Origin of the sequence: Synechococcus sp. MU1617, from assembly GCF_020514235.1 — a bacterium.
Taxonomy (GTDB): domain Bacteria; phylum Cyanobacteriota; class Cyanobacteriia; order PCC-6307; family Cyanobiaceae; genus Parasynechococcus.
In genome coordinates this window covers 492,781-597,159 of the sequence record NZ_VTLB01000001.1, presented here as the reverse complement: position 1 = coordinate 597,159, position 104,379 = coordinate 492,781, and the positions used below count along the sequence as shown (strand labels likewise).

Genomic DNA, 104,379 nt, shown 5'->3' with positions numbered 1-104,379 from the left:
TTCGTGCGCCGCTCAGCCATCCAGATCAGGCTGCCGACCACCAACAACACGCTGATCAGAACCAGAACTGAGGAGATCACGGCCCAGCCGAAGAACACCTGAACGCGACTGAAAATGGAGGGGGCCTTTAGGGGAAGAAGAATGCCCTCCTTGCTCAGGAAGTAGGGCTGGGTGAAGTCAATCCCTGCAATGGCAAGTCGGCGGGAGGTGATGCTGATCGGGCCCACCAGCACGTCGATCTTGCCGTCATTCACCGCCTCGATCCCGGCTTTGGGTGATGGCTGGGGAATCAGGTTGTAGCTGAGGTTGTTGTCTTCGGCGACGCGTCGCCAGATCTCGAGGCTGATGCCGCTGATCTGCTCGCCGTTTTTGATTACGAACGGGGCCGATCCACTGACCCCCACCTTCAGTTGATTGGCCTGCAGGGGGGTTGCGCTGCTGAAGCAAGCGAGCGCGAGGACGACGGACCAGCGCCGGACCCTTCCCATCAGCGCTGTTCCAGCCGACGCACGATCACAGCCATTGCCGCCAGGGAACCCGCCAGCGCGATCAGCAGGGCAATGGTCATGGAAACGTCAGGAAAGAGATGGTGCGCTCAGGTTGGCATCCCTGGACCCGAGCAGCCAGTCGGCCACTTCCATCCTCAGGGCATAAGCACATTCGAAACGGCCTTCCTCTTCCAGCAAGCTCAACCGTTGCTCGAGCGTGCTCAGGGTTGAACTCGCGAGCTGGTGGGGCCCCTTGCTCCGCGCCACAATGAGTCTTCTGGAGGCCCTCGAAGCTTGCGGCACGACGTCAGTCATCCAATGCAGCCAGCGCTACATATCTGCGATCTGCTCCCTTCATGACCGCATTGGAGTGGTCCTGGGGCGACAGCCCGCTCACGTTCCTGCCCCAGCGTGCCCTGTGGCGGGCTGAGGGGCGCGAGCTGTTTGTCGCAGACCTGCATCTCGGCAAGGCCGAGGTGTTCCAGGCCCATGGCATCCCCATGCCCAGCGACGGGGATCAGGGAACCCTCAATCCATTGCTGGAGCTCTGCCATGCCTGGTCACCTCAGCGCTTGTTTGTGCTGGGTGATCTCGTGCATGCCCGGATCGGCATCACCGTTCCGCTGCGCGAGACCCTGCTGGCGTTGCCCGATCTCTGTGGTTGCCCGGTGGTGCTGATCGGTGGCAACCATGACCAGGACAGCTGGATTGAAGGCTTGCCCCAGCAGCCTTCTCAGCGCTTGGACAATCTCTGGTTGAGCCACATGCCCGAACGGGTGCCCGAGCCGGGGTTGTTGAACGTGTGCGGTCACCTGCATCCCACCACCCGGATTCGCAGCCGTTCCGATCAGTTGCGTTTGCCCTGCTTCGCCTTTGATCCGGATGGGCCGCGTTTGGTGATTCCTTCCTTCGGGCAGTTGACGGGAGGCCATGACTGCGGCGAGCGTTACCAGCAATGGCTTGTGGCCGAAGGCTCCATCGTTCCTTGGTTCGATCCAATCTCCCAAAACCGAGAGCGAAGGATCGCGTGACCCAGCCTGCTGCGCCGCGACCCAGACCTCGACCCAAGCGCAGGATTCGTCTGCGCAAGCGCTGGCTGTTGCTTGCCATGCCGTTCGTAGTGTTCGGCGGTTTGATCGCCTTGGCGCCTGTGGCTCCTGAGCGCTCCGATCTGGAGGATCAAACTGTCGGTTCTGCCCTGCAGCGCGGCCGGGATGCCAAGCCGTTCAGCTACATCCCCGACGATGAGGTCTACGCACTGGATCTCGACCCAAGGCGGGTGCGCTTCGGCCTGCTGGAGGGTTGGGATCGCGAACAGGACGCCTACCAGGACAGCGCTGCTCTGGCCTACGTGTCCGGCCCGATGTATGAGCGCCATGTGGACGACGACGGCCGCGAAATTACGGTTCCTCTGGGCGATCTCAAATTCGGCAACCAGGTCTGGCGTGGGCGTAACCGCACGGCGTCACGCCAACGGGCCTACGTCGGCATCCGCCACGACGGCAGCATTGATTTCAGCTACGGGGAGCTGACCGATGACCGCAGCCGCACCTACGACACCTTCATCGGAGGCCTGCACAGCCTTTACAACGACATCGAGGAGCCGCCTGAGAGCTACAAGGGCGCCTACAGCATCAGCATGGGCCAGCGGATCCGCTACTACCTGCCGAGGATTCGCATGGTGATGGGTCTGCGTCAGGACGGCCACATGGAAGTGCTGATGAGCCGTGATGGCCTGACCCTGGAGCAGAGCAAGGAGCTGGCCCGGCGCCGGGGCTACCTGGCGGCTTATATGCCCGACCATGCCTCAAAGAGCCGCTTCATCATCCCGGGGGTCAAGGGATTCACCGAAGAAGACGCCAACTGGATCAGCGGCGGTGCCACCAGCTTTGTGCATGTCCCATACATGCTGCGGTTGAGCCCCCGCCAGATTCCGCTTCGGGGCAATTTGATCGCGGGTCTGGCGCCCAGGCTGGTGATGGATGAGGGCTGTGATGGCCCCTTCGACTGTGTGTCGTCCTTCGGAAATCACCTCGCCGATCGCGCCCTGGCGGGCTTGAACCGAGTGATGGAACAGGGCGTTGAACCTCTGGCCCGGATGATCTGGGGGCCCTCCAACCTCACCAAGCCGGGCTCGCCTGCGGATGCCGATGACCGCAGCGTCGATCTGGATCGTGCCCCCCTGCGGGAACCCCCGATCACGGCTGATCCTTTGGTGTTGCGCGAGCAGCCGGCTGTGATCCGGGAGCTGGAGCCGGCTGAGCCTGATCCGGATGACAGCTGGACCGAGCCGCAGCCCTATGTGCCGTTGCCCCCCGATCTGCCGCCGCCGATCGTTCTTGATGAGCCGATGCTCAATCCCGCTGAGGTTCTCCTCGATGAGCCAGCCCCACCGGTGATGCAGCCGCCGGCTCTGCCGCCCCTACCGCAGGCGCCCGTGCCTGCTGTTCAGGATTGAACTTTGGAAGCCGTTTGGTCCTGGTGGTCGATCCCCAGCACCCAACGTCGGGTGTTGGTGGCGCATCTCCCCCAACCCCCAACGCGCGCTGAGCAGCGGGCCTTGAGCGACAGCCTCACCTGCCGGCTGTTCGCCGATGCAGGCCAGGTGGTTGCTGCGGATGACATCGGCCGCACGATTTATGGCAAGCCGCAGCTGCGCGACTCTGCGCTGCACCACAGCATTTCCAACACCGGATCCCTCAGCCTTGGTGTGGTGGGACCTGATCCGATTGGCATTGATGTGGAAGCGCTGGACCGGCCGATGCGTGTGGCTTCTGAACTGTTGAAGCGGCGCATGTTTGCCTCGGCCGCTGATGCGACAACCTGCCTGCAGCACTGGACGTTGATTCAGGCCTGGACGGCGAAGGAGGCTGTGTTGAAGGCAGCGGGACTGGGGCTGGGTGGCGGACTTGCCAACGTGACCATTGCGCCAGATGGGGCCGCGGCATGGCTGCATGGCTCGCGTTACGCCCTCAGCCTGTGGACCCAGGATGGCTTCAGCGTGGCGGTCGCTGAGGGCATCCGTGGCTAGAGGAGGGGGTGGAGCATCGAGCAAAAGCGTGAGATCTCGTCTTCAGCAACGTCTGGCCGAGGCCAACAACTTTCAGAAGGCGTTGATCACGTCTTTGCTGGCCTGGGTGGCCCTGGGGGTGTGGAGCTATCTGATCGTCGTCCCGATCCTCTCGGCCGTGGCGTTCCTCTGGCTCGGGGTAACGGGCTGGCTCGTCTGGCGGATTTGGCGCAAACCGGCGGGCTGAACCAAGGAATTGCAATTCAACAACTTAGAGTTGCCGCCGGTTTTGATTTGCGTTCGGTGGAATTCACGGTGGTGATTCTGAGTGAGCAGGTGGGCTCCTATCCAAAAATCAATTGGAAGGAATGGAAAGATCGCAATCGCAAGCAGATGAAGAGCCAGGGAGATGTGTGGTCGATGGCAACACTTTCAGGCACCACAATTTGGGATTGTTTGGACAACAACAACATCGACCGACTTCATCTCGTGCAGTGGAAGCCTGCTGATGACACGATGTATCAGGTGAGCTTGCCGAGCCGTTGAAATTTGCCTGGCAACTGTTCGGGTTGAGCAGGTGCTTTTTTGTTTGATGCTCGTGATCAGTATCTTCTCGTTTAAAGAAGGAAAAGGAAGATCACAATGAACATTGAGCCCAACAGGAAGATCGAGTCTTCCTTTCGGTTGGAGTCAAAGGGCTCGTGGGGTTCTGGGATCATGGAAGTGACTGCTTAAGCCGGCAAGCTAAAGGACTCGCTTGTCCGTTCGCGGTTTGACCCTGTTTTAATCGCGCGAATCCGTGAGCTGAGAGCCATTCCATCGCTCACTCGTTAATACGTCTTGGAGCTCATCAATTGCATTCTGCTTTGAAGCATTCCAGTCGGGGCTTGAGAGCCTGATCAGATATTCGTGCTGAAGTCCAGAGCCTCTCTTCCGTGATGTGATGATCGAGACGTCGTCGTATCCAATGGGGAAATTGCCGCCAGATGGTGCTCCAAGGGCAGCCTCTGATGTGAACAAAAGAAAATCAAAAATCACTGGATTAAAATATTCTTCGCTTGCATCTAGGTCCCCACACGCCAGCATTTGGTCTCTGGTTTGTGGTGTGTACGTCACAAATGAAAAGCAGAACGGATCACCAGTTGCTTGCAGGTAGAGGCCCTTGAAGCGCGGCGAGCTCATCAATCAGCCTGCTGCCAGATTTGAGAGTTGGGATCCCAAACGGGTTTGGAGTAGGTCCCCTTCAGTTGTTGTTGAGGCTGATCGATGCCCAGCTGAAGATGGCAATCCCTTGCAAATTCAATCGAGTTTTTGTGGTAATCCTTCCAAGGAATCAATGCTTTGCCATCCCAAATTGGCGGTAGTCCGGTCTCTTTGAGCATCTGATCAAAAGCGTCAAAGTGGTTTTGCAGTTCCTCTGCTGTCAGCACAGCCTCTGGTCTCGGCACAAGTAGAGACTTTTTGAATGGAGCGCTCTCCATGCATGCTTCAAAATTTTTGGTGAGTTCCGTTTGATGGCTCCAGGCCTTCTGTTCGACAACTCCAAACACAACGAGGCCAACGAGCAAGAGGCCGATCCCGATGATCGAGCTGAGATGACCAACCGGCTCTTTGCTCTTGTCCATTGGCTGGTTCCTGCAGGACAAGCCTAAGCAGAAGTTTCTTCCTGGAGGTCCGCCATCGACAAAAACTCGCGACCAGGTAGGCACACAGTTGATTAAACGCTTCTGAAGCAACTCAGAGCGCCCACCCCGTATGCAATGGCAGATTTTCTACTTTTTAACTAGTTGGGAGTAGATCTGTCTTCAGGCATGCGTCTGGTACAGATCAAGCATTTGTAGGGCTGGGCGATTCGAGCTTGGCTACCAATTCGGTTGTTCAGCTGAATGCTGCACCTGATGCCTCTTCGCTCCTCTGCCCTGTTCCTGGCGCTGACGGCTCTGACGGCCTGTTCAATGCCAGACAAGAACTCTGCGTCTGATGCTGAAGCACCTGCTTCTCCCATAGAGCAAATCTCCAGCGTGAAGGCCGTGGCTGTGACCGATGCGCTCCCCTACAGCGCCAAAAATGGACAGCAGTGGGAAGGTCTGTCACATGAGGTCCTGAGTGTGATTCAGGCTGAACTCGGTGGAGATTCAAGCCCTGACATCATTGAGGTGGCCAGCGTCAAAGCGGCTGGTGAAGCCCTCAAGGATGGTTCCGCGAACATCGCCTGTGGCGTGGGCTTCAGTTGGGACCGAGCCAAGGAATTGAGCTACTCCCTGCCTTTTGCTGTTGGCGGTGTTCGACTCCTCACCACAGCTGATATCGATGGAACGCCTGCAGAACTGAAGGGCAGGACCATTGGAGTGATTAGGGATTCTGTCCCAGCAAGCGTTGTGGCGAAGCAGTTACCTGAAGCCGAGCCCAAGCCGTTCGACTCTCCTGCGGCTGCTTTGGATGCCCTTCAGCAAGGAACAGTGGATGCCATTGCCAATGGCGCCCTCTGGGCCAAGGCCAATCTCGATGCGGTCCCTGGCAGCAAGGCCGTACCGGAGCGTCCGTACGGTCGCTCCGCCGTCGCCTGCGTCGTCAATCCTGAGAACCATGCGTTGCTGGCCAAGGCCAATGTTGCCATTGCCCAGTTGCTCCAGAACTACATCGATGGAGATGAAGAAAGCACCACTCGGATCAACCGCTGGATCGGTCCCGAGAGTTCTGTGGGCCTTTCTGGGGAGGCGATTGCCGCTTACTACAACGCTGTGCTGTCGACCGTGACAGGGATTAACACCCAGCCCGACTGATTTTCCTGCAAAACCATCAACATTGACCGAATCAATTCAATGAACCCAACAACCCTTCTTGGAACACTGATCCTGCTCAGCACTTGGAGCAGTGTTGGCGCCACTGAAACCGGCACCTATTCCGTTCAGAAAGCCGACAACAGAATTGAGCAACGCATTGCCGCTGCACGCAGCAACAACAGTTGGTCTCCCTTTCTCAACAAAACGACCAATCAATCGTTGGATATCGCTGCATGGGGGAACGGCCGCGGACGTGGCTGGGCCAACGGCGGTGGCGGTGGTGGTGGCTTCGGTAACGCCCGTGGTGGTGGCTGGGGCAATGGTGGCGGTGGATTTGCCAATGCCCGCTATCGAGGTGGCTTCGCGAACTGGTGAAACAGAGAGCAAGCTTTACAGCCTTCCGTCGAATGCTCAAGACATCACCCCGTCAGCAATGGCGGGGTTTTTTATGCCTGATCAGCCGTTGGCCGGCTTGGTCAGCTTGTAGAGGTTCAAGGCGAAAAGGGCCATGCCGAAGCTGCCAAACGCGATAAGCAGGTCCTGGGTGGTGAAGGCCATGGCTCTCGTTACAAAACTTTGTTGATTAATGTAACGGAGGCGCAGGGATGCGTCGTCAAGTCGTTCCTGGGGGGGGCTGTGGGCAGCCCTCTTTTTTATGACCTACCCCTTTGGTGCCATCAAGACAGACCTCGAAAAAGCATTCAGGCTCCCTGACGCTCCACCGCTTGAGCAGCCTCAGAAGCAAGACCCTGCTGAGCTGAGCGAGTCAGAGCGATCGACGGTTCTGTTTGAGCACCCAGGCGTCTGAGGCGTCCATACTCAGGGCCCATCAAGGGATCGACCCATGGCGGTGCTTGGACGTCAGGCCATTCTTCAAGCAGTTGATGAGGGTCTGATCGCGATCACGCCTTTCAGTGCCGACCATGTCGGGCCTGCATCTGTGGACCTCACCCTCGGCTCCACGTTTCGGGTGTTCCGCAAGGTGCATGAAGTGATCGAGGTTCGCGATCACACCGACTACCGCGAATGCACCGACAAGCTGGAGATCCCAGAGGGCGGACACATCTTGATCATGCCGGGGGAGACCGTGCTGGGGATCACCCGCGAGCGGGTCAAGCTCGGACCAGGCCTTTGCGGTTGGCTTGAGGGCCGCAGTCGCTTTGCTCGCCTGGGGTTGATGGTGCACATCAGTGCACCATTTATGGGGCCGGGGATCGACAGTCAGCAGGTGCTGGAAATGAGCAATTTCGGCCCGGCTCCACTGGCGGTGGTGCCGGGCACGCTGATCTGTCAGTTCATCTTTCAGCGGATGGATGGTGAAGAGCACTACGTGGGCCGCTTCGCTGGGCAGAGCCAGAGCAGTTTTTGAGGGGGGGAGGGTGATGCCTTTCGTCAGTCTGATTACCTCCTTTGAGAGGAATTAAGGAACCCAACATTGGTATCGAGGCGTTAACTCCCTGCACCGCAGCGGGTTTACAAAACTCATCGGAGACGTACATCCTCCGCAATGTTGCCTCTTCCGATTCTCTTTAGGTTTGTCCTGTTGGCATTCGTCGGAGCAACCGTTGCATCTGTGGCTAACTCAAAAAAAGACTTTGCCTTGCTCACGGCTGTTTTCCTGTTGGGTCTCGGAGCCTTAGAAGCAGTCCTTGCTTTCTTTGGCGTCTGATCCGTAGGACGAGCCTTGCTTCGCCGCTCCTTGCAGGTGGATCAGTGGGAGCGCTTATTCATCTCCTGCTGCCGCTGCAAAAGCCACTGTGAGGAATTGAAGAGGCGATCCCGAAGCAGTTCTGCAATTTCAATGTGTTTGAGCATTGCCTGGCTTGTATGTGCTGAACGAGCTTCTCGGTATGTATTGCATCGAACGCCAAGACGATGACGCTCAATGGAGGAGAGAAATCTGCTTCAAGACGGAGTTCAAAGCTTTCGTGAACGCTCGCACCAAGTCAATGGCGACATTGGGCACCTATCGCGTGGTGAATTCAGCCTGGGCGAATCAGGTGATTGCTGAAGTGAATGGACTGGAGCTGGTCAAAAAGAACAGAAACAGGGTTTGATCGTTCTTCGCCGTAAGAAGTCGTATAAACCGTACGTATAAGTGCTTACGCACTTTGCTATGTGGGATTCATGTCATTGAGAGGCGGGGGTCCCGGCATTAAGCGCCGGGACTTTTTCTTGGGACAATCCACGACCGCTAGGGCCAAGCCTTGACCATCAGGTCGGTGGCATCAGAGGTCTTCTTCGGCTTCACCAGTGATCTGACAATCACTTGTTGGGTAAGCCACGCAAAGCAGGGCAAAGCCTTTGGAAATCTGCTCATCGTCTAAGAAGCTTTGATCCGATTGATCAAGAGAGCCACTCAAAAGTTTGCCCGCGCAGGTGGAGCAGGCGCCAGCTCGGCATGAATAGGGCAGGTCAGTACCAGCTTCCTCTGCCGCATCCAGGATGTACTGATCGTCGGCACACGCAAAGCTGGATGTACCTTCTGATGTGGTGACTGTGATTTGATACGAAGCCATTGGTTCAATCAACGCATGCATCAATCAATAATCTGATTGGATGCCGTCACTGAAGGAATCAAGGAAGACTTCGGGATCGATGTAGCAAGTCATACCGGATTGATTTCGATGTCATTGATCTCTGATGTTGTATGTCAGATCGATTGCTGTGGACGGGCATTGTTTTAATCACGCAACTCAGAGAACCCCCGTTGCACTTAAGCAAATCAGGGTTGTGGCGAGCAGCACCCAGCCCACCAGCTGAAGCCATTGCGTGAGTGGAGTTCCCATGGTCTGTCAGTCGAGTGGTTCATCCCATAGGTGTGGCTGATCAAACTCCTCCAGGAGGGAATTCGCTTCCTTTGCTTTGCCCATCAGCAGCAACGTGATTACTCTTTCTCGGATGAATTGGCTCAGGTGTTCTGCTTTTTTGGTGTGATGCCTGGTCTGGACCTTGCACCGAGCAGCATCACCCATGTCGTTGTGAAAACGTGAGATGAGCGACACAGGTCTGGGTGCATCAACTGCTCCGTCGTAACTCTGCTTGTTAGAAGTTTGACGTATCAATTGACTCCTTTCGTTCGGACACGTTGAAAGCCAGACAAGGCCTCGCCATTGGCAACCCAACGGCGCATGATCGAGATATGCAGGCCAAAACATCGGAAGGCTTAGAGGTTCTCGCGGCTGTTGTTGTCACCGCAGGTTTGGTGGCGGGCAACCTCGTTTTGTTTTCGCCGTTGCGTGTGGATAACCGCGTGCAGCCTGGCCCGCCATCCCCAACAATCGAACGCCCCTAACGCTTGAACACGCCGTTGCAGTCCCCCGGAGCAGGTTTAACAAAGCAGTGCCCCTCCGGCGACCAGTAGCCCAGGGCAGGAAATGCCAAGCCCTGGGACCGGGCTTCAGCATTGACCGCATCAACCCCTCGGGCCTGGATCAGCACGTTTCCGTCTCCATCCACAAGATCGAGGAAGTCGTTTTCCTCGATTTCTGCTGTGGGGTACGCATGGCTGTGAAGGGGCACAGCTGCCACCACACAAGCGATCAGAACAAAGCGCAGCATCGGACTGGAAAGGGAGAATGAAGGATCAGTTGGTGACAACCACCGGCGTGCCGACCTTGATGCGGTTGTACACCTGAATCACGTCGCTGTTCAGCATGCGGATGCAGCCAAGGCTGACGGCGGCCCGCAACTTCACCCAGTTGGGCCAGGCTGTTCCGTGGATGGCGTACTCGCCTGTTCCGATCTGCACATAGGCGACATAGCGCACGCCCACGGGGTTGTTCGGGCCGGGAGCAATGACCTTGCCTTTCTTGTGGTACACCGGCTGCGGATCCATTTTGGTGACCGCATAGCTGCCTGCTGGCGTCGGCGATTCCGGTGCACCGATCGCCACGGGGTACTTGCCGATCACCTGGCCGTCGTCAAGCAGGGTGAGATATCTGTCCTTAAGGCTGATCTGGATGGAGGTTTCGGCCTGCGCCGGAACCGTGGCCAAGGCGCCAAGGCCCAACGCTGCCGTCAGTAGGAGTGAACGAAGCTGCATCGGCTTGCGCAACAGGCGACCGCAGGCATTTTGACCTATTCGAAAGGGGCTAGCGTCAACCCATTGCTTTGTCCGTACCTGAACCATGACCCGCTGCTCTGGAATCAGCCGTGTCTTGGCCGCTGGTGCGGCTGCCGTTGTCTCGACCCTGGCCTTCCATATGCCTTCCAGGGCTGGATTCACGCCTGAGCAGCTGGCGGGCTTTGAAGTCACCCACCTGCGCGGTGAAGTTAATGCCGTGCTGCCGACGCAGAAGGTGATCGAGGTGATTGATCCGGAGGGTCACCTGGAAATCATCACCGTCGGCATCGACATGGCTCCCCTACGTCTCCGCAAGGGCGATCGCGTCGACGTTTCTTTGTTGGATGGATTGGTGGTGGATCTGGAGCGCAGCACGGCAACAACGCTGAGCTTCGATCGCGAAGACATCATCATGCCGATGGACATGGGTCCCTTGAAGAAGGGCATGCGGATGGCTCTGGCGTCCGGAACAGCGCGGGTTGTGAAGGTGTCAGCAAGCGACCGCAGCCTCAGCTTGATGGGCCCCCTCGGCGGCATCCATAACCTGGATGTCGTCATGCCTAGTGGCGATGATCTTTTCCCTGCGCTGCAGGCCGGGGATCTGGTGGATTTCCGCTTGATTCAGCCCGTGGCGGTCGGTATCGACCGGATTGCCACCGCAGCTGCCACAGCCGGTGCGTCAACGTCGCAACCCCTGCTGAGTAGCCGTGCTGATCGCCGCACCAGCCTGAAGGCCGAGCTCCTGGAGGCGTTCGAGCTCTCGCAGGTGCAAGGAACGCTGCTGCAGTACGAGCCGGATCAGCAGGTGATGGAGCTGAAGAGCCCTTACGGCCACACCCTGTTGATCACCATGGGCGGGGGGCTCAAAACAGCCGGGGTGCGCAACGGCGATGAGGTGATCGTCGACGTCTTGGATGGCCTTGTGGTGGACCTAAGCAAAGGCTCCGCCAGCAGCCTCAGCTTTAACCGAGAAGACGTGATCCTTTCGGAGGATTTCGGTGAGGTGCGCAAGGGCGCCAGGGTGGCGATGGGGACCGGAACCGCGGAGGTGGTGAAGATCTCGGAGGAAGACCATGAACTGAGCCTCCGCGGTCCCTTCGGAGGGGTTCACAACCTCGACGTCCGCCCTGGGCTGAACGGCGATCCGCTAGCCCAGCTCAAGCTGGGTGACTTCGTCAGTTTCCGCTCGATTCAACCGATTGCGATCGGGATTCGGCCGGCCCGATGAATCAGCTCTTTTGATGGGAGGCGAGGGCGCGCACCACGTCGCCCCGCGTAATCACGCCGACGGGACATTGGTTCCCGTCGAGAACGAACAGGCGTTGCGTGCCCCGCTCATGCAGCTGGGATGCTGCTTTGGGCAGCGGTAGGTCGGTCCTACAACTGTGGGAGTCTTTGCGCATCAGATCGCTCACGTTTGTGCCGAGCACCTGGTGCACCTGCTTGTCCCAATTCAAGGGATTGCGCAAGTAGATCACGCTGTCCAGCAGCATCACGTACGGGCCGGCATCAACGCCGCTTTCCCGCACCATCAGATCCTGCTCCGTCAGCTCGCCGATCAGACGCCCTTCTGCATCCACCACCGGTAAACCACTCACGTGGTGATCGCTGATGATCTGCACGGCTTGCTGCAACGGGGTGTCGGGTCTGACCGTCAGAACAGGCTTGGTCATCACATCAGCCACCGTCAGCTGCAGGACCATGATCAAGGTTCAGGTCCCCACATTCTGAGCGTTGTTTCTGTCTTTGCGTTCGATTGCCAACGGACTCACCGTGGCGCGAGCTGTTGTCGGTTTGCCGCTGATCCTTGCCCTGCAGTTCGGCTGGCAGGGCTGGGCCTGGTGGTTGCTGTTACTGGCCGGACTCAGTGATGCGGCCGATGGCTGGCTGGCCCGCCGCGCCGGGGGTGGCAGCAGCTGGGGCGCCCGTTTGGATCCCCTCACTGACAAGGTGCTGATCGCGGCACCGTTGCTCTGGCTGGCGTCGTCCGCCGTGCTGCCGCTCTGGGCGGTCTGGTTGTTGTTGGCCCGTGAATTGCTGATCTCTGGCTGGCGGTCCCAGGCCAGCGATGGGGGGCCTGCCTCGTTGTCGGGCAAAGCCAAGACGATCCTTCAGTTCCTCAGCCTGTTGCTGATGCTCTGGCCTTCCGGCTGGATCGGTGCTCCCGGGCTTCAGAGCCTGGGCTGGTGGCTGTTCTGGCCTTCCCTCGCCCTGGCTCTGAGCTCAGCCCTGGGTTACCTCACGCCCCGATCAGCGCCTCGTCAGAACTGAAGTCTGGCGCTGCAGTTGGACTCTTGGCGTAGTCGTTGCTGTAGCTGTCGGCCAGGCCCTTGGCCAGGTCGAAGCTTGGTTGCCAGGCCAGTTCGCGTTCCACCCGGGTGATGTCGGTAAGAAAGTGATTAAGCCGCAGTGGGAAGGCTTTGCGGGCCTTGGGGTCCAGATCGCTGGGGTTGAAGCTGCGCAGATCGAGGCCATCGGGATCGCGGCCGCAAGCCACTGCAGCAGCGCGGATCAGGCCCCGGAAGCTGATGCCCTGTTTGCCGGAGCAGTTGTAGATGCGGTTGGCCGCTGCATCCACCTCGATGCAACGGGCCATTGCCTCCGCCAGATCCTCTACATGGCCCAATTGGGTGATCGTGCTGCCGTCACCGGGGAGGGGAATCGGGCGGTTGTGAACGATGCGATCGAAAAACCAGCGTTCCACCGGGTTGTAGTTGCCCGGCCCGTAGATGTAGGTCGGCCGGAAGCTGGTGAAGGGGATACCTTCCTTGCGGAGCCAGGCCTCGGTCTCGGCCTTGCCAGCGTGACGGCTCTGCGGATCGGTGGGGCTGGATTCATCCAGGGGCCACTGCTCCGAATCGGCATACACCCCGGCTGAACTCACGTAGACAAAGCGATGGCTGGGGGCCCCGGTGATGGCCACCACGCGGCTGCTGTCCGCCTGCTTGCGTCCGGAACTATCGACGATTACATCGAAGTTGCGCCCCTGCAGCGCGCTCAGGCCTTCATCGCTGCTGCGATCGCCACAGAGGTGTTCCACGCCGGCGGGAACGGGGTTCTTGCCGCGGGTGAACAGGGTGAGTGCATGGCCCTGGGCCTGCAGGCGGGCCACCAGGGGCCGGCCCACGAAGCGGGTTCCCCCCATCACCAGGATCTTCATGCACTTGGGCCCGAAAAGCGCAGCTATTGAAGCGTGGCGCTGCAGGATGGAGGGTCTCTGGTCCGCCCCCGATGGAGATCCTTCCCGCCATTGATTTGCTCGATGGAGCCTGCGTCCGGCTCCACCAGGGGGATTACGACCAGGTGACCCGATTCAGTGAGGATCCTGTTGCTCAGGCATTGAGCTGGCAGAGCCAGGGGGCAACCCGTCTGCACCTGGTGGATCTTGATGGCGCCAAACGGGGAGAGCCGATCAATGACGCAGCGGTGCGGGCCATCACCTCCGCCCTCGACATCCCTGTTCAGCTCGGTGGTGGTGTGCGCTCGCTTGAGCGTGCCGAAGAGTTGATCGCCTGTGGTCTGGATCGGGTCATCCTCGGCACGGTGGCGATTGAACAGCCGCAGTTGGTCCAGGAGTTGGCCCAACGTCATCCCGGCCGCATCGTTGTTGGCATTGATGCCAACGATGGCCGAGTGGCCACCCGGGGCTGGATCGAGCAGAGCGATGTTCTGGCCACCGATCTGGCCAAGCAGTTCAGTGCCGCTGGTATCGCGGCGATCATCACCACCGACATCGCTACCGATGGGACCCTCGCCGGCCCCAACCTGGAGGCGTTGCGAACCATGGCGCAATGCAGCGCTGTTCCGGTGATCGCCTCCGGTGGCATCGGTTGTATGGCCGATCTCCTGTCGCTCCTGCCCTTGGAGCCCCTTGGTGTGACAGGAGTCATCGTTGGCCGAGCCCTCTACGACGGCCGTGTTGACCTGGCGGAGGCCATCGCCGCGTTGGGTGAGGCAAGGCTTCAGGACGTCACTGCCGTGGCGGCAGACATCGCCTGAGCTGGCCTTGGGCCTTATGGTTGATGCAGAAGGCCCTTTCTGTGGTAAGAGCAGCAGCCGGCAAGAACAGCTCGCCGTCCCTCGCGGGCAGCTTGCAGGAGGTGTTCGAGCAATGCCGGGGGCTGGGGATGCGCCTCAGCCGTCAGCGGCGCATGGTGCTCGACCTGCTCTGGAGCGAAAAGAGCCACCTCAGTGCTCGCGACATCTTTGAACAACTGAACCTGAGGGGTCGCAGCATCGGCCATACCTCGGTGTATCAGAACCTCGAAGCCCTGCAGTCGGCAGGGGTGATCGAGTGTCTCGACCGCGCCAGTGGTCGCCTGTACGGCTACCGGAGTGATCCCCACAGCCATCTCACCTGTCTGGACAGCGGTTCGATCGAAGACATCGACGTTGTTCTTCCCGACGACCTATTGCGTCAGATCGAACAGCGCACCGGCTTTCGCATCGAGTCGTACACCCTGCAATTGAACGGCCGCCGCACCCTGGAGAACTGAGCAGAAGCTCGTTACCTTGAGCCCAACTGTTTCGGGTTCAACCCTTGACCTCCCCTTCGCCGGTGCGGATGTTGCTGCTCGCTCCGGATCTGCTCGGGGAGTCGCTTGCGCTGAAACTCACCTCCGCCCGCACCGATTGGGAGGTGGTGCTTCGTCCTGAGCGCTTGACGGGCTCCCCTGCCCTGGTGATCTGGTCGATCGACACCGTGGCCTCATTGTCGGCGATTCAGCAGGAGCTGTTCGCCCTGCAGGAGCGCTGGCAGCCCGCCCCGGTGTTGTTGCTGCTGCCCAGCGAGCTACGTCTGTCGCGGGAACAGCTGCTGGAGCTGCCGGCCGCCGGCCTGCTTCAAAACGTTGATGCCGAGGGCCTGCAGAACGCCATTGAAACTTTGCTGCAGGGTGGGCGCGACATTCGCCTTGAGGCTGCTTCGGAGACCCAGAACCAGGGTCAAACCATGGGCCTGGGGCAGTGGTTGCTGGTCAGTGGCCTGCAGCAGGTCAGCCGCGACCTCCAACGGGTGGAGGCCCTGCTCAATCCACCCCCGGAGCAGCCCTTGCTGTTCCTTCTGCTCCAGGGGCGCCGACGTGAATTGCGCTTCGCCAAGGGTTTGCTGCTCTGGCTCTGGGGGCCGCTGCAAATGGGCCTCGAGCATGCAGAACCTTTGGCCCCATCTGTGTCCAGCGATGGATCACCCACCACCACGGCGATCAGCCTGCGTGAACGCAATGCCGTTGCGGTTTGGGATGCGATCCGAGACCGCATCGATGCATCGGTTCAGGCGGGATTGACCAATTCCACCGGCCGTCTGCTGGCGATTGAGGGCCTGCACCCGGATCGCCGCCGGGAGTTGCTTCTGGCTCTGCTGCAACAGCTTGATCAGGTCTTGCAGCGCCTGCGCAGCCGCCAGGACAGCAATGCGATAGCCCAAGCCTGGGATGCCCTGCAGCCCGAGTTGCGACAGCAGGCTCTGACCGCTTTGGCCGGTAGCTACGTCCAGATCCCCTGCGACGGCGAGCTGCAACCGGTGGTGGCATCGCTGCTCAGCCGTGCTGATCTCACCGGTGCGGACGGCGAGCTGCCGGATCCAACCGGAATGCTGGCCCCGTTGGTGGCCGATCAGCCGATGCTGGTGAATGGTTTGCTGCTGCCGGCCGATGACCCCAGGGCCTTCCTGCAGTTGGAAACCCTGGTCAGCAATTGGCTGGTGCGGACGGCTGAACTGATTGGTGCCGAACTGCTCGATGCTTGTGGTGACTGGCCAGAGCTGCGTCGTTATCTGCTGCGGGATCCCCTCCTGGCGACCCGGGAACTCGATCGCCTCAGGAATCGCTTGAACACCCAGCTGCGTTGGGCGGATTGGGTTGAGCGCCCGATTCAGCTCTACGAAAGCCAGCGCACCCTGTTTCAGTTGCGCTCCGGTCGCATCGAACCGCTTCTACTGACTGAGCCCCGCGACAAAGAGCTCAATCAGCTGGGTTGGTGGCAGCGGCAGGTGGCCTTGCTGTTGGAAGCCAGGGATGCCCTCGCACCGCAGGTGCAGGCCCTGGTGCGCCGCATCGGCGACCTTGCTGTGATCCTGCTCACTCAGGTGCTGGGTCGCGCCATCGGTCTAGTTGGGCGGGGCATCGCCCAGGGCATGGGACGCAGCTTCGGCCGCGGTTAGGTCCCTGGGTCCACAATGGCGATCCGCTGCTTCGGCTTGATGCTTGCTTTGGTGCGCTGTCTGATCACCGTTTCGATCGCGCTGCTGCTCCATGTCGCTCCAGCCGCCGCTGTGTTGAACAGTGACAGCTACGACGGCAACATCTATGCCCTCTATGCCGGCAACGGTTCGTTGGTGCCTCCCGCAAACACCCTGGAGGAGTCCCTCGCTGAGGGACGCACGGCCGTGATCGTCTACTACCTGGATGACAGTGCCGTGAGCAAACGCTTCGCTCCGGTGGTGTCTGAACTGCAACGGCTTTGGGGCCGCAGCATTGATCTGCTGCCGCTGTCCACCGATCCGCTGCAGGGCCGAGAAGCGCTGGGTGCCGGTGATCCAGCCACCTATTGGTCTGGAACCATTCCGCAGGTGGTGGTGATCGGCACCGATGGCCGGGTTGTTCTCGATCAGAACGGTCAGGTTCCCCTGGCGGCGATCAACGACGCCATTAGCGCCTCCACCGGTCTTCCCGCTCCCGATCTGGGGCGGATTGATCAGGAAGGCAGCTTCAACGAAGTGAACATCGAAGTCACCGCCAACTGAGACGCCCATCTCCATGGCGCCTACGCTGCCGCCCAGTTGTCCCGGTCGCTGAGCCGGATCCGCTGTGTCGCTGCTGCTTGCTCCGCTAGGCCTTGGACTCGCTGTGGCCTGGTTGGAGCTCCGCCACCGCCTAAGACCCGCCTCGCCGTTGAGGATGACGCCTCGCGACTGGCGCGTCGATGATCTGGGCGGGCGGCTCCGGATCGAAGGTGTGCTTGAGATCAGCAACCCCCACCCCCGCATGGAGGTTTTTGTGCCGGAGCTGCGGGTCGAGCCCGTGCTGCTGGGGTCCTCCGACCCCGCCGGTCTGGAGGTGAAAACGCGGATCACTGCCGACCATCCCGATGAGGAGACCCGGGCGGACGGCTACTGGGCGGCTTACATCGTTAAAGGACGCAAGACCACGCGTGCCCGGGTTTCGATCGAGATCACCGGACCAACGCCATCGGCCCGGGTCGACAGCCTCTGGGTGGATGCCCACTGGGTGAATTACGGACCCTTCGGTCGCCTGCAGCGCCGTCAGGGCGTGCTGGTTCCCCTGACCCGTCCGGACCCCCTGCAGCCCGATCAAGCCCACTTCCGCCAGGGGGAAGGGTGCCGTGTGTTGCCGCTGCGCACCCACCTGCTCGGACCCCTGGATGACGCCATTGACGTCTTGCGCACCTATGCCGCTGATTTAGTCCAGCCCGGCGACATCCTTACCATTGGCGAGACCCCCGTGGCTGTGATCCAGGGTCGCTACCGCCATCCAAGTGAGGTGGAACCCGGCATGGTGGCGCGTCTGGCTTGCCGTGTGTTCCACCCCACCAGCAGCCTGGCCACGGCCTGCGGTATGCAGACCTTGATCGATTTGGTGGGCCCGACCCGGGTGCTTGCAGCCTGGCTGGGGGGGCTGCTGATGAAGCTGGTGGGCATCCCCGGGGGCTTCTATCGCCTCGCCGGTGACCAGGCCCGCTTGATCGACGACATCACCGGAACCACACCGCCCTACGACCAGACCATTGTTCTGGGTCCATCCCGGGCCGAGCAGTTCTGTCGTGATGCCTCTGCTGAACTCGGAGTTGACGTTGCCATCGTCGACGTCAATGACCTCGGCCGTGTGAAGGTGCTGGCTTCCAGCCCAGGTTGTGATGAGGGCTTGCTGGGCCGGGCCCTGCGCCCCAATCCCGCTGGCAATGCCAATGAGCGCACCCCCCTTGTCTTGGTGCGGCCAGGCCTGGAATGAGCGATACATTGTGAACAGTTGGGGTGGAGGGTGTCCGGTGACAGAACCCAAGACAACCTCCATCCGCATTGAGCCCCTCAATCCGGCCCACCTGGCGCAGTGGGTGCAAGACGCGCCGATCGATCAGCTCTCACGGTTTCAGGGCTTCCTGATCGGTGAATGGCTTTCAAGAGTCGAGCAGCGCTTCCCTGATCTGCTCCCCAGCCGCTCGCCACGTTGCTTGATGGCCCTTGAGGCTGATCGCCCGGTGGCCAGTGTGGTGGCGCGGCCGTTCAACCGCCGCGGCAGCTGCTGGATCCTCCATTTGCCGGAGCTGCTGGGGCCGGTGGACGATCACAGCCATCGCACCATTCAGCAATCCTTGCTTCAGCAGGCCCTGCTGTCCTGGACGGCCCAGATCTGCAGCTGGGTGATCCGCTGTCCGGCCACCGATGCCGATGCCATCGCCCTGCTGCGGGAGCTTGGTTTTCAACCGCTTCGCCCGTATCAGTGCTGGTGTCCACCAGGTGGCGAGGTTGAGTCGACGGGCAGCGATCAGCTGCCTGCGGGTCTGCGTTGGGCGGCACTGAACCGCCGCACCGCCCAGTTGCTGTGGCCGATTGAGCAGGGCGGTAGCCACAGCCACCTGCGTCAGATCACCGACCGCCATTGGCTGGATCTGCTGGATCGGAACGGACCCGGCTGCGGCGTGCTCATGGCCGGAGACGCTGTTCTTGCGGGCTGCATCCGCCTTCCCGACGCGGGCGAGGCCGGTTTCCTGGAGCTGATGCGTGATGTCGCCTGGGATCCCCGGCTGGATCAGGCCCTTCCCCACGTCTTGAACGGCATCATTCAGCGCGGCCGCCCCCGCGGGCTGCTCACGGCGTTTGACGATGCACCCCTCAACCGGATCCTGGAGGCGGAGGGGTGGATCCGCGGCGAAGAGCTGCTGCTGCTCGGACGCAGCATGTGGCGGCGTCAGTCACCCCAGCGCAACCTGCAGCTGACCCGATCGCTCGATCAGGTGCTGGGCCGTTTGCGGCCCCAGGGCACACCCCTGCCCACGCCAAGCCTGGGTGATCGGCACTGATGCGGCCGCGTCCCTGTTCGATCCTCAGCCTGGATGTGGGCCGGCGGCGCATCGGCCTGGCCGGCTGCGATGCCCTCGGTATCAGCGTCACGCCCCTCGCTGCCCTGCGTCGCGGTCGCTTTGATGCCGATCTGCTCGTTCTGCGGTCTCACTGCCGCGAACGGTCGGTGCAGGGGCTCGTGGTGGGATTGCCCCTGGATGCCGCGGGCCAGCCCACGGCCCAGGCGGAGCATTGCCAGCGTTACGGCCTGCGGCTGGCCGCCGCCCTTGACCTGCCCCTGGCCTGGGTGAATGAACACAGCAGCACCTGGGCGGCCGGTGAACAGTTCGGGTTGACGGGCGACCGCAGCGGGCGTCTGGACAGTGCAGCTGCTGCCCTGCTGCTGGAGCAGTGGCTTGCGGATGGTCCGGAGCTCAAACCGGCCCAACAGAGTGCCTCAAGGTCGGGCGCCGGGGCTGGCGATGGTGGATCCTGAGCCCAGTCATAGCCGCGTCGATGTCTGAGTCGGGTCCCGGTAAGAGCAGCGATCACCCCACCCTGCTGGTACGCGACCGCGAGGGCCATGACCTGCTGTGCTTTCTCGAGCATCTGATCCCCATCGAGGGGCAGGACTACGCCTTGCTCTCGCCGGTCGACACACCGGTGTCGCTGTTTCGGCTCAATGACGATGCTGAGCCGGTGCCGATCACGGAAGTCGCTAGCAGCGAGCCGATTCTCTCGGTGGCTGATGTGGTGCTGCAGGAGCACGACCTGGTCTTGGTGCGATCGGCGATCACCCTCACCGTCAGTGGTGAATTGGAGGAGCCGGATCAGGACGAGCTCGATGAGCTGGAGGAGGACGACGACGTTGATGAGGACGCCGAGACCTTTGAACTGCTGGTGAGCTTCATGGTCGAAGCGGAGGAATACGGCCTCTACATCCCGCTCGATCCTTTCCTGGTGTTGGTGCGGATGGTGGATGGTCAGGCGGTGCTGCTGAGCGACGATGAGCTCGATCGCGTTCAACCCTTGATTGAGGCCGAACTGGAGGAGCGTGAATGGCCGGAGTGACGGCACAGCGTTGGTTGACCCCTGATTGGGATCCGCATCTCACCATTGCCCAGCTTTCGCTGCCCCACCTCACGGCCCATGGTCTGCGGGCCGCCGTGATCGATGTCGACCGCACTCTCCTGCCCGGTCGTGATGTGACCTTGCCAGGGCCGGTGCGCGACTGGATGGTGGATGCCGGCCGCCGCCTTCAGCTGCATCTGTTCAGCAACAACCCCTCCCGCGATCGGATTGCTGCCGTGGCTGATCAGCTGGAGGTCAGCTTCACCTTCGGTGCTGGCAAGCCCCGGCGTGGCGCCCTGCGCAGGGTGGTTCGCGATCTCTCGCTGCCACCGGAGGCGATCGCGATGATCGGAGACCGCCTGTTCACGGATGTGCTCTGCGGCAACCGGATGGGGCTCTACACAGTGTTGGTGCGACCGGTTCGAGAGGACGGCAAGCCTTGCCGCCATGACCGGGTGCAGCGGTTTGAACGCGCCATGGCACGCGTCATGGGGGCGCCTTCAGCATGACCCTGTGGGTCGTGAAAATCGGTACCAGCCTGCTTCGGGGGGAGACCGCCGCCACGATTGATGGCTACGCCCGCTGCTTCGCAGGGGCCATGGCCCGGGGGGACCAGGTGGTGCTGGTCACCAGTGGTGCCGTCGGGCTGGGCTGCCAGAAGCTGGCTCTCACCAGCCGACCTGAGACGGTGGTAGCCCTGCAGGCCGCTGCAGCCATCGGCCAGGGCGCGCTGATGGCTCTGTATGAACGGGCGATGGAACGCCACGGTCATTCCGTGGCTCAAGTGTTGCTGACCCGCTCCGATCTGGCCGATCGCCGTCGCTATCAGAACGCTTCGGGCACCTTGCGGCAGCTGCTGAGCTGGGGGGTGCTGCCGGTGATTAACGAGAACGATGCCCTCTCGCCGGCGGAGTTGCGCTTCGGCGACAACGACACCCTCTCGGCTTTGGTCGCCGCCGCCGTTGAAGCGCAGCAATTGATCCTGCTGACGGATGTTGATCGCCTCTATTCCTCCGATCCAAGGGTTGATTCCAACGCCGAACCGATCTCGGATGTTCGCCACCCCCGCGACCTTGACCAGCTGGAACAGGGGGCCGGCGACGGTGGTCGCTGGGGCACCGGGGGCATGACCACGAAGCTGGCGGCAGCCCGCATCGCCACCGCCAGTGGCATCACGGTGCAGCTCGCCGATGGCCGCGACCCAGCTCGCCTCGAGGCCTTGTTGCAGGGGGAACGGGGGGGGACAGTGTTCCATCCCCACCCCGAACCCCTGGGCAATCGACGCAGTTGGCTCGCCCACGTGCTTCGGCCTGAGGGTGAACTTCAGCTGGATGCGGGGGCCTGTGATGCGCTGCAGCACCGTGGCGCGTCTCTGCTGCTGGTGGGGGTGACGGCGGTGCGGGGCGACTTCGCCGCCAATCAACCCGTTCAGTTGTTGGACCCCCAGGGCGAGGACCTGGGCCGCGGCCTCTGTTCGATGGACAGCGACCAGCTACGGGCCGCGATGAATGACCCATCTCCGGGGGACTCTTCCCCGGTGGTGGTGCATCGCGATGGTCTGGTGCTTCGCAGCCGTTAACCACGTCTACGATCCGGCCGTCTGCCCTGGCCTCCATGCGTTTCAGCACCCTGATCAAGGTTCTGCAGACCGGTGATGCAGGCCTGCGCTGGAGCCAGGCGGGCTTGGACCCATGGCTTGAGGGTGCTGCTTCGCTCGATCAGGCCTCAACCGCGCAGCTCAGCTTTTTGGAGAAGGGCAATGCCCTTACGGCGGTTTTGGGCGCCAGCGGCGTGGGTGCCTTGTTGCTGCCCGATCAACAGGATCTGATTGATCTGGCGTCGCAGCGTGGCATCGCCTTTGCGGTCTTCGCCGATCCGCGTCTGGCTTTTGCTGAAGCCCTCGATCAGTTGCATCCCCGCCGCCGGCCCTTGGCGGAGATTCACCCCTCGGCGGTGATCGATGAACGGGCTGTGGTGGGCCCTGGCACGGCGGTGGGCCCGCGGGTCTGCATCGGTGAGGGGAGTCGTGTGGGCGCTGACTGCATCCTTCATCCGGGTGTCGTGATCTACGACGACGTGGTGGTGGGTGATGGCTGCGAGCTGCACGCCAATGCCGTGCTGCACCCCGGCAGCCGTCTCGGGCGCGGCTGTGTGGTGAATTCCAACGCCGTGGTCGGCTCCGAGGGCTTCGGCTTTGTGCCGACGGCGAAAGGATGGCGAAAAATGCCGCAGACAGGCCAGGTGGTTCTTGAAGACGCTGTTGAGGTGGGTTGCGGCACCACCATCGATCGCCCCTCCGTGGGGGAGACCCGCATTGGTGCCGGCACCAAGATCGACAACCTTGTGCAGATCGGCCATGGCGTCACCACCGGGCGTGGCTGTGCCTTCGCGTCCCAGGTGGGCATCGCCGGGGGAGCCCGGATCGGCCAGGGGGTGATCCTGGCGGGCCAGGTGGGGGTCGCCAACCGCGCTGTGGTGGGTGACGGTGCTATCGCCAGCTCCAAGAGCGGCATTCACGGTGAGGTAGCCCCCGGAGAGGTGGTGAGTGGCTATCCCGCGATCCCGAATCGTCTCTGGTTGCGCTGTTCCGCCGCCTTCAGCAAGTTGCCGGAGATGGCCAAGACCCTGCGGGAGCTCAAGCGCGACACCCCTCAGTAACCTCAGCGGTCGACCTGCCGCACCGCACCGTCATGGCTCAGCACCGCGTTGTTCTCCTTCCCGGTGATGGCATCGGCCCCGAGATCACCGCTGTCGCCCGCCAGCTGCTGGAGGTGGTGAGCCAGCGCCATGGCTTTTCGCTGAGCTTTGAGGAACAGCCCATCGGCGGCAGCGCTATCGATGCCACCGGTGAGCCGCTGCCTGCCAGCACCCTTGAGGCCTGCAAGGCTGCCGATGCGGTGTTGCTCGCCGCCATCGGCAGCCCCCGCTTCGACAGCCTTCCCCGCGAGAAACGTCCGGAGACCGGATTGCTTGGCCTGCGCGCCGGCATGGAGCTGTTCGCCAATCTGCGGCCGGTGAAGATTGTTCCGGCCCTCATCGATGCCAGCAGCCTCAAGCGTGAGGTGATCGCAGGTGTGGACCTGATGGTGGTGCGGGAACTCACGGGGGGGATTTATTTCGGTCAGCCCAAGGGACGCATCGAGACCGAGGGGGAGGAGCGCGGTTTCAACACCATGACCTACTCAGCCTCGGAGGTGGATCGGATTGCAAAGGTGGCCTTTGAGATCGCCCAGGAACGGCGGGGCCGGCTCTGCTCGGTGGACAAGGCGAATGTGCTCGATGTGAGCCAGCTCTGGCGGGACCGGGTTGATGCGATGGCGCCCACCTATGGCGGTGTGGAGGTGAGTCACATGTATGTGGACAACGCGGCGATGCAGCTGGTGCGTGATCCACGCCAGTTCGATGTGCTGCTCACCGGCAACCTCTTCGGAGACATCCTCAGCGACGAGGCGGCGATGCTCACCGGCTCCATCGGCATGCTGCCCTCGGCCTCCCTTGGCAGTGAGGGACCTGGTCTGTTTGAGCCTGTGCACGGTTCTGCCCCCGACATCGCCGGTCAGGACAAAGCCAATCCCATGGCCATGGTGCTGTCGGCCGCAATGATGCTGCGCATCGGTCTGAAAGAATCCGCGGCTGCCGATGATCTGGAAGCGGCCGTCGATGCTGTTTTGGCCGGTGGCTTCCGCACCGGTGATCTGATGGCAGAAGGCTGCACCCAGCTGGGTTGTCGCGCCATGGGTGAGCAATTGCTTAAAGCTCTTTAAGCCCGAGATTGGTGCAATCGGGCCCTGATCTGGCAGGATCGCCGGGCCCGTAGTCCCTGCGTCGATGTCGAAGCGTCATCCGGTTGTCGCTGTTACCGGTTCTTCCGGAGCTGGAACCAGCACCGTCAAGCGCGCCTTCGAGCACATCTTTGCAAGGGAAGGCATTACCCCTGCAGTGGTGGAAGGCGATAGCTACCACCGCTACGAGCGGATGCCCATGAAAAAGGCCATGGCGGATGCCTTGGCCAAGGGTGAGAACTTCTCCCACTTCGGCCCTGAGGCCAACCTCTTCGACAAGCTCGAGGAACTGTTCCGCACCTACGGCGAAACCGGTGCTGGTCAGAAGCGCTACTACCTTCACAGCGTCGAAGAAGCTGCTGAACACAACGCCCGTCTTGGCGTCAACCTCGAGCCTGGTCAGTTCACGCCTTGGGAAGACATCCCCTCAGGCACTGACGTGTTGTTCTACGAAGGCCTTCACGGCGGTGTGAAGGGCGAGGGCTACGACGTGTCCGCCCTGGCCGACCTCTTGGTGGGTGTGGTGCCGATCACCAACCTCGAGTGGATTCAGAAGATCCACCGGGACAACGCTGAGCGTGGTTATTCCGCTGAGGCCATCGTTGACACGATCCTGCGCAGGATGCCCGATTACATCAATCACATCTGCCCTCAGTTCAGCCAGACCGACATCAATTTCCAGAGGGTCCCCACAGTTGACACCTCCAACCCCTTCATCTGCCGGAATATTCCGACCCCGGATGAAAGCTTCGTGATCATCCACTTCCGCAAAGGTGCTCGTGAGAAGTGGGGGATCGACTTCGGTTACTTGCTGAACATGATCCACGATTCCTTCATGTCGAGCCCCACCAGCATCGTGGTGAACGGCGGCAAGATGGGCTTCGCCATGGAGCTGATTCTCACCCCGATCATTCACCGCATGATCGAAGAGAAGAACAAGGTCAGCTGAGCGCTTCTCCTTACAACAATCGTCTCTACAATGGGTCCATCTGAGTGATCAGGTGGGCTCTATTTCTTTGTCAACGCCCTCCTTTGAAATCCGTGGAGCCTCGGGGGCGCCGTCGACTCCCCGTTGGGACCGCATTGACAGCCGCTCTCTGATCGCTCAAGCCCGTCGCGTTTATTTCGCTTATCTCTCCAGCAGTCCTGCAGGGCAGGAACCCCTCGGCGTGGTGGTGGATCCACAGGAACCCGATGGTCGGGTGGTCTTCGAGACACCTGTTCTTCTGCCGGATGAAGAGTTCATTGCCATCGATCTGATCCGGGGGCGCACGAGCCGTGGTCGGGCTCGATGGAGGGGTTGATCCTGGTTTGGACCGGCCTGCTGGGCGCCTGCGTCGGCAGCTTCACGAACGTGGTGGCCTGGCGCTTGCCTCGCCAGGAATCGGTGGTCTTCCCCGGCAGCCACTGCCCCAAATGCGGACATGCCATCCGCTGGTATGACAATCTCCCGCTGCTCGGTTGGCTGTTGCTGAGGGGGCGCTGCCGCGACTGTGATGCAGCGATCAGCTGGCGTTACCCCGCAGTGGAAGCCCTAAGTGCCGGCCTCTGGATCTCGGCGCTGTTGGTCTGGCCTGGTGCTGGAGGGGGGCTGCCGGATCTCTGGCTCCCCTGGGCTGGTCTCCTCTTGATCGCGCTGCTGTTGCCGCTGGTGTTGATCGATCTGGATCACCTTTGGTTGCCGGAGCCCCTGTGCCGCTGGGGGGTGGTGCTGGGCTTGCTCGTCAGCACTGCTGCTGGGATCCCTCTCCTGGCGAGCCATTTGATCGCCGCGGTGCTGGCCTTGCTGCTGTTGGAAGGTCTCAGTGCCCTGGCCGAACGGTTGTTGGGACAGCCTGCGCTGGGCCTGGGCGATGCCAAGTTGGCGGCGTTGGGTGGGGCATGGCTGGGCCCCGGGGGCATTGCAGCGGCGATGGCCCTTGCGGTTGTGTCGGGAGCATTGGTCGGAAGCATCGCCCGCCTTAGTGGCCGGCTGGGCCCCAGGGAACCATTCCCCTTCGGGCCCTTCATCGCCCTGGGCATTTGGTTGGTCTGGTTGACCGGTCCGCAGTGGTGGTGGAGCACCTGGTTGATGTTGTTGGGCGCTTGATGACCAGCTCTATTCCCGGGCCGGCTTTTAATGGTGTGAGCTGACGGCCCTGTGTGTCTCTGTTCGATTGGTTTGCTGATCGCCGCAAGGGTCAGTACGTCGCCAACGTCAAGCAGGAACCGGATGAAGGCGATGGTCTTTGGAGCAAATGTCCGGAATGTGGTCAGGTCGTCTATCTCAAAGACCTGAAACTCAATGCCAGTGTTTGCGCCAACTGCGGCTATCACCACCGGATCGACAGTGCTGAACGCATCGCACTGATTGCGGATCCCGACAGCTTCCAGGTGCTGAATGCGGATCTGGCACCGGTGGATCCTCTCGGATTCAAAGACCGGCGCGCCTACGCCGACCGGCTGCGGGAGAGTCAGGCCTCAACGGGGCTGCGGGATGGTGTGGTCACTGGGCTTTGCCGGGTGGAAGGCATCCCCATGGGCCTGGCAGCAATGGACTTCCGCTTCATGGGGGGATCGATGGGCTCCGTGGTCGGGGAGAAAATCACCCGTCTGATCGAGGAGTCCACCGCCCGCAAGCTGCCGCTGCTGATTGTCTGTGCCTCCGGCGGTGCCCGGATGCAGGAGGGGATGCTCAGCCTGATGCAGATGGCGAAGATTTCTGGCGCGCTGGAACGCCACCGCGAAGCTGAGCTGCTTTACATGCCCTTGCTCACCCACCCCACAACGGGAGGTGTGACCGCCAGTTTCGCCATGCTGGGCGATCTGATCCTGGCGGAACCGAAAGCGTTGATTGGTTTCGCTGGGCGCCGGGTGATTGAGCAGACCTTGCGGGAAAAGCTGCCCGACAATTTCCAGACGGCTGAATATCTGCAGGAGCATGGGTTCGTGGACACGATCGTTCCCCGCACCCAGCTGCGACCCGCCCTGGCCAATCTTCTGCGCCTGCACGGCTGCAAACCGATGGAGCTCACCAGCGCATGATCCGAGCTGGACTTGTTTTGATCCTGGCCTTGCTCTGCTGGGTCGCCCCCGTGCTAGCTGGCCCCGTGGAATGGATCGAGGTTCCCGCTACCGATGCGGGTCAGCAGTGGTGGGACCGCGGCAGTGTGCGCATTGATCGGGATGGATATCGAACCGTGCTGAGCCGCTTCACTCCAGCGGCCACCGACGACGAGGATCAACCCTCCGGAGAGCTCTATGTCATGCAACTGGACTGCTCCCAGGAGCTGTATCGCGATAAACAAGTGAATGGTTTGCCGCGATTTCGCGCCCAATGGCAGCCTGCCGGGGATGACGGGCTGATCATCTCTGTGATTAAGGCTGTCTGTACTGAACCCCTCCCCAGCTGAGATGTCTCGACAACCCCTTGGTGTTGCCGTTGCCGGTCTCGGCTTCGGGGAGAAGGTGCACCTGCCGGCCCTTGCTGCCACGCCCGATCTTGAGGCGATTGCCCTTTGGCACCCCCGCCAGGAGCGCTTGGATGCCGTTACGGCTGCCCATGGTTTGAGGGGATTCAGCGACTGGGACGATCTGCTGGGCGATCCCGCGGTGGACGCGGTGGTCATCGCCACCCCCCCGGCACCTCGCTTTGACCTGGCCCGCCGGGCTCTGGAGGCGGGCAAGCACCTGCTGCTGGAGAAGCCCATTGCTTTGCATGCCGATCAGGCCCGGGAGCTGCAGCGGCTGGCCCTGGCACGGGGACTCTCGGTGGCTGTGGATTACGAATACAGGGCTGTTCCCCTGTTCATGCAAGCCGCACGCCTCCTGCAGGCTGGTGCTGTCGGAACGCCCTGGCTGGTGAAGCTCGACTGGCTGATGGGCAGCCGTGCCGATCCCCAGCGCGGCTGGAACTGGTATGCCCAGGCGGATCAGGGAGGCGGCGTGATCGGAGCCCTCGGAACCCATGCCCTGGACATGCTGGCCTGGCTGATCGGTCCCCTGGGGGCCATCCAGGCTCGAAACAGTGTTTCGATCAAGCAACGCCCCCACCCCGATGGTGGCCTGGCCGCCGTGGATGCCCCCGATGTGTCGCTGCTGCAGACCGTTGCCCATTGGCAGGGAATGCAAGAGCTGCCGGTGCCGGCTCAGGTCAGCCTCAGTTCCGTGTCGCGTAACGGTCGCGGTTTCTGTCTGGATGTGGTCGGTTCCGCGGGATCGCTGCTGCTCAGCAGCACCAACCAGAAGGACTACGTCCATGGCTTTGAGCTGCAGCACGCCCCGATCGGTGAGCCCTTCCGCGCGGTGGAGCCCGATACCGACCTCGCCTTCCCGGAAACCTGGTCGGATGGCCGCATCGCCCCTGTGGCCCGGGTGCTGGGCTGGTGGGCCGAGAGCATTCGCAGTGGGCAACCGATGCTGCCTGGACTGGCCGAGGGCGTGGCGAGTCGTGTGGCCTGCGATCAGGCTGCCCTCGGCACATTGGATTTTGCGTAACACGCGGTAAAATTGCCGGCGATTCGTCTTTGACGACCCCAACCCTCCGAGGATTTATCCATGGCGCTCGTTCCGCTTCGGCTCCTGCTCGACCACGCCGCTGAGAACGGCTACGGCATTCCTGCGTTCAACGTGAACAATCTGGAGCAGGTCCAGGCCATCATGGAAGCGGCTGACGAGACCGACAGCCCTGTGATCCTCCAGGCCTCCCGCGGTGCCCGCAGCTACGCCGGCGAGATCTTCCTGCGTCACCTGATCCTGGCCGCCACCGAGACCTATCCCCACATCCCCGTGGTGATGCACCAGGACCATGGCAACGCCCCTGACACCTGCTACTCCGCTGCCATCAACGGTTTCACCTCCGTGATGATGGACGGTTCCCTGGAAGCCGACGCCAAGACTCCCGCCAGCTACGACTACAACGTCAACGTCACCAAGCAGGTGGTGGACTTCGCCCACTCCGTGGGTGTGAGCGTTGAGGGTGAGCTGGGTTGCCTGGGCTCCCTGGAAACCGGCAAGGGTGAAGCCGAAGACGGCCACGGCTTTGAGGGCGAGCTGTCCAAGGACATGCTGCTCACCGATCCCGCTGAGGCTGCCGACTTCGTTGCCAAGACCAAGTGCGACGCCCTGGCCATCGCCATCGGCACCAGCCACGGCGCTTACAAGTTCACCCGCAAGCCCACAGGTGAAGTGCTGGCCATCAGCCGCATCGCTGAGATCCACAAAGCCATCCCCAACACCCACCTGGTGATGCATGGCTCCTCCTCCGTTCCCCAGGAATGGCTGGAGATGATCAACAAGCACGGTGGTGCCATCCCCGAGACCTACGGCGTTCCCGTCGAAGAAATCCAGGAAGGCATCCGCAATGGTGTGCGCAAGGTGAACATCGACACCGATAACCGTCTGGCCTTTACCGCTGCTGTGCGCGAAGCCGCCATGGCCGATCCTTCTAACTTCGACCCCCGCCACTTCAACAAGCCGGCTCGGAAGTACATGAAGCAGGTCTGCCTGGATCGTTACCAGCAGTTCTGGGCTGCCGGCAACGCCAGCAAGATCCAGCAGCAGAGCATCACCTACTACGCCGGCCTCTACTCCAAGGGCGCTCTCGATCCCAAGGCTGCCGTCGCTGCCTGATCATCACGATCAAACGACCAATCACTGGGGGCCGAAAGGCCCCTTTTTTGTTGCGCTGCACCATCGTGAGCGGCGTCAGTCTTTGATCAGGCCATCAGGCTGAGACGGCCGTGGTTGCCATCCAGTTGCGCTTGCGCTCCCAGGGGCAAGGCCTGGTTGGGCCGTCCATGGCCCAGTGGCAGATTCAGCACCAGTGGAATACCGAGATCGCCAAGTCGTTCTTCAAGGATCTCGTCCATCGTGAAGTCACCCGGAAGGATGTCGTCTTCAGCCCAGCTGAAGCGACCGCAGGCCACCCCTGCCAAGTGCTGCAACAGGCCTGCGCTGCGCCACTGGGTCAGCATCCGATCGACTCGGTAGGGCGCTTCGCCCACGTCTTCCAGCACGAGGATGGCCCCCTTCAGGGAGGGAAGCCAGGGCGTTCCGATCAGGTGGGTCGCCACGGTGAGGTTGGTTACCACCAAAGGGCCGCGAGCGATCCCCCGGCGTCGTGATTCGCCCAGCAGGGGCGCCACCGGACGTCCGCAGAGCAAATCAACCGTGCGTTGCCACTGCGCCTCAGTGCCGCCGCTGGATCCATGGATGGCCCCCGGCAGCCCAGCGGCCCACTGGGCCAGCAGCAGGGAGCTGGTGTCGGAGAACCCCAGGCTCCATTTGGGACGAGGAGGAAAGCGAAACCCAGCTTCGAGCACACGGGCGGCCCCCCAGCCACCGCCAAGGGTCACCACGGCATCCACCGTTGGATCGTTCCAGGCTGATTTCAGCTCCTGAACCCGTTCCTGGTCGGTTCCTGAGAAATAGCGCCATTGACGGGTGACGGCTGCGGGAATCTCCAGATGCCACTGCTGTTGATCACAGCGTTCGCGCAAGGCCTGCAGATCTGTGTCCGGATCCATCCAGGTGCCGGGGTTCACGGCGCGGATGCGTGATCCAGGTTTCAGGGGTTTCAGCCTGCGCTGGGCAGCCATGCCCCTGGGGGAGAGCAGGGCCGTGACAACGGTGGATGCCCCTGAAAGCAGCAGCGTCCGTCGGGTTGGCATCAGCCCAGCAGAGCTTCCAGCATCCGGCGGCCGTCGGTGCCTCCCGTGGCTGGATCACAGGCTCGCTCCGGGTGGGGCATCAGGCCAAGAACACTTCCGCTGGCATTGGTGATGCCTGCGATGTCGGATACCGACCCATTCGGGTTTTTGCCGTAGCTGAGGGCAATGGCGTCTTCATCCTGAAGCTGCTTCAGCGTGTCATCGCTGCATTGGTAACGGCCTTCACCGTGGGCGATCGGCAGGGTCAGGGCCCCTTCGTTGTACCCCTGCGTCCAGGCCGTGCGTTGGCTCACCACCTTGAGGGGCGCGTCCTCACAGATGAAGTGCAGATCCCGGTTGCGGGTGAGTGCACCGGGGAGGAGCCCCAGTTCTGTGAGCACCTGAAATCCGTTGCAGATGCCGAGCACGCGTCCGCCCTTGGCGGCAAAGTCGATCAAGGACTGCAGGGCTGGCGCGAAGCGGGCAATGGCACCGCAACGCAGGTAGTCGCCATAGCTGAAACCGCCCGGCAGAACGATGGCGTCAAAGCTGCTGAGGTCGGTCTCCTCATGCCAGACCCGGCGCGTGCTTATCCCAAGGCAACCCTCGGTTGCCCATTGCACATCCCGATCGCAGTTCGAGCCGGGAAAAACGATGACCCCGATGCTCATGACTGCTCCAGCTCCAGGGTCCAGTCTTCGATCACCGGGTTGGCCAGCAAGCGATCACTGAGCAGTTCCAACCTGCGGCGGGCTTCGGCTTCATCAGGAGCCTCCAGCTCCATTTCCACGGCTTTGCCGATGCGCAGCTTGCTAAGGCCTTCCACCCCAAGCCGTTCAGCGGCACCACGCGCGGCTTCTCCGGCTGGATCGAGCACAGAGGGGCGCAAACGCACAAGGACGCGGGCTTGAAAACGCGGCACGATCAGCAACTGCTCTGATCAAATCCTGACAGACACCAAACCCTGAAGAGATCCGGTGCGCCTCAACGGCGTGACCATCGCCCGGCTCCATGGTGAAAAGGACGCCTTTTGCCAGCGTTTTGCCGAGTCGTTGTCTGTGTTTCGCATTCAGCTCTGGACCGCTGCTCTGCTGCTGATTGGCAGCTCAGTAGGTGGAAGCTCGGTAGAAGCTGCCTCAATGCGTTGCCGGATCGATCAGCAGGCCTGGAGTCCCTGTCGGATGGTCGCCTCCAGCCCTGGAGAGCGCTGGGTGTTGACCTGGAATCAGCAGCGCGTCGAATTTGTCCATGACGGCAGCGGTCAGATGATGATGCGGGTTGGTCAGGCTGAGGACTGGCTTGAAGTGCAGCCCTTCTGGACGGTGGATCACAGCCTCTGCTGGGGTTCTGTGTGTGCCACGGGCGTCATCCCGCTGGAGTGAAACCGGGGTGATAAATCTGAAGTGAGGGCAGATTCCCCATGACAGTTTTTTCTCTCACTTGTTCCAGCTGCGGAACACCCGTTGAGATACCTGGGCGTTACGGCTTCAAGTTGAAAAGTGCCGGCATCACCAACACGGTGTGCACCCGATGCCGGCAGGGCGCATTTCTGGCGTCACGACGCGACAACATCTCGGGCCAGATCGCCGTTGGGCCCAGTCCGGATCAGCGCCGCTTGATTCCCCTTGCTGCTGCTGTGGCGGCCTTGGCCCTGCTGATCGGTGGCATCGTCTGGCGTTCTGCTGTGCCGACGGCTCAGGAGGCTTTGCCAGTGAGTGAATCTCCCTCCAGGTAGAGCGTCCTGCTTGGGAAGGCAAAGTCGATGCCTTCTTGGGCGAAGGCCCCCATGATGCCGAGGTTGATCGCTTGCTGTTCGTTCAGAGCGACGGTGAAATCGCGGGTGTCGATGTAATAAACCAGTTCAAAATTCAAGCTTGAATCAGCGAATTCGGTGAAGTGGCAGCGGTTGAAGGTGCTGTGCTCCTGAGCATCGATGATGGCTTGAACCATCGTCGGGATCGCCTGCATCTGCTCGACGGATGTGCTGTAGGTGACGCCAATGGAATAGATCATCCGGCGTTGCGCCATTTCGGCGAAGTTGAGGATGGTGGAGCCCGTCAGGGTCGAGTTGCTCATCACCACTTGTTCGCCGCGCAGGCTGCGCAGATGGGTGGAGCGAACACCAATGCGTTCCACCGTTGCTGAGGTGGATCCCACCGTGATGAATTGCCCAACGGTGAAAGGCTTGTCCAGAAGAATCATCAGGTAGGCGAATAATTCCTGGGCCGGTTCTTTAAGGGCCAAGCCGATGCCGATTCCGCCGGCACTGAGCAAACCCCAGATCACCGTCATCTTCACGCCCAGGCTCTGCAGCAGCACCAAAGTGCCGATGGCCCACACCACGGTTCTCAGCAGTGGGAGCAGGCTTTGGAGGAGTTGTTGAAGATCATCCGCGCCTGCGCGTCGCACCAATCCGAAAAGAAATCGCGATCCAATCCGGTTAACCAACCGAATCAGAATGATCGTGCCAACAATGCGCAGCGATGTGTCGTAGGCCCTTTCAATGTTGTTGGGCAAGCCCAAATCATCCTGCGCGAGGATCAGGGTGACCACCAAACCGAAAGGCACCACCGAGGCGGCGAAGGTCTTGAGCACAACGTCGTCGAAGTCTGATGTGGTCCGCTTCGTAAACCGAGGAAAAACCGTCCTACACAGGAAGGCCAGGGTCAGGGTGATGGCTGAACCGATCAGCAGCGTTGTTAAAAAACCAGTCAGATCCATCGCGCACACAGGAGATGTCCGTGATTCTTGACGGCCTTGCTGAAGCTGGCAACAAGATCGGGCTCAAGCGCGCTGAAAAATGAGACTCAGATTGTTGGCGGGCATGGAGAGCACGTTTTCAGTTTTGAAGCCTGCTTTGGCGGCGATGGCTGTCACTTGATTCAGCTCCCTCAACCCCCACTGATGGTTGCGTTCTCTCAGAGATTGGTCGAAGGCGGCATTGCTTGCACTCGTGTGAGCACCATTGCGCATGAACGGGCCGTAAATGATCAAGGGGGCTCCGCTGGGCAGCAACAGGGCGGATTCCTCGAGCACGGCATCCGTGCAGCTGGCTGGACTGATGTGCAGCAGATTTATGCAAACCACAGCGTTCAGTGCCCCTCGGACGGTCTGGGGAAGGGGCCAGGGGCGTTTCTCAACATCGATGTTGAGGGCTGCTGGCATCACCTGGCTCAGACCCTGGTGCTGGATCCAGGCGTTGATGCTGGCGCGATGGTCTCGATCCGGATCGCTGGCCTGCCAGCGCAGATTGGGAAAGCGCTGCTGAAAACAGACGGCGTGCTCACCACTGCCGCTGGCCAGTTCCAGCACGGCCCCTGAGGCAGGCAACAGCTGGTGCAGCAGATCTCCGATGGGGCCGCGATTGCGTTCCGTGGCTGGGAAAAAAAGCCGTTGGTCCATCGTTAACTCGGGCAGGGGGCGGCGCTTTGGCTGCAGTTGCGGCGCAGTTCAGCCAGCCAGGCTTCCAGTGCTGCCAGGGCATCCGGTTGCAGGCGGTAGTAAATCCAGCGGCCGCTTTGTCGGTCTCTCAGCAGCCCCGCTTCTCGAAGCACCCTGAGATGAAACGAGAGCTTTGACTGGGAGAGGTTGAGAACACCGGTGAGGTCGCAGACGCATCGTTCGCCTTGCGCCAGTGCATGGATCACGTCGAGGCGGATCGGGTCGGCCAGTGCTTTGAGCAGCTGTCTCGACTGCTCAACATTCAGGGTGTTCTGGATCACAAGAGCAGTGTCCCCCGCTCTGTTTGGATCAACATAATTTGATTGATCAAAGGGGCTGGCATGCGGATTGGTATCAATGGCTTTGGGCGGATTGGTCGCCTGGTGTTCCGCGCCCTCTGGGGCCGGCCTGGCATCGAATTGGTGCACGTCAATGATCCCGCTGGCGATGCAGCAACGGCGGCCCACCTGCTGGAGTTCGATTCTGTTCATGGTCGCTGGGATCGAGGCATCACCAGCAGCCCTGATGGATTCAGTGTGGAGGGATCCGCACTCACCTGGTCCAGCGAAAAAGACCCCACCGCCGTTCCCTGGATCGATCGGGGTGTGGAGATGGTGCTCGAGGCCAGCGGCAAGATCAAAACGCCGGAGACCCTCAACCCCTATTTCGAGCAGGTGGGTTTGAAGCGTGTGGTGGTGGCCTGTCCCGTGAAGGGTGTCGTCGCTGGTGAGGAAGCACTCAACATCGTCTACGGGATCAATCATCACCTTTATGAACCGGCGCGGCACAAGTTGGTGACGGCCGCCTCCTGCACCACCAATTGCCTGGCTCCGGTGGTGAAGGTGGTGCACGAGAGCTTCGGCATCGAGCACGGCCTGATCACAACCATTCACGACATCACCAACACCCAGGTGCCGATCGATTCTTTCAAAAGCGATCTGCGTCGGGCGCGCTCCGGGCTCACCTCATTGATCCCCACCACCACCGGCTCTGCCAAGGCGATCGCAATGATCTTCCCCGAGCTGAAGGGCAAGCTCAATGGTCATGCTGTTCGCGTGCCTCTGCTGAATGGATCGCTCACCGATGCGGTGTTCGAGCTCAAGCAGAGCGTCACGGTGGAGCAGGTGAATGCTGCCTTCAAAGCCGCTGCTGAAGGGCCGCTGCAGGGAATTCTGGGTTACGAGGAACGCCCGTTGGTGTCCTGCGACTACACCAACGACAACCGCAGCTCGATTGTCGATGCCCTTTCGACGATGGTGGTGGATGGCAACCAGCTGAAGGTGTTTGCCTGGTACGACAACGAATGGGGTTACAGCTGCCGCATGGCCGACCTCACCTGTCACGTGGTTGGGCTGGACGCATGAAGCTTTCCCCCCTGCAGCAGTACGGCATCGTCACCGCCAATTACTGGGCCTTCACGCTCACCGATGGGGCCCTGCGGATGTTGGTGGTGTTCCATTTTCATCAGCTCGGCTACACCACCCTCGAGATCGCGTTCCTGTTTCTCTTTTATGAGTTTTTCGGGGTGCTCACCAACCTCTATGGCGGTTGGATCGGTGCCCGCTATGGACTTCGGCTCACCCTCTGGGTGGGCACGCTGCTGCAGATTTTTGCGCTGCTGATGCTGATGCCCGTCGCCGCCAGCTGGCCGAAACTGTTGAGCGTGATCTACGTGATGGTCGCTCAGGCCATCAGCGGCATCGCCAAAGACCTCAACAAGATGAGCGCCAAGAGTGCCATCAAGACGGTGGTACCGGAAACTCCGAATGATCAGCAGCAGGGGCAACAGCAGCTTTTCAAGTGGGTGGCGATCCTCACGGGGTCCAAGAACGCCCTCAAGGGTGTCGGCTTCTTCCTCGGTGGGGTGCTGCTGACTGCCTTTGGCTTCAATGCTGCTGTGGGCTGGATGGCGGCAGGCCTCGCCTTCGCCTTCCTGCTCACGCTGGTGCTGCCCGGAGAGATCGGAAAGATGAAGTCCAAGCCGGCCTTCTCTTCCCTGTTCTCCAAATCCCAGGGCATCAACGTGCTGTCTCTGGCGCGCTTCTTCTTGTTTGGTGCCCGGGATGTCTGGTTCGTGGTGGCCTTGCCGGTGTTCCTCGAGACCTCCCTGGGCTGGAGTTTCTGGGAGATCGGTGGCTTCCTCGGTCTCTGGGTGATTGGCTACGGCATCGTCCAGGGATCAGCGCCTGGCCTGAGACGGCTCTGGGGCCAGACCACATCCCCGGGGGTGTCTGCTGTGCAGTTCTGGAGTGCTTTGTTGACGGCGATACCGGCCCTGATCGCTGTGGCGCTGTGGCGCCAGGTTGATGTGGCGGTTGCTATCACCGCAGGCCTTGCCGCCTTCGGGGTGGTGTTCGCGATGAATTCGTCGATCCACTCCTACATGGTGCTGGCGTACACCGATGCGGAGAGCGTCAGCCTCAATGTGGGCTTCTATTACATGGCCAATGCTGCCGGGCGACTCGTGGGCACGTTGCTCTCGGGAGCGGTGTTCATGCTTGGCAGAACCGAAGCCGCAGGTATGCAGGCTTGTCTCTGGGCTTCATCCCTGCTGGTGCTGTTGTCGTGGCTCAGCAGCCTCAGGCTGCCAGCGGTGCGAAACGCCGCGGGATGAATGAGCGTTAAGCCAGTTGGGATCAAACCCTGAATTTCTGCTGAATATCGCTGTATTGGTAGGGATTCAGACACCCGCAAGCAGCGATTTTCTGCTGAATAGAGGTATTCGCTTCTGATTTATGCGTGATGAGCCTGGCAGCCCCGATTGTCGTTTGGTCATCGATGCCAAGCGATCCTTAGAGGATGTGCTGCGTTTGATCGCTGATCTGCCGCATACCGATCACATGCGCCGGCAGCTGCTGTCGGTCTACAACCAGTTGGAGGGCATGCACGACTTGAAACGCAGTGGTGGTGCCAACGTGTCGTTTCGTTCGGCCGATTGGAGTTCCTCGGCGAAGTGATGCTTCGGCCGCGGCATCAATGACGAATCAGGTCAGTTGATCGGTTTAAACAGAGGCTGTTCGAAGTTTTTCACCAGCACGTACACCGGGGGGAACGACCCCAAGCGACAGCACAGTGGCCATAAGCAGTGCTGCCTTCGTGGTGGATCGCATGGCCATGGCGGGCAGCGGACGGCTGGGATTTTTTGAAGCTAGAGATGCCGGTTGTGGATGTCGGTGTTCTGATGCGAATCGCGAACGCTTGGGCGCGCTGATCTGCCCCAGCCAGACCAGATGACGTTTCAGTCGCCGCTCTTCAGACTTTTAGGGGCTGATCGGGATCAGTGGTCTGGTTGATTGCGCTCCTCTGTGTCCTGGCGATAGGCAGTTGTCATTGGCTGGCCATTTGGGTTGCCTCATGCCCAGAGCCTCAGCAGCAGCGCTGGGCGTCCGTTGGAGGGGGCGCCGGCTTGGCTTACGTGTTCATCCATTTGCTGCCGGAGTTGGCGTCGGGCGGATCTGAACTCTCAGAAATTCGAGGCCTCGTCGATTACGTGCCTGCACCTCTGGTGGAAGCCTTGCTGTTCCTGGTTGCCCTGGGCGGCGTGCTCGTGGTTTTCAGCTTGAACGTGCTGATGAAGCAAAAAGAGGGGGCACCGCCCTACGCGGTTTGGCTGCAGCTCTTCAACTTTGCTGCCATCAATTACCTCTATGCCTATTCCCTGCCGTCACTGATCACAACCGGCGTGGGTTATGGCGTTTTGTTCACTGTTGCGATCAGTGCCCATGTGCTGTTGATGGATCGCTATGCAGCGGAGCATCATCCGCAGCGATTCCGCCGCCGCAACCGCTGGTTTGGAAGTGCTGCTCTTGTATTGGGGCTTCTGCATGCCTTTGTGCTTCATCCAGTTGATGCGCTCACGTTGGCGACGGCAACCGCGTTTCTGGGTGGAGGCCTCTTGATGGCGGTGTTTCGGGACGAATTGCCTGATCTGCAGCAAGCTCGATTGCCCTGGCTGCTGGCGGGGTGTGGCGGGATGGGAGCGCTGTTGCTGCTTCAACTCCTGCTCCATGGTCATTGACTGGCGGCACCGATAAGGTCAGGTGTCGCCTTCTCGCTGTCTTGAGAGATGTTTGAAAACGACAGACGTCCCGCTTGGCTGAACTGGGTCTTCCTTGGGATGTTCCTCTGGTCGTCTTGGCAGCTCTTTGGTTTTTGGTCCCAGCAGCTCAGTGGCTGAGGGGCTCTTAGACCAGGGCGCCGGTCAAGCGCAGCGTTCCCCACAGGTCGAAGACGCAGAAAATCAGTCCGATCACGATGATGTCCCAGGCTTTGTGGCGCAGAGCCCAAGGGGCAAGGAACAACTCCGCAATCCCATGGAGTGCCGTCCCAATGGTGATGTGCTCCAGCACCAGCAGGCCATGGGCCACCAGGAACAGTGCGCTGGCGATACACCGCATTAGGACTTGCCAGGAAGCGAGCAAAACCTGGGGGACTTGATGGTTGGTCACCTTAAAGCGTGCTGCTGTCTGGGCTCAAGCCCGCTGCACATGACACTCGATGTGGTGAGGGGATTCCTTGCAATGTGAGTTAAAAGATCCAATCGCTAAGTTGAAGTTCTCGTCCCTTCGATGTCCCTGATGCGCCTTCAAGAATGGATTAGTGGGCAACTCCAAAAGCGCAAAGAGTTGCTTTACAACCTTGGAGCGATTTCATCCTATGCCTCGATGCTGACCTTCTTTTGGCATGGCATCAGCATGTTGGTTGCCAAGGAGCATCCCAAGCACACTTTAGTTGTGTATGCCGCTTTGACATTTTTTACGATCGTGGTGATGGCTCCCTATAAGTGGGACAAAAAGTGGATGAGGATTAAAACATCGGCCGGAATGTTGGTGTTTGGCTTGTCGCTGCTCGTCTATTTGTTTTGCTGGTTTGTGTATTGAGTTGGATTAAACGGATTTCGATGGCTTTGGCTTAGGCGAAACTCATCGGTCTGTCTGAAGGCGGCAGATCGATGGGTTGGTTGGAATCTCTAAAACAATCTTTGCGAGTGGAGCTTGATTTATTGACGTGCTTCTTGGCCCGCTCCCATTCCATTGAGCTCCCTTGTTTAGTTCTTGTATGGATAGTTGTTGGGAACAAAGAATTGTTCGTTAAAGGGAGGTCGTTTGTAGCTGCCTTGCTTTGGACGCTTCGGCATCTTGATGGGCGGAGGTGTCATGTCTTCATAGGGCACCTTGCTGAGGATGTGGCGCAGGCAATTCAAGCGGGCGCGGCGCTTGTCATTGGCCTCCACGGTGAACCATGGGGCTTCCGGAATATGCGTCTTGGAAAACATGATGTCCTTCGCTTTCGAGTACTCCACCCAGCGATTGCGTGATTCGATGTCCATCGGACTCATCTTCCAGCGACGCTCTTCGTTATCAATGCGTTCCTGAAAGCGTTTCTCCTGTTCGTCATCGTTGATGGAGAACCAGTATTTGAGTAGCAGGATTCCGTCCTGCACCAGCATTTGCTCAAACTGTGGGCACGACACATAAAACTGCTCCACTTGTTCGCGTGTTGCGAAGCCCATCACCCTCTCCACGCCGGCCCGGTTGTACCAGCTCCGGTCGAAGATAACGATTTCTCCGGCACTGGGGAAATGCTCCACATAGCGCTGGAAATACCATTGGCTTTTTTGATGCTCTGAAGGTGTGCCTAGGGCCACCACCCGGCATCCCCTGGGGTTCAAGGGCTCCGTCAGCCGTTTGATCGATCCTCCCTTGCCTGCGGCGTCCCGCCCTTCAAACAGGATGATCATGCGAAAGCCGGTGGCTTTCACCCAGTACTGCATCTTCACCAGTTCCGTCTGGAGTTTGGCCAGCTCTTTTTCGTAGACCTTTTTGTTCAGCGGTTTGTGCTTGTTTGAACAACCCTCCTGCAGCTCCACCATGATTTCCTGCGGCTGGTCGACATCGCCATCGCTGTAGTGATCGATGGCCTCGAGGACGGCTGTCATGTCAGGGTCGCTGGGCTGGCTCATGCTTCAGGTGGATCGCCAGTTCAGTTCTGCCAGCAATGCAATCTGCCGGGATGATCCAGTCCGGTTTTTTACGGAATGTCTGGCATTTTCGTCTCCTTCACCGGCAGGGTGATGATCACGGAAAACCGGCCTGGATCGCCATTGCCCTGCCGAATACTCAGTCGTCCAGCGTGGGTGCGGACCACATGGTTCACGATGGCCAGCCCAAGGCCGCAATGGCCTTGACTCCCTCGCGCTGAATCCAGGCGTTGAAAGGGTTGCAGGGCTCGTTCCCAGGCATTGGCGGGCATTCCCTGCCCCTGGTCCCACACTTCAATGGCAACCTCCGCTCCCCGCCTGCGCAGCCGAACGACAACCGGTGCGGTGCCATGGCTGAAGGCGTTGTCGATCAGGTTGCTCACGGCGCGGCCCAGGGCGACCGGCCGAATCGGCAAGCTGATCGGACTGAGCTCGAGCTGAAGCTGGTCCTTCGGTTGGCCCGCCACGGTTTCAGCAAGCCACTGATCCAGTGGACATTCAACGCTTTCCTCCCGTTCACCGCCTCCGGCGTACAGCAGAAACTGACCTGTAATGCGCTCTAGGGCCTCCAGATCGCTGTGGCAACGCGTCCGTTCCTCGGAATTGAGCTCCGGCATCGACAACCGAAACTGCAGCCGCGTGAGAGGTGCACGTAGATCGTGGGCGATGCCGGCCAGCATCGTGGCGCGCTCTTTTTCCCCTTCAGCCAGGCGGTGCACCATTGCGTTGAAGCGTCGGGAGATCCGCCGTACTTCAGCGGATCCTTGTTCGGGGACAGGTTCGCGGTTGATGTCTTCTCCCACTCGAGAAACAGCGTCCTCAAGCTTTCGAAGAGGACGGGCAACATCGAGGAGCAGATAGAGCACCCCGGTCATCACCGTCGCGCCCACCAGGGCCAGCAGCAGCAGTGTTGGTGGAGGCGGCCAGGCGCGCGCCATGGGCAGGGGTGTGCGCAGCCAGACTGGTTCCAGCGGAGAGAACAGTTCAATCCATGCCTCCGGCGTGCCAGCCCTGCTCGGGGCAGGCCGGAGCTCACGGCAGTGCGTGAGGCGAGAGCAGAGCACCTGCCGCAGCTCTTGGCGCCGCTGGGCCGCAGCTTGGCTTTCTCGATCCGGCGCCGCTGGTTGTGCGCTCACCACGAGTTCCAGGCCCGTGAGTTCGCTGATCAGTGAAGGGGGGTAACGCTCCAGGGTTAGTTCGGTGAGGCGGATGTTCAACGCCAGGTCCCGCCCCAATTGCAGCGTCTGAATCCGTTCCAGTTGCCTGCCGAACAGCACCTGCAGCAGCAGCAGAGCCAGCATCCAACAGGCCATGAGGGCTGTCCCCCATGCGCCGAAGCGAGCAAGTCCGCGTGTCAGTCCCCGTTGGCGAGGCATCTCAGCGGGATCTCGGCGTGCCGTCCGGCACAAAGACGTAGCCATACCCCCAAACCGTCTGCACGTAGCGGGGGCGGGTTGGATCCGGTTCCACCAGCTTGCGCACCCGCGACACCTGAACATCCATGCTGCGGCTGTCGGTGTCGCTGCCGGGACCTCGGGCGAGTTCGATCAGACGTTCCCGCGAGAGGGGGCGATGGGGATGGCTCACAAAGGCGGCCAGAAGGCTGAACTCACCGCTGGTGATCACAACCGGCTCGTTGTTCTGCAGCAAGGTGCGGGCGGAGAGATCCAGTTGGTTGTCGCCAAAGCGGATGCATTCCCCACCTTCCACCGGTGTTCCCGCTGGCATCGCATTGCGCCGCCGGAGCACGGCTTCAATTCGAGCCGTGAGTTCTCTGGGCAAGAACGGTTTGGCCAGGTAGTCATCGGCCCCCTGTTCAAGGCCAATAATCCGATCCACACCGTCCGCGCGGGCGGTGAGCATCAACACGGGGAGATCATCTCCGGCATCCCGCAGCCTTCGCAGAGCCGTCAGCCCATCATCACCAGGCAGCATCAGGTCAAGGACCACCAGATCTGGGCGTTGGCATTCCAGACGTGCCTCGAATTGCTTCACATCGCAGAGGCTGCGCACGTCATAGCCCTGGTCGATCAGGTAGGTGCCGACCATCTTTCTCAGTTCCGGGTCGTCGTCCACCACCCAGATCATGGTGTCCTTGGCCATGGCCATCAGCGGATGGGCTGATGGTATGCAGTGGCCTGGCGTCTGTCCCTCCCCGGTAGGACCCAGTCACAGCTCAGCAGCCGACTGTCATGCATCAGTCATCGTCAGAGCTGCTCATGCTCCATAGGCTGGTGATATGACTGCGCCAAAAGCCATCCGTGTGCTCGGCCCGTTGGCATTGGCTCTGAGTCCTATGGCGTTGCAGGCCGCCCCGGGCGACAAGACCATGCGCGTCTACAGCACCAGGATGGAAACCCTGTTCATCCGCTTGGACGTCAATAGAGACGGTCGATTGGATGCCTCGGAAGTGCAGGGTCGACGTGCCTTGAGCCGTGTGCTCAAACGCCAGAACAATCGCTCATATCTCCTCTTGAAGGACCTACGTCTTCAGGATTCATCGCCCACTGGCCCTCGCCTGAAGCGCCATTTCCGCCAGGCCGACCGCGACCGGAATCTTCGCTTGGATTCAGAGGAAGCCCAGCGCATCCCCTGGATCAGTCGCAACTTCAATGTTTTGGATGGTGATCGGGATGGAACCGTGACGCTGGAGGAGTTGTGGAATCATCAGCGCTCTCTGGCTCCGCCTCAGCGCCGGCCTTGAGCGGGGGGCGAGATCACCAGGCGGATCATGCGAATCAACCTCCAGAGCGCACCAAGTAAGAGAATGCCGGCCAGGAGCACGATGCCAGCGATCAGCACGATGGCTGCGAGCCCAAGCATGGCTTCCAGCAGTTGCTGAACACCGCCAATCAGATCATCGATGGCCTTGCTCAGCAGCAGCATGATGTCGACCTGCTGGGGCAACTGATGAAGAAGCACAGCGATCCCGGCTGCCGCAGCCAGCATCAGAACGACGACCGTGAACTGACGCAAGACGGCGCCGTAGGGAAAGCGACGACGGGGGCGGAAGACCCGTCGTTGATCGAGTTTGCTGCTACGGCGTGCCTTCCTCATGGCATGGTGCTGATCAGTGAGCCGTTAATGCGGCGATTCTGAAGCGTGTTTCCTGCACGTCAACGTTCGGACTGCGTTTCAGGCTTGTCCACGGGGGCGGGCGCCGGCGATGACTCCTTGGGCTCCTGAGGCAGAGGAACAAGCCATGCTGTGGCGATGGTGCACGCCAGAGCGACCCCAGCCAGAAGGGGTGGTCCAAGGCGTTTCTGTAGAGGAACGCGATCGACGATCTCCTGACGCTTCAAGGGGCGGTCCTCGGGGAATGTCCAGGTCAGCTTGACCCGGCTGTCCAGCCGCAAGCGATCGAGGCATCGCACCAGATCGGCCAGTTCGGCGTCATCGAGCTTGAGCTGCAGCGGCTCAACGCCCTCTCTGCTGCTGCGAAGTTCCAGCCGATGGTTGGCCTGATCCGGCGCGATGCTCACAAAACCGCTCTCCTGGCCAAAACGGCGCTGCACACCGGACAAACGATGTCTGGCGTAGGGCATCACGGCTCCCATCAGAGCCTCGAGATGATCCCGTGTGCCTTCCAGTTCCGGTGCTCCGACCAACTGCAGCCGCCAAGACGACAGGATGCCGATCGCCTCATTGGAATGGTCGGCGGAGAGGTCGGGAAAGCCTTCCACCACCAGCCGTGCTGCGGTCTGTTCGTATTGGTACGTCGTTTTCAACATGGTCGGCCTAGGGCGTGGGGTCGAGCAGGGTGGCGCGGAGTCGATCGATTCCTCCTGGGCCTGCGCAGAACGCCAGGGTGCTGATCAGTTCGCGGTGCAGAGGGGCCGCCGGCTCCATCGTGAGAAGGCGAACAACCGCTTCCCGGCGTTGATTCATCCGCTCTTCGATGAGGTCGCGCAGGCGCTCGTGGAACAACTGCCAACGCTGTTGGGTGAGCTGTTCCGGCTCGCGGCTCGAGAGGAGTTGGTGGAGCATTGGATAGAGCCGATCTGCCATGGCACACACCAGGCAAATCAGGGATTCAGCGTCCACTGGGTCGAGCTGGTCCCGCCGGGTGGTGCGCCGAAGGGGGTTATGACAGCGCCGCTTCCAGAGTTCAACCCGGTTAGGGAATTGCGCTTGAAGGCCCATCTGCTGGCTGGTCCAGACCATCGCCTCCCCACCATTGAGATCAAGAGCCTCAATGGTCAGAAGCAATAGGTCGAGGCGCTCGACGCCCCGCCGGCTGAGACGCGCGCCGTCGGTGGGTGCGCTTGGGGCTGGAGCTTCAGTCATGGCTGCGATGATGCCAGGGGCACCGCCATTGCGTCACCTGGATTTGGATCTTCAGTCGCACATTCGTTCAATTCCAGACTTTCCCAAGCCTGGAATTCTGTTTCGAGACATCAACCCGCTCCTGCGGTCGCCCGAAGCAATGGCCGAGGTGATCCGCCAGCTGGGCCGGTTCTGCGACCAGGTGAAGCCTGACCTGATCGTGGGGATCGAATCCCGGGGGTTCATCTTTGGGGCTCCTTTGGCCAGCGACCGACGGCTTGGCTTCGTGCCTGTGCGGAAGCCTGGAAAGCTGCCCGGTGAGGTGGTCGGTCTCGACTACGCCCTGGAGTACGGCACCGATCGGCTCGAGATTCAAGCCGATGCCTTTGAGAATTCACCCCGTGTCCTGGTGGTGGACGATTTGCTGGCCACCGGTGGAACGGCTGCAGCGACAGGACAACTGGTGGAGCAGGCCGGTGGTTGCTTGGTGGGCTTTGCCTTTGTGATCGAGCTGGAGGGGCTGGGAGGCCGTCAGGCGTTACCTGCGGACCAACCCGTGGAAGCGTTGTTGCGCTACGGCTGACTGTTCTGCCAGTCGAAGACGTCTTCCAACTGCTGCAAACTCAACAACCCGAAGCTCCAAAGCACAATCGGGAGGGGGGCTTGTTCCAATTCCGCCTGGCGTTGCCCTAGCTCCAAGGCGCTGGGACTCAACCCCAAACGGCGCTGCAGAAAGTGCAGCAGCGCTTCGGTTGCTGGGGGTTGCCGCTGGCTGGACATCACCATGGTCGCGACCCGCGCTTGGCTCAGTTTGGCAAGGCCCGCCAGAGCTGCATGGGGCCGTCACTCATGGCCCGCAAGCTGAGTTGGCGCAGCACAGAGAACTGTTTCAGCAGCAGCAGGGCCAAGTGCCGCAGGGGAAGCAACAGCGGTTGGCGGTTGGAGAACACCCGCACCAGAAGATCCGTTGCCACACCCACCTGGAGAACATCAAGCCAACGGCTCATCCCGTAGTGCCGAGCGATCGTTGCAGCGCTGCCGCCCCGCTCCACGGCGCGCAGCAATCCATCCACATCCCGCCAGCAGAGATTGAGCCCTTGGCCTCCCACGGGATGGCAGCGGTGACCTGCTTCGCCGATCAGCACGCCTCGTCCGCGATGAAAGCGGCGAGCCAGCAGCCATTGTTGAGAGAAAGCACGGGGTTGGTCGAGCAGGTGATCCGGTTCAATCCCCTGCGGGAGAACAGCGGCCAGCTGATCGAGAAATGCACTGCTCTGCAGCGTGCTGCGCTGCTGGCAACGCTGCCAGGGTGCACTCCACACCACCTGGAAGATTCCCTGACCCAAAGGCAGAACGGCGAGGGGGCCTTCCGGACGAAACAACTCGCAGGCCCTGTCGTGGGGGAGTCCCCGTAGGACAACTTTTGCGGTGAGACATCCCTGGCGATAGCGGATGCCCCAGTGACGGATGCCCCAGGCATCTCGCGTGGGGGAGCGCGGTCCATCAGCCGCCACGATCAGGGCATCAGCGCTTGGATCAGGGCATGGTTCGGCCAGGTGCATGGCAACGTTGTCATTCGCCTCAAGCCGTGCCAGCAACAGCTTCATCAATGGCCGGTGATCGAGGATCCAGCCAATACCGTCATGGTTCCGATTGGCTGTTGCCAGATCGTTCTGGCCGAAGAGAACGCGGACGTTGGTGGCCCCATCTCGCAAATCGAGTTCACGGAAAGGCACCAAGGCATCGCGTAGATCGTGCCAAAGCCCCAGATTCGTCAACAACCGACGACTGGAGTGGGTGATGGCGTAGGCCCGGCTTCTGGATTGCAGTTCCGATGACGTCAGCGGGTCAAACAGGACCACACGCTGACCTCGGAGTCCGAGGGCAAGAGCTGTAAGGGCGCCGGTAGGACCAGCGCCCAAAACATGAATCTCTGGAAGGGAAGGGGCCATTCAGGGAGTCTGGCCAGCCATCCCAATCCAGCGCGAGGCAATCAGCCCAAGCCGAGCAGCCCGTGAACGAAGGATTCGCCGCCCAGGGCCAACTCGGTGGCGAGCAGAGCAATGAAGCCGAGCATGGCCATGCGGCCGTTCAGTTTTTCGGCGCGGTCGTGGAAACCCCAACCCTGCGTCGCTTCAACCACTTCCATACGGGGTTCCGTGGCAAAGGCGTTGAGGCGACCGCCGTCTTCCATGGTGACCTGTGCACCGCGCACGACAGGAGTGGAAGGTGAAGACTGAGACATGGAAGCCGCCGATTGAATTGCTAAGAAGTGTAAACCAGGTTTAAGAAATGTTCGGCAGTGGCTGTTCAGCGCCGGCTGTTCAGGCGGAGTTGGCAGAGCTCCTCAAAGGCTGGGCGGAGCAGGAATGGGTACTCGCCAACCCACATCCGCATGCCCGGCAGCCAAGCATCGCTGAGGGCGCCGATCTTTGAGAAATCCTTGCGCTCACTCAGCACCAAGCAGCGGATCAGGCTGCCGCGGCGGATCGACTGGTGTTTTTTCTCCATCGGAAATGCCACTCGGCCGAGATAACCCTCCTCGTCTTCGAGTTCGAGCAGCATCCATGTGCGTCGGTTCTCCACGAGTTCCAGCCGGCCGCGGCTGTCGGCCTGCTCGTGGCGGTTTTCCACCCGCTCTCGCGTGATCACGTCCGCCACCTCGCCCTCGAACAGGGCTGCCGAGGGATATCGCCGAAGGGTGGCGTTGCGCTGGCCGGCCTGAACGATTGGGCCCCAAAGCACATACAGGAAGAACACGACGCTGATCACCAGCCAGACGGGGCCCCAGCGGCTGCCGAGCTGCGCTTGGTTGTAGATCAGGAATGTGATGACTCCACCGATGGCGGCGATCATCAGGCGCTGCAGCACCTCCTGGGGGTTGCCGAGGGAGAAGCGGAACTGGTTGCCCGTGGCAACGGCAGGGATCAGCCGTTGAAGTTCACCGGGGCGAAGGGGAATGAGCATGGTGTCGCCTTCAGATCAGGCGCTCAAGGCCATACACAAGGCTGCCGAGGCTGCCCACCTTGCGCACCGTGAGCAGCACGCCTGGCATGTAGGCGGAACGATCGATCGTGTCGTGACGCAGGGTGTAGGTCTCCCCTGGGGCACCGAATATCACTTCCTGATGAGCCACCAGGCCCGGCAGCCGCACGGAGTGCAGCCGCAGGCCACTGTCCCGCTGTCCACCGCGGCAACCCGCCAGGGATTCGTGTTCGTCCACTTCCTCGGGATTGAAGCTTTTCCCCAGCTCCTCCATCAGCTCAGCGGTTTTGATGCAGGTGCCGCTGGGGGCGTCGGCCTTGCGGTTGTGGTGCAACTCCGTCAGTTCCGCGTGGTCGTAGAACCGTGCCGCTGCGGCTGCCGCTTGCTGCAACAGCACCATGCCCACTGAAAAATTGGGGATCACGGCCCCACCCACTGAAGCTTTGGCCGAAAACTCGGTGAGGTCGTTGAGTTGTTCAGGGGAGAGCCCTGTGGTCCCGATCACGGGATGAACGCCGTAGGCGATCGCCGCTCGGGTGTGCTCGTACACAACGGAAGGGTGGGTGAAGTCCACCAGCACGGCGCCGCTGCCGCTGTCTCGCACCGATTGGCTCACAGCGCAGAGACAACCTTCAAAATCAGCCGTCACTGCCACCTCAAGCTCCCCTAGGCCCAGCTCCAGCCCCACGTCTGCCCCCTCTTTGCCGGGTGTGTTGTCGATGGCGCCAACAAGGCTGCAGTCCTGGGCTCCCACCACAGCCCTAATTACCTCGGCACCCATTCGCCCCAGGGCACCGGCGACAACGACGGGAATCGGAGCGGTCATGAAAGCGCAGCAGACGCTTCAAAGCCTATGGGTCGGCTCGTGTAACGGCCGATCAGAAATCCTCGCGTCCTTAGGGCCAGTCACCGTAAGGTTCTTTACATTGCTCAAAGCGCGCAGATGTTCACACAGGTCCGCTCCGCCGATCGCCGAGTTGCTCCTGTGGAGGGTCAGAACCACAAGTCCGTGATGAAGGCGGTTTATGTGGTGCTCGAGCCTCAGTATCAAAACGCCCTCACCCAGGCTGCGACGGCACTGAATGCGTCAGGTGGCGATCTCGGGATCGAGCTGAGCGGCTATCTGATCGAAGAACTCCGCGACGACGACAACTACGCCGGTTTCTGTGCCGATGTGGCAGAGGCTGATGTTTTTATCGCCTCTTTGATCTTCATTGAAGATCTGGCTCAGAAGGTTGTGGACGCCGTTGCCCCACACCGCGATCGACTCAAGGCGGCTGTGGTCTTCCCGTCCATGCCTGAAGTGATGCGGCTGAACAAGCTGGGCAGCTTCTCGATGGCCCAGCTCGGTCAGAGCAAGAGCGCTATCGCAGGCTTCATGAAGAAGCGGAAGGAGGCCGGAGGTGCTGGTTTCCAGGACGCGATGCTCAAGCTGCTGAACACGCTGCCCACCGTCCTCAAGTACCTGCCGGTCGAGAAGGCGCAGGATGCCCGCAGCTTCATGCTCAGCTTCCAGTACTGGCTCGGCGGTACTCCCGACAACCTGCGCAACTTCCTGTTGATGCTGGCGGACAAGTACGTCTTCCCAGCCGCAGAAGGTGAGCAGCGTCCAGCGATGGACGTGGCGGAGCCCGAAGTGTTCCCCGACCTCGGCATCTGGCACCCCCTGGCTCCCTCGATGTTCGAGGACCTCAAGGAATATTTGAACTGGAACTCCAGTCGAACAGACCTGTCTGAGGAAGCCCGAAAAGGACCTGTGATCGGACTGGTTCTCCAGCGCAGCCACATCGTCACCGGTGACGATGCGCATTACGTGGCCACCATCCAGGAACTGGAGTTCCGTGGTGCCCGCGTGATTCCGATCTTCTGCGGTGGCCTCGACTTCTCTAGGCCGGTCAACGCTTTCTTCTACGACCCGCTGAATCCCGAGCAGCCCCTGGTGGATGGCATCGTCTCCCTCACCGGTTTTGCGCTGGTCGGAGGTCCGGCCCGCCAGGACCACCCGAAGGCGATTGAGTCTCTGAAAAAGCTCAACCGCCCCTACATGGTTGCGCTTCCCCTCGTCTTCCAAACTACCCAGGAGTGGGAACAGAGCGACCTCGGCCTGCACCCGGTGCAGGTGGCCTTGCAGATCGCCATTCCGGAACTTGATGGTGCCATCGAGCCCATCGTTCTCTCCGGTCGTGACGACGCCACCGGCAAAGCTCACACCCTCCAAGACCGGGTTGATGCCATTGCTGAGCGTGCAATTCGCTGGTCATCACTGCGGATCAAGCCCCGAAACGAAAAGAAGCTGGCGATCACCGTGTTCAGCTTCCCTCCCGACAAGGGGAATGTCGGAACGGCGGCTTACCTCGACGTCTTCGGCTCGATCCATCGGGTGATGCAGGAGATGAAGGCAAAGGGCTACGACGTTCAGGACATGCCTTCCACTCCTCGAGAGCTGTTGGAGGCCGTCATCAATGACGCCGATGCCATGCAGGGCTCCCCGGAGCTGTCGATCGCCCATCGGATGAGCGTTGAGGAGTACGAGCGCCTAACTCCTTACTCCGAGCGGCTTGAAGAGAACTGGGGCAAGCCCCCCGGCAACCTCAACAGCGATGGCCAGAATCTTTTGGTTTTCGGTCGCCACTTCGGCAACCTCTTCGTTGGTGTTCAGCCCACCTTTGGCTACGAAGGTGACCCGATGCGCCTGCTCTACTCCCGTAGTGCAAGCCCTCACCATGGCTTCGCCGCCTACTACACCTACCTGCAGAAGATCTGGAAGGCTGATGCGGTGCTGCATTTCGGCACCCACGGCTCCCTCGAATTCATGCCCGGAAAGCAGATGGGCATGAGCGAAACCTGCTATCCCGATTCACTGATCGGTGCGCTGCCCAATCTTTATTACTACGCCGCCAACAACCCCTCCGAGGCCACCATTGCCAAGCGCAGGGGTTATGCCTCCACCATCAGTTACCTCACCCCTCCGGCCGAAAACGCCGGTCTCTACAAGGGCCTGAAGGAACTGGGTGAGCTGGTTGGTTCCTACCAGCAGCTCCGTGAGGGCGGCCGCGGCATTCAGATCGTCAACACGATTGTTGAGACGGCACGTCAGTGCAACCTCGATAAGGACGTCGATCTTCCTGAGGAAGATGCTTCGACCCTCGAATTGGAGGGACGCGATGCGCTGGTGGGTGCCGTTTATCGCCAGTTGATGGAGATTGAAAGCCGTCTCCTTCCTTGTGGCCTGCACACCATTGGCAAGCCTCCCACCGCGGAGGAAGCCGTTGCCACGTTGGTGAGCATCGCTGCTCTTGAGCGTGAGGAGGATGGCCTGCGCTCACTCCCCGGTCTGCTGGCTGAGGCGATGGGTCGCTCCATTGAAGACATCTACAAAGGCAACGACGAGGGCGTGCTCGCTGATGTCGAGCTCAACCGCACGATCACGGAGACATCCCGCGCTGCGATCGGTGCCATGGTTCGCACCCTCACCGGTCGTGATGGTCGTGTCAGCCTGCGCAACAGCTTCGGTTGGTTCTACGACCTGCTGGCGAAGTTTGGCTTCAAGCTTCCCTCACCCTGGTTGCGGGCCTGTTGCACGGCCGGTTTCGTTCAGATCGATTCCGCCGAGCTCGACAAGCTCTTTGCCTATCTGCGCTTCTGCCTCGAGCAGGTGTGTGCCGACATGGAGATGGAGAGTCTTCTGAAGGCTCTGGATGGCGAATACATCCTTCCGGGCCCTGGTGGTGACCCGATTCGGAATCCTGGTGTGCTTCCCAGCGGCAAGAACATCCACGCGCTGGATCCGCAGGCGATTCCCACCCGCGCCGCGGTGGCTGCAGCCAAGAGTGTTGTCGACAAGTTGATTGAGCGTCAGCGCGAGGAACAGGGCACTTGGCCCGAGACCATCGCCTGCGTGCTCTGGGGAACGGACAACATCAAGACCTACGGCGAATCTCTGGCTCAGATTCTTTGGTTCGTTGGCGTCAAGCCGATGCCTGATTCCGTGGGTCGGGTCAACAAGCTTGAGCTGATCCCCCTTGAAGAACTCGGTCGCCCCCGCGTTGATGTGGTGGTGAACTGCTCCGGTGTGTTCCGCGATCTGTTCATCAACCAGATGGCCCTGATTGATCAGGCCGTGAAAATGGCTGCAGAGGCCGACGAGCCCCTAGAGCAGAACTTCGTTCGCAAGCACGCCCTCGAGCAGGCCGAGAAAGAAGGCATGAGTCTGCGTGATGCGGCCTGCAGGGTGTTCTCCAATGCCAGCGGTAGCTACAGCTCCAATGTGAACCTTGCGGTGGAGAACAGCACCTGGGAGGAGGAAGGTGAGCTGCAGGAGATGTACCTCTCTCGCAAGACCTTCGCCTTCAATGCCGATAACCCTGGTGAGATGAACCAGAAGCGTGAGGTGTTCGAGAACGTGATGAAGACGGCGGATGTCACCTTCCAGAATCTTGATTCGGCTGAGATTTCCCTCACTGATGTGAGCCACTACTTCGACTCCGATCCCACCAAGCTGATCGCGGGCCTCCGTGATGACGGCAAAGCTCCCACCAGCTACATCGCCGACACCACCACGGCCAACGCGCAGGTGCGTTCGCTGAGTGAAACCATCCGCTTGGATTCACGCACCAAGTTGCTGAATCCCAAGTGGTACGAAGGCATGCTCGACTCCGGCTATGAGGGTGTGCGAGAGGTGGCCAAGCGTCTCAACTTCACTTTGGGTTGGAGTGCAACCAGTGGTGCCGTCGACAACTTCGTTTACGAGGAAGCCAACGAGACCTTCATCAACGATCCGGAGATGCGCAAGCGTCTGCTGGAACTGAACCCCAACAGCTTCCGTCAGATCGTGGGTACGCTTCTTGAGGTTCACGGTCGCGGCTACTGGGAGACCTCAGACGAGAATATCGAGCAGTTGCAGGAGCTGTATCAGGAAGTGGAAGATCGGATTGAGGGTGTTGTCACCGACTGATTTTCGACCAAGTCATGAATAAAAAAGCCAGAGTTTGTTGAGAACTCTGGCTTTTTTATTGGAGATGAATTGGCTGCAATTCAGAACTGCGAAATGTTGAAATCTGCCTTTCTTGCGGATTGGCAGATTTTTGCTGTTTTGAAATCAACCCCAGCCCACTGTTGATACATGGTTAGACTGCGTGTTGTCCCTAATTTAAAGGGTTCTAGCCCGCCAGGATGATCATTAAAGCAGCGGATTGCTGCCGGAGCGTTGTCGAGGCTGCCAAGTAGTCTGTGAACACGTTTGAGTGAGCGAAGGTTGTATTGGTGCCAGTCGCTGTGATCGCCCCAATGGGTGGCTGAATGCTCTGCTGTCGTAGCTTCCGATTTGTAGAGGTGAAAGAGCAGTAGACGGTTTGGGGCGTAGATGTTGAAACCCGAAGTCCAAAGTCGTGCCGACATTGCAATCTCTTCTCCGTAGAAATACAGCTCTGGGTCGTAGGGAACTTCGCTCACGATTGAGCCGGCTCCGAACAGGAAGCCTCCAGCGATAAAGGCTCCGGGGATAGGACGTTCTGGCTGTTCTTCTGGAAGTTGGAATCGGCTGATGCCTCGCAGCTTGAGGATGCCGTAGTCATCGAAACCGGCGGCTCCCATCACCGGCAATGTTGATGTTTGCAATCGGCAGGGTGGGTGAAAGCCGTTGGGGTAAACGCTGAGAACGGCACGCTCATCGCTGCATTCCCTCCAGGTCGTCAGCAGTAGGTCATCCCAGTGCTCCACGGCCCGCATGTGGCTGTCGATCTGGAGCAGGAAATTTTCCCCTCCGTAAAAGCTTTGGGCCTGCCGACGGGCCCAGCAGGCTCCATGACTTTCAGTTGCATCGAACCTGACGATCTTCAGGTGTGGATGATTCGGAAACGCGCTTTCTCCCCAGTGGGCTGGGTCGTTATCAGCCAGCTGCAGGCAGATGCTGAAGCGCAGGCGTTCGGGTTGCGCTGCTCTTTCGATCAGGTGGTGCAGCGTGGCCGGGAGATCCGGGTCTCGGTAAGCCGCGATCTGTATGAAGATCGTGGATCTCACCAGAGGGCAGCAGCCATGCGCAGCGTCTGGCTGATGGGACTTACATCGTGCACCCGAAGCACGGCAGCGCGCGCCTGAGCGCAGCGGCAGGCCACGGCAGCGGTCCCCCAGAGCCGCGCCTTCGGTCTGGGCTCGTCGAGCACGGCACCAATGAAGCGTTTGCGCGAAGGGCCGATCAGCACCGGTTGTGGGCCCTCGGTGAGTTGTTCCAGATTCCTCAGCAACTGGAGGTTTTGCTCGTGGGTCTTGGCGAAGCCGAGACCCGGATCCCAGATGATTTGGCTTTCATCAACGCCGGCTTGAATCGCGGCTTCGCTGCGCTCCAGCAACGCCTCTTTCACATCCGTCACGACATCGGTGTAAGTCGTGAGTTGATCCATTGTTTGGCTGTCACCGCGGCTGTGCATCAGCACCACCGGACAGCCCGCATCGGCAACGACGCGCAGCAGATCTGGATCCCGCCTGCCACCGCTCACATCATTGATCCAATTGGCACCTGCCTCCAGGGCTTTCGCGGCAACTGGTGCGAGAAACGTGTCGACGGAGATCAGGGCCTCTGGGCAGTGCTGCCGTATTGCTTGGAGCGCAGGTAACAGTCGGCGTAATTCCTCCTCAGCGCCAACCTCCTCAGCTCCAGGGCGGGTGCTCTGGGCTCCCAGATCCAGAACGTCAGCGCCATTGCTCAGTTGCCGCTGGGCTTCGGCGAGGGCCCTTTCACTGGCCAGGAATCGTCCTCCGTCGCTGAAGGAATCGGGAGTGATGTTGATCACCCCCATCACAGTTGTGCGTTGGCGCCAGCCCTGGGGCCAGTCGCCTGAATCAAGCCGCTTGGTAGTTGGCAATCCGTCCAAAGCTTTCAGGCTCCAAGGAAGCGCCCCCCACCAGAACCCCGTCGATATCGCTCATTCCCATCAACTCATCAATGTTGCTGGGTTTGACGGAGCCGCCGTACTGAATCACCAGATCGGGGGAGCCCACCCAGCTTCGAATCAGACCACAGATGCGGTTGGCTTCTTCGGCAGCGCAGGTTTTGCCTGTGCCGATTGCCCAGATCGGTTCGTAGGCCACCACCAATTTCTCGGCATCGAGACCCTCGAGTCCCTGCTCGATCTGGCGGCGGATTACCCGTTCGGCTTCGCCCCGTTCGCGTTGCTCATCGCTTTCGCCAACGCAAACGATCGGAATCAGACCGTTGGACTGGGATGACCTGGCCCGGTGGTTGATCTGCTCGTCGCTTTCACTGAAGTATTTCCGGGGTTCGCTGTGGCCCACGATCGTGTGGGTCACACCATGCTCCTTGAGCATCGCTGGGGAGATCTCTCCAGTGAAGGCACCTTGGCCTTCCCAGTGCACGTTCTGGCTTGACAGGCAGAGGCGGGAGTTCTTGCTGAGTTCCGCCATGGTCGACAGCGCCGTGAAGGGTGGTGCCAGCACCAGGTCGCGGTCGTCAGGGGTGTCAGCAATCAGTGGCAGGAAGGCTTCCATGAATTCCCGCGACTGGGCGCAGGTCATGTGCATCTTCCAGTTGCCAGCGATCACCCGTCTGCGCACGCCTTGCTTCCCCATGGAATGTGGCAGCCAACTTACGGCCCGGTCGCGTTTTCGCTCTCGACAACGGACTCCTCCCCAGCAAGCACAACCCGATCTCCCGGGGAAAGCTGACGACCGCGCCGGGTTTCAACGCTTCCATTGACCTCCACTTCACCCATCTGAATGCGTTGCTTCGCTTCACCGCCGGTGGAGACCCAACCCTTCCATTTCAGGAACTGATCCAGCTTCATTGGAGAGAGTTCTGAGCTCAACATTGATACTGTGCCGCGATGCTGACCCCATCCCAGGCCGGATTCCGCCGGCTGCTGCCGCTGCTTCGCCCCCACATGCGGGAACTGCTCTGGGGGGGCTGCTGCATGGTGGTTTACGTCGGCAGCTTCCCGCTGCTCGTGCAGCTGGCCGGGGACTTGTTTCCAGCGCTGGGGTCGGGTGATCTTGCTCGCGTGTTTCAGCTGATCGGGCTGGCGTTGCTGATCTTTGCTGTTCAGAAAATCGCCCAGTTCGGTCAGGACTCTCTTCTTGCCGGACCTGCATTGCTGGTGAGCCAGGATTTACGGCGCGATCTGTTCCGCCGCTTGCAGACCGTGGAGCTGGGAGCGCTGGAGAAGCTCTCGGCCGGTGATCTCACCTACCGCTTCACCGAAGACGCAGATCGCGTCAGCGAGGTGCTTTACAAGACCATTCACGACACGGTTCCCAGCGTGCTTCAGCTCTTTGCTGTGCTGGGGATGATGCTTTGGCTCGACTGGAAACTGACGCTGGCCATCCTGTTGCTGGCACCGGTGATCGTCTGGTTGATCAGCCTGTTTGGTGCGCGCGTGATGGTGGCCACGGAACGCAGTCAGAAAAAGGTGAGTGAACTGGCCGGTCTGCTTGGTGAGGCCATCGAAGGTTTGCCCCTGGTGCGTGCTTTTGCCGCTGAGCCCTGGTTGCAGGACCGCTTCGAGACAGAAATCGACCAGCACCGGCAGGCTCGCCACCGCACCTACAGCCTCGTGGCGCTTCAGCATCCGGTGGTTGGCATCATCGAGGTGGTGGGTCTGTTTGCCGTGCTGGCCCTCGGAGCCTGGCGGATTCAGACCGGTGATCTGAGCATTGCCGGGCTGAGCAGTTACCTGACGGGGCTGATCGTGCTGATCGATCCCATTGCTCACGTCACCAACAACTTCAACGAATTTCAGCAGGGTCAGGCGTCGCTGCGACGTCTTCGTGAGATCGAGAGAGAGCCTCAAGAGGCCGCCGATCCAGTCGAGGCGCAATCCATCGGTGCTCTCCGAGGTGATTTGGTCTTTGATCAGGTGAGCTTTGGCTATGACCCAGCCCAGCTGGTGCTGCATCAGTTGAATCTGCGGGTGGATGCCGGTCAGGTTCTGGCCATCGTTGGCCCCTCCGGTGCGGGCAAAAGCACCTTGCTGTCGCTCCTGCTGCGATTCAACACCGTTCAACAGGGCGAGATCCGCCTTGATGGCACCGACATCAGCCTGATGCGCGCCCGTGAGCTGCGTCAGCAGGTGGCCCTGGTTCCGCAGCGCACAACCGTGTTCTCCGGAACCGTTGCCGAAGCGATTCGGTTCGGGCGTCGTGCGACGGACGACGAGGTGCGCGATGCGGCTCGGTTGGCCAATGCGGATGATTTCATCCGTGCCTTGCCCCGGGGGTATGACACCCAGCTTGAGGAACGGGGGACCAACGTTTCCGGAGGACAACTGCAGCGGATCGCCATTGCCCGGGCGGTGCTCGGCAATCCAGCGCTGTTGCTACTGGATGAAGCCACCAGTGCCCTCGATGCAGAAGCCGAGGCTGCGGTGCAACTCGGCCTTAAGCAGGCGATGAAGGGACGAACGGTGTTGGTGATCGCTCACCGTCTGGCCACGGTGCAGGAAGCCGATCGAATCGTGGTTCTTGAGAAAGGTGCTGTTGTCGATCGAGGAACCCACGATGAATTGATGCAGCGTGGTGGGCGTTATCGCGAATTGTGCGAACGGCAGTTCATTCGAGATCGGCAAAAGTCCTGAATCCCTCTACGATCTGGCCGCCGGCACACCGCCATCCCGGCGATGAACGATGACTGACTCTGCAGCCAACAACCCTGTCTTGACCTTTGAGGGCAAGCGCTACGACCTCAATACGCTTCCCGATGAGCTCAAGGAGCTTGTGCGTGGCATGCAGGTTGCCGACGCTCAGCTGCGGATGCACGAAGACACCCTCAAGGTTCTGGCGGTGGGTCGTCAGAGCTTGGCCATGCAGCTCAATGAAAAGCTCAAGTCCGTAACTCCGTTGCCCGATCAGGGTTGATCGCCCGCCAATAAAAAAAGGGGGGCGTTGAGCCCCCCTTTTTTTATTGCTCGTCGTTGTGCTCAGTCGCTGAAGCTGTAGGCCTTGGTGAGTTTGAACACCGTTCCAGAGAGCAAGATCAAGGCCACGAGGTTGGGGAGAGCCATCAGGCCGTTCAGCGTGTCGGCGATCGACCAGATCACTCCACGGTCGCCGGCGACAGCACCAATCACGACAACAGCCACCCAAGTCAGACGAAAGGGCAGCACGGCGGACTCACCGAACAGATAGGTGGTGCAGCGCTCGCCATAGAAGCTCCAGCCGAGAATGGTGGTGAAGGCGAAGACCACCAACCCCAAAGTGACCACCACGCCGCTGCCGGCGATGCCGGTGTTGAAGGCAGCGATTGAGAGGTCTGCGCCGCTCAGCTTTTCGCCAGCTGCATCGAGGATCAGATTGGCTTTGGTGGTGATGATCACCAGGGCGGTCATTGTGCAGATGATCAGGGTGTCGATGAAGGTGCCCAGCATCGCCACCGTTCCTTGGCGAACGGGATCATCTGTTTTGGCAGCCGCGTGAGCGATCGGAGCGCTCCCCAGGCCTGCTTCATTGGAGAAGATGCCCCGTTTGAACCCCATCAGCACAACCTGACCGAGGGCACCACCGGCCGCAGCTTTGCCAGAGAACGCGTTGGAGACAATCGTGGCGAAGGCCTCAGGCACGCTCCCCAGATTGGCCAACAACACCAGAAGGCATGCAGCGACGTAGAGGATCGACATCAACGGAACAATGGCGGAGGCCGCCTGGGCGATGCGCTTGATGCCCCCGATGACGACAGCAAAAACCAGAGCCGCCAAAACCATGCCGGTCGCCAGCTTCGGGATGCCGATCAGGCTCAAGGCTGACGACACCTCAAAGGCCTGAACCCCATTGCCGATACCGAAGCCCGCCAACATGCCGAAGAGGGCAAACAGGCCAGCCATCCAGCTCCAGCCGCTGCCGAGACCGTTGCGGATGTAATACATCGGCCCACCCACGTGGTTGCCGTCTCCATCGGTTTCGCGGAACTGAACCGCGAGCACTGCTTCGGCGTACTTGGTCGCGATGCCGAAGATCGCGATGATCCACATCCAAAAGACGGCGCCAGGTCCACCAACGGCGATGGCCCCGGCAACACCGGCGATGTTTCCTGTACCGATCGTGGCCGACAACGACGTCATCAGCGCTTGAAAGGGGGTGATCTCTCCTTCGGTTTGAGATGCGGCAGGACGCAGCATCATTGAGATGCCATAGCCCAGCCGTTGCAGTGGCATGAACCGCAGGCCCACCATCAGAAGAATGCCTGTCGCGGCAATCAATAGGACGGTGGGCCATCCCCAGACGATGCTGTTGATCGGGCCATTGATGGCCTGAATGGTCGACTCGACTCCGCCCATGCCTTTCAACAGGTTTGGGCGGATGGTCTCATAGCCGGCTTGTACCGGCAATCAACTCAGAGCGATTCGAGATCTTCAAAGCGGAAGGTCTGGCTGCCTGCGGGGGTATCGCCATGGGCTTCGGTGGTCACGACCCGCTCGGCCAGCACCCAGGGGCCATCCCCAGGAAGAGGAGCGAAGCTGTCTTTGAAGCTGCTGCGCCCGCCCCGGGCTTCTCCCGTTGCCGGGTCGGAATACTGACTGGTGTAAGTGTGACTGAGGTAGCCCGCACCCGTGTCGGTGACATCGGTGGTGTAGATCGTCACGACAGTGCCGTGGATGTGACGGTGAACCATGGTCACCACGTCATCCTTGATGCGGTATTTGTCCCCTGCTCCTTTGCCGCCGACCAGGACTTCGGTTCCCACGTCGTTGGTATCACCGGCGGTGAAGGTGTTCTCACCGTGGGTCTGCTCGAAGCTGCGACGCACGCGATGGATTGCGACTTCCCAGAGCTGGGAATTCACCGCCTTGAGGATCTCTTCGTTTTCAATGCCTTCCACCTTGGCTTTGAGATCTGCGCCGATCTCAAACTTGCCTTCGACCCGTTGATCCCCCTGCTGCCAGATGCAGCGTCCGCGGTAGCCGGGGAATCCAGGTGCCCAGGTGTAGCGGTTTTCGTAGGCGCGACGGAAGTCATCACGCAGGTCACTACCAGACTTAACGGGAACGGAGGCTGTCACAGCGGTGAGGAGGCTTCTGCAACCCTACCGGTGGCCTAACGCTGCATGGCGTGGACGTCCTGCAGGGCATGGATGCTGAGCCTCGGCTGTTGCTGGAGTGCTGAGATCGCCTCCACTGCCGCCCGTGCTCCCGCGAGAGTCGTCACCGTTGGCACGGCGTAATCGAGCGCTGCCCGACGCAGGTACTTGTCGTCATGGGCAGCTTGCCGGCCAATCGGTGTGTTGATCACCAGCTGCACCTGATTGGAGCGAATCTGATCCTCGATGTTGGGGCGCCCTTCATGCACCTTGAGTACAGATTGCACCTTCAACCCCGCGTTGGCGAGAGCCTGAGCCGTGCCTGAGGTGGCCGTGACATCGAACCCGAGTTCGATCAGCCGAGCGGCGATGGGCACCAGCGCTTGCTTGTCCCGGTCGTGGGTGGAGAGGAACACCGTCCCCTGGGTGGGCAGAGCTTCTCCAGCGCCGAGTTCAGCCTTGGCGTAGGCCATGCCGAAACTGTCGGCGGATCCCATCACCTCTCCTGTGGAGCGCATTTCTGGCCCCAGCACCGTGTCCGCCCCTGGGAAGCGCCGGAACGGCAGCACCGCCTCCTTGATCGACTGAAGCGGCGGCTTCGGTTCGCTGGTCATACCGATGTCGGTGAGGGTTTCGCCCGCCATCAGTCGGGTTGCCAGGCGAGCCAGTGGTTGTCCTGTGGCCTTGGCGACGAAGGGGACAGTCCTGGAGGCGCGGGGGTTGGCTTCGATGATGTAGACGACCTCTGATCCATCGGTGTTGCGCTGCACGGCGAACTGAAGGTTGATCAGACCCCGCACCTCGAGGGTTTGCGCCAAGGAGCGACTCCACTCGCGAATCGTGTTCAGTGCCGCTTCGCCGAGGGAGACCGCGGGCAAGCAGCAGGCTGAGTCTCCGGAATGGATTCCCGCCGGTTCGATGTGCTCCATCAGACCACCGATAATCACAGCACCGGTGTGGTCGCAGAGGGCGTCCACGTCCACTTCAACGGCATTTTCGAGGTACTGGTCAATCAGCACCGGATGGTCTGGCTCCACCTGCACGGCTTCGCGCATGTAGCGGTTGAGTTCCTCTTCGTCGAACACCACCTCCATGGCTCGTCCGCCCAAGACATAGGAGGGACGCACGACGACTGGATAGCCCACCCTTGTCGCCACGGCCCGTGCCTCCTCCTCACTGCGTGCCAAGCCATTGCGGGGTTGGCGAATGTTCAGCTTCCGGAGGATGGCTTCGAACTGTTCGCGGTCCTCGGCCCGGTCGATCGATTCAGGAGAGGTGCCCCAGATGCTGGTGCCCGTTGCGCGCCCCTCATCACTGTCAAGCCAGCGCAGCAGGGGAATCGCGAGTTTCAGAGGTGTTTGTCCACCGAACTGCACCACTACGCCATCGGGACGCTCCGCTTCGATCACATTGAGCACGTCCTCCAAAGTGAGCGGTTCAAAGTAGAGGCTGTCGCTGGTGTCGTAATCGGTGGACACCGTTTCCGGATTGCTGTTCACCATCACCGTGGTGATCCCTTGCTCCTGCCCTGCAAAGGAGGCATGGCAGCAGCAGTAGTCGAATTCGATGCCCTGCCCGATTCTGTTGGGTCCACCACCGAGGATCATCATCTTGCGGCCGCCCTCGCGGCGACTCACCTCAGATGAAGCGGGAAGGGGCTTGAGCGATCCGTCGGCCTGCAGGGTCTGCAAGGGACGCTCGTAGGTCGAGTAGTGATAAGGAGTGGAGGAAGCGAACTCCGCAGCGCAGGTGTCGACGGTTTTGAAGACGGCGCGAACATCGAGCTGATGACGCCGCTGACGCACCGACAATTCGTCGCTGTTGGTCTGCCAGGCGATCTGTCGGTCTGAAAAACCCAGTTGCTTGGCTTCAAACAGGCTGTCGGCATTCAGCTGCTCCAGGCTTTTGCCCTTGATCAGCCTTGCCTCCGCCTCAATGATGCGTCGCAGTTTGGCCAGGAACCAGGGGTCAATCGTGCTGATCCGATGAATCTCCTCATCGCTGCGTCCGCGCACCATCGCCGTTCGCACGCTGAGGATGCGCTCTGGAGAGGGGGTCCTCAACTGGCGATCCAGCTCACCATCAGTGAGCTCCGGTTCCTCCCGGTCGCCTCCCCATCCCGAGAATCCCGTTTCCAGGGATCGCATGGCTTTCTGGAAGGACTCTTCGAAACAACGGCCGATGGCCATCGCTTCGCCCACCGATTTCATTGAGGTGGTGAGGACGGCCGGACTACCTCGGAATTTTTCGAAGGCGAAGCGCGGGATTTTGGTGACGACGTAATCAATGGTCGGCTCGAAGCAGGCAGGCGTCTTCCCGGTGATGTCGTTGAGGATTTCGTCGAGGGTGTAGCCGACGGCGAGGCGAGCGGCGATCTTGGCGATCGGGAAGCCGGTGGCCTTGCTTGCCAAGGCCGACGATCGGCTCACCCTGGGATTCATCTCGATCACCACAACGTCGCCGTTGTCGGGATTAATCGCGAATTGGATGTTGCTGCCGCCCGTTGCGACACCGATTTCTCGAATGATGGCGATCGACTGGTCGCGCAACCGCTGGTATTCCCGGTCCGTGAGGGTCTGGGCCGGAGCCACCGTGATCGAATCCCCCGTATGCACCCCCATGGGGTCGAGGTTTTCGATGCTGCAGACGATCACGACGTTGTCCGCCAGATCACGCATTACTTCAAGCTCGAATTCCTTCCAGCCCAGGAGCGATTGCTCGATCAGGATCTGAGAAACCGGACTCGCCTCAAGCCCGCTCTTGCAGATTGCTGCGTATTCCTCGGGGTTGTAGGCAATGCCCCCGCCACTTCCCCCCAGGGTGAAGGCAGGTCTGATGATCCGCGGGAAACTTCCGATCGCGGCCCCGACGGCTTCGGCTTCTTCTTGGGATGAGGCAATGCCCGAAGGGCAGACCTTCACCCCGATGCGCTCCATGGCCTGCTTGAACAGCAGACGGTCTTCCGCCTTCTGAATCGCCTGGAGGTCAGCACCAATTAACTCGACGCCAAAGCGTTCCAGGGTCCCGTTTTCCGCCAGGGTGACCGCCAGGTTCAGGGCGGTCTGCCCGCCCATGGTCGGCAGCAGAGCATCCGGCCGCTCCTTTTCGATCACCCGGGTCACGACGTCGGGCGTGAGCGGCTCGATGTAGGTGCGATCCGCCATCTCCGGGTCGGTCATGATCGACGCCGGGTTGGAGTTGATCAGGATGACTTCATATCCCTCGGCTCTGAGGGCCTTGCATGCCTGGGTTCCGGAGTAATCGAACTCACAGGCCTGGCCGATCACGATCGGACCAGATCCCACCAGGAGAATGCGACGCAGATCAGACCGCCTCGGCATGGGAAATCGTCCTTGGCCAAACATTTCAAGCCTCTCACGCGGACTCGCCCCGACTGGGGGACTTGGCCTCGCTACGGTGATGAGAGATCAGCACCAGAGTTGCAATGAGTGAGCTCCAGCGCCTGAAGGGGCTGCTGCCACCGGAAATGCAGAGCTGGGTGTTTGTGGAATCAGCTGCTGCAGTCGATCCTCCATTGATCACCCTTGAGGAGATCGGCCGGGATGAAGTGGAGATCCAGGTGGATCTCGAAGAATGGGACGCTCTCGCGTTGGATCACCGCAATTTGCTGTTCTGGCATGAAGTCGGTCGGATCCAGAACGACACCATTCCCCGGGATGGGTGGGAGATGGCCGCTCTGGCCATCGGCCTCGGCGGTGCCATCGGTGAGTTGTGGGTTCAAGACGGTCTTCTGCTGATGATGGCCCTCGGCCTGTCTGGCTTTGCGGGTTATCGGCTCTATTTGAAGAACAACTCTGAGAAACGCCTGCAGGACGCCATCAGTGCCGACGAGCGTGCAATCGATCTGGCCTGCCGCTTCGGATACAGCGTGCCGAACGCCTATCGGAGCTTGGGGGGTGCGTTGAAGGAATTGGTGGAAAAGACCCGCAAGAAGCGCCGCCGCAGTTACTACGAAGACCGTCTTGAGGCGCTGCGCAAGAGTGCCAGCAAGGCCAGAGCTGAAATGGCCCAACAGGAGGGCTCACGCAGCTCCGTTACCAGCGAGAACGTCTATGGATAGCGAAAAGCTTGCCGAATTGGTGGCCGATGCCTGTGATGACCGCAAGGCCACCGATATCCGCCTGATCCGTGTTGATGAGGTTTCTAGCCTGGCGGATTGGATGGTGATTGCCGGCGGTCAGTCCGACGTTCAGGTACGTGCGATTGCTCGGTCGGTTGAAGACCGCCTGGAGACTGAGGCTGATCTACTTCCTTTGCGCAAGGAAGGGCTTAATGAGGGGCGCTGGGCTCTTCTGGACTACGGCGATGTGATCGTTCATGTGCTGATGCCCGATGAGCGCGGCTACTACGACCTTGAGGCGTTTTGGAGTCACGGTGAAACCCGAACCTTCTTACCGTCGGTGAAGTAACCGCTTGCCCCATGCCTGAAGCGGTGTCCTGCCCCGTTCCACCGGAGCAGCGGCCACTCGAGGAGTTTCAGCAGCTCTGCGAGTCATGGTTCTTTTCCTGGCCAGCGGGTCAGGATCCTCGCCTGACCCAACGCCTTGCCGGCTTCTGGCTGCTGATCCTCCCGGTCTGCAGCCTGATTGCCAGTGGGAGTTGGACCTTGAAGCAGGATCCCCCCAGGCTCCTGGCCTCAGCCGCTGTTGCAGCTCTTGTGCTCCCCCTGCTGCTGCTGGTCCGGCAATGGCTTGGTTGGACTTACGTCATGCAGAGGCTTCTGCGTGAATCCGTCGACTACGAGGAATCCGGCTGGTATGACGGGCAGACCTGGGAAAAGCCTCTGTCCTGGCGGGAACGGGATCTGCTTGTGGCCCGGCATGAGGTTCGCCCGATCCTTGGTCGTCTGGGACGAGCGATGGCCACCTCGGCGGGTTTGATGCTGGCTGGTGCCAGTCTCTGTCAGGCTCTCTGAATCAATTGGGGTGTCCGATGACTTTGCCCTCGGGCTTCAGCCCTGCAGCCCGGTCTGGTTCAGCCCCCCTTGAGGTCTGTCTGCGGCGCGGATCGATCACGGAATCGGTGCATCGCGTTCATGCGGTGGTTTGTGATGGCCGAGGAAGGGTGTTGATGTCGGCAGGAAACCCCGGGCAGGAAAGTTTCATTCGTTCGGCTCTGAAACCCTTTCAGGCCCTGCCGTTTCTCAGCAGTGGAACCGCCGACCAACTGGATGTAGATGAACGGGGCATCGCCATCAGCTGCGCGTCCCATGCGGGCACCAATGCCCACGCCCGGGAAGCCTTCAGATTGCTCTGGAAAGCAGAGTTGGACAGTTCCTCACTGCAATGTCCAGTTCCAAACGGGGCTGACAGTCCGTTGCAGCACAATTGTTCCGGTAAGCACGCTGCCTTCCTGGCCACCAGTCGAAAGATGGGCTGGCCGATCGAGACCTATCTCCAGAAGGACCATCCGCTGCAGGTTGAAGTGAACCGCCGGGTTGCTGAACTGATCGGTCTTCCTGCTGAGGAATTGGTTGCAGAACGGGATGACTGTGGTGCTCCCACCCTGGTGTTGCAGTTGGCTCAGATGGCCTTGCTGTATGCCCACCTCGGCGCCTCACAGAATGCTGAACTCGAGCAGATCAGTCGGGCGATGCTGAGTCATCCCGACCTGGTGGCCGGCGAGGGTCGTTTTGACACCGAGCTGATGCGGCGCAGCCATGGTCAGGTCTTGAGCAAAGGTGGTGCAGAGGGCATTCAATGCCTCAGCCGTGTTGGTGAAGGTCTTGGAGTAGCCATCAAGGTGGAAGACGGCTCCCGTCGTGCCAAGCAAGCGGTTGCTCTGCATCTCTTGCGTCAACTGGAGTGGCTCACACCGATGGGGCTCGATGAGCTCGATGAGCAGGTGCTGGTCGTGAACCCGAGCGTCAAGCTCAGCGTGTCCGGTTCCTTGCAGTCGTGACTTTGCTGTCACCTGCGACACCGACATGTATGATTTTTGGGTCGCCGCGGGGTAGAGCAGTCTGGTAGCTCGTCGGGCTCATAACCCGAAGGTCGGGAGTTCAAATCTCCCCCCCGCCACCAACTCTGATTGAATGAAAGATCTCCCTCATGGGAGATTTTTTTTTGCCCGTCGTACCTCCATGAGCAGTCGCTCCATGAACTGCGATGGCCCCTGGGACGCCATTGTTGTTGGCTCTGGAGCGAGTGGCGGCGTGGCCGCCATGACCTTGGCTGAAGCAGGAGCGCGCGTGCTCGTGGTGGAGGCAGGACCTGACCTCAACAGCACGCAAGCCTTCGGGGCTGAACCAGGAAATCTGCTGCGGCGGATCGTGGGCCTGACCAGCGGTAGCCATCGCCAGCAGTCCCAGCATCCTGGCTACTGGAAAGCCAACCCTCGTCTGTATGCCGACGAGCGTCTGCATCCCTATGAGCACCCGGCGGAACAGCCGTTTCTGTGGACGCGAGGCTTGCAGGTTGGCGGCCGCAGCCTCACCTGGGGTGGCATCACCCTGCGTCTCTCCGATGAGGATCTGGCCGGTGTGGATGTGGAGGGTGAACAGGTCAGTTGGCCTTTGCGCAGCGGTGAGCTGACACCTCACTACTCCGAACTGGAGCGCTGGCTTGGCGTTCATGGTGGGCGCGATGGTTTGAATCATCTGCCGGATGGCGAAACGCAACCGGCTCTGGCGGCGACTCCGGCGGAACAGCGTTTTGCTGAAGCTGTGAGGCAACGGTTGGGGTATCCCGTGATTCCCTCAAGGGGGTTTGGTCCGGCGCCGCAGGGAGCGGCCCCCGCCTGGCCCCGCTCCAGCAGTCGCGGCAGCAGCCTTCCCCGCGCCATGGCCACAGGACGCACACAGCTGCTTTCTGCGCATTTGGTGGAGCATCTGTTGATGGGTGCCGGCGGAGACAAAGCCATTGGTGTGGTTGCCGTTGACCAATCCAACGGCAACCGCAAGGAGTTGAAGGCGGATCTCGTGGTCTTGGCTGCTTCCACGATTCAGACCGTGTCCATCCTGTTGCGTTCCCGTCGTGGGGAACAGAGCAACGGTTTGGACGACCCTTCAGGGCGACTTGGCACACGCTTGATGGACCATGTGTCCACATCGCAGTTTTTTGCCTTCCCCGAGGCTGTACATGGGGAACAGCCCACGCTCACGGGGGCTGGAAGTTTTTTTGTTCCGTTTGGCCGACACCTGCCATCGGCTGATTTTCAGGGTGGCTATGGCCTCTGGGGTGGCATTGGACGGTTTGATCCGCCGCGGTGGTTGCGGCGTCGCCCTTCAAGCATCACCGGTTTCCTCATTGGTCATGGCGAAGTTCTTCCCAGGGCTGAAAACAGGGTGACCCTGAGCGAGCGCACGGATCGCTGGGGCGTGCGTGTCCCTTCGATTGCCTGCCGATGGAGCGGCAATGAATTGGCAATGGTGAGGCACATGCGCGCTTCGATCCAGTCCTGCATTGCCGCCGCCGGAGGCGAAGCTAAATCGATCAAAGACCTCTTTCACCTGCCCTTGGTTGAGCCTTTTCTGGAGGGTGCTGTTGCGCTGTCTGACGGCGCAGCCCCCCCGGGCTACTACATCCACGAGGTTGGAGGGGCTGCGATGGGGGGAAGCGAGACCAACAGCGTTGTTGATTCCTCTAACCGTCTTTGGCGAGCTCCCAATGTTCTTGTGGTGGATGGCGCCTGTTGGCCGACGTCGGCCTGGCAGAGCCCAACGCTGACGATGATGGCCCTGAGCCGTCGAGCCTGTCTGCTGGCCTTCAGTGGTCGGGGCGGATGAACAGATCGTCGAGATAGCGCTCGGTCACCGCGCGGTCGTCACAGCCGTTCTGAAACAGAAAGTGGGCGAGAGCAGAACTCATCACGCGGTATTGGTCCCAGGTGGGGTTCTCCCCGAGGAAATCCTTCATGCCTCGATAGAGCACCTCGGGGATTTCCGTTTCCAGGCTGACGTAACTGGCTTTTGAAGCAGTTCCGCGCTCCGTGGTCCCCTTTTCATGGCATCGCTCGAGGTGATTTCGGTTCATTCCTTCCAGCTTGTCCCTGTCCAACGCCCACCAAGAAAGCCACACAACCGGCGCTTGCGTCAAAGCCGTCGACATTTGTTGAATTGCAGGTGAGACGATATGAGACTGCAGTCTGTGACTGGGTTTGAGTGCACAAGAAATGACGAACTGCGGTTGCTCTAGGTCGAATAGGCAGTCTGTCAACCCGATGGCACGATTCCCTCAGAAATTCACAGGTTGACCGTCACAGCCGGCGTGCCAACTTCCGTCTGTGGAAAACGACGTCAGTTTTTGTGGAAAAAGAGGGTGAACCCTTGCGAAGCAATTTCGATAAGAAAGCCTGATCTTTGCTTCGTCGCTGCTGTCGCTTTCGAGAACCGTGTCATTGGCGACAAGCCAACAGCAGGTTCTCTTTGGATCCATGGAATCAATCTTTAGGGATGCCGTTGTTGCGCTTCAACGTGGTAGGCCCCAGGGGATGGTCGGCGTGGGGATAAGGGGGGTGATGGTGTTCATGGCTGTGATCTGACCCATGGCTGTGGTCTGAAGGGTGGCTGTGGTCATGGGCAATCGGGATGCCGTCGGGTTGGCAGGCACCCGTGCACTCCAGCTCGCAGAGCGTGCAGCTTTCCGCAAGTCCTTCCACGTGGTGGTGGTGGCTTTCCTGGGCGCGTCCCACGTCCTGTTCGAAGCCCAGCACCTGGGCGCGGTACTTGCAGAGTGAGCAGTTCATGGCGGTGTCCCCCCGCAAGACCTCTTCGACCCGTTCTTTGAAGGTGTCCACCACCAGGGTGTGGTCGCCCAGATAGCCCGCAGAGAGAAACTCCACCTCGGGGTGATCGGCAGCCACCAGCTCGGTGTGTTGGCGGATTCGGCTCACCAGAACCCCTGAAAAGAGGAAATAGGGCACCACCACCACCCGGCGGAAGCCCAGCTTCACGGCGTGACGAAGCCCCGGTTCCACCAGGGGGAACGTCACTCCCGAATACACCGTTTCTCCCCAGCCGAAGCCAAATCCCTCCACCAACAGCCGCGTCACCTTGGCCACGTTGGAGTTGGCGTCTGGATCCGAGGAACCTCGACCCACCACCACCAGCAGGGTTTCGGCCAGTGGAACGTCGTGCTTCGCCGCATCCAGGCACTCCTGAACGCGGGCCCCGGCGGCCGACACCATCAACCGGTCCACCCCCAGCTCCCGGCCGTAATCGATCGGTAAACCCGTTTCGGCCGTGTAGGTGTTCAGAACAGAGGGGATGTCGTTCTTGGCATGCCCTGCGGCGAAAAGCATGGCTGGAATGGCCAGCACCTTGGTGACGCCTTTTCCCCGGAGCGCTTCAAGGCCATCTCGAAGGATGGGTCGGGCGAATTCCAGATAGCCGTGCTCCACCGGCATGGGGGCGAGCCGAGGTCGCAGGGCGTCCACCATCTCGGCGAATTCTTCGACGGCCAATCGGTTTCGACTGCCATGGCCGCAGATCAGAACGCCAAGGCGCTCGTTGCCGGTTTCCTCGTGCTGTTCGGCCAAAAGCTCGCTCTGCTGTTCCAATGGTTTGACGATATCGGTCGCATCGCAATGGATTCAGACCGTCCCGTTTTCTTCAATGCGCAGGCGGCTGATGCGAGGCGCTCCGGTCTGGTGTCCCCCCGACCAGAGGAGTTGGTGACCTTGGTTCAAAACTGGACCGGCCCCCGGCCGCTGCGTCTCTGTGGCGGGGGGACCACGTCTCGGGCCGCCGTGGCCGACCACTGGACCCTTGATCTTCAAACCCACTTCCAGCGCCTGGAGTGGCAGCCCGCTGATCAGTCGGTCTGGATTGGCGGGGGCTGCCGCATGGGAGAGGTGCTGGAGGCCTTGCTTCCCCACGCCCGAACCGTGGCTGCAGGTTTGTCGGGTCTGCCTGGGCTTGGCTATGTGCTCACGGGCGGCATGGGGCCGCTGAGCCGGCAGGTGGGGCTTGCTGTTGATCAAGTGCTCGAGATCCATGGGGTCTGGGGAGATGGCAGCCCCTTTTCGCTGTCTCGGGCTGCCGATGCTGGTTCCCTGGAGTGGCGGAGCCTCTGTGGTGCTGCGCCGTTTCTGGGGGTGGTGAGCGAGTTGCGCATGACCACCCAGCCGCTCGTGCCGCTGTGGGTGGAGCAATGCGTGGTGTCTCCGGATCAACTGCCTGAGTTCATGCTTCAGGCGGAAGCGGCCGACTCCAGCGCCAGCCTGCAGTGGCATTGGGAGAGCGCAGACGCGGTGCAGTTGCTCCGGATTGCCGATGCCCCATGGGCTGGTGCGCAGGAGATCGAAGGGTTGCATCAGCTTCCACCGTTGAGGGGATCGGCTCCGATGCCTCCCCGCTCTCACACGGAGGTGGTCGGCTTGTTGGGGCCGGCAGCTGCTGAGCTCTGGGGGCCTTTGATGCCGGATTTATGCCGTTTGCTGCAGCACCGTCCTCATCCGCTTTGCAGTCTGGCCTGTCAGCAGCTTGGGGCGGCGACGCAACAGGTTGACGTGGAGGCCAGCTCGTTTGTGCACCGCAATGCCGAGTGGAAACCATGGATTACGGCCGCCTGGAGCCCGGGGGATACCCCGGGCTCCAGGCGCAGCCTCGCTTGGTTAGAGGAGGTCTGGCAGGTCCTCCAGCCGGTCTGCCCTGGTGTGCATCTGGCGCAGTTTCATGACCATCTGCCCTTCCATCACAAAGAGTTAGAGGCAGCGTTCGGCTCCTGGTTGCCCGAGTTGCGAAAGCTGAAACAGCGCTTGGATCCAGCAGGCACCCTGCCGACGCTCTGATTTACGGTCGCCGCTAACCGGCATCCATTGATGGCCAAACGATCCAGCCCAACCCTGGTGAATCAGTGGTTGGCCAACCCCAGCAAAGACCTGCTCTCTGGTCTGGTGGTGGCTTTCGCGATGATTCCCGAGGCCATTGCCTTTTCGGGGATCGCTGGTGTCGATCCCAAAGTGGGACTGTTCGGAGCGTTCTGCCTGTCGCTGACCATCGCCGTCGTGGGTGGTCGCATGGCCATGATCACCTCAGCCACCGGCTCCACTGCCCTGTTGATGACAGGTCTTGTGGCCACCGGTGAAGCCAGGGGGGCAGGCCTGGGTGTCCAGTACCTGATGGTGGCTGGGCTGGTGACGGGTCTGCTGCAGATTCTTTGGGGGTATCTGCGTCTTGCCTATCAGATGCGCTTTGTTCCCCAAGGGGTGCTGAGCGGCTTCGTCAATGCGCTTGCCTTGCTGATTTTTCAGGCCCAGCTGCCCCAGCTCGGTCTCAACCTTCACGCTGGAGATGGAGACCATGGGGCCTCGTCGTTGCTCCCCCATGGCGGCCAGATCCCTGTCGTCTGGGGCTTGGTTCTGCTGGGCTTGGTGATCATCTATGGCCTTCCCAGGCTGACCCGGGTGGTGCCTTCACAGCTGGTGGCCATCATTGTTCTGACCGCAATCACTGTGGGATTCAGCTTCGACATTCCCACCGTCAGCAGTCTCGGAACCCTTCCGTCAGGATTGCCCTCCTTCAGCCTTCCCTTCGGTGAAGGCGGCGTTCCCTTCAGCTTGGACACCCTTGGGTTGGTGCTCCCCACAGCCTTGGCCATCTCCCTGGTGGGTCTGATGGAAACCTTCCTGACCCAGGACATCCTCGACGACAAGACCGACACCACCACCAACAAAAACGTTGAGGCCCGTGGTCAGGGCATCGCCAATATCGTCGCGTCCCTGTTCGGTGGCATGGCTGGCTGTGCCTTGGTGGGTCAGTCCGTGATGAATGTGGACAACGGTGGTCGTACGCGACTCTCAACCCTGTTCTCGGGTGTGAGCCTTCTGGCGATGATCCTTTTGGCTGGGCCCTGGCTCAAGCAAATTCCGATGGCGGCCCTGGTGGCCGTGATGATCAGCATCGCTGTCAGCACCGCTGACATCAATGGTCTGCGCAATCTGCGTCGCATCCCCAAAAGCGACACCTCGGTGATGTTGATGACCTTTGCCGTCACGATGCTCACCACCCCGCACAACCTCGCCCTTGGCGTGTTGGCTGGCGTGGCACTGGCCGGAATTCTGTTCAGTCGCAAGGTGGCCAAGGTGATTCAGGTGGAGCCCATCGAGATCAGCGATCAGGAGCGGTTGTACCGGGTGCAGGGTCAGCTGTTTTTTGTGAGCAAGGTGTATTTCCTCCAGGGATTTGATCTTCACGACCATCCCGAGCGCATCACGATTGACCTCTCCTCAGCCCATATATGGGACCAGAGCGGCGTGGCTGCGCTGGATCAGGTCATCCGCAAATACCGCAGCGGTGGATCTGTTGTCAGCGTGATTGGCCTGAATGAAGAAAGCCTTGATCTGTTCGAGCGGATCGGTGGTCAGGAATCAGCCCATGCATGAGCCTCCGCTTGGTTGGCAAGACAGGCACTGAGGTCTTGGCGCATCGCCATGAGCCGCTGCTGAATCTGAACGTCCTCAGGGTTGGTCGCCACGTACCGCTCGGTGACATCGTTGCCAATGCTCATCAACAGGCAAAGAGTCTGAACATCACGTCCAGCCCGTTCTTGAGCACTCTCAAGAAGAAAGCTCAACAGCGCCATCTTGTTGTTGTAACTGCCACGCTCTTGCTCCTCCCATGCGACAGCACCGGGAGCCGTGGTTCCAGCGATTAGTCCGGCCAAAAGGCAGGCCCAGACCCTCATTGCACCCACTCTTATTTCCGTGAAAGTAGGTCGGACGTGATTGATTTGCTCGGGATCTGGGACAATCCCACCCGATTCGTACCAACGCTGATGTTCCGATCCAGTTCGCGTGTTCTGATCGTTGCGTTGGCCGGGTTGTCCTCTTTCCTTGCGTCCTGCGCGTCACTGGACAGTGCGGCTGGCTCGCGTCTGGATTTGGTCAAAGCGCGTGGGGAGTTGCTTTGTGGGGTGAGCGGCAAGATTCCAGGCTTCAGTTTTCTCAGCCCTGATGGGCGTTACACCGGCCTGGATGTCGACATCTGCCGTGCCATGGCTGCTGCTTTTGTTGGCGATTCTGAGAAGGTTCAGTACCGGCCTCTAACCGCGCCCGAGCGGTTTACCGCCTTGCGATCGGGCGAGATCGATCTGTTGTCCCGCAACACCACCCACACCCTCAGTCGCGATGCGGTGGGGGGCAATGGGCTGCGCTTTGGGCCTGTGGTGTTCCATGACGGACAGGGCCTGATGGTGAACGCCACCAGCGGAGTGCGTGCGCTGGCTGATTTGAGTGGCAAGGCCATTTGCGTGGGATCGGGTACCACGACCGAGCAAAACCTCAACGATGCCTTCGCTTCCGAGGGGCTTCCTTACACACCAATCAAATACCAAGACCTCAATCAGGTGGTTGGCGGTTACCTCCAGGGGCGCTGCGAAGCCATGACGTCTGATCGGTCGCAACTGGCGGCGGCGCGCTCAGGTTTCAGTGATCCCCAGGCGCATCTGATTCTTGATGACCGGATCAGCAAGGAGCCTCTGGCTCCAGCTGTGGTGGGGGGGGACCAGCCCATGGGTGATGCCATGACTTGGGTGGTCAACGCCCTGATCGAAGCAGAGGAACGGGGCATCACCCAAGCGAATGTGGATGCGGTGGTCAAGCAAGCCGCAGCCGATCCCTCCCAGACCGCTCTGCGGCGCTTCTTGGGTGTGGATCCAGGCCTGGGTCGCAAACTCGGACTCGCCGATGACTTTGTCGTTCAAATGATCCGTGCCACGGGCAATTACGGCGAGATCTACGACCGCCATCTCGGACCGGACAGTGCCGTGGCGATTCCACGGGGGGCGAATCGCCTGGGCGGTGAAGGTGGTTTGATGATTTCCCCACCGTTCACCTGATGCGGCAGCGTCGTCTCCTGGTTCAGGTTGGTGTCGCCGCCGTTCTGATCGGCCTGCTGGCTCTGTTGGTCAACAATCTGGCCGTCAATCTGATCCGGACGGGCTTGGGGCTGGGTTTTGGCTGGCTGGGCCGACCCGCTGGTTTTGCCTTGGCGGAAACAGCTCTTCCCTATGCCCCATCCGATAGCTACCTCTGGGCCTTGACCATCGGTTGGCTCAATAGCCTCAAGGTGATCGCGGCTGGTCTGGTGTTGGCCACCGTCCTGGGTGTTGCTGCTGGTGCAGCTCGCAGCAGCAACAACCGATTGCTGCGCAGCCTGGCCGGGGGCTACGTGGCGTTGATTCGTCAGGTCCCTCTGCTCCTGCAGTTGCTGTTCTGGTATTTCGTTGCCTTCCTTGGCCTTCCGTCGGTGCCGATCGGTGGGTTGATCCGGCTTTCGAATCAGGGCATTCAGTTCTTGGGCCTGAACCTCAGCGTTGAATTTTGTGCGGTTCTTGTCGGCCTCACGGTGTTCACGGGTGCGTCGATTGCAGAGATCGTGCGCGGTGGCATCAACGCTGTTCCACGCGGCCAGTGGGAGGCCTTTCGCAGCCTTGGGCTTGGGGAAGGGCTAGGGCTGCGTCGGATTGTGTTGCCGCAGGCGCTGCCTGCGATTCTTCCTGCGCTCACGAGCCAGTACCTCAATCTCGCCAAGAACAGCACCCTGGCGATTGCCGTGGGCTACGCCGATCTCTACGCCGTCAGTGACACCACCATCACCCAAACCGGCCGCGCCATTGAAGGCTTCCTGCTGCTGCTGCTCAGCTTTCTGCTGCTGAATTTGTTGATCAGCGGCGGCATGGCTGCCTTCAACCGTGCCGTGCTGGGTCGTCTCAACAGGAGCCGTTGATGAACCGTTGGTTGGATCGTGGGATCACTCTGCTGCTGCTGGCTTTGCTCGGATGGGCTGGCTGGTCAATGCTGCATTGGCTGGTGGTTGGGGCCGACTGGTCTGTGGTGAGCACAAATCTGCCGCTGTATGCCGTGGGCAGTTTTCCAGCGGATCAACGTTGGCGACCGCTGCTGTGGATGGCTGCACTGATCACTCTCACGCTGCTGACTCTCGTCGGTCCGAAACGTGGCTGGTTTCGCCGATGGTTGCCGTTGTTCTGGATCGTGATGGCACCGCTGGGGCTCTGGCTTTTGGCCGGAGGTTTGGGCTTGCTGCCGGTGGGGACGCGCAGTTGGGGTGGTCTGACGCTCACGCTGCTGCTTACGGGAGGCAGTGGTGCTTTGGCGCTTCCGTTGGGGATCCTCCTGGCCCTCGGCCGGCGCAGTGATCTGCCGGTGCTGCGTTGGAGCAGCTCCGCCTACATCGAGTTGATGCGTGCTGTTCCGTTGATTGCGGTTCTGTTTTTCGGACAACTGCTGATTCCGTTGTTCCTGCCGGCAGGGCTTGAGATCAACCGGGTTCTGCGGGCGGTTGTCGCTTTCGCCTTATTTGCAGCGGCGTACATCGCAGAGGATGTGCGCGGTGGACTGCAGGCAATTCCGCCCACCCAGCGGGAAGCTGCAGCCGTGCTGGGGCTGTCGCCACGTCAATCGCTGCAATTGGTGGTGCTCCCCCAGGCGCTGCGGGTCGCGCTTCCGTCGCTCACCAACCAGGCGGTGGGTCTGCTGCAAAACACAAGCCTGATGGCCATTCTTGGTTTGGTGGAATTGCTGGGCATCAGCCGCAGTCTGTTGGCCAATCCGGCTTTCATCGGCCGCTATTTGGAGGTCTATCTCTGGCTTGCTGCGGTTTACTGGCTGGCGTGTACGGCCATGGCGCTGCTGGCCCGCCGCCTGGAAATTCAGCTTGATCCTGCCCGCTCCGCCTCATGACTGTCGCCATTCGTGCCACTGATTTGGTCAAGAGCTATGGCCAAGGGGTTCGAGCTCTCGATGGCGTCACCCTTGAGGTGAACAGCGGCGAAGTGCTGGTGGTGATGGGTCCCTCCGGGTCCGGTAAGAGCACGCTGATCCGTACCTTCAACGGTCTGGAGACGCTGGACGGTGGAGCTCTTGATGTGCTCGGGGTCCCTTTGGATGCCACCCATGTGGAACGTCAGGTGCGGGCGATTCGCAAGCGCGTGGGGATGGTGTTTCAGCAGTTCAACCTGTTTCCTCACCTTTCCATTCTCGACAACATCACCCTTGCCCCGATCAAGGTGCAACGGCGTGTCAAGGCGGCTGCCGAGCAGCGGGCGATGGAGCTCCTTGACCAGATGGGAATTCGCGAGCAGGCCCACAAGTACCCAGCGCAGCTCAGTGGTGGTCAGCAGCAGCGGGTGGCAATCGCCCGGGCTCTTGCGTTGGATCCTGAGGTGATGCTGTTCGATGAGCCCACTAGCGCCTTGGATCCGGAGCGGGTGAAGGAAGTGTTGGATGCGATGCGCCAGTTGGCCAAAGGCGGCATGACGATGGTGGTGGTCACCCACGAACTGGGCTTTGCCCGTGAGGTGGCCGATCGCGTGATGTTCATGGATCGGGGCCAGGTGGTGGAGACCTCCGACCCAGAGACGTTCTTCAGCAATGCCAGGGAAGAACGCAGCCGCAGATTCCTCAATCAGATGCAGCACTAAGCGGCTCGCACAACCTCCTGCAGTGCTTCAGGCCGACTGTCGTTCTCTCCAAGCCTCAGTGGGCTTTCGGCTATTCCTTTCGTGCGTTGAAGCTTTGCTGACAGTTCGAGGCTTCGACTGCTGCTGCTTCCATTGGAGGTAGGCAGTCACGCTGATCAGCCAAAACACCACAAAAGCGAGGGTCAGCGCCAGTCCGTGCATCCGAAAAAAGGTCAGCACGATATGGATGGATAGGGCGACTGAGCCCCCCAACAGAAAGATATTGCTCAGGAACGAAGCGACGGTTGCCCTGAATGATTTCAACTCTGTCGCTCCACTCTGACTCACCTTACCGAGCAACAATTGTGATGCCAGCCTCACCGTGGCTGCGGTAGAGCCTTGGTTGCGTCGTTGCCCAAAAAAAGCCCCTCCTGCACCAGGAGGGGCTGAGAGGGATTCACCTTGGGGTGATGGATCAGTTGATCACTCGTCAACCTGGTCGGCAGCTTCGCTGTGCTCCGCAGCTGCACCCGTGGGGATCAGGCGGATGGCTTTCTTGCCAAGCTTGATCTCAAACTCGTCACCGGGTTCCAGGTTCAGCATGGCGGTGTAAGCCTTGCCGATCAGCAGATTGCCGTTGCCCTGCACTTTGGCGATGTAGCTCAGCTTGCGACCGCCTTTGCCAATTGCAGCGCCGCCGCTGCTCAGATTCACGCCCTTGGCCTCGAGCAAAGCCTCGTAGAAGGCAGTGAAGTTCAGGCGATCACCACCATCTTTCTTGTCAGAGACGTATCCGCAAGCTCTCACCAGATCGGATTTGGAAACATCTCCAAGTTCTTTGACCTTGGCAAGCAGATCGGAGCCAGTCAGCATTTTTAATGCGTCTCAATGGATACATAGTTCATAGCTGATTGGCTGGCTGGATGTCAATCATTCGAGCCGATATTGCCAAGGCTTAGTGGTTTGAAAGGTTGGTATCTAGGGATGGGTCTCTGTGGTCTGGATTTTGAGACTGCTCTCCTGGGATGAAGTTTGACCGGCTGATTTTCAGGTCTCTTCGGTGGTTTAAACCTCAGGACTGTCTGAGGGTTCACAAACGATCGTGTACTCGACACGATCATCATCAGAGCAGCAAAAATCGCCGTAGTAATGCTCAAGTTCATCGTAGGCAGCGTCGTAGCTGTCAAATCGCTGCCGTGTCAGCCCATCCTCTAATTGATCACTGCGCACGATGCGATGGCGTGAAGCTGGTTGCATCAGCTGGCTCCACGCGGCCGATCGGGAGTCAGATTACGCCTGGGGCTGAGGCATCGGTCACCTCAGGTTTCTAGGGTCGATTTGTCTGATGGAGGTGCCAATTCTTCGGTTTTTGCTGGAGCTTGTGCCCTCTCTTCTGATTGGGTTCTGGGCTGGTCGACGCCATGAAACCCTGTCCACCCGCTTGGCCGCACCGCTGGTGCGCTTCGGTGTGCCGATCAGTGTGATGGGCCTGCTGTTGAAGGGTGGCCTCAGCGGCGACATGTTGCAGGCCGCAGGTCTTGCGGTGCTCGCCATGGGCCTTGTTCTGGTGGGTGCAGCGCGCCTTCCGGGATTGGCTGAGCTGGCCTCTCCCGCGTTGCGGCTCGGCAGCTGCACCGGAAACACGGCCTATTTCGGAGTTCCTCTCGCCCTGGCCTTCCTTCCCGAGGATGCTCTGCCCATCAGTATTGGCTACGACCTCGGGGCGACACTGCTGGTCTGGAGCCTGGGACCACTGCTGATCGGGGGGGCGGTCGATGGTTCCCAAAGGTTGCGTGGTCTTCTGAGCAGCGTTGCTGGGAGTCCGGCAACCCGAGGGCTCATCGGCGCTTTGCTGGTTCAGGCAACCCCATGGTCTGGGGCGGTGGCCGATGCGCTGTGGTGGCCTTCCCGCTGCGTGATTGTGCTGGCTCTCATGGTGGTGGGCATGCGCCTGGGCAGCATTCATCGTCAGGGCATTGCTCCGGCGGCACGTCCTGTGCAGCTGCTCAAGCCACTGGTGGCAAAACTCCTGCTCTATCCGTTGCTCCTGTTGCTGCTTGCGTCGTTGTTGCAGTTCAAGCCACTGATGGTTCAGGCGGTTGCTCTGCAAGGAGCCGCGCCCACGGCAATCTCTCTTTTGCTGATTGCAGAGTCTGTGGGTGCTGATCAGGAGCGGGCCGCCGGGCTGGTGTTTTGGAGCACGTTGCTGGCCTTGATGACAGCGCCCGCATGGGGCGTGCTGCTGCGATCTCAGTTCTGAAAACGGCGAAAGGTCAGGTTGATGCGGGTGCTCTGCACTTTGCGTCGCTGGGGAACGCTGTGCATCCATCGGCTCTGACACCCCGGATGCATCACCAGAAGGTCACCATCGGCCAACGGCAAAGACATCTTCGGCTGAGCAGTGTTGCGGTGGCGGAGCTGAAAATCCCGTGTCGCCCCGAGTGAAAGGGAGGCAATCGGAGCCCGCTGATCAATTTCCGGTTCGTCATCGGCGTGCCAACCCATGCGGTCATCGCCATGGCGATACAAATTGAGCAGGCATCCGTTGAAGTGGGTCTCACAGGTTTCATTCACCTGGTGGAGCAATGGCTTGAACCATTCAGGCCAGCCACAGCCGGTGTGAATGGCACCGCTGTACCGATAGTGAATTCCTTCATTGGCAAGAAACACCGTCATTCGGGGGACCGGGTGGCGTTTGCCATAGACCTGAACGACGGGCTGCTCCCACTGGAGCTGGTGTTCAAGCTGTGTTTGCCAGTGCCTCGCAAGATCTGGCTTCAGCCAACCCTCATGCAGGGACCAGTCCGTTTCAGCTGCGGCTGGATGGATGGCCATTCGTGACGTCGGATGACGAGGTCGCTTCGTTTCTGAGACTGTCCCATACATTCGGTGGCATGGGAGCCCGCATCACCCAAGACGAATTCCTCAAGCGCGCCGTACAGCGTTTCGGTGATCAATTCGATTACAGCTTGATCCGCTGGCGCAGTTACAAGAGTCCCGTTCAAATCCGTTGCAACGCCCATCCGGTTCAACCGATCACAATCACACCGGAAAAGCATCTTCAAACCCTGGGTGGATGCCGTCATTGCCTGCGCGAGAGACGTATCGCATCGCTGGAGAGGGAACTCAATCGCAAATCAGCTGAGCGTCCGGATGCCGTCGCTCACGAGCCTTCGGTCAATCTGGAACCCACCCCGAAACGAAACGGTTGATGGTGCTGCCTAGCCAAGCCTGATCAGGCTTTCAGGCTGACCCGCTGGTAGCAGAACCAAAGCCACTGTTGGAACAGAAGGTTTCGGTGGGACCGCCACAGGGTCTGGGGTTGGGCTGCATCGAAATTTTCAGGCGGAGGAACATCTCCCCGGGCCTGGTCGCGTTCCATTTCTCCGAGGATCCGTCCCACGTTGTATTCGGGGTGGCCGAGGTGCATGAGCTGCCGCTGATCCGGTGTCTCGAAAATGGTGTAGCCCACGTGTTCGCCGTGGGCGAGCAAACGAAGACGTCCATCCCGTTCGGCGGCTTCCATGGCGGCATCGGGTAGTCCGGCATGACGGCTTTGGGGGCAGACGAAATGGTCGTCTTGGGTTCCCATCAACGGATGCCCCGGAACAAGGCTGCGCATCGGGTAGATCCCGAACAGCTTCTGCTGGAAGGCCACCTTGTCGACGCCTGCAAGGTAGGCGAGGGCGAAACCGGCCCAGCACAGGCCGAGTGTGCTGGCACAAGTGCTTCGCGCTTCCTCGATCAACTGGACCAGTTCATTCCAGTAACTGACCTGTTCAAAGGGCAGGTGTTCCACGGGGGCACCGGTGATGATCAAGCCATCCAGGGGACCCTGGGACAAGGCTTCATCCCAGCTCACATAGAGCTGGTCGAGATGGTTTTGATCCCAACTTTTGTAGGCATGGGAGTTGAGTCGAATCCAAATCGGTTCGATCTGCAGCACCGAAAGGCCCAGTGGATGCAGAAGGTTGAACTCGTACTGCTTGCCCAGCGGCATGATGTTCAAAATGCCGATACGCAGGGGCCGAATGTCCTGGCGTTCGGCCTGTTCAGGCTGAATCCAGGAAATCCGGTTGCGTTCAACCTCTGCGATTTTGTGGTAACTGCCAGGAAGGATCAGCGCCATGGGGGCTGGGTCGTCATTCAGCTGAGAACGGCTAGGGCCTGCTCGAAGTCGGCCTTGATGTCGTCGATGTGCTCGAGTCCGACAGAGACCCGCACCATCGTGGGGGTCACGCCAGCCGAGGCTTGTTCAGCCTCACTCAGTTGCTGGTGGGTCGTGGACGCGGGGTGAATCACCAGCGTTTTGGCATCGCCCACGTTGGCAAGGTGGCTGGCCAGCTTGAGGCTGTCGATGAAGCGAACTGCATCGTCGTAGCCACCGTTGAGGGAGAACATCAGCATGCATCCCATCCCGCGGCCTGTCAGGTATTTCTTCGCGGCAGCGTTGTAAGGATCACTGGCCAGTCCGGGATAGCTCACATGGGCAATGGCGGGATGGGTCTGCAGCCAGGTGGCCAGGGCCATGGCGTTTTCGGTGTGGCGCTCAACGCGCAGGCTCAGGGTTTCCAGGCCCTGCAGCAGCAAGAAGCTGTTGAACGGACTGACTGCCGGACCCCAATCTCGTAAGCCCTCCACCCGGGCCCGCAGCGCGAAGGCGATGTTGCGGTCATCCGGCAGGCCAAGCATTTTGCAGACGTCACTGCCGAAGCCAAACGCATCCCAGTGCACCAAGCCGTGATAAGCAGCGCTGGGCTGGCTCATCAACGGGAACTTGCCGTTGCCCCAATTGAACGTGCCGGCATCCACGATCACACCCCCCAGGCTGGTGCCGTGGCCCCCGATCCACTTGGTGGCACTTTCAACCACCACATCGGCGCCATGCTCAATCGGTCGCAGCAGAGCCCCACAGGCCCCCAGGGTGTTGTCGACGATCAATGGGATGCCTTTGTCTTTGGCAAGCGCAGAAAGACCCTCAAAATCGGGAATGTTGAAGCGGGGATTTCCCATCGCCTCGACGTAGAGCGCTTTGGTGTTGTCGTCGATTTGTGCTGCAAAGCTCGCGACGTCGTCGCCTTCGGCAAAACGCACGTCGATTCCCAATCTCGGGAACTGCACCTTGAACTGGTTGTACGTGCCGCCGTACAGGTAAGACGTTGAAACGAAGTTGTCTCCCGCCTGCATGCAGTTGGTGATCGCCAGGAACTGAGCCGACTGCCCGGAGGCTGTCGCCAGTGCGGCCACCCCGCCTTCAAGGGCGGCGACGCGTTTTTCAAACACGTCGGTGGTGGGATTCATCAGGCGGGTGTAGATGTTCCCGAACTCCTTCAGACCGAAAAGGTTGGCTCCGTGTTCGGCGTCATTGAAGACGTAGGAGCTGGTCTGATAGATCGGAACCGCCCGCGCGTTTGTTGCGCTATCTGGGGACTGCCCGGCGTGCAGTTGCAGGGTCTCGAAACGGTGAGACATGGTCTTCGGCGGGGGCCACTGCCCCAGTTCTAGTCGTCAGAGAGCTCGGGTTTGTCGGTTTCCGCCAAAGAGGGGAATGTGCTGCGGATCACGGCTTGGATGTCGCGGTGCGCTTCGCTGCGGAATCCAGCCACGCCATCTGAGCTGAGCAGGGGATAGGTGCGATCACTGGCGTCCACCTCGCGCAGGTGCTTCCAGCGGTTGCTGCTGTCTTCCGCTTTCAGCGCAATCAGGGGCGCCTGGAAGTCGTAGGCCTTGGTGTTGCCGAGGGAGGCCACTTGAGCGGTGAGCTTTTCACGCAAGGGGCTGAGGGCTTTGGCCTTCAACGTGTCGGGCAAGCCGAGCACGGGCTCGTAATGGTCGAGCAGACGGAGTTCGGCCTCCAGCAGCACAGGCCATGCTCCGCGTTCACCGTCGCCTAGGCCCATGCCCGCTTCGGCTTCGGTCATCGCATCGAGATGGAAGCGCAGCCAGCGGTAGTAGGTCTTGTCTTTGATTGGCTTCTTGGCGGCGGCCCGACCAGTCACAAGCGCCGGCAGAGCTTTTTCGGCTTTACGCAGGAACAGGCGATCCTCCCGCTCCAAATTCATGGCTCCCCAGCGCTGCCGGTATTCCCAGAGCTCGACGTAGCGAGCCACATCAGCCTCGGACCAGCCGAGACCCTTCAGTTCATCACCGCGATGGGAGGTTTCCTTGGACACCCGCTTCCTGGATCACGCCAGGTCTCAGCGTAGGTGTCGATGCTCACCGGTTTGGTGATTTGCTGGCGGGGTTGGCCTGCAGATGCTTCTCAACCGAGATGCGCTGCGGTTGGTTGTAACCCACCGGCAGCCAAAGATCGCCGTCTGCAGCATTGAAGTGGATTTCCCAGTGATACAACCCGGTGTAGGCCGTGGGGTCCTCTTTCATCAGTGAGGCATAGAGCAGTACGGCGCGGCCGTAGTAATCGCTGTTGTTGTAGCCCCAGAGGCCGCGGCGAATGTCCTGCAGTCCGCCCCGCCTGACCAGGTAGCGCGCTGCTGCCTGGATGGCGTCGTGGGGATCGCGGATGTCCCCGGCGCCAATCCCCGGTTCAGCCCAGGTGGTAGGTAGGAACTGCATCGGGCCCTGGGCATTGGCTACGGAGATGCCATCGATGCGACCCATGCCCGTTTCAACCAGATTCACGGCCGCCAATACTTCCCATTCGATCCCTGTCGCCGCCTCGGCCTTGCGGTAATAGCTGAGCAGATCCGCCGCCGGTTCGGGCTGAATGATCCGCCAGGCGGGGAGCATCGTCGGCCCACGGCCGCGGCTCATGCGAACGAATTCGCGCCGTGCCGCCAGGTGGCGTTCGGCCACGCTGCGCCAGCGCGGGGGTAACGCCTTAACGACCTGCTGAGATCTGGGTTCGTCTGTCGATAAGACCCGGTAGATCACCTGTTGTTGATGGCCGAGATCGGGCAGTGCCTCGGCCGGTGTGGCGGGATCCCTTAGAGCCTGTTCAACAGCAACCAGCAGTGCTGCCAGCTCGGCTGACTCCGCTGGCACAAGGGGGTACTGACGGCCGTCTTTCGTTGTCGGTTGGCTGGCTTGGGCCGGAAGCAGCACTGGTGCCATCACCACTGGCTTGGAAACCACCGCTTCGGCTGCAGCCTCCGGCTGTTTTGGTTTCAGCAAAAGCCCAGTCAGCAGGCTTGCCGTGATGGCCGAGACAACCAGCACATTGCGGCTGCGCATGGTGAGGCAGGGGCGCTGTGCTGACCCTACCGGTGCGGTTCAGGCTGAAAGAAAGGTGCTGCGGTCGTGAAAGTCCGCCTTGCGGCCGTGGCTGAGGGCCCAATGGCTCAGACCCTCCTGCCCGCGGTCCATTACAGCCGTCAGTGCCAGGTCTGGACAGACGCCTGGTGTCCACCAGGGCTCCAACGCGATCCGGGCGTCGAGCCGCAGTTGGTGCACCCCGCGTTGCAGTCGCACCATTGGGGGCATGCTCAGCTCTTGCTGGGTTTGGCCACTGCGGTAGCCATCGAAGCGATAGACCGCCCAATCGCCATTGGCAGCCAGATTCACTTCCCAATAGCGCTGCTCTCCAGGAGCAGCGATGAATGCCTCGAAGCAGGTGGTGGTCCAGAGCTCATCTTTGCGCTGCCCCTGTTGGGGCCCATCGTTCAGCCCCACCGGCAGCTTCAGGACGTCGATGCCCTTGGCCGCGCGGGCCAGAATCCCATAGCTGAGTTCCAGCCAACCATCGCGCCTCCACACCAGCTCGGCGCTGATCTGGACCCCCGGTGAAATGGACCGTTCAAAGGGAATCAGGCGGCAGGCCTGACGCAGCATCACGGCTGAACGCGCCATCTCAGAGGCTTGGGCTTTGCTGCTGCTTCAGCCGCGCAACCAGTTGCTCCAGGGCGTTGAACTGCTGCTCAACCGCTTCGGTGAGTCGGAACTGCACCAGGGCCCGTTGCAGGTTGTGCCCGGGTCGATCGCAGCGGAAATACACATCGCCCTCCAAATGATCCGTCAGAAAGCGCAAGCCAAGCTCCAGGGGGATCAGGCGGATGCAGTGAGGCAGATAGTGCAGGTCCCAGTCACTCAGGAAACCACCAGCCACGGATAGGTAGCCCGTGAGGATCGCCTCACAGAGCTCCATGTCGAAGCGCACATCGTTGAGGCAGAGGGTTTCCTCACCGGCTGGATTACAGCAGGAGCGCACACAGTCGCCGATGTCGTAGTGAACGAGCCCCGGTTTGACGGTGTCCAGATCGATCAAGCCGATCGCCTGGCCGCTGGCCTCATCGATCATCACGTTGTTGATCTTCGGGTCTCCGTGGATGGGCCGGTGATGGAGTTCGTCGCGGGCGAGGGCTGCTTCCAGAACATCGACGCTCTGGCGACGCGCTTCGATGAAGGCGCAGGCGTCACGTTCAGCAGGCCCCAGTCGGTCTGAGGCCGTGGCGACGGCATCGAAGTGTTGGAGGTAGGCCGGCGTGACGTGGAAATTTTCGAGGGTGTCCGCCAGTTGATCGGTGGGCAGATCGCTGATCAGGTGGTGGAACATTCCCAGCCCGTACCCCACTTCCTGGGCGTGGGCACTGTCCCGGATGACATCGCTGGTGGTCGCTGCGCCGATGTAGGTGATGGAGCGCCAGAACTCTCCGTTCTGTTCGATCCAGGGGGAGGCCTCTCGCCGACAGGGAACGACCCTGGGCACTTCCCAGCGCCGCCCCTTCAGTTGTGGGGGTGGAGAGGCGAGACGGCGTTCCATGTGATCGCCCAGGGCCTGCAGGTTCTGCATCACCAGGTCAGGCCGATCGAACACATTTGTGTTCAGGCGTTGCATGACGAAGGCTCCTCCCTGTCCCTCGTGGGTCACGAGGAAGGTTTCGTTGACGTTGCCTGAACCAAGGGAGCGGATGGCTTTGATCCCCTCGCGAGGATGGAAGCGATCGGCGATGGCTTCCAGGGCCTCGGTCATGAACGGTCGCATGGGTCTCACACGGCACCTTGCCGCTGTTCTGGTGCTCTGCCCCGTTCAGGTGTGCAGAACCACAGCCGACTCAGGCCTCGAGCTGGCTTTCGATCACATCCATTAACTCCAAGTAGGCCGGCACCCCGGTCTCACCATTCTCGTCCAGAGCCATCTTGCTGCCCATGGCTTGATTGGCGTTGTCGGCAATCACGGCATTCACCACAAGCTCCAGGGCTTTGGGCACATCGAGGTTCTGAAGCGCTTCGGCGTAGCGACGGCTGTGGCTGGGTCGCACGGATTCCTGGCAGTAGTTGGAGAGTTCCCGGCTTTCGGTCATGACCCGGTAGGCGGTTTCCTTCACGCCTGCCCGCCCGTAGATCGCCATGTACAGCAGGTTCACCATGGAGGCGTCGTTCGCCGGGATGGCGTACTTGCGGGCGATCTGAGGCCAGTACCGCAAGGATTTCAGGCCCTCCAGGCCGCCTTTGCGCAGCCCTGCGGCTTCACACCACTGTTCCAACTCCTCCATGGAATGGGGGCAGCGGCCCTGATCCCGCATAGCTTCGGCCATCACTTGCCCGGCCTGGAAGTTGCGGGTGGGGCTGCCGGAGACCGGCCGCATCATGCTGCCGCGCACATCGGCCACCATTGCGGTGAGCTGGCTGAAGGTGTGGTCCCGCACCCGCTCGAAGTCGCCATCGCGTACCAGGGTGGATTCGATCCTCGGCACGGCATAGCCCAGTTCCGTCAGGGGAAAGGGCTGACGGTGGTAAAGCCGTTGGCGGTCGGGGCGTGCCATCGACACGGTGGCTGCCTGGTCCAGGCACTGGTTCAGCAGCAGGGTCAGCAGCGTTGGCAACACCCCGGGGTTGTCCTGATGGAAGCCGTAGCCGAAGCCGGCGAACACCGAGGCCATGTTTTTGGCGGCTTTGATGAACTGTCCCTCCACGTTGTGAACACCGGCGGAGACCTGGATGTTCGGGGACAGTTGATCCATCAGTTGGGCCCCCAACATGGCTGTCAGGGCATTGGGATGACAGAAGTTGGCCGTGAAGCTGTCGAAGGGGTTGCGTAGCGCTCCATGGCGGTGGAAGCCGGAGAAGAAAGCGAGCTCCGGTTCTTGTTCACACAGCACATAGGCGCTGTTGCTGATCGGGTCATGGCTGAAGGATCCCGCCAGGCAGGCCAGCACCACCTGTTCCCGATTGAGCTCCTTCCGCAGGCGACAGGCTTCCTGGAGGTCTTCTTCGATGTGATTGCTGTTGGCGCTGAGCACCACGAGCTCACAACTCTCGATCAGATCACTCAAGGTGTTGGCGACCAGGTCACCGCTGCTGCGGTGACCGCCCATGTTGAGCACGGTCTCCACATGCTCATCGTCCATCGTTGCAATCGTCTCTTTCGGGAACGCTCCCAGGAGGTCCCGGCCAGGGCGAGGGGCCAGCAGCAGACGCCCTTTGGCGTTCTGCATGGCGCAGTTGTAGGCCAGCGAGGCGGGATAGAGCCCGACGCTGTAGAACCCCACCTTGCCGGTCGAGAGCTCCTGCACCCGCCGGCGGATTGCGCTGGCGTCAAGGCTCTGATCGAAGAAGGAATTGCGCATGCCGGCAAGACTAAGCAGCGTTGCCGATGAGACTGCTCACCGCAAACAGACGCCATTCCCTTGGGTGATGCGGAGTTTCGCCCAAACGCGTGCTCTGAACTGACTCAACTCAACCACTCTTGATGGCTGCAGATCGTTTTGGAGGCCTGCAAAGCATCTGCCAAGGTGGAAGATTGAATGAAAGAACTAAGCGTAAATTAAATAGCAATTGAATGACTCAAAGGCCCATGATCCTTCTGTAATTCGGGTTGGATCGTGTTCGCTCATTGAGGGCCTGGATTTCTGGATAAGCCGAGAGATCTTCGTTGGGATAAAAAATAGGGAGGTAGCCCAAGTATGCGTTGACTGCACAATCGGCGGCTGTCCAGTGGTCACCTACTAAATAATGTTTTTTTGAATAGAGGTCATTCAGGGTCGCCATCAGTCTCGGAAACTCCCGCTCTTTGTTCGATGGAACGAACAAAGCGATCGCCAGTGTGGAGTTGGCGAAAAGAACCCACTGGCTGATGGAGGCGCGTGTTGCGAGGTCTTTGATCTCGTTGGCGTAGTTCTCGGAGAGGTACTGAAGAATCGCCCCCGACTCAAAAAGCACCAAACCATTGCTGTCGTCTTTGAGGGCGGGCAACTTGCCGAAAGGATTCACCTCTAAGAAGCTCGATGCAAGATTTTGACGAGCGGCTAGATCGATGTTGACGTATTCGTAGGAAATTCCCTTTTCTGCCATGTACCATTTCGGCATCGAAACACGGGTCTTGGGGCCGCCGTAGAGATAAAGCGTCATCACTGATTTTTGATAATCTTCATGCTATCTCTCGGGATCAAATAGTGCTGTTGCGCTGCGGATGCTCTGCTCAGTATTGATGTCAATGTTGGATGCCTTGATGGCGATCCCGTTGTGCTGGAAATTTTGCGTGTAAATCTGTTCCGTGGGATTGCAAGAAACATCTGTTTGATAACAGTCTGGGGCGGCTGTGCAGGTGTCTTCACGGGCAGGCCCGGTTCAAACACGCTGTAATGCGCTCAAACCATTGCTACCAGGCTTGTGACCAGCCGTGATCTGCTGATGGCGTACCGCTGGCCTGCGGCGGTTGTTTTGTCCAGCCTTGTTCTGGCGGTCACGGCCGCCAAGCTGTTGAGTCGGCCCATCCCCATCGCGATTCAGGGTGGATTGCAGGTCGACAAGTTGGTGCTCCCGCCCAGTGTCACCATCCGCTCCGTCACCCCTTTGCCGGTCGTGGTGCAGGAGCAGGTGACCATCGGCGGCGATGCGCCCCTGGCGATTGAAGGCCCTGTATCGGTGAAATCGATTGCGGGGACTGTGTCGGTGAATGCCGATGCACGAGTCAGCGGGGTGGAAGGCCAGGTGTCTGTCACGGCTGATGATCCACTGGCTGTGCGAGCCGACGTTTCTGTCGACAAGAAAATCACGATCGGCGGCAAGGTCGATATTGAGGGCAAGGTGAAGCCGACTTTGCTTCCGGTTCCGATGCCCTGATCAGCGGTTGCGTGGGGCCTGGCCGTTGCCCATGGTCAGCCCCTGCTCCCAACGGTTGAACTGTCGCAGTGCCAAGGCCGACAGTGCGGCGGTGACCAAGCCGGCACTGCTCGAAGCGCTGCCCTGCTGGATGCCCACGAGAACGGCGGATCCCCAGAGCAGGGCCCAGGCCCAGGGGCGAGCAGCGCGAATCCGCGTCAGTGCCGACGAGCAGCTGCGGCAATGGATGGTGTGACTGTTGTATCGATCCATCAGCGCCGTGGTGGTTTGCCGGGGCGGTAGAGGTTGTCCTGCAAAGGGCTCGCCGCCGTTGGCGTTCAACCAGCGATGCAGGGCCGCCACGTAGACGTCTGCCGTTGTGGGCATGAAAAAACTGCGTTCCACGGCGGGGCTGCCGCCGGCCCGCTCCAGCACCCGTTCCTGCCAGTGCAGGAACACCTGATCGTCTTCCAACACCTTGTGATTGCCGATGTGCTGCAACCAGCGGGGCCGTAATCCGATCAGCAGCCTGGGGACGGCGGATTGGAACTGGAAGGGGAAGCGGGCAAACAGCCGGCATTCGCCGCGGCGAATCGGCACGGCATACACCACCGTGAGGATCCGCCCGAAGCCTTTGGCGGTGAGGTCATGCCACATCAGCTGCGGGGCATGAAAGCAGGTGGATTGGGCGCCGAGCTTGCCCCGCCGCGGCCCCTCGTCCCAGTAGGCCGTGAAGCCGCTGGCGTCTTCTCCCGTGATCGAGGCCTCCACGGGCGCGGCGTTCTCCCGTTTGCCGACGGTTTTGTGGTGGGTGAAGGGAACGTGGCTCACATCCAGCACGTTCTCCAGCAGGGTCACCGCATCCATCGGCAGGTCCCGGAAGGTGTCTTGCACCGTCCAGCTGTCGGGGTTCTCCTCCAGTGCCGGCACCAGGGGGAGCTGACTGGGGTCTGCGGCATCAGGGGCTCCCATCCAGACGAACAGCAGCCCCTGCCCCGTGGCTGTCGGCAGGCTGGCGCAGCGGGACCGACGGTTGTTGGGTTGGGTGTTGTCGAGGGCTTGCGGCACGCGCTGACACTGGCCACTGCCATCGAAACTCCAGCCGTGGTAAGGGCATTCCAGCAATCCTTCCTCGTTGATCCGCCCTTCGCTGAGGGGGACCAGACGGTGGGGGCAGACGTCAGGGAAGACGCGCCAGCTCGATTCGGCGCGATCCCACCAGATCACCAGATCCCGCTCTAGCAGTGTGAACCGACTCGGCTGTTTGGGGTCGAGGTCCTGCACATAGCTGATCGGCCACCACTTTTCAGTCCAGGTGGGATTCATGGCAGGAGCATCAAGGCCGCCATGTTCGCTAGCCGGATGGCCTGGCCGCGGTGTTTCTCTTGCCATCAGCTGTTCTGCCTTCTTTCCCCACTGGACTTCTCAGTGGTTTGGAACTAAGGAGTGGCGCGACGAAATTGCAGCGCTGAGCCTTCGGCTGCAGCGACATTCCTGAACCTCCATGCCCCGTTTGACTCCCGACCAGTTGCTGCAGGAGCTCACCGGTGCTGAAGACCTGCTGATCGTGCAGGACCTGGACGGCGTTTGCATGCAACTGGTGAAGGATCCGCTGACGCGGTGCATGGACCCGTCCTATGTGGAATCCGTCGCTGCCCTGGACGGCCAATTCGCTGTGTTGACCAATGGTGAGCACGAAGGCCGGCGTGGGGTGAACCGCCTTGTGGAGCAGGCCCTCGGGGATCCGGATCTCCCCAAACGCGAGGGTCGGTATCTGCCGGGGCTGGCGGCTGGAGGGGTGCAGTTGCAGGATCGCTTCGGCGAGCTGAGCCACCCCGGCGTTTCTCCGGAGGAGATGGCTTTCCTCGCTGCAGCCCCCACCCGGATGGAAGCCCTGCTGATGGAGCGGCTGCCGGCTCTGCTGCCGCAGGTGGGTGTTGATGATCTGGCCGTGGTGGCCAAAGCCGCGGTGTTGGACACCCAGGTCTCACCGACCATCAACCTCAACGGGATTTTTGCGCTCGTCTCCGCTGATATCACCACTCAGCAGGCTCTGCAGACGATGCTCTCTGAGCTGATGCAGCAGTTGCTTGCCGAGGCTGCAGACCAGGGATTGCAGGACTCGTTCTTCCTGCATGTGGCCCCCAACCTCGGCCGTGATGCGCAAGGCCAGGAACGGATCAAGCCCGCTGTTGCAGGGGATGTGGGAACCACCGACATCCAATTCATGCTCACCGGGTCCATCAAGGAGGCCGGACTTCTGGTGCTGCTCAATCAGCACATTCAGCGCCGTTGGGGGGAATCTCCCTTGGGTGAGACGTTCAATGTGAGAACGGCTCCCCACCACCACGAGGCGTTGTTGGCCTTGGTGAAGCAGTGCATCCCGGCGGAACGGATGCCGTTGCTGGTGGGTGTGGGTGACACGGTCACCTCCACGGCATCGGCTGATGGCACGGGCTGGATGCGTGGGGGGAGTGACCGCGGTTTCCTCAACCTGCTGCAGGACCTCGGTGCCTGGTGCGGCCAACCCAATCGCGTTGTTCTCGTCGACAGCAGTCATGGAGAAGTGGATCGCCCCAGTCATGCCGATGGGACATTGCAAGGCATCACCGATCCGGAGGACCCCCTGCGGATTGACGCTCTCATGCCTGACGGCCCGGAGCAGTACATCGCCTGGTTCCGTCAGCTCTCTGATCGTCGCCGTGTGGGTTGATCAGCTGCTCTGCCGCTGGGGTATCCGTTTCTCCCGCCTGGATGCGTTCTGTCTGGAAGAATCAGCCTCATTCGAAGTGAGCCGGTGACTGTTGTTGAGAGTGTTTTCCCGCCCCTGAAGCGCGGACTGCTCACAACGTTGCAGGTGAATCTCGGCTACCGCTGCAACCAGAGCTGCGCCCATTGCCATGTGAATGCAGGCCCGACCCGCACCGAGATGATGAGTGCGGATCTTCTGGCCTTGATTCCGCAGATCCTTGAGCGGCATTCCATCTCCTGCCTTGATCTCACGGGGGGAGCACCGGAGTTGCATCCAGGCTTTCGTGGCTTGGTGCGCCAGGCACGCTCACGCGGCACCGCCGTGATTGACCGCTGCAACCTCACGATCCTCAGTGAACCCGGCCAGGAGGACCTGGCTGACTTCCTGGCGGAGCAGGGGGTTTGCATCACCGCCTCCTTGCCCTGTTACAGCGCCGAGAACGTTGACCAACAAAGGGGCGATGGGGTGTTTGAGCGCAGCATCAGCGGGCTGCGCCAGCTCAATGCCCTGGGCTATGGAACGGGCGATCCAAACCGGCAGCTGGATCTCGTTTACAACCCGCTGGGTCCGGTTCTGCCTCCTCCCCAGCAGGCCTTGGAGGCGGATTACAAGAACGCCTTAGGTGGGTTGGGAATTCGCTTTGATCGTCTGCTCACGTTGGCGAACATGCCCATTCAACGTTTCGCCAAGCAACTGGAACGCAGTGGCGACTTGCAGCGCTATCAGGCCCTTCTTGAGGATTCGCACAACCCGGACAATCTCGGGGCTGTGATGTGTCGCCAGCTGATCAGTGTGGATTGGCAGGGCCATCTCTACGACTGTGATTTCAATCAACAGCTCGGCTTGCCCTGCCCCGGTGAGGTGCGTCACCTTCGTGATCTGATCTGCCTTGAGACCGTTCCGGTGGATCAGCCCATCCACACGGCCCCGCATTGTTTTGGCTGCACGGCTGGCGCCGGGTCCAGTTGTGGCGGCGCGCTTCAGGGTTGATCGGCGCGTTATGGGCATAGTGGGTGAATCTGTTATGAGGCCAGTCCGTTGCAACGCATTTGTTTCGCTATTGCTGCGTTGATCTTGTCTGCGACTTCGGCCATGGCTGGAAGCCATGGAAAGCCCAAGCAGGCCATGTTCAACACGAAGGCTGAGGCCGAAGCGGCTGCTCCGGGGTTCGGCTGCAAGGGTGCCCATCAGATGGGAGAGATGTGGATGGTCTGCGACAAGCACGGTGAGATGGATCACAAGGGGTCCCACTGATTCATGAGTGAAGGAGGACACTGCGGCAGCAAGCCGAAGCGGATCGCAATTGGCGTCGCTCCCCTGGGCACCATCTCCATCGGCATCGTGCCGATGGGGGTGATCTGCATCGGCATCGTCCCAATGGGGGTCGTTTCGATTGGTGTGGTGGCGATGGGCGTAATCAATGCCGCCATCGTCGGGATGGGATTGGTAGCTGTCGGTGTGAACACCATGGGGGTGATCACCGCCGGCCCGATGAGCATGGGGTTGATTCAGATTCGCTCCACCACCAATCCCCGCTATCTGGCCTATCCCAGTCGCGCCGAGGCAGAGGAACAGGCTCGTCAATTGGGTTGTGAGGGTGTGCATCGCATGGGCGATCGCTACTGGATGCCCTGCAACGAGCATCCTCAGTAAGCAGCCCGCGCGCTTGCTTCACAAAAGCTTCGGAAGACTTCTGTTGCTCACGCCTTTTCAGTGGCCCTGGTGGTGGCTTCAGTGTGCGAAACAGGGCGCATCTGATGTCACCATCGTCGCCACGCCAACGTCTTCAAACCCTGCTCAGTGCCCGATGGTTGGAAATGGGTGAAGTGTCGTTGATGCATCACCGCCAGGTTCAGATCTTGCTGAACACCTTGAGACGCGAAAAAGAACTGGTGTCTGTGCAGCTGATTGACCTTCTGGTGGCTGATCTCTACGACAAGGAATTTCGCGCCGAATGATTCAGGTGTTGCGATCTACCCCTGACATTTGGGGCAGATCGCACGCACGTTCAGGCTCGACTCAATCAACTGAAAACCAACATGGGCGGCGGCAGTAGCTCCTGCTGCCAGCACGGGTTCACTTTCGAATTCCTCGGTGCGGCCGCAGCGGATGCACACCACATGGTGATGTTGGCGGTGATCGTCAACGGCAAGCTCGAAGCGTCGACCCCCTTCACTGAGCTCCAGCTCCTGGAGCAGACCCATGTCGGCCAGCAAGCGCAGGGTGCGATACACGGTTGCCAGAGACACCTTCATCTCAAGTGCTGCCAGCTGCTGGTGCACCTCTTCGGCACTGAGGTGGCAGCCCGACCCAATGCGTTCGAACAGCTCAAGAACCCGTTTGCGTTGCGGGGTCAGGCGGCGCCCGTCCTGATGCAGCCCCTGCTGCAGGGTGATGTCCGTGGCGGCAGGTGCGGAGGACGATGTCACAGCTTCTCCTCGCTCATTCTCAAGAGTAGGCCTTAATGAGAGTCCTGTCTCGCCCTCAGGATCAGGACCCTGGTCGGATCCCATCGGTTGCCGATGAGAGAGATGAATGTTGGTGATAGCGTCCGCCGGCGCTGTCGTTCTGGTCGATGGAAACCCACGTCCTCACCTTCACCATTACCAAGTCATTTGCTGAATGGGTCGCCACCTATGACGCATCCCTGCCGCTTCAGAAAATCGCTGGCATCACCTCCCTCTACCGGGGAGTCAGCAAGGACGACCCCACCAAGGTCTGCGCGGTGATGCAAGCCGCTCCCGGGGTGATGGAGCAATTCATCGCCGATAACACTGACACGATCGCCGCTTCAGGACATGTGATTGAAAGCACCGTGAGTCAGGTTTTCGTCGCCAGCTGATGGCCTGGCGTCCTGCTCGGGCCTGGACCAGCCAAAGCCCGGTTTCCGGTTACCGCCATTTCGAGCTGATCACGCAAGGGGGAAGTGGTCCGCAGCGATGGGTCGAGTTGGCGGCTGTGCTGGCTCCGTCGCATCGCGAACGGGTTCTCTGGAGTGAGCTCAAGGATCCAACCCGCTGGAGCAGCGGCTGGCAGTCCATCCCTGAGAGCGATGAGGATTCTTCAACTCAGTGACCCACACCTGGTAGCCGCTGATCAGGGGCTGGTGCGGAGACGGCCGGCCCTTGCTCACTTTGAGCGAGCTCTTCAGGTTGGTGGCGCCATGAACCCCGATTTGGTGCTGGTGACGGGGGACCTTTGCCAGGACGAAAGCTGGGGTGGTTATGTCCGGCTGCGGCGGGCTTTGAGCCAACACGTGCGCTGCCCGGTTGCTCTGCTGCCCGGCAACCACGATCACCCGCTGCTTCTGGATGCTGTGCTGGGCAGGACGTGGGCAACAGCTCCCGCTGATTTGCTGGTGCAGGGCGTGAGAGTGCTGCTGCTGAGCAGCCATCGGGTGGGTTCAGCTGCCGGCGAGCTCGGCCCGCTTCAGCTTCGTTGGCTGGCGCAGCGCCTGCAGTGTTCTGAGCGCCGTGATCTGCCCCTGGTGGTCGCTCTTCATCATCCACCGATCGCCATCGGTGATGCCGGCATGGATGCGATCCGGCTCCTCGATCAGGCTTGTCTTGAGGAGCTGTTGCGTCCCCATCGGGCCCTGCAGGCGGTGCTCTTTGGACACATCCATCAGCATTGGCAGGGCTCCTGGGCAACGCGGCCTGACGTATTGCTGCTTGGATGCCCCTCCACGCTCAGCAGTTTCAAAGCGGTGCAGCCCTGCCCCCTGGGTCGTGCCGATGATCCTGGGGGAAGGCTGCTCGAGGTGACGCCTGAGGGAAACGTTCAACACCAGGTGCTGCGCTGGAGCAGCGTCTGAGCTCAGCCCATTCCCTTCTGCGCCTCTCGGAAGGCCTTGAGTTTGTCGATGTCCTTCTCTTCGTCGATGGAATAGTCCGTCAGGATCAAGGCCTTGCCGATGGTCCCCAGGGCGTACTCGATCCGGTCGAGATCACGGCGTCCGTCGTCATTCAGCCGTGCTGCACGAATCACCTCAGGGAGCAGTTGGTCGGCCAACTGCTCCAGTGCTGATGCGATCGCTTTGGCCTGCTGGAGCGGCTCGGAGTCACCCATGAATCCTGAACAGATGCAATCGGAAGACTCTGACAGTTCTCTTCAAAAGCCTTTGGCCGTGGGCCGCTGACTGGAGAGGGAGACGTTGCCCAGAGGTTGCTGTTGGGGGGCGGGCTGCTGCATTGCTGTTGGTGCAACACCCGGCGCTGCAACAACATTGAAGGCCAGCGACCAGCGTTCCCCATCGCCGCGGAAGGGCATCACGGAATGGGGTTGCCAGGCCGGGAACACGTAGAACTCACCGGGGACTGGCAGCACATAGTGCGCCATGCCGGTGCGGAACGACTGAATGTGCCAGTCTTCCGGACCGTGGAAGCAGAGTTGGCCATCAAAACTGTTGGCGTTGATCTGCGGTGGCACCTTCAGAAAGATCACTCCTGAAAAGCTGCCGCCATGGGTGTGGGTGGGGTTGTAGTCACCTGCGGTCTGGCAATTGAGCCAGAGATCAATCATCTGCAAGCGGTAGCGACCTGGAACCCAGGGGCCGCGACCCTGGGGAGGTTGACGGTCCATCACATGGCGGATCCAGCGATCACAGGCCGGCAGCAGGTGGTCGTTGCTGAGCTCCTGCACGCCGGGTTGATCAGGCCTTAGTTCGCGCTGCTGACGCAGCTGACCCGCCAGCTTCGACGATGCATCGGGGCTGGAATCAGGGTGGGCGAGAACGCTTTCGCTCAGCGCAGTCAGCTGCTGGAGTAGGGGATCCGGCAGGGTGCCCCGAAGGATGGAACGGGGAAACAGATCGAGAACGTCCACCACTGATTGGTCTGCTGCAGGCCATCGTGGCAGCCCCAAAGTGGGAGCACCGTTCATGCTGATCGTGATGCTGCGCCACGCCCTCCTGCTGCCTGCGCTGCTTGGAGGCTGCGTTGCAGCGGCGGCCTCTGATCTTCCTGGGCAACGGGGGCCAACGACAGCGCTGCTTCAGGGCGGGGAGCTGCAGCTCAGCACCCGCCGAACGGCCGAACTGTTCCCAGACGGCAACCGCATTTGGAAGGTTGAATTGCATCGCGGTGCGCGCTTGCTGGCCAGCTGGCCAGCAGCGAGTGGTGTGGCCGAGCGCCAGAGCGCTGATCGCCGCTGGAGCCCCGGCAACGCAGCCCCTTTGCCCGCCGGCAGATACAGCCTGGGGCCTCCTGAGCCGTGGGGGAATGACCTCTGGTTCGACCTGACCCCTCGCTTCGAGACCACCCGCAGTGCCCTTGGAATCCACCGCTGTTATCCCGGCACGGGCTGCATCTGCATTCCCAAGCGGGCTGACATCGACGCCCTCGCTAGTTGGGTCAGGGCCTCCGAAATTCGGACTCTGAAGGTGTTGAACTGAGGGGAAGCCTTGACGTGCAGCAGTCCCAGGTTCGGTCTCAAACGGAATTTGTGAATGTCGAAAAATCGTCGCCGTCTTCCCTGCAATCACGTTCTTTTCGGCTCATGATCCTTGGGTCAAGCCGCTAAGTGACTTGAAAGCCGGGCCGAGCGATGCCCGACGGGACCTGCGATTTGGCTTCGGCTTTGGCTGGGGTCAAATCCGTTCGTTCTTAAGAAAATTAGTTGTGTATCGCTGAATACCTATTCGTCCGTCAATGTACTTTCGTGGTCGAATCGCTCCGGTGGTGCATCACCGTCGACCACACAACATTCCTTGATCACGACACGTCTGGGTGGCCTGGAGCACCGACGTTCCTCCTAGAGCTCATTACAACAGGAGCAATCGATCGGCTTGATCGGATTCATGGACGTCAGCATCTGGATGATCGTCGGCTTCCTGCTGGCGGCCTATTCCGTGGTGGCGAACGACTCGCTCCAGACCCTCGGCACCTATCTCTCCTCCAACCGGAAACGCACGCCGAAGCCGGTGCAGATGCTGTTCATCTGCACGGTGACCTTTGGAGTTCTGCTGTTGGGTTGGTTCCTCAACAACGGTGATCCCACCTGGGGCCGGCTCAGTGTGCCTGGCAGGGAGTTTCCATGGCCCGAGCCCTTCACCTGGGTTTATGTGATTCCACCCCTCGCGGTTGTGGCCTTGACCCAGTGGGGAGCACCGGTGAGCACCTCGTTTCTGGTGTTGTCATCGTTCATGCCCGCCAACATCGGCATGCTGCTCAGCAGCTCTCTGACGGGGTACGGCCTCGCCTTCGGCGTCGGCCTTGCGGCCTATGGCCTGGGGTTGTGGTCGCTGGAGCGATGGGTGTTCTGCCGTTCCCAGGACGGCAAAGACCCCAACAAGCTTTGGTATGGCCTGCAGTGGTTCTCCACCGGGTTTCTCTGGTGCATGTGGTTGGTGCAGGACCTGGCCAACATTTTTGTGTTCTTGCCGCGCCACTTGCACCTCATCCCGATGCTCATCTGCACCCTGGTGCTTTGCGTGGGCCTTTGTGTTCTGGTGGCCACCGGGGGTGGGCCGATCCAGGCCGTGCTTCGCACCAAGACCAACAGTTCCGATCTGCGCTCGGCCACGCTTATCGACTTTTTGTTCGGTCTTTGCCTTCTCTACAAGGCATTCCTCTCCAGCTTCCCCCTCAGCACCACTTGGGTGTTTTTGGGCCTGATCGGCGGTCGTGAGTTGGCCTTGCGGATCAAGCAACAAGCATCAGACGTCGTGTTCATCAACCGGGAGGCGGGCAGTCTTACCAAGGTCATCGGTTCGGATCTCTGGAAAGCCGCCGTTGGCGTTGTGGTCAGTGTGGTGATCGCCCTCGGCATTCAGCCCCTCGCTCAGCTCACCGCAGGCTGACCCCTGTGGTCAGCGCCGTGATCCATAGCTAGGGCAGAGAGGGATGAGCCCCTCCATGGCACGTTGTGTTGTCTTGTCGCTGTTACTGCCCTGGTTGATGGGCGGGTCTGCCTTCGCCAGACCTGATCCACAGCTCAGTGCCAGGCAGACCATCCTCGAGGCGAACAGCCATCTGATTGCCGATGGCTGGCGTCCCGCCCCGGAAAAAACGCCTACGCCCGAAGAGCGGCACTGGGCATCTGTTGCGCTCGAAAGCCTCTCGGCTTGCTCTGGTACAGGCGTTGGCTTCTGCCGCTTTGATTACCGTCGAGATCTTCAGCGGCTGTCGGTGGTGACGGTGCCCAGCGAACCGGGTCGGCCCTCCGTTGGTCGTGTGGAGCGCTGGTGGTGATCAGGGGTTCAGCGGCTGCTCCCGCCAGAGCGTGTCCGCGCGCCAAAGCGTGCGTTGATGGGGATGTGGGCCGAGGTTAAGCCGCTCGACAGTGTCCACGTGGAGCCTCAGCACCACGAAATGCTTCGGCAGCGGCGCAGTCTCAGCGAGTTGTTCGGGGAACTCCCCCGTGGGGTCCAGCGGATCTGCCGGGGTGGGCCACCCCCAGACAGCCCGTCCCGTATCGGAGAGCTTTTGCCAACGCTGCTGGCAAAGCTCAGGTTGCTCGGAGGTGGTGATCAGCTCCACCTTCCCCCGTAGCCGGTACTGCTGGCGGGCTTTGGGGAACAACCAGCACAGTTCAGAAGCTCCATCGTTGGTGAGTTCCTTTACCTTCTCGCTGCGCTGATCGCTGAACAGTTCGAGCTGTTTGGCCCCCGCCCAGCCGCGGAACACCAGGGTCCGCACCCGGGGAGCACCATCGCGTCCTGTTGTGGCCAGTTGCACCCAGCGGGCGGCAATGGAGCGTCCCTCCCGCTGCATGGCCGCGCGCAGCAGAGGTCTCCAGGGGGGCATGGCCTCAGTGATGGCCTCAGAGATTCCCTCAGTCATGGAAGGTCGAACAAGCGAGCCTGCTCGGCAGCAGCACGCACCACGATGGCGTGACGCTGCACCAGGGGCGTGAGGGCGTCATAGCCGCCGCCGATCACCGTCGCAGTTGGAATCCTGCGGCGCAGACAGGCATCGAGCACGAGCCGATCTCGCATGTTCAATCCCTCATCGCTGAGGGAGAGTCGGCCGAGCCGATCATCGCGATGGGGATCGACGCCTGCGTTGAAGAGCACCAAATCCGGCACGATGGTGTCCAGGGCATCGGGCAACCGGTCGGCAATGGCGGCGAGATAGTCGTCATCGCTGGTGCCATCTGCGAGAGGGACGTCGAGATCCCCTTGCACTTTGCGCAGGGGGAAATTGCTGGCGGCATGCACCGAAAGAGTGGTCACCCTGGGGTCGTGTTGAAAGCAAGCTGCTGAACCATCCCCTTGGTGCACATCGAGATCCACGATCAGAATTCGCCGCACCTCTTCTGTTCCCAGCAACACCCGTGCGGCGACAGCACAGTCGTTGAAGATGCAGAAGCCGCTCCCGAAGCCGGGGTGGGCATGGTGGGTGCCACCCGCCAGATGGCAGGCCAGGCCTCGCTCCAGAGCGAGCCGTGCCGTCAAGAGGGTGCCGCCCACGGCGAGCCAGGTGCGCTGCACCAAAGGGCGTGTGGCCGGAAGCCCGATGCGACGTTGCTCTGGACGGGTCAGGCGATCACGGCTGAAGGCCTCGTGATAGGTGCGGGGATGAACGCTTTCCAGATCCTTGCGCGCGATGCTCAAGGGCCGATGCACCTGGTCGGCCTGCACCACTCCCTGTTCAAGCAGTAGTTGATGCAGCAGCCGAAACTTCGCCATCGGAAAGCGATGGGTGCTCGGCAGCGGCGCGGAGTAGTGCGGGTGGTAAACGACCGGAAGCGGCAAGGGGCTGTCTCACCCGGGATGGCTCCGCCCCATTCAAGGGTCAGGCAGGCTGTTGGTGCAGCAACCAGTCGTTGAAGCCACTGGTGTTCAGTTCGCTGATGCAGCTCTGCAGTTTGCGCAGATGGCCCTGCTTGATCTGGGTGAGCCGCTGCCCTTCCTGGGTTGTTGGCCCGACGCGGATTCGCTGCTGATTGAGCAGATCCATTTCGCGATCCAGATGCTCCATCAGGTTGAGCAGGGCGTAGCCCTGCTTGATTTCCTGCGCGTTGAGCTGCCTTGCGAAGTAACCCATCCGCCAGCCCTTAATGGTTGCTTAATTATCTCATCATGAGGCTTGCTGGTCTCGTTTGGGCCTTTGGTCCGCGTGTGAGGGGTGTCTTGTTCCCCAAATGAAGTGTGGTGGCAGCGACCTTGTGAAGCATGACCAGGTTGTGGCGAGGGCATGTCCAGGCGTAACTCGCGTGTTCAAGGAATCGCTGAGGCAGAACAACTTGGCGTCAGTTCGGAACAAGCTGGTCGATTGAGACGCAACGGGCCCAGCCGGCTGCTGGCAGCTCGGGGTTCTCACGATCAACAATTTTGTAGATCAGCTTGAAGTGGCAGAAGCCAGCGGCGTCTTTCATTGCTGGAACGTGAACACGGACCTCCGGCAGCGGTAGAAGAAACTCCGGCTTGGCTTGGGGCTTGGAATAAAACGCCGTGCCTGGCTTCACGGTGAAAACAGCTGCTTGTCCCGCTGGGACCAGCGTGCCCAAGAGCAATCCAGCCGTCAGGAATCGGCGCATTTGGCTCGTGGGTTGGTCTGGAGAAATTAAGAAGTGACCTTTCTGTCGTCAATGCAAGGCTGCTTGCTCAGCACGAACTGGGTAAGGTCCGCTGGACTGGTTGATAGGCATGGGCGATTACACAACAGCGATCTGGGTCACCATCGGTCTGACAGTCATCCTCACAGTTCCTGTCGTTTGGCAATTTTTGCAACCCAACGACGATGATTTCGGTGACCTCACCCGTAGAAAGTGAGCCAACACGACGCCGTCACCATCCGTTGCTGGCAATTGACGGGTGAAACAGCACTCGAGGACATGGTTCTCGGTGTCGATGAACGTGCTGTCCGTGATGGAATCAATGTGTTGTCGTCCGACGATTTTGATGCCTGTTTGGCCATCGTGGTCTGTCGCATGGGGCCCAATTTCTATGCCCATCTGTCGCAGGTGGCGGGGCATTACAAGGGAGATGCCAGTGGGATCTGGGACCGCAGTCGCGGCTCCGGTGCTCCCGAGGGAACGGCCTATGAGATCAAACCGGTCACTCGCATTCATCGTGTTCCTGAGGCGTTGATCGGCCCCGACTCCCCCGAGGGAATTGCTGTGTCCCATCGGGTTGCCGTCATGCACTATCTGCTCGATATGGGTTAGGCCATGCAACCCGTTGAAAATGTTTCGAACTATCCCCGTCCTCCCCTGATTGAGCTGGTGTCCGGTTCTGTCGAGATCTGGATTGCAGGACAGGCAATCGCCCAGGATCAGCGCTACGTGCGGGTGTGTGAAACCTTTCACCCGCCCACGATTTATCTGCACCCTTCAGCATTTCGCCCCGGAACGCTCCACCCCTCAACGGGACGGCCTTCGTTCTGTGAATGGAAAGGAGTGGCGTCCTATTGGGATGTGAGTGCTGTTGATGGCACCGATCGCCGTATTCGCGCGGGGTGGAGTTACTCCAATCCAACGCAAGCCTTTTCTCTCTTGGCAGGGTGGATCAGCGTTTATCCCCGCCGCGTTGATACCTGCATGTTGGAAGAAGAGATGGTTCTGGCGCAGCCAGGCGAGTTTTATGGCGGCTGGATCAGCCCATGGATCCAAGGTCCCTTCAAGGGGGATCCCAACCATCCCGAGTTGATTTGAGGTTGTTGGAGTGAGTTGAAACAATCCAACTCACGAATCAGAGGTTTATGTCTTCGTCTTCTGCAGGGTTGAGTGGCCCGTCAGTTCTTGAGACGGTGGTAGGGAGCTGCTGAGGACTCCAGCTTGGCGTGGGCCTTGTCTGCCTTCCTCAGAATCTTTTGCGCTTCTTCGCGGGTCTGGCACTCCTCAGCTGCGAGCTGGAGGGACTCGAGACGTGAATGGGCGGTGCTTGTCTTCATCGCTTCATAACCAATTCATAACCTTTTATCGCAAAACGCCTGGAACATCAAGCATTTTGGCCGAAAAAGATGTTCGTAAGAGCCTCGGTCAAGGGATGGGTGAGTGCAGGCTTGCAACTGCAGTCCCAGAGCATCCCCTCAGCAGTTGACCGGTTCAGTTGCAGCCGAACACGCCAAAGGTGATCTGACTGACGATCCCGTGCCCTGTCAGGGCTTCCGTCAGCAGGCCCACCACAAAGCCGATCATTGCGGTGCGGCCATTGAGGAGCTCTGCTTTCGCGAAACGCTCACTGCGGATTTGAGCTGCTGCAGCGCTTTGGAACCAGTCGTCATTGGGAGTTGAAGTAGCCATCTTTCGTTGAAATCTTTCGAAATGTTAAGCCTTGCGTAACGGTTTGTAAATGGAGTCGAGGTTCGGCTCCCTAAGAAGCGTCACCAACTACGGCCAAGCAGCTCGGTCCGGTGGCAGACCGGAGGTAGGTGCATTCGCCCCAGTCATGTCAACGTCACGAAACCGAGCTCACGAGCGCTTCTCCTCCCGTCGAATCGACCAGGAGCTTCAGGGAGCCCAAGACGCCTTGATTGCCTTTGATGGATACGGCACCAACGGGCCGATGCTGCATGCCTCGGTATTGCAGCGACCAGCTGGTCGACGTTCAGGCACCTGGTTCGACAGGCTGTTTGCGCAGTTCCATCAACTCTTGGCTGGGTTCAGCCAACGGGGTTGAGTAAAGAGGTTTGGCGAACACCGCGTTCTCGAGCCCTTCGTTGAAGGGATCCGATGGCCAAGTGGTGAAGTTCCTCTGGATTCAATGGACGCACTGCAGACATCAGTGCGTCATCAGTCCAATAGTCGGGGCTGTCGAGAACTCCCAAGCGCAATGGGCAGGATGGGCCAGAAATCATGGCTTCTCCCTTAAGGATGTCTTCATCATGAAGCATCGCAATCCCGAGGTTTTTTGACCTCTTGCTCCAGATTTAGTGTCTCCTCAGAAGCAGGCTTCTATTGGCTGTAGCAGTGCTGCTTGCCTGAACTGGCTTCTTTACGCATGTTCACCAGAGTCTTAAGTGAGTGTTGACGTCCACTACATGTGGTGTCTGCTGGGTATTATTTTTTTATTGCATCAAAGATTGGTGCAGATCGCCGGGTGATGGGGATTGCCTTGGCTATGTAGACCGCCCCAAGCATGGGGCGGTTTTTTGTCTGCACCGAACGATTTATACCCTTGGTGTCTTGTGGATCAAGCCCGCTGCGGTTGGATTAGGTCAGCTGTGCATCTGCACCTGTAACCCTTGCCTTGGTGAGGGCTAAGACGGAGGTAGAGCGAATTGCTTACAACAACACTGCGGTGATCAGGGCTGATCAGGAAGTGCAATGAGCATTTGTTCAGTGGGTTGGGTTCGGTTGTGAGTCACTAAGAAGGATGTAGGTTCTCAATAAATTCAGACCAGCGGCCAGGTATAGAAGAAACTCTGCCCACTCCTGATCGATATTAATCACCACTTCTGTTCCCGATTCTGTCGCCACAAAATAAGACAGAAATGCGGCGCAGAAGAAGAGAGGCCAGAAGTATCTCGGTATGAAGAAGTTGCTGTTGGCAATCCGATTTCCATTAAGAGGGTTTGTGCGTATCCATCGGATTGAAGGTCGCCACAGGACGAGCACCAAAAGTACGATTGAGACCAAGAAAAGATTGAGGTCGAGGTGGCTCTGGAAGAACTCAAGGTTATGGAGCGTTGTCTGGTTTTGGGCGTTTACCGCAGCGATGTTTTCAGGTGTTTTCCAGCCGAATAGGATTTGCCCCCAGGCAATCTCCTCGAGGCCAACAAACAGCATGGTCAAAGAAATGATCGCGTAAACCACTGAAGGCAGGCGCATGGACAAGCGCTTGCGTAGATCTTTGGAGATGAGCCACGATATCCAGGCGGATGTGAAAAGAATTAGGGCTTGCAAATACTCCAGAATTCCTCCTTCGCCAAGCAGACGCTTGTAGCGATAAATGTCCTGAACAGAAAGTTTCAGTAAAACAACGCAGCCCATGATGAATGAGGCGAGGGCAAGCATCAGAAAGGCTCGTTGAGCTCGTGCTGAAGGACTCTTTTCTGCCAGCAGTGTTGTTATGAATGCTGAGTTTCGAAAAATTCGTCCTCCTGCAACCAAAATCAAGCCAGCGGTACCCAGTTGCAACTCAGGCCAAGGGGAAGCATCCACCCAAAAAGCGCTGATGAATTTATAAAGAGAGACGCCGAGAACAACGACTCCAAACCACACACAGACCTGGCCGCAGATGCGCTGCACCGTCTCCTGCCTCATCAAGCTCTCTGATCGGCTCTTTTCTGAGGACGGGTGACCCTCAAAGCCATGCGTTAGGGGGTGATTCACGAAGCAGCCTTCTCGTTAAGAGGAGGTTATGACGCGATCTCTTTGATTGGTGCAGGAGGCATGAGGATTCTTATCCGGTCAAGCAGACACCTCAGGGCAACGTCCTGGTCGGACCAGGCGGATCCCTCTTGAAGGGTGGGAACTTAACCGGCCATTCTCGCTTGCTGAATCGATTCAAAATCGATTCCCATCACCTTGGTCAGATAAAGGTATCCGCCCCAAGCGACAACGTTGAGGCCTAGGGCCCAGAGATAGAGCGTTCGTCTGGCTTGGGTTGAGTCTTCGCTCATCGGTTATTTCCGGTTCAACAAACACCAGGCACCATAGAAGGCCAGGCCGAGCAGGATCCATGGAAAGATTGCGCGCAGCAGTGTTAATCCAATCAGAACAACCACAAGTGTGATTGCAGATCGTTTCACCATGGTTTTGCTGCTGTCAGTCATGTACTGCCAGCGGGGAATCAAGGCCATAACAACAACGATGCTGAACAGCGT

Annotated in this window: 130 protein-coding genes and 1 tRNA gene (1 of these 131 only partly in view); 72 read left to right on the top strand and 59 right to left on the bottom strand. The window is 60.3% G+C overall.

The window, feature by feature from the left end:
• Both FZZ90_RS03385 and FZZ90_RS03380 read right to left on the bottom strand, forming a co-directional pair.
• A protein-coding gene (locus FZZ90_RS03385) for a transporter substrate-binding domain-containing protein (RefSeq protein ID WP_226424334.1) crosses the window boundary here: on the bottom strand, positions 1-488 show its 5' end (the start). The gene continues 586 nt to the left of window position 1, outside the view; 488 of the gene's 1,074 nt are visible here — the first part of the coding sequence; it begins with the start codon at positions 486-488; its stop codon lies beyond the left edge, outside the window.
• 87 nt (positions 489-575) lie between these two features.
• Positions 576-755 carry a hypothetical protein gene (locus tag FZZ90_RS03380; RefSeq protein WP_226424333.1) on the bottom strand — a complete coding sequence of 60 codons (180 nt, stop codon included), beginning with the start codon at positions 753-755 and terminating at the stop codon, positions 576-578.
• Between the two features lie 89 nt (positions 756-844).
• Between FZZ90_RS03380 and pdeM the strand changes: the two genes are divergently transcribed.
• From pdeM to FZZ90_RS03355, 5 genes are all read left to right on the top strand, one after another.
• Positions 845-1,519 (top strand): ligase-associated DNA damage response endonuclease PdeM, encoded by a 675-nt coding sequence (gene pdeM, locus FZZ90_RS03375; protein WP_226424332.1) that lies wholly within the window; start codon positions 845-847, stop codon positions 1,517-1,519.
• A 77-nt stretch (positions 1,520-1,596) separates the two neighbouring features.
• Positions 1,597-2,946: a hypothetical protein gene (locus FZZ90_RS03370; RefSeq protein ID WP_370631023.1), complete on the top strand. Its 1,350-nt coding sequence runs from the start codon at positions 1,597-1,599 to the stop codon at positions 2,944-2,946.
• Between the two features lie 3 nt (positions 2,947-2,949).
• Positions 2,950-3,519, top strand: coding sequence for a 4'-phosphopantetheinyl transferase superfamily protein (locus FZZ90_RS03365; RefSeq protein ID WP_226424330.1), 570 nt, complete (start codon positions 2,950-2,952; stop codon positions 3,517-3,519).
• A 28-nt stretch (positions 3,520-3,547) separates the two neighbouring features.
• Positions 3,548-3,745: a hypothetical protein gene (locus FZZ90_RS03360; protein WP_226424329.1), complete on the top strand. Its 198-nt coding sequence runs from the start codon at positions 3,548-3,550 to the stop codon at positions 3,743-3,745.
• The gene (locus FZZ90_RS03355) at positions 3,724-4,044 is read left to right on the top strand and encodes a hypothetical protein (protein WP_370631015.1); all 321 of its coding nucleotides are present in this window, start codon (positions 3,724-3,726) and stop codon (positions 4,042-4,044) included. The genes FZZ90_RS03360 and FZZ90_RS03355 overlap by 22 nt, the downstream gene beginning before the upstream one ends.
• Positions 4,045-4,281: 237 nt before the next feature.
• Here FZZ90_RS03355 and FZZ90_RS03350 read toward each other — a convergent pair whose 3' ends face one another.
• Together FZZ90_RS03350 and FZZ90_RS03345 are read right to left on the bottom strand one after the other, a co-directional pair.
• Positions 4,282-4,680, bottom strand: a complete 399-nt coding sequence (locus tag FZZ90_RS03350; protein WP_226424328.1) for a hypothetical protein — start codon at positions 4,678-4,680, stop codon at positions 4,282-4,284.
• On the bottom strand, positions 4,680-5,123 hold the full coding sequence (locus tag FZZ90_RS03345) for a hypothetical protein (RefSeq protein ID WP_226424327.1): 444 nt from the start codon (positions 5,121-5,123) through the stop codon (positions 4,680-4,682). Before FZZ90_RS03345 ends, FZZ90_RS03350 begins: the two co-directional genes overlap by 1 nt.
• A 273-nt stretch (positions 5,124-5,396) precedes the next feature.
• Between FZZ90_RS03345 and grrP the strand changes: the two genes are divergently transcribed.
• The 4 genes from grrP (at position 5,397) to FZZ90_RS03325 (ending at position 8,338) form a co-directional block, all read left to right on the top strand.
• Positions 5,397-6,281: an extracellular substrate binding-like orphan protein GrrP gene (gene grrP, locus FZZ90_RS03340; protein WP_226424326.1), complete on the top strand. Its 885-nt coding sequence runs from the start codon at positions 5,397-5,399 to the stop codon at positions 6,279-6,281.
• A 39-nt stretch (positions 6,282-6,320) separates the two neighbouring features.
• Positions 6,321-6,656, top strand: coding sequence for a GrrA/OscA1 family cyclophane-containing rSAM-modified RiPP (gene grrA / locus FZZ90_RS03335; protein ID WP_226424325.1), 336 nt, complete (start codon positions 6,321-6,323; stop codon positions 6,654-6,656).
• Positions 6,657-7,125: 469 nt separating this feature from the next.
• Complete coding sequence (dcd, locus tag FZZ90_RS03330; protein ID WP_226424324.1) at positions 7,126-7,650, top strand: dCTP deaminase; 525 nt, start codon at positions 7,126-7,128, stop codon at positions 7,648-7,650.
• Between the two features lie 460 nt (positions 7,651-8,110).
• Positions 8,111-8,338: a hypothetical protein gene (locus tag FZZ90_RS03325; RefSeq protein WP_226424456.1), complete on the top strand. Its 228-nt coding sequence runs from the start codon at positions 8,111-8,113 to the stop codon at positions 8,336-8,338.
• A 171-nt stretch (positions 8,339-8,509) separates the two neighbouring features.
• Here the strand turns inward: FZZ90_RS03325 and FZZ90_RS03320 are convergent, their stop codons facing one another.
• The 3 genes from FZZ90_RS03320 to FZZ90_RS03310 all read right to left on the bottom strand — a co-directional run bounded on the left by FZZ90_RS03320 (position 8,510) and on the right by FZZ90_RS03310 (position 10,326).
• Complete coding sequence (locus tag FZZ90_RS03320; protein WP_226424455.1) at positions 8,510-8,800, bottom strand: 2Fe-2S iron-sulfur cluster-binding protein; 291 nt, start codon at positions 8,798-8,800, stop codon at positions 8,510-8,512.
• 772 nt (positions 8,801-9,572) lie between these two features.
• Positions 9,573-9,842 carry a hypothetical protein gene (locus FZZ90_RS03315; protein ID WP_226424323.1) on the bottom strand — a complete coding sequence of 90 codons (270 nt, stop codon included), beginning with the start codon at positions 9,840-9,842 and terminating at the stop codon, positions 9,573-9,575.
• Positions 9,843-9,867: 25 nt separating this feature from the next.
• Positions 9,868-10,326 (bottom strand): L,D-transpeptidase, encoded by a 459-nt coding sequence (locus FZZ90_RS03310; RefSeq protein WP_226424322.1) that lies wholly within the window; start codon positions 10,324-10,326, stop codon positions 9,868-9,870.
• Positions 10,327-10,411: 85 nt separating this feature from the next.
• Here FZZ90_RS03310 and FZZ90_RS03305 point away from each other — a divergent pair, with 85 nt between their 5' ends.
• Positions 10,412-11,575, top strand: a complete 1,164-nt coding sequence (locus FZZ90_RS03305; RefSeq protein ID WP_226424321.1) for a hypothetical protein — start codon at positions 10,412-10,414, stop codon at positions 11,573-11,575.
• Between the two features lies 1 nt (position 11,576).
• Here FZZ90_RS03305 and FZZ90_RS03300 read toward each other — a convergent pair whose 3' ends face one another.
• On the bottom strand, positions 11,577-12,050 hold the full coding sequence (locus FZZ90_RS03300) for a CBS domain-containing protein (protein WP_226424320.1): 474 nt from the start codon (positions 12,048-12,050) through the stop codon (positions 11,577-11,579).
• A 31-nt stretch (positions 12,051-12,081) separates the two neighbouring features.
• Here FZZ90_RS03300 and FZZ90_RS03295 point away from each other — a divergent pair, with 31 nt between their 5' ends.
• Positions 12,082-12,618 carry a CDP-alcohol phosphatidyltransferase family protein gene (locus FZZ90_RS03295; RefSeq protein ID WP_226424319.1) on the top strand — a complete coding sequence of 179 codons (537 nt, stop codon included), beginning with the start codon at positions 12,082-12,084 and terminating at the stop codon, positions 12,616-12,618.
• Here FZZ90_RS03295 and FZZ90_RS03290 read toward each other — a convergent pair.
• The gene (locus FZZ90_RS03290; protein ID WP_226424318.1) at positions 12,587-13,507 is read right to left on the bottom strand and encodes an NAD-dependent epimerase/dehydratase family protein; all 921 of its coding nucleotides are present in this window, start codon (positions 13,505-13,507) and stop codon (positions 12,587-12,589) included. The two genes, FZZ90_RS03295 and FZZ90_RS03290, sit on opposite strands and share 32 nt — an antisense overlap.
• A gap of 71 nt (positions 13,508-13,578) precedes the next feature.
• Here FZZ90_RS03290 and hisA point away from each other — a divergent pair, with 71 nt between their 5' ends.
• The 19 genes from hisA to fba all read left to right on the top strand — a co-directional run bounded on the left by hisA (position 13,579) and on the right by fba (position 29,826).
• Positions 13,579-14,346: a 1-(5-phosphoribosyl)-5-[(5-phosphoribosylamino)methylideneamino]imidazole-4-carboxamide isomerase gene (hisA, locus tag FZZ90_RS03285; protein WP_226424317.1), complete on the top strand. Its 768-nt coding sequence runs from the start codon at positions 13,579-13,581 to the stop codon at positions 14,344-14,346.
• A 128-nt stretch (positions 14,347-14,474) separates the two neighbouring features.
• Complete coding sequence (locus FZZ90_RS03280) at positions 14,475-14,843, top strand: Fur family transcriptional regulator (protein ID WP_226424454.1); 369 nt, start codon at positions 14,475-14,477, stop codon at positions 14,841-14,843.
• 68 nt (positions 14,844-14,911) lie between these two features.
• On the top strand, positions 14,912-16,507 hold the full coding sequence (locus FZZ90_RS03275) for a DUF3685 domain-containing protein (RefSeq protein ID WP_226424453.1): 1,596 nt from the start codon (positions 14,912-14,914) through the stop codon (positions 16,505-16,507).
• 15 nt (positions 16,508-16,522) lie between these two features.
• Positions 16,523-17,089 carry a thylakoid membrane photosystem I accumulation factor gene (locus FZZ90_RS03270; RefSeq protein ID WP_226424316.1) on the top strand — a complete coding sequence of 189 codons (567 nt, stop codon included), beginning with the start codon at positions 16,523-16,525 and terminating at the stop codon, positions 17,087-17,089.
• A gap of 64 nt (positions 17,090-17,153) precedes the next feature.
• Entirely contained in the window at positions 17,154-18,314 is a 1,161-nt protein-coding gene (locus FZZ90_RS03265; RefSeq protein WP_226424315.1) for a F420-0:Gamma-glutamyl ligase, read from the top strand.
• Between the two features lie 37 nt (positions 18,315-18,351).
• Positions 18,352-19,383 carry a hypothetical protein gene (locus FZZ90_RS03260; protein WP_226424314.1) on the top strand — a complete coding sequence of 344 codons (1,032 nt, stop codon included), beginning with the start codon at positions 18,352-18,354 and terminating at the stop codon, positions 19,381-19,383.
• Positions 19,383-19,859, top strand: a complete 477-nt coding sequence (gene ruvX, locus FZZ90_RS03255) for a Holliday junction resolvase RuvX (protein ID WP_226424313.1) — start codon at positions 19,383-19,385, stop codon at positions 19,857-19,859. The genes FZZ90_RS03260 and ruvX overlap by 1 nt, the downstream gene beginning before the upstream one ends.
• A 20-nt stretch (positions 19,860-19,879) precedes the next feature.
• Positions 19,880-20,434, top strand: coding sequence for a DUF3727 domain-containing protein (locus FZZ90_RS03250; protein ID WP_226424312.1), 555 nt, complete (start codon positions 19,880-19,882; stop codon positions 20,432-20,434).
• Entirely contained in the window at positions 20,422-20,943 is a 522-nt protein-coding gene (locus tag FZZ90_RS03245) for a YqeG family HAD IIIA-type phosphatase (protein ID WP_226424311.1), read from the top strand. The genes FZZ90_RS03250 and FZZ90_RS03245 overlap by 13 nt, the downstream gene beginning before the upstream one ends.
• Positions 20,940-22,013 carry a glutamate 5-kinase gene (proB, locus tag FZZ90_RS03240; RefSeq protein ID WP_226424310.1) on the top strand — a complete coding sequence of 358 codons (1,074 nt, stop codon included), beginning with the start codon at positions 20,940-20,942 and terminating at the stop codon, positions 22,011-22,013. Before FZZ90_RS03245 ends, proB begins: the two co-directional genes overlap by 4 nt.
• Before the next feature lie 35 nt (positions 22,014-22,048).
• Positions 22,049-23,092 carry a UDP-3-O-(3-hydroxymyristoyl)glucosamine N-acyltransferase gene (gene lpxD, locus FZZ90_RS03235; protein WP_226424309.1) on the top strand — a complete coding sequence of 348 codons (1,044 nt, stop codon included), beginning with the start codon at positions 22,049-22,051 and terminating at the stop codon, positions 23,090-23,092.
• Positions 23,093-23,124: 32 nt separating this feature from the next.
• Complete coding sequence (leuB, locus tag FZZ90_RS03230) at positions 23,125-24,198, top strand: 3-isopropylmalate dehydrogenase (RefSeq protein ID WP_226424308.1); 1,074 nt, start codon at positions 23,125-23,127, stop codon at positions 24,196-24,198.
• Positions 24,199-24,262: 64 nt separating this feature from the next.
• The gene (locus FZZ90_RS03225; RefSeq protein ID WP_226424307.1) at positions 24,263-25,165 is read left to right on the top strand and encodes a phosphoribulokinase; all 903 of its coding nucleotides are present in this window, start codon (positions 24,263-24,265) and stop codon (positions 25,163-25,165) included.
• Between the two features lie 67 nt (positions 25,166-25,232).
• Positions 25,233-25,520: a hypothetical protein gene (locus FZZ90_RS03220; RefSeq protein ID WP_226424306.1), complete on the top strand. Its 288-nt coding sequence runs from the start codon at positions 25,233-25,235 to the stop codon at positions 25,518-25,520.
• On the top strand, positions 25,508-26,305 hold the full coding sequence (locus FZZ90_RS03215) for an A24 family peptidase (RefSeq protein ID WP_226424305.1): 798 nt from the start codon (positions 25,508-25,510) through the stop codon (positions 26,303-26,305). Before FZZ90_RS03220 ends, FZZ90_RS03215 begins: the two co-directional genes overlap by 13 nt.
• Positions 26,306-26,358: 53 nt before the next feature.
• Complete coding sequence (accD, locus tag FZZ90_RS03210; protein WP_226424304.1) at positions 26,359-27,240, top strand: acetyl-CoA carboxylase, carboxyltransferase subunit beta; 882 nt, start codon at positions 26,359-26,361, stop codon at positions 27,238-27,240.
• Complete coding sequence (locus FZZ90_RS03205; protein ID WP_226424303.1) at positions 27,237-27,608, top strand: hypothetical protein; 372 nt, start codon at positions 27,237-27,239, stop codon at positions 27,606-27,608. The genes accD and FZZ90_RS03205 overlap by 4 nt, the downstream gene beginning before the upstream one ends.
• A gap of 1 nt (position 27,609) precedes the next feature.
• Positions 27,610-28,692 carry a Gfo/Idh/MocA family protein gene (locus FZZ90_RS03200; RefSeq protein WP_226424302.1) on the top strand — a complete coding sequence of 361 codons (1,083 nt, stop codon included), beginning with the start codon at positions 27,610-27,612 and terminating at the stop codon, positions 28,690-28,692.
• A gap of 60 nt (positions 28,693-28,752) precedes the next feature.
• The gene (gene fba, locus FZZ90_RS03195; RefSeq protein WP_226424301.1) at positions 28,753-29,826 is read left to right on the top strand and encodes a class II fructose-bisphosphate aldolase; all 1,074 of its coding nucleotides are present in this window, start codon (positions 28,753-28,755) and stop codon (positions 29,824-29,826) included.
• A gap of 86 nt (positions 29,827-29,912) precedes the next feature.
• Here the strand turns inward: fba and FZZ90_RS03190 are convergent, their stop codons facing one another.
• The 3 genes from FZZ90_RS03190 to purS are packed head-to-tail and all read right to left on the bottom strand — an operon-like array spanning position 29,913 to position 31,767.
• Positions 29,913-30,866 carry an LD-carboxypeptidase gene (locus FZZ90_RS03190; protein WP_226424300.1) on the bottom strand — a complete coding sequence of 318 codons (954 nt, stop codon included), beginning with the start codon at positions 30,864-30,866 and terminating at the stop codon, positions 29,913-29,915.
• Positions 30,866-31,516: a phosphoribosylformylglycinamidine synthase subunit PurQ gene (gene purQ, locus FZZ90_RS03185; protein ID WP_226424299.1), complete on the bottom strand. Its 651-nt coding sequence runs from the start codon at positions 31,514-31,516 to the stop codon at positions 30,866-30,868. Before purQ ends, FZZ90_RS03190 begins: the two co-directional genes overlap by 1 nt.
• Entirely contained in the window at positions 31,513-31,767 is a 255-nt protein-coding gene (purS, locus tag FZZ90_RS03180; protein ID WP_226399180.1) for a phosphoribosylformylglycinamidine synthase subunit PurS, read from the bottom strand. The genes purQ and purS overlap by 4 nt, the downstream gene beginning before the upstream one ends.
• Positions 31,768-31,822: 55 nt before the next feature.
• Here purS and FZZ90_RS03175 point away from each other — a divergent pair, with 55 nt between their 5' ends.
• Positions 31,823-32,227, top strand: coding sequence for a hypothetical protein (locus FZZ90_RS03175; RefSeq protein WP_226424298.1), 405 nt, complete (start codon positions 31,823-31,825; stop codon positions 32,225-32,227).
• 38 nt (positions 32,228-32,265) lie between these two features.
• On the top strand, positions 32,266-32,580 hold the full coding sequence (locus FZZ90_RS03170; RefSeq protein WP_226424297.1) for a Tat pathway signal protein: 315 nt from the start codon (positions 32,266-32,268) through the stop codon (positions 32,578-32,580).
• On the opposite strand, the gene FZZ90_RS03165 is transcribed toward FZZ90_RS03170, so the two are convergent.
• From FZZ90_RS03165 to FZZ90_RS03155, 3 genes are all read right to left on the bottom strand, one after another.
• Positions 32,541-33,566 (bottom strand): mechanosensitive ion channel family protein, encoded by a 1,026-nt coding sequence (locus tag FZZ90_RS03165; protein WP_226424296.1) that lies wholly within the window; start codon positions 33,564-33,566, stop codon positions 32,541-32,543. The two genes, FZZ90_RS03170 and FZZ90_RS03165, sit on opposite strands and share 40 nt — an antisense overlap.
• A 63-nt stretch (positions 33,567-33,629) precedes the next feature.
• Entirely contained in the window at positions 33,630-34,247 is a 618-nt protein-coding gene (locus tag FZZ90_RS03160) for a DUF938 domain-containing protein (RefSeq protein ID WP_226424295.1), read from the bottom strand.
• A 2-nt stretch (positions 34,248-34,249) separates the two neighbouring features.
• Positions 34,250-34,567, bottom strand: a complete 318-nt coding sequence (locus FZZ90_RS03155; protein ID WP_226424294.1) for a metalloregulator ArsR/SmtB family transcription factor — start codon at positions 34,565-34,567, stop codon at positions 34,250-34,252.
• A gap of 60 nt (positions 34,568-34,627) precedes the next feature.
• On the opposite strand from FZZ90_RS03155, the gene FZZ90_RS03150 reads away from it, so the two are divergent.
• The 4 genes from FZZ90_RS03150 to FZZ90_RS03135 all read left to right on the top strand — a co-directional run bounded on the left by FZZ90_RS03150 (position 34,628) and on the right by FZZ90_RS03135 (position 38,304).
• Positions 34,628-35,650: an ArsJ-associated glyceraldehyde-3-phosphate dehydrogenase gene (locus tag FZZ90_RS03150; protein WP_226424293.1), complete on the top strand. Its 1,023-nt coding sequence runs from the start codon at positions 34,628-34,630 to the stop codon at positions 35,648-35,650.
• Positions 35,647-36,900, top strand: coding sequence for an organoarsenical effux MFS transporter ArsJ (gene arsJ / locus FZZ90_RS03145; RefSeq protein WP_226424292.1), 1,254 nt, complete (start codon positions 35,647-35,649; stop codon positions 36,898-36,900). The genes FZZ90_RS03150 and arsJ overlap by 4 nt, the downstream gene beginning before the upstream one ends.
• Positions 36,901-37,021: 121 nt before the next feature.
• Entirely contained in the window at positions 37,022-37,243 is a 222-nt protein-coding gene (locus FZZ90_RS03140; RefSeq protein ID WP_041435027.1) for a hypothetical protein, read from the top strand.
• 458 nt (positions 37,244-37,701) lie between these two features.
• Positions 37,702-38,304 carry a hypothetical protein gene (locus FZZ90_RS03135; RefSeq protein WP_226424452.1) on the top strand — a complete coding sequence of 201 codons (603 nt, stop codon included), beginning with the start codon at positions 37,702-37,704 and terminating at the stop codon, positions 38,302-38,304.
• 166 nt (positions 38,305-38,470) lie between these two features.
• Here FZZ90_RS03135 and FZZ90_RS03130 read toward each other — a convergent pair whose 3' ends face one another.
• Entirely contained in the window at positions 38,471-38,683 is a 213-nt protein-coding gene (locus tag FZZ90_RS03130; RefSeq protein WP_226424291.1) for a hypothetical protein, read from the bottom strand.
• Between the two features lie 171 nt (positions 38,684-38,854).
• Here FZZ90_RS03130 and FZZ90_RS03125 point away from each other — a divergent pair, with 171 nt between their 5' ends.
• Positions 38,855-39,166 carry a hypothetical protein gene (locus FZZ90_RS03125; protein ID WP_226424290.1) on the top strand — a complete coding sequence of 104 codons (312 nt, stop codon included), beginning with the start codon at positions 38,855-38,857 and terminating at the stop codon, positions 39,164-39,166.
• Between the two features lie 167 nt (positions 39,167-39,333).
• Here the strand turns inward: FZZ90_RS03125 and ppk2 are convergent, their stop codons facing one another.
• The 3 genes from ppk2 to FZZ90_RS03110 form a co-directional block, all read right to left on the bottom strand.
• Positions 39,334-40,158 carry a polyphosphate kinase 2 gene (gene ppk2 / locus FZZ90_RS03120; protein WP_303535790.1) on the bottom strand — a complete coding sequence of 275 codons (825 nt, stop codon included), beginning with the start codon at positions 40,156-40,158 and terminating at the stop codon, positions 39,334-39,336.
• A 158-nt stretch (positions 40,159-40,316) separates the two neighbouring features.
• Complete coding sequence (locus FZZ90_RS03115; protein WP_370631022.1) at positions 40,317-41,642, bottom strand: ATP-binding protein; 1,326 nt, start codon at positions 41,640-41,642, stop codon at positions 40,317-40,319.
• 1 nt (position 41,643) lies between these two features.
• Positions 41,644-42,369 carry a response regulator gene (locus tag FZZ90_RS03110; protein WP_226424287.1) on the bottom strand — a complete coding sequence of 242 codons (726 nt, stop codon included), beginning with the start codon at positions 42,367-42,369 and terminating at the stop codon, positions 41,644-41,646.
• A gap of 136 nt (positions 42,370-42,505) precedes the next feature.
• Between FZZ90_RS03110 and FZZ90_RS03105 the strand changes: the two genes are divergently transcribed.
• Positions 42,506-42,970, top strand: a complete 465-nt coding sequence (locus tag FZZ90_RS03105) for an EF-hand domain-containing protein (protein WP_226424286.1) — start codon at positions 42,506-42,508, stop codon at positions 42,968-42,970.
• Here FZZ90_RS03105 and FZZ90_RS03100 read toward each other — a convergent pair.
• Genes FZZ90_RS03100 through FZZ90_RS03090 form a run of 3 tightly spaced genes read right to left on the bottom strand, consistent with a single transcriptional unit; the run spans position 42,955 to position 44,553 of the window.
• Positions 42,955-43,323, bottom strand: a complete 369-nt coding sequence (locus tag FZZ90_RS03100; protein ID WP_226424285.1) for a hypothetical protein — start codon at positions 43,321-43,323, stop codon at positions 42,955-42,957. The genes FZZ90_RS03105 and FZZ90_RS03100 overlap by 16 nt on opposite strands.
• A 59-nt stretch (positions 43,324-43,382) precedes the next feature.
• Positions 43,383-43,997 carry a DUF4335 domain-containing protein gene (locus FZZ90_RS03095; RefSeq protein ID WP_226424284.1) on the bottom strand — a complete coding sequence of 205 codons (615 nt, stop codon included), beginning with the start codon at positions 43,995-43,997 and terminating at the stop codon, positions 43,383-43,385.
• 7 nt (positions 43,998-44,004) lie between these two features.
• Entirely contained in the window at positions 44,005-44,553 is a 549-nt protein-coding gene (locus tag FZZ90_RS03090; RefSeq protein ID WP_226424283.1) for a DUF3038 domain-containing protein, read from the bottom strand.
• Between FZZ90_RS03090 and FZZ90_RS03085 the strand changes: the two genes are divergently transcribed.
• Positions 44,552-45,115, top strand: a complete 564-nt coding sequence (locus tag FZZ90_RS03085) for an adenine phosphoribosyltransferase (RefSeq protein WP_226424282.1) — start codon at positions 44,552-44,554, stop codon at positions 45,113-45,115. The genes FZZ90_RS03090 and FZZ90_RS03085 overlap by 2 nt on opposite strands.
• Here FZZ90_RS03085 and FZZ90_RS03080 read toward each other — a convergent pair.
• The 5 genes from FZZ90_RS03080 to dapB form a co-directional block, all read right to left on the bottom strand.
• Positions 45,106-45,318 (bottom strand): DUF2949 domain-containing protein, encoded by a 213-nt coding sequence (locus FZZ90_RS03080; protein WP_226424281.1) that lies wholly within the window; start codon positions 45,316-45,318, stop codon positions 45,106-45,108. The two genes, FZZ90_RS03085 and FZZ90_RS03080, sit on opposite strands and share 10 nt — an antisense overlap.
• Positions 45,319-45,338: 20 nt before the next feature.
• The gene (locus FZZ90_RS03075) at positions 45,339-46,484 is read right to left on the bottom strand and encodes an FAD-dependent monooxygenase (RefSeq protein WP_226424280.1); all 1,146 of its coding nucleotides are present in this window, start codon (positions 46,482-46,484) and stop codon (positions 45,339-45,341) included.
• A gap of 41 nt (positions 46,485-46,525) precedes the next feature.
• On the bottom strand, positions 46,526-46,777 hold the full coding sequence (locus tag FZZ90_RS03070) for a high light inducible protein (protein ID WP_186493572.1): 252 nt from the start codon (positions 46,775-46,777) through the stop codon (positions 46,526-46,528).
• Positions 46,778-46,842: 65 nt separating this feature from the next.
• Positions 46,843-47,499: a hypothetical protein gene (locus FZZ90_RS03065; RefSeq protein WP_226424279.1), complete on the bottom strand. Its 657-nt coding sequence runs from the start codon at positions 47,497-47,499 to the stop codon at positions 46,843-46,845.
• A gap of 10 nt (positions 47,500-47,509) precedes the next feature.
• On the bottom strand, positions 47,510-48,343 hold the full coding sequence (gene dapB, locus FZZ90_RS03060; RefSeq protein ID WP_226424278.1) for a 4-hydroxy-tetrahydrodipicolinate reductase: 834 nt from the start codon (positions 48,341-48,343) through the stop codon (positions 47,510-47,512).
• 117 nt (positions 48,344-48,460) lie between these two features.
• On the opposite strand from dapB, the gene FZZ90_RS03055 reads away from it, so the two are divergent.
• Positions 48,461-52,471 carry a magnesium chelatase subunit H gene (locus tag FZZ90_RS03055; protein WP_226424277.1) on the top strand — a complete coding sequence of 1,337 codons (4,011 nt, stop codon included), beginning with the start codon at positions 48,461-48,463 and terminating at the stop codon, positions 52,469-52,471.
• An 80-nt stretch (positions 52,472-52,551) separates the two neighbouring features.
• Here FZZ90_RS03055 and FZZ90_RS03050 read toward each other — a convergent pair whose 3' ends face one another.
• Genes FZZ90_RS03050 through FZZ90_RS03035 form a run of 4 tightly spaced genes read right to left on the bottom strand, consistent with a single transcriptional unit; the run spans position 52,552 to position 55,316 of the window.
• Entirely contained in the window at positions 52,552-53,535 is a 984-nt protein-coding gene (locus FZZ90_RS03050; RefSeq protein WP_226424276.1) for a GlcNAc-transferase family protein, read from the bottom strand.
• Complete coding sequence (folP, locus tag FZZ90_RS03045; protein ID WP_226424275.1) at positions 53,532-54,377, bottom strand: dihydropteroate synthase; 846 nt, start codon at positions 54,375-54,377, stop codon at positions 53,532-53,534. Before folP ends, FZZ90_RS03050 begins: the two co-directional genes overlap by 4 nt.
• Entirely contained in the window at positions 54,355-55,086 is a 732-nt protein-coding gene (tpiA, locus tag FZZ90_RS03040) for a triose-phosphate isomerase (protein WP_226424451.1), read from the bottom strand. Before tpiA ends, folP begins: the two co-directional genes overlap by 23 nt.
• A gap of 32 nt (positions 55,087-55,118) precedes the next feature.
• Complete coding sequence (locus FZZ90_RS03035; protein ID WP_226424450.1) at positions 55,119-55,316, bottom strand: RNA-binding S4 domain-containing protein; 198 nt, start codon at positions 55,314-55,316, stop codon at positions 55,119-55,121.
• Positions 55,317-55,355: 39 nt separating this feature from the next.
• Between FZZ90_RS03035 and FZZ90_RS03030 the strand changes: the two genes are divergently transcribed.
• Positions 55,356-57,101 carry an ABC transporter ATP-binding protein gene (locus FZZ90_RS03030; RefSeq protein ID WP_226424274.1) on the top strand — a complete coding sequence of 582 codons (1,746 nt, stop codon included), beginning with the start codon at positions 55,356-55,358 and terminating at the stop codon, positions 57,099-57,101.
• 49 nt (positions 57,102-57,150) lie between these two features.
• Positions 57,151-57,381 carry a DUF6447 family protein gene (locus tag FZZ90_RS03025; protein ID WP_186510210.1) on the top strand — a complete coding sequence of 77 codons (231 nt, stop codon included), beginning with the start codon at positions 57,151-57,153 and terminating at the stop codon, positions 57,379-57,381.
• Positions 57,382-57,443: 62 nt separating this feature from the next.
• Here the strand turns inward: FZZ90_RS03025 and FZZ90_RS03020 are convergent, their stop codons facing one another.
• The 3 genes from FZZ90_RS03020 to carB are packed head-to-tail and all read right to left on the bottom strand — an operon-like array spanning position 57,444 to position 62,877.
• Positions 57,444-58,796, bottom strand: a complete 1,353-nt coding sequence (locus FZZ90_RS03020) for a sodium:alanine symporter family protein (RefSeq protein ID WP_226424273.1) — start codon at positions 58,794-58,796, stop codon at positions 57,444-57,446.
• A gap of 56 nt (positions 58,797-58,852) precedes the next feature.
• Entirely contained in the window at positions 58,853-59,518 is a 666-nt protein-coding gene (locus FZZ90_RS03015) for a DUF3386 domain-containing protein (RefSeq protein ID WP_226424272.1), read from the bottom strand.
• 35 nt (positions 59,519-59,553) lie between these two features.
• Positions 59,554-62,877 (bottom strand): carbamoyl-phosphate synthase large subunit, encoded by a 3,324-nt coding sequence (gene carB / locus FZZ90_RS03010; protein WP_226424271.1) that lies wholly within the window; start codon positions 62,875-62,877, stop codon positions 59,554-59,556.
• A 104-nt stretch (positions 62,878-62,981) separates the two neighbouring features.
• Between carB and FZZ90_RS03005 the strand changes: the two genes are divergently transcribed.
• The 6 genes from FZZ90_RS03005 to FZZ90_RS02980 all read left to right on the top strand — a co-directional run bounded on the left by FZZ90_RS03005 (position 62,982) and on the right by FZZ90_RS02980 (position 67,283).
• Complete coding sequence (locus tag FZZ90_RS03005; RefSeq protein ID WP_226424270.1) at positions 62,982-63,617, top strand: DUF3318 domain-containing protein; 636 nt, start codon at positions 62,982-62,984, stop codon at positions 63,615-63,617.
• Complete coding sequence (rsfS, locus tag FZZ90_RS03000; protein WP_226424269.1) at positions 63,610-63,966, top strand: ribosome silencing factor; 357 nt, start codon at positions 63,610-63,612, stop codon at positions 63,964-63,966. The genes FZZ90_RS03005 and rsfS overlap by 8 nt, the downstream gene beginning before the upstream one ends.
• 11 nt (positions 63,967-63,977) lie before the next feature.
• Positions 63,978-64,472: a CGLD27 family protein gene (locus tag FZZ90_RS02995; RefSeq protein WP_226424268.1), complete on the top strand. Its 495-nt coding sequence runs from the start codon at positions 63,978-63,980 to the stop codon at positions 64,470-64,472.
• 17 nt (positions 64,473-64,489) lie between these two features.
• Positions 64,490-65,458: an asparaginase gene (locus FZZ90_RS02990; protein WP_226424267.1), complete on the top strand. Its 969-nt coding sequence runs from the start codon at positions 64,490-64,492 to the stop codon at positions 65,456-65,458.
• Positions 65,459-65,503: 45 nt separating this feature from the next.
• A tRNA-Met gene (locus FZZ90_RS02985) sits at positions 65,504-65,580 on the top strand.
• A 59-nt stretch (positions 65,581-65,639) separates the two neighbouring features.
• On the top strand, positions 65,640-67,283 hold the full coding sequence (locus tag FZZ90_RS02980) for a GMC oxidoreductase (RefSeq protein WP_226424266.1): 1,644 nt from the start codon (positions 65,640-65,642) through the stop codon (positions 67,281-67,283).
• On the opposite strand, the gene FZZ90_RS02975 is transcribed toward FZZ90_RS02980, so the two are convergent.
• On the bottom strand, positions 67,264-67,530 hold the full coding sequence (locus FZZ90_RS02975; RefSeq protein ID WP_226399210.1) for a DUF2811 domain-containing protein: 267 nt from the start codon (positions 67,528-67,530) through the stop codon (positions 67,264-67,266). The genes FZZ90_RS02980 and FZZ90_RS02975 overlap by 20 nt on opposite strands.
• Before the next feature lie 406 nt (positions 67,531-67,936).
• Positions 67,937-69,034 (bottom strand): sirohydrochlorin chelatase, encoded by a 1,098-nt coding sequence (locus tag FZZ90_RS02970; RefSeq protein ID WP_226424265.1) that lies wholly within the window; start codon positions 69,032-69,034, stop codon positions 67,937-67,939.
• Between FZZ90_RS02970 and FZZ90_RS02965 the strand changes: the two genes are divergently transcribed.
• Complete coding sequence (locus FZZ90_RS02965; protein ID WP_226424264.1) at positions 68,975-70,288, top strand: FAD-binding oxidoreductase; 1,314 nt, start codon at positions 68,975-68,977, stop codon at positions 70,286-70,288. The two genes, FZZ90_RS02970 and FZZ90_RS02965, sit on opposite strands and share 60 nt — an antisense overlap.
• Before the next feature lie 30 nt (positions 70,289-70,318).
• A complete protein-coding gene (locus tag FZZ90_RS02960; RefSeq protein WP_226424263.1) occupies positions 70,319-71,881 on the top strand; it encodes a SulP family inorganic anion transporter in 1,563 nt (520 codons plus the stop codon).
• On the opposite strand, the gene FZZ90_RS02955 is transcribed toward FZZ90_RS02960, so the two are convergent.
• On the bottom strand, positions 71,860-72,183 hold the full coding sequence (locus FZZ90_RS02955) for a hypothetical protein (RefSeq protein ID WP_226424262.1): 324 nt from the start codon (positions 72,181-72,183) through the stop codon (positions 71,860-71,862). The two genes, FZZ90_RS02960 and FZZ90_RS02955, sit on opposite strands and share 22 nt — an antisense overlap.
• A gap of 90 nt (positions 72,184-72,273) precedes the next feature.
• On the opposite strand from FZZ90_RS02955, the gene FZZ90_RS02950 reads away from it, so the two are divergent.
• The 4 genes from FZZ90_RS02950 to FZZ90_RS02935 are packed head-to-tail and all read left to right on the top strand — an operon-like array spanning position 72,274 to position 75,939.
• The gene (locus FZZ90_RS02950; protein ID WP_226424261.1) at positions 72,274-73,335 is read left to right on the top strand and encodes an amino acid ABC transporter substrate-binding protein; all 1,062 of its coding nucleotides are present in this window, start codon (positions 72,274-72,276) and stop codon (positions 73,333-73,335) included.
• On the top strand, positions 73,335-74,225 hold the full coding sequence (locus tag FZZ90_RS02945; RefSeq protein ID WP_226424260.1) for an ABC transporter permease subunit: 891 nt from the start codon (positions 73,335-73,337) through the stop codon (positions 74,223-74,225). The genes FZZ90_RS02950 and FZZ90_RS02945 overlap by 1 nt, the downstream gene beginning before the upstream one ends.
• A complete protein-coding gene (locus FZZ90_RS02940) occupies positions 74,225-75,199 on the top strand; it encodes an amino acid ABC transporter permease (protein ID WP_226424259.1) in 975 nt (324 codons plus the stop codon). The genes FZZ90_RS02945 and FZZ90_RS02940 overlap by 1 nt, the downstream gene beginning before the upstream one ends.
• The gene (locus FZZ90_RS02935; protein WP_226424258.1) at positions 75,196-75,939 is read left to right on the top strand and encodes an amino acid ABC transporter ATP-binding protein; all 744 of its coding nucleotides are present in this window, start codon (positions 75,196-75,198) and stop codon (positions 75,937-75,939) included. Before FZZ90_RS02940 ends, FZZ90_RS02935 begins: the two co-directional genes overlap by 4 nt.
• 462 nt (positions 75,940-76,401) lie before the next feature.
• Here the strand turns inward: FZZ90_RS02935 and FZZ90_RS02930 are convergent, their stop codons facing one another.
• Positions 76,402-76,791 carry an AbrB family transcriptional regulator gene (locus tag FZZ90_RS02930; protein ID WP_186497474.1) on the bottom strand — a complete coding sequence of 130 codons (390 nt, stop codon included), beginning with the start codon at positions 76,789-76,791 and terminating at the stop codon, positions 76,402-76,404.
• A 472-nt stretch (positions 76,792-77,263) separates the two neighbouring features.
• On the opposite strand from FZZ90_RS02930, the gene FZZ90_RS02920 reads away from it, so the two are divergent.
• Complete coding sequence (locus FZZ90_RS02920) at positions 77,264-78,178, top strand: AEC family transporter (protein WP_226424256.1); 915 nt, start codon at positions 77,264-77,266, stop codon at positions 78,176-78,178.
• Here the strand turns inward: FZZ90_RS02920 and FZZ90_RS02915 are convergent.
• Positions 78,169-78,753, bottom strand: coding sequence for an alpha-ketoglutarate-dependent dioxygenase AlkB (locus FZZ90_RS02915; protein WP_226424255.1), 585 nt, complete (start codon positions 78,751-78,753; stop codon positions 78,169-78,171). The two genes, FZZ90_RS02920 and FZZ90_RS02915, sit on opposite strands and share 10 nt — an antisense overlap.
• A 59-nt stretch (positions 78,754-78,812) precedes the next feature.
• On the opposite strand from FZZ90_RS02915, the gene FZZ90_RS02910 reads away from it, so the two are divergent.
• Positions 78,813-79,130 carry a hypothetical protein gene (locus tag FZZ90_RS02910; protein ID WP_226424449.1) on the top strand — a complete coding sequence of 106 codons (318 nt, stop codon included), beginning with the start codon at positions 78,813-78,815 and terminating at the stop codon, positions 79,128-79,130.
• Positions 79,131-79,153: 23 nt separating this feature from the next.
• Here the strand turns inward: FZZ90_RS02910 and FZZ90_RS02905 are convergent, their stop codons facing one another.
• From FZZ90_RS02905 to FZZ90_RS02870, 8 genes are all read right to left on the bottom strand, one after another.
• Positions 79,154-80,047 carry a homoserine O-succinyltransferase gene (locus tag FZZ90_RS02905; RefSeq protein WP_226424254.1) on the bottom strand — a complete coding sequence of 298 codons (894 nt, stop codon included), beginning with the start codon at positions 80,045-80,047 and terminating at the stop codon, positions 79,154-79,156.
• Positions 80,048-80,064: 17 nt separating this feature from the next.
• Entirely contained in the window at positions 80,065-81,390 is a 1,326-nt protein-coding gene (locus FZZ90_RS02900) for an O-acetylhomoserine aminocarboxypropyltransferase/cysteine synthase family protein (protein WP_226424253.1), read from the bottom strand.
• 29 nt (positions 81,391-81,419) lie between these two features.
• Positions 81,420-82,091: a hypothetical protein gene (locus tag FZZ90_RS02895; protein ID WP_226424252.1), complete on the bottom strand. Its 672-nt coding sequence runs from the start codon at positions 82,089-82,091 to the stop codon at positions 81,420-81,422.
• 43 nt (positions 82,092-82,134) lie between these two features.
• Positions 82,135-83,109 (bottom strand): transglycosylase SLT domain-containing protein, encoded by a 975-nt coding sequence (locus FZZ90_RS02890; RefSeq protein ID WP_226424251.1) that lies wholly within the window; start codon positions 83,107-83,109, stop codon positions 82,135-82,137.
• A gap of 39 nt (positions 83,110-83,148) precedes the next feature.
• Complete coding sequence (locus FZZ90_RS02885; RefSeq protein WP_226424250.1) at positions 83,149-83,724, bottom strand: DOMON-like domain-containing protein; 576 nt, start codon at positions 83,722-83,724, stop codon at positions 83,149-83,151.
• A 1-nt stretch (position 83,725) separates the two neighbouring features.
• Complete coding sequence (locus FZZ90_RS02880) at positions 83,726-84,844, bottom strand: phosphotransferase enzyme family protein (protein WP_226424249.1); 1,119 nt, start codon at positions 84,842-84,844, stop codon at positions 83,726-83,728.
• A gap of 82 nt (positions 84,845-84,926) precedes the next feature.
• On the bottom strand, positions 84,927-86,441 hold the full coding sequence (locus FZZ90_RS02875; RefSeq protein ID WP_226424248.1) for a hypothetical protein: 1,515 nt from the start codon (positions 86,439-86,441) through the stop codon (positions 84,927-84,929).
• 217 nt (positions 86,442-86,658) lie between these two features.
• The gene (locus FZZ90_RS02870) at positions 86,659-87,222 is read right to left on the bottom strand and encodes a glutathione S-transferase family protein (protein ID WP_226424247.1); all 564 of its coding nucleotides are present in this window, start codon (positions 87,220-87,222) and stop codon (positions 86,659-86,661) included.
• 261 nt (positions 87,223-87,483) lie between these two features.
• On the opposite strand from FZZ90_RS02870, the gene FZZ90_RS02865 reads away from it, so the two are divergent.
• Complete coding sequence (locus tag FZZ90_RS02865) at positions 87,484-87,936, top strand: hypothetical protein (protein ID WP_226424246.1); 453 nt, start codon at positions 87,484-87,486, stop codon at positions 87,934-87,936.
• Here FZZ90_RS02865 and FZZ90_RS02860 read toward each other — a convergent pair whose 3' ends face one another.
• Complete coding sequence (locus FZZ90_RS02860) at positions 87,937-89,241, bottom strand: Rieske 2Fe-2S domain-containing protein (protein ID WP_226424245.1); 1,305 nt, start codon at positions 89,239-89,241, stop codon at positions 87,937-87,939.
• A gap of 178 nt (positions 89,242-89,419) precedes the next feature.
• Between FZZ90_RS02860 and stpA the strand changes: the two genes are divergently transcribed.
• From stpA to FZZ90_RS02835, 5 genes are all read left to right on the top strand, one after another.
• The gene (stpA, locus tag FZZ90_RS02855) at positions 89,420-90,628 is read left to right on the top strand and encodes a glucosylglycerol 3-phosphatase (protein WP_226424244.1); all 1,209 of its coding nucleotides are present in this window, start codon (positions 89,420-89,422) and stop codon (positions 90,626-90,628) included.
• 84 nt (positions 90,629-90,712) lie between these two features.
• Positions 90,713-91,657, top strand: a complete 945-nt coding sequence (gene arsS / locus FZZ90_RS02850) for an arsenosugar biosynthesis radical SAM (seleno)protein ArsS (RefSeq protein WP_226424243.1) — start codon at positions 90,713-90,715, stop codon at positions 91,655-91,657.
• A gap of 84 nt (positions 91,658-91,741) precedes the next feature.
• Positions 91,742-91,921: a DUF3721 domain-containing protein gene (locus FZZ90_RS02845; RefSeq protein ID WP_226424242.1), complete on the top strand. Its 180-nt coding sequence runs from the start codon at positions 91,742-91,744 to the stop codon at positions 91,919-91,921.
• A gap of 3 nt (positions 91,922-91,924) precedes the next feature.
• Positions 91,925-92,320: a hypothetical protein gene (locus FZZ90_RS02840; RefSeq protein ID WP_226424241.1), complete on the top strand. Its 396-nt coding sequence runs from the start codon at positions 91,925-91,927 to the stop codon at positions 92,318-92,320.
• Positions 92,321-92,424: 104 nt separating this feature from the next.
• Complete coding sequence (locus FZZ90_RS02835) at positions 92,425-92,625, top strand: hypothetical protein (protein ID WP_226399237.1); 201 nt, start codon at positions 92,425-92,427, stop codon at positions 92,623-92,625.
• Between the two features lie 15 nt (positions 92,626-92,640).
• Here the strand turns inward: FZZ90_RS02835 and FZZ90_RS02830 are convergent, their stop codons facing one another.
• Positions 92,641-93,096: a Fur family transcriptional regulator gene (locus tag FZZ90_RS02830; protein WP_226424240.1), complete on the bottom strand. Its 456-nt coding sequence runs from the start codon at positions 93,094-93,096 to the stop codon at positions 92,641-92,643.
• A gap of 146 nt (positions 93,097-93,242) precedes the next feature.
• Between FZZ90_RS02830 and FZZ90_RS02825 the strand changes: the two genes are divergently transcribed.
• From FZZ90_RS02825 to FZZ90_RS02815, 3 genes are read left to right on the top strand one after another with little or no spacing between them, the layout of a single operon-like run.
• Complete coding sequence (locus FZZ90_RS02825; RefSeq protein ID WP_226424239.1) at positions 93,243-93,509, top strand: DUF3764 family protein; 267 nt, start codon at positions 93,243-93,245, stop codon at positions 93,507-93,509.
• Entirely contained in the window at positions 93,509-93,742 is a 234-nt protein-coding gene (locus tag FZZ90_RS02820) for a TIGR02450 family Trp-rich protein (protein WP_226424238.1), read from the top strand. Before FZZ90_RS02825 ends, FZZ90_RS02820 begins: the two co-directional genes overlap by 1 nt.
• Positions 93,720-94,481, top strand: coding sequence for a metallophosphoesterase (locus FZZ90_RS02815; protein ID WP_226424237.1), 762 nt, complete (start codon positions 93,720-93,722; stop codon positions 94,479-94,481). Before FZZ90_RS02820 ends, FZZ90_RS02815 begins: the two co-directional genes overlap by 23 nt.
• Positions 94,482-94,483: 2 nt before the next feature.
• On the opposite strand, the gene FZZ90_RS02810 is transcribed toward FZZ90_RS02815, so the two are convergent.
• Both FZZ90_RS02810 and FZZ90_RS02805 read right to left on the bottom strand, forming a co-directional pair.
• Positions 94,484-94,735: a hypothetical protein gene (locus FZZ90_RS02810; RefSeq protein ID WP_226424236.1), complete on the bottom strand. Its 252-nt coding sequence runs from the start codon at positions 94,733-94,735 to the stop codon at positions 94,484-94,486.
• Positions 94,736-94,777: 42 nt separating this feature from the next.
• Complete coding sequence (locus FZZ90_RS02805; RefSeq protein WP_226424235.1) at positions 94,778-95,491, bottom strand: putative 2OG-Fe(II) oxygenase; 714 nt, start codon at positions 95,489-95,491, stop codon at positions 94,778-94,780.
• Between the two features lie 40 nt (positions 95,492-95,531).
• Here FZZ90_RS02805 and FZZ90_RS02800 point away from each other — a divergent pair, with 40 nt between their 5' ends.
• The 3 genes from FZZ90_RS02800 to FZZ90_RS02790 all read left to right on the top strand — a co-directional run bounded on the left by FZZ90_RS02800 (position 95,532) and on the right by FZZ90_RS02790 (position 97,857).
• On the top strand, positions 95,532-96,059 hold the full coding sequence (locus FZZ90_RS02800; protein WP_370631014.1) for a hypothetical protein: 528 nt from the start codon (positions 95,532-95,534) through the stop codon (positions 96,057-96,059).
• A gap of 405 nt (positions 96,060-96,464) precedes the next feature.
• Complete coding sequence (locus tag FZZ90_RS02795) at positions 96,465-97,466, top strand: hypothetical protein (protein ID WP_226424234.1); 1,002 nt, start codon at positions 96,465-96,467, stop codon at positions 97,464-97,466.
• A 55-nt stretch (positions 97,467-97,521) separates the two neighbouring features.
• Positions 97,522-97,857 carry a hypothetical protein gene (locus FZZ90_RS02790; protein WP_226424233.1) on the top strand — a complete coding sequence of 112 codons (336 nt, stop codon included), beginning with the start codon at positions 97,522-97,524 and terminating at the stop codon, positions 97,855-97,857.
• On the opposite strand, the gene FZZ90_RS02785 is transcribed toward FZZ90_RS02790, so the two are convergent.
• The 4 genes from FZZ90_RS02785 to FZZ90_RS02770 all read right to left on the bottom strand — a co-directional run bounded on the left by FZZ90_RS02785 (position 97,858) and on the right by FZZ90_RS02770 (position 100,147).
• Entirely contained in the window at positions 97,858-98,448 is a 591-nt protein-coding gene (locus FZZ90_RS02785) for a pyridoxamine 5'-phosphate oxidase family protein (protein ID WP_226424232.1), read from the bottom strand.
• The gene (locus FZZ90_RS02780) at positions 98,445-99,362 is read right to left on the bottom strand and encodes a histone deacetylase (RefSeq protein WP_226424231.1); all 918 of its coding nucleotides are present in this window, start codon (positions 99,360-99,362) and stop codon (positions 98,445-98,447) included. The genes FZZ90_RS02785 and FZZ90_RS02780 overlap by 4 nt, the downstream gene beginning before the upstream one ends.
• A gap of 40 nt (positions 99,363-99,402) precedes the next feature.
• Entirely contained in the window at positions 99,403-99,654 is a 252-nt protein-coding gene (locus FZZ90_RS02775; protein WP_226424230.1) for a hypothetical protein, read from the bottom strand.
• 205 nt (positions 99,655-99,859) lie between these two features.
• On the bottom strand, positions 99,860-100,147 hold the full coding sequence (locus FZZ90_RS02770; RefSeq protein WP_226424229.1) for a hypothetical protein: 288 nt from the start codon (positions 100,145-100,147) through the stop codon (positions 99,860-99,862).
• A gap of 109 nt (positions 100,148-100,256) precedes the next feature.
• On the opposite strand from FZZ90_RS02770, the gene FZZ90_RS12800 reads away from it, so the two are divergent.
• The 3 genes from FZZ90_RS12800 to FZZ90_RS02760 are packed head-to-tail and all read left to right on the top strand — an operon-like array spanning position 100,257 to position 101,263.
• Complete coding sequence (locus FZZ90_RS12800; RefSeq protein ID WP_255613475.1) at positions 100,257-100,382, top strand: hypothetical protein; 126 nt, start codon at positions 100,257-100,259, stop codon at positions 100,380-100,382.
• On the top strand, positions 100,379-100,777 hold the full coding sequence (locus FZZ90_RS02765; protein WP_226424228.1) for a hypothetical protein: 399 nt from the start codon (positions 100,379-100,381) through the stop codon (positions 100,775-100,777). The genes FZZ90_RS12800 and FZZ90_RS02765 overlap by 4 nt, the downstream gene beginning before the upstream one ends.
• A gap of 3 nt (positions 100,778-100,780) precedes the next feature.
• Positions 100,781-101,263: a DUF427 domain-containing protein gene (locus FZZ90_RS02760; protein ID WP_226424227.1), complete on the top strand. Its 483-nt coding sequence runs from the start codon at positions 100,781-100,783 to the stop codon at positions 101,261-101,263.
• A gap of 80 nt (positions 101,264-101,343) precedes the next feature.
• Here FZZ90_RS02760 and FZZ90_RS02755 read toward each other — a convergent pair whose 3' ends face one another.
• Positions 101,344-101,502, bottom strand: coding sequence for a hypothetical protein (locus FZZ90_RS02755; RefSeq protein WP_226424226.1), 159 nt, complete (start codon positions 101,500-101,502; stop codon positions 101,344-101,346).
• Positions 101,503-101,656: 154 nt separating this feature from the next.
• Positions 101,657-101,854, bottom strand: a complete 198-nt coding sequence (locus tag FZZ90_RS02750; RefSeq protein WP_226424225.1) for a chlorophyll a/b-binding protein — start codon at positions 101,852-101,854, stop codon at positions 101,657-101,659.
• A 145-nt stretch (positions 101,855-101,999) separates the two neighbouring features.
• Between FZZ90_RS02750 and FZZ90_RS02745 the strand changes: the two genes are divergently transcribed.
• Positions 102,000-102,230: a hypothetical protein gene (locus FZZ90_RS02745; protein ID WP_226424224.1), complete on the top strand. Its 231-nt coding sequence runs from the start codon at positions 102,000-102,002 to the stop codon at positions 102,228-102,230.
• Positions 102,231-102,889: 659 nt separating this feature from the next.
• Here FZZ90_RS02745 and FZZ90_RS02740 read toward each other — a convergent pair.
• Both FZZ90_RS02740 and FZZ90_RS02735 read right to left on the bottom strand, forming a co-directional pair.
• Positions 102,890-103,816, bottom strand: a complete 927-nt coding sequence (locus FZZ90_RS02740) for a pectate lyase (protein ID WP_226424223.1) — start codon at positions 103,814-103,816, stop codon at positions 102,890-102,892.
• Positions 103,817-104,178: 362 nt separating this feature from the next.
• Positions 104,179-104,355, bottom strand: a complete 177-nt coding sequence (locus FZZ90_RS02735; protein ID WP_226424222.1) for a hypothetical protein — start codon at positions 104,353-104,355, stop codon at positions 104,179-104,181.
• Between the last annotated feature and the right edge of the window lie 24 nt (positions 104,356-104,379).

What these genes read in the sequence shown, in the direction of transcription:
- pdeM (WP_226424332.1), top strand. Translation starts at nt 845, where the DNA reads ATGACCGCATTGGAGTGGTCCTGGGGCGACAGCCCGCTCACGTTCCTG.
- FZZ90_RS03370 (WP_370631023.1), top strand. Translation starts at nt 1,597, where the DNA reads ATGCCGTTCGTAGTGTTCGGCGGTTTGATCGCCTTGGCGCCTGTGGCT.
- FZZ90_RS03350 (WP_226424328.1), bottom strand. Translation starts at nt 4,680, where the DNA reads ATGAGCTCGCCGCGCTTCAAGGGCCTCTACCTGCAAGCAACTGGTGAT.
- FZZ90_RS03345 (WP_226424327.1), bottom strand. Translation starts at nt 5,123, where the DNA reads ATGGACAAGAGCAAAGAGCCGGTTGGTCATCTCAGCTCGATCATCGGG.
- grrP (WP_226424326.1), top strand. Translation starts at nt 5,397, where the DNA reads ATGCCTCTTCGCTCCTCTGCCCTGTTCCTGGCGCTGACGGCTCTGACG.
- grrA (WP_226424325.1), top strand. Translation starts at nt 6,321, where the DNA reads ATGAACCCAACAACCCTTCTTGGAACACTGATCCTGCTCAGCACTTGG.
- dcd (WP_226424324.1), top strand. Translation starts at nt 7,126, where the DNA reads ATGGCGGTGCTTGGACGTCAGGCCATTCTTCAAGCAGTTGATGAGGGT.
- FZZ90_RS03320 (WP_226424455.1), bottom strand. Translation starts at nt 8,800, where the DNA reads ATGGCTTCGTATCAAATCACAGTCACCACATCAGAAGGTACATCCAGC.
- FZZ90_RS03315 (WP_226424323.1), bottom strand. Translation starts at nt 9,842, where the DNA reads ATGCTGCGCTTTGTTCTGATCGCTTGTGTGGTGGCAGCTGTGCCCCTT.
- FZZ90_RS03310 (WP_226424322.1), bottom strand. Translation starts at nt 10,326, where the DNA reads ATGCAGCTTCGTTCACTCCTACTGACGGCAGCGTTGGGCCTTGGCGCC.
- FZZ90_RS03305 (WP_226424321.1), top strand. Translation starts at nt 10,412, where the DNA reads ATGACCCGCTGCTCTGGAATCAGCCGTGTCTTGGCCGCTGGTGCGGCT.
- FZZ90_RS03300 (WP_226424320.1), bottom strand. Translation starts at nt 12,050, where the DNA reads ATGGTCCTGCAGCTGACGGTGGCTGATGTGATGACCAAGCCTGTTCTG.
- FZZ90_RS03290 (WP_226424318.1), bottom strand. Translation starts at nt 13,507, where the DNA reads ATGAAGATCCTGGTGATGGGGGGAACCCGCTTCGTGGGCCGGCCCCTG.
- hisA (WP_226424317.1), top strand. Translation starts at nt 13,579, where the DNA reads ATGGAGATCCTTCCCGCCATTGATTTGCTCGATGGAGCCTGCGTCCGG.
- FZZ90_RS03280 (WP_226424454.1), top strand. Translation starts at nt 14,475, where the DNA reads ATGCGCCTCAGCCGTCAGCGGCGCATGGTGCTCGACCTGCTCTGGAGC.
- FZZ90_RS03275 (WP_226424453.1), top strand. Translation starts at nt 14,912, where the DNA reads ATGTTGCTGCTCGCTCCGGATCTGCTCGGGGAGTCGCTTGCGCTGAAA.
- FZZ90_RS03270 (WP_226424316.1), top strand. Translation starts at nt 16,523, where the DNA reads ATGGCGATCCGCTGCTTCGGCTTGATGCTTGCTTTGGTGCGCTGTCTG.
- ruvX (WP_226424313.1), top strand. Translation starts at nt 19,383, where the DNA reads ATGCGGCCGCGTCCCTGTTCGATCCTCAGCCTGGATGTGGGCCGGCGG.
- FZZ90_RS03250 (WP_226424312.1), top strand. Translation starts at nt 19,880, where the DNA reads ATGTCTGAGTCGGGTCCCGGTAAGAGCAGCGATCACCCCACCCTGCTG.
- FZZ90_RS03245 (WP_226424311.1), top strand. Translation starts at nt 20,422, where the DNA reads ATGGCCGGAGTGACGGCACAGCGTTGGTTGACCCCTGATTGGGATCCG.
- proB (WP_226424310.1), top strand. Translation starts at nt 20,940, where the DNA reads ATGACCCTGTGGGTCGTGAAAATCGGTACCAGCCTGCTTCGGGGGGAG.
- lpxD (WP_226424309.1), top strand. Translation starts at nt 22,049, where the DNA reads ATGCGTTTCAGCACCCTGATCAAGGTTCTGCAGACCGGTGATGCAGGC.
- leuB (WP_226424308.1), top strand. Translation starts at nt 23,125, where the DNA reads ATGGCTCAGCACCGCGTTGTTCTCCTTCCCGGTGATGGCATCGGCCCC.
- FZZ90_RS03225 (WP_226424307.1), top strand. Translation starts at nt 24,263, where the DNA reads ATGTCGAAGCGTCATCCGGTTGTCGCTGTTACCGGTTCTTCCGGAGCT.
- FZZ90_RS03215 (WP_226424305.1), top strand. Translation starts at nt 25,508, where the DNA reads ATGGAGGGGTTGATCCTGGTTTGGACCGGCCTGCTGGGCGCCTGCGTC.
- FZZ90_RS03205 (WP_226424303.1), top strand. Translation starts at nt 27,237, where the DNA reads ATGATCCGAGCTGGACTTGTTTTGATCCTGGCCTTGCTCTGCTGGGTC.
- FZZ90_RS03200 (WP_226424302.1), top strand. Translation starts at nt 27,610, where the DNA reads ATGTCTCGACAACCCCTTGGTGTTGCCGTTGCCGGTCTCGGCTTCGGG.
- fba (WP_226424301.1), top strand. Translation starts at nt 28,753, where the DNA reads ATGGCGCTCGTTCCGCTTCGGCTCCTGCTCGACCACGCCGCTGAGAAC.
- FZZ90_RS03190 (WP_226424300.1), bottom strand. Translation starts at nt 30,866, where the DNA reads ATGCCAACCCGACGGACGCTGCTGCTTTCAGGGGCATCCACCGTTGTC.
- purQ (WP_226424299.1), bottom strand. Translation starts at nt 31,516, where the DNA reads ATGAGCATCGGGGTCATCGTTTTTCCCGGCTCGAACTGCGATCGGGAT.
- FZZ90_RS03170 (WP_226424297.1), top strand. Translation starts at nt 32,266, where the DNA reads ATGACAGTTTTTTCTCTCACTTGTTCCAGCTGCGGAACACCCGTTGAG.
- FZZ90_RS03165 (WP_226424296.1), bottom strand. Translation starts at nt 33,566, where the DNA reads ATGGATCTGACTGGTTTTTTAACAACGCTGCTGATCGGTTCAGCCATC.
- FZZ90_RS03160 (WP_226424295.1), bottom strand. Translation starts at nt 34,247, where the DNA reads ATGGACCAACGGCTTTTTTTCCCAGCCACGGAACGCAATCGCGGCCCC.
- FZZ90_RS03150 (WP_226424293.1), top strand. Translation starts at nt 34,628, where the DNA reads ATGCGGATTGGTATCAATGGCTTTGGGCGGATTGGTCGCCTGGTGTTC.
- arsJ (WP_226424292.1), top strand. Translation starts at nt 35,647, where the DNA reads ATGAAGCTTTCCCCCCTGCAGCAGTACGGCATCGTCACCGCCAATTAC.
- FZZ90_RS03140 (WP_041435027.1), top strand. Translation starts at nt 37,022, where the DNA reads ATGCGTGATGAGCCTGGCAGCCCCGATTGTCGTTTGGTCATCGATGCC.
- FZZ90_RS03130 (WP_226424291.1), bottom strand. Translation starts at nt 38,683, where the DNA reads ATGCGGTGTATCGCCAGCGCACTGTTCCTGGTGGCCCATGGCCTGCTG.
- FZZ90_RS03125 (WP_226424290.1), top strand. Translation starts at nt 38,855, where the DNA reads ATGTCCCTGATGCGCCTTCAAGAATGGATTAGTGGGCAACTCCAAAAG.
- ppk2 (WP_303535790.1), bottom strand. Translation starts at nt 40,158, where the DNA reads ATGGTGGAGCTGCAGGAGGGTTGTTCAAACAAGCACAAACCGCTGAAC.
- FZZ90_RS03115 (WP_370631022.1), bottom strand. Translation starts at nt 41,642, where the DNA reads ATGCCTCGCCAACGGGGACTGACACGCGGACTTGCTCGCTTCGGCGCA.
- FZZ90_RS03110 (WP_226424287.1), bottom strand. Translation starts at nt 42,369, where the DNA reads ATGGCCAAGGACACCATGATCTGGGTGGTGGACGACGACCCGGAACTG.
- FZZ90_RS03105 (WP_226424286.1), top strand. Translation starts at nt 42,506, where the DNA reads ATGACTGCGCCAAAAGCCATCCGTGTGCTCGGCCCGTTGGCATTGGCT.
- FZZ90_RS03100 (WP_226424285.1), bottom strand. Translation starts at nt 43,323, where the DNA reads ATGAGGAAGGCACGCCGTAGCAGCAAACTCGATCAACGACGGGTCTTC.
- FZZ90_RS03095 (WP_226424284.1), bottom strand. Translation starts at nt 43,997, where the DNA reads ATGTTGAAAACGACGTACCAATACGAACAGACCGCAGCACGGCTGGTG.
- FZZ90_RS03085 (WP_226424282.1), top strand. Translation starts at nt 44,552, where the DNA reads ATGGCTGCGATGATGCCAGGGGCACCGCCATTGCGTCACCTGGATTTG.
- FZZ90_RS03090 (WP_226424283.1), bottom strand. Translation starts at nt 44,553, where the DNA reads ATGACTGAAGCTCCAGCCCCAAGCGCACCCACCGACGGCGCGCGTCTC.
- FZZ90_RS03080 (WP_226424281.1), bottom strand. Translation starts at nt 45,318, where the DNA reads ATGGTGATGTCCAGCCAGCGGCAACCCCCAGCAACCGAAGCGCTGCTG.
- FZZ90_RS03075 (WP_226424280.1), bottom strand. Translation starts at nt 46,484, where the DNA reads ATGGCCCCTTCCCTTCCAGAGATTCATGTTTTGGGCGCTGGTCCTACC.
- FZZ90_RS03070 (WP_186493572.1), bottom strand. Translation starts at nt 46,777, where the DNA reads ATGTCTCAGTCTTCACCTTCCACTCCTGTCGTGCGCGGTGCACAGGTC.
- FZZ90_RS03065 (WP_226424279.1), bottom strand. Translation starts at nt 47,499, where the DNA reads ATGCTCATTCCCCTTCGCCCCGGTGAACTTCAACGGCTGATCCCTGCC.
- dapB (WP_226424278.1), bottom strand. Translation starts at nt 48,343, where the DNA reads ATGACCGCTCCGATTCCCGTCGTTGTCGCCGGTGCCCTGGGGCGAATG.
- FZZ90_RS03055 (WP_226424277.1), top strand. Translation starts at nt 48,461, where the DNA reads ATGTTCACACAGGTCCGCTCCGCCGATCGCCGAGTTGCTCCTGTGGAG.
- FZZ90_RS03035 (WP_226424450.1), bottom strand. Translation starts at nt 55,316, where the DNA reads ATGAAGCTGGATCAGTTCCTGAAATGGAAGGGTTGGGTCTCCACCGGC.
- FZZ90_RS03030 (WP_226424274.1), top strand. Translation starts at nt 55,356, where the DNA reads ATGCTGACCCCATCCCAGGCCGGATTCCGCCGGCTGCTGCCGCTGCTT.
- FZZ90_RS03025 (WP_186510210.1), top strand. Translation starts at nt 57,151, where the DNA reads ATGACTGACTCTGCAGCCAACAACCCTGTCTTGACCTTTGAGGGCAAG.
- FZZ90_RS03020 (WP_226424273.1), bottom strand. Translation starts at nt 58,796, where the DNA reads ATGGGCGGAGTCGAGTCGACCATTCAGGCCATCAATGGCCCGATCAAC.
- carB (WP_226424271.1), bottom strand. Translation starts at nt 62,877, where the DNA reads ATGCCGAGGCGGTCTGATCTGCGTCGCATTCTCCTGGTGGGATCTGGT.
- FZZ90_RS03005 (WP_226424270.1), top strand. Translation starts at nt 62,982, where the DNA reads ATGAGTGAGCTCCAGCGCCTGAAGGGGCTGCTGCCACCGGAAATGCAG.
- rsfS (WP_226424269.1), top strand. Translation starts at nt 63,610, where the DNA reads ATGGATAGCGAAAAGCTTGCCGAATTGGTGGCCGATGCCTGTGATGAC.
- FZZ90_RS02995 (WP_226424268.1), top strand. Translation starts at nt 63,978, where the DNA reads ATGCCTGAAGCGGTGTCCTGCCCCGTTCCACCGGAGCAGCGGCCACTC.
- FZZ90_RS02990 (WP_226424267.1), top strand. Translation starts at nt 64,490, where the DNA reads ATGACTTTGCCCTCGGGCTTCAGCCCTGCAGCCCGGTCTGGTTCAGCC.
- FZZ90_RS02980 (WP_226424266.1), top strand. Translation starts at nt 65,640, where the DNA reads ATGAGCAGTCGCTCCATGAACTGCGATGGCCCCTGGGACGCCATTGTT.
- FZZ90_RS02975 (WP_226399210.1), bottom strand. Translation starts at nt 67,530, where the DNA reads ATGAACCGAAATCACCTCGAGCGATGCCATGAAAAGGGGACCACGGAG.
- FZZ90_RS02965 (WP_226424264.1), top strand. Translation starts at nt 68,975, where the DNA reads ATGGCCGCAGATCAGAACGCCAAGGCGCTCGTTGCCGGTTTCCTCGTG.
- FZZ90_RS02960 (WP_226424263.1), top strand. Translation starts at nt 70,319, where the DNA reads ATGGCCAAACGATCCAGCCCAACCCTGGTGAATCAGTGGTTGGCCAAC.
- FZZ90_RS02955 (WP_226424262.1), bottom strand. Translation starts at nt 72,183, where the DNA reads ATGAGGGTCTGGGCCTGCCTTTTGGCCGGACTAATCGCTGGAACCACG.
- FZZ90_RS02950 (WP_226424261.1), top strand. Translation starts at nt 72,274, where the DNA reads ATGTTCCGATCCAGTTCGCGTGTTCTGATCGTTGCGTTGGCCGGGTTG.
- FZZ90_RS02945 (WP_226424260.1), top strand. Translation starts at nt 73,335, where the DNA reads ATGCGGCAGCGTCGTCTCCTGGTTCAGGTTGGTGTCGCCGCCGTTCTG.
- FZZ90_RS02940 (WP_226424259.1), top strand. Translation starts at nt 74,225, where the DNA reads ATGAACCGTTGGTTGGATCGTGGGATCACTCTGCTGCTGCTGGCTTTG.
- FZZ90_RS02935 (WP_226424258.1), top strand. Translation starts at nt 75,196, where the DNA reads ATGACTGTCGCCATTCGTGCCACTGATTTGGTCAAGAGCTATGGCCAA.
- FZZ90_RS02930 (WP_186497474.1), bottom strand. Translation starts at nt 76,791, where the DNA reads ATGCTGACTGGCTCCGATCTGCTTGCCAAGGTCAAAGAACTTGGAGAT.
- FZZ90_RS02920 (WP_226424256.1), top strand. Translation starts at nt 77,264, where the DNA reads ATGGAGGTGCCAATTCTTCGGTTTTTGCTGGAGCTTGTGCCCTCTCTT.
- FZZ90_RS02915 (WP_226424255.1), bottom strand. Translation starts at nt 78,753, where the DNA reads ATGGCCATCCATCCAGCCGCAGCTGAAACGGACTGGTCCCTGCATGAG.
- FZZ90_RS02910 (WP_226424449.1), top strand. Translation starts at nt 78,813, where the DNA reads ATGGGAGCCCGCATCACCCAAGACGAATTCCTCAAGCGCGCCGTACAG.
- FZZ90_RS02905 (WP_226424254.1), bottom strand. Translation starts at nt 80,047, where the DNA reads ATGGCGCTGATCCTTCCTGGCAGTTACCACAAAATCGCAGAGGTTGAA.
- FZZ90_RS02900 (WP_226424253.1), bottom strand. Translation starts at nt 81,390, where the DNA reads ATGTCTCACCGTTTCGAGACCCTGCAACTGCACGCCGGGCAGTCCCCA.
- FZZ90_RS02890 (WP_226424251.1), bottom strand. Translation starts at nt 83,109, where the DNA reads ATGCGCAGCCGCAATGTGCTGGTTGTCTCGGCCATCACGGCAAGCCTG.
- FZZ90_RS02885 (WP_226424250.1), bottom strand. Translation starts at nt 83,724, where the DNA reads ATGGCGCGTTCAGCCGTGATGCTGCGTCAGGCCTGCCGCCTGATTCCC.
- FZZ90_RS02880 (WP_226424249.1), bottom strand. Translation starts at nt 84,844, where the DNA reads ATGACCGAGGCCCTGGAAGCCATCGCCGATCGCTTCCATCCTCGCGAG.
- FZZ90_RS02875 (WP_226424248.1), bottom strand. Translation starts at nt 86,441, where the DNA reads ATGCGCAATTCCTTCTTCGATCAGAGCCTTGACGCCAGCGCAATCCGC.
- FZZ90_RS02870 (WP_226424247.1), bottom strand. Translation starts at nt 87,222, where the DNA reads ATGACGCTTTATCTCTACGGCGGCCCCAAGACCCGTGTTTCGATGCCG.
- FZZ90_RS02860 (WP_226424245.1), bottom strand. Translation starts at nt 89,241, where the DNA reads ATGAATCCCACCTGGACTGAAAAGTGGTGGCCGATCAGCTATGTGCAG.
- stpA (WP_226424244.1), top strand. Translation starts at nt 89,420, where the DNA reads ATGCCCCGTTTGACTCCCGACCAGTTGCTGCAGGAGCTCACCGGTGCT.
- FZZ90_RS02840 (WP_226424241.1), top strand. Translation starts at nt 91,925, where the DNA reads ATGAGTGAAGGAGGACACTGCGGCAGCAAGCCGAAGCGGATCGCAATT.
- FZZ90_RS02835 (WP_226399237.1), top strand. Translation starts at nt 92,425, where the DNA reads ATGTCACCATCGTCGCCACGCCAACGTCTTCAAACCCTGCTCAGTGCC.
- FZZ90_RS02825 (WP_226424239.1), top strand. Translation starts at nt 93,243, where the DNA reads ATGGAAACCCACGTCCTCACCTTCACCATTACCAAGTCATTTGCTGAA.
- FZZ90_RS02820 (WP_226424238.1), top strand. Translation starts at nt 93,509, where the DNA reads ATGGCCTGGCGTCCTGCTCGGGCCTGGACCAGCCAAAGCCCGGTTTCC.
- FZZ90_RS02815 (WP_226424237.1), top strand. Translation starts at nt 93,720, where the DNA reads ATGAGGATTCTTCAACTCAGTGACCCACACCTGGTAGCCGCTGATCAG.
- FZZ90_RS02810 (WP_226424236.1), bottom strand. Translation starts at nt 94,735, where the DNA reads ATGGGTGACTCCGAGCCGCTCCAGCAGGCCAAAGCGATCGCATCAGCA.
- FZZ90_RS02795 (WP_226424234.1), top strand. Translation starts at nt 96,465, where the DNA reads ATGGACGTCAGCATCTGGATGATCGTCGGCTTCCTGCTGGCGGCCTAT.
- FZZ90_RS02790 (WP_226424233.1), top strand. Translation starts at nt 97,522, where the DNA reads ATGGCACGTTGTGTTGTCTTGTCGCTGTTACTGCCCTGGTTGATGGGC.
- FZZ90_RS02785 (WP_226424232.1), bottom strand. Translation starts at nt 98,448, where the DNA reads ATGACTGAGGGAATCTCTGAGGCCATCACTGAGGCCATGCCCCCCTGG.
- FZZ90_RS02775 (WP_226424230.1), bottom strand. Translation starts at nt 99,654, where the DNA reads ATGGGTTACTTCGCAAGGCAGCTCAACGCGCAGGAAATCAAGCAGGGC.
- FZZ90_RS02770 (WP_226424229.1), bottom strand. Translation starts at nt 100,147, where the DNA reads ATGCGCCGATTCCTGACGGCTGGATTGCTCTTGGGCACGCTGGTCCCA.
- FZZ90_RS12800 (WP_255613475.1), top strand. Translation starts at nt 100,257, where the DNA reads ATGGGCGATTACACAACAGCGATCTGGGTCACCATCGGTCTGACAGTC.
- FZZ90_RS02760 (WP_226424227.1), top strand. Translation starts at nt 100,781, where the DNA reads ATGCAACCCGTTGAAAATGTTTCGAACTATCCCCGTCCTCCCCTGATT.
- FZZ90_RS02755 (WP_226424226.1), bottom strand. Translation starts at nt 101,502, where the DNA reads ATGAAGACAAGCACCGCCCATTCACGTCTCGAGTCCCTCCAGCTCGCA.
- FZZ90_RS02750 (WP_226424225.1), bottom strand. Translation starts at nt 101,854, where the DNA reads ATGGCTACTTCAACTCCCAATGACGACTGGTTCCAAAGCGCTGCAGCA.
- FZZ90_RS02745 (WP_226424224.1), top strand. Translation starts at nt 102,000, where the DNA reads ATGTCAACGTCACGAAACCGAGCTCACGAGCGCTTCTCCTCCCGTCGA.
- FZZ90_RS02740 (WP_226424223.1), bottom strand. Translation starts at nt 103,816, where the DNA reads ATGAGGCAGGAGACGGTGCAGCGCATCTGCGGCCAGGTCTGTGTGTGG.
- FZZ90_RS02735 (WP_226424222.1), bottom strand. Translation starts at nt 104,355, where the DNA reads ATGGCCTTGATTCCCCGCTGGCAGTACATGACTGACAGCAGCAAAACC.